An 83,804-nucleotide genomic window follows, 5' to 3' on the forward strand; every position below is an offset into this window, starting at 1 on the left:
CTCGCCAGAGTCATTCGCGAAGTTCTGGAGGAGGCCGTCGCAGCTGGCGGCTCGTCGCTGCGAGACCATCGCCAAGCCAATGGAACGCTCGGCTATTTTCAGCATAGCTTTCGCGTCTATGACCGCGCGGGAAGCCCCTGCCCCAAGCCGGGCTGCGGCGGAACGATCGAGCGCATCGTGCAATCCGGCCGTGCGACCTTCTATTGCAGCTCATGCCAGAGATAGAATGGCGGGCGGCGCAAGCGATCTGTTTCGGCGTTCACGTGCCGCCTCACGCCAATCCCTATCGGCATGTCGCTCTAATTATGCGCGACCTTAGCCGCTTTCGAGGATGAGCCGAGCACCACGACGCGGGTTCCGACCGGCGTCTTGCTATAGAGATCGATCACGTCCTGATTGATCATGCGGATGCAGCCGGAGGACACGCTTTGGCCGATGGTCCATGGCTCGACCGTGCCATGGATGCGAAACAGCGTGTCCTTATTGCCCTGCCAAAGATACATGGCGCGGGCGCCGAGCGGATTTTTCGGCCCGCCGTGCATCCCCTCGCCGCTCTGCAGCGCGCTCATCACTTTCTTGAGTTCGGGCTTCCGCTCGATCATCTCCTTGGGCGGATACCAATCCGGCCATTCCTGCTTGCTCTTGATCGTCGCCTCGCCGGCCCAAACAAAGCCTTCCTTGCCAACGCCGACGCCGTAGCGGGTCGCGCGGCCCCCTTCCTCGACATGGTAAAGATAGTGATGACCGGGATCGACGACGATTGTGCCGGGCGGCTCTTTCGTCACATAGGCGACATTGGCGCGCACGAAGGCCCGGTTGATCTCGGACGGCTTGACGGCGGGAACCGGAAAAGGCTCGCTAGGCACGGCTCCATAGACGCCGCCGACGGTTTTTGTATCGGCGTCGGCGACCGCAACAGTCTCGTTCGTGTCCGGCGGCGCAAGCGGCGTCGTCTCCACGACCGCAGCGGGCGGCGGCGCTTGGGTAGGCGGCACGATCACGGGCGCGCCCGCCTGGAACGACGGATTGGGGTTCGTGCTCACGCAGCCGGCGAGCCCCAGTGCAGCCGAAGCCGTGGCTCCCGCGATGACAATGCGGCGGTTCAGATCAGGCATGGCGCGTCCGCTGGTGTAAAGGGGCTCAAGGTTGAACTTTAGCCGAGATGCCGTCGGGCCGATATTGCTCGAATGCAACGGTTCCAGCTTTTCTGCTCCGACGCGAGGCGCTCCTTAGGCGCAGGGCGCACCCAATCTCAAAAAAGCTCTTGCCATTTCGCATTTCAGATATATCTTTATCTTAGATATATCGAGATACGGTCTTTATATCGATCAACCCAAAGAGAGAGCACACATGAGATTTCACCCCTTTTTTCATGCGTTTGCACATGGCGATGGCCACCGTGGACGCGAATTTCCCGGCCCACATGGCCTGTTTCGACGCCATGAGCATTTCGGCGGCCGCAAGCGCATGTTCGAGCAGGGCGACCTGCGTTTCGTCGTGCTGAAGCTGATTTCCGAAAAGCCCTCGCATGGCTATGAAATCATCAAGGCGATCGAGGAGCGCCTTGGAGGCGCCTATGCGCCGAGCCCGGGGATCATCTATCCGACCCTGACCCTGCTCGAAGAAATGGGCGCGATCCGCGTCCAAGAGACGGAGGGTCCCCGCAAGCTCTATGCGATCACGCCTGAAGGCGAGGATATCCTGCGGCGCAACGAGGCCGCTGTCCAAGCGATTTTCGGCCGCATGGCGGAAGTCGGCGCGCGGCACGGCGGAGGTCCCGCTCCGGACGTCATCCGCGGGATGGAGAATTTAAAGACCGCCTTGCGCTTGAGGATTTCACGCGGTCCGCTCAGCGGCGAGCAATCAGCCGAGATCGCCAATATCTTGGACTCGGCCGCCAAAGCTGTCGAGGCGGTGTGATCGCCGATCAGGCCGCAGCTGAATGGGACGCACTCTAGAGCAGGATGCCTTCAGCTGGAATCGCCGCCAAAATCGGCGGAACCTGAGACATTGCGGCCGTTGACGCTTGCCGAAGGCAGCCCTTGAACCACGGCCGTCAGCGATGCAGCTCTGCTTCATTCGCCGGACGGCATGGTTGGGCTCTTTCCCTTCTAGAAGGCAGCGCCCATCTCAGCGCATCTGGCAGCGTAAGGCTCCAAGCTGTGAAATCGTGCCCTCCGTCAAACTCGACATAACGAGGGTGGTAGCCGTGTCGTAGCAATGCGTCTCGAAACCGCTTCACCCCTTCGATCTGGGAGATGACCTGCAAAACATCCTCTTTGTGCAGAACGTTCTCCTGTATCTCTTGAAGACCGACATCCAAGTAAAATTCTGTTTTTGGCTTGGGATCCAGTTTCTCGAAATATTCGATAATCCAACAATCGTTTGACCAGAACGAGCCGGACTGGGCAATCACTTTCGTGAATCGGGATTGATTCATCATCGACACATAAGCCGCGGCCAATCCTGTATAGCTCAGACCCGCGATAACACGCTCCCTGGCTCCGAGCGCGCTAGGATAGGCTCCCTCAAGCCACGGAAATAATTCATCTTCGATGAACTGCGCGAACGGTGCGTGGCAGGGACACTCCACCCACCGGGAAGCGGCGCTTTCCATTGAGACAAAGACAAAAAGTGAACTGTCGATGTCACCGTTGGAATCTAGGGCGTCGATGATCGAAGTCGCGCCAACACGGTCTCTGTAAAGCTCCGCGTCCAGAAACACCGTCACGTTCGTGGCCCAATGCTCTGGCTCACGCACCCATATCGCCCGCTCATTCGCAAGGTGGACGCTCTTTAACGTGTGCTGGGTTTCTTTCATTTTTTGCCCGGCTTTATATTAGCGGACATAAATATCGGCTCAATTCCTGGAGGGCCGTATATTTCCCGACTATGACTGAACCAGTATTGCGAAGGGCTGCTTTTGGCTTAACCGCGCCGTTGAACTGCGAGTGCGCCATCGCACATGCGGCAGGCGCCCATCTTAACCGCAAAACATCGCATCAAGCGCAAAAGTCCGGATTGAATCCGTCGGACAATGTCAGATTTCGCCCTTCAGCTCACGGCCGGTATGATCGGCGAGACGGCCGCGATTCTGTCAAGGATGCGAAGCATCGGCTGCGCCGGCGCGAGCTTTAGCTCGCGTCCTTGACAGGATCGACCCGCTCGCCAAACTCGCAGCCGAGAAATGAATGGCGCATTGCTATTTCTCGGCGGCAGCGTCCGAAATCCCAACGCCAACCTGTAGCCCTTTTACTGCAGAGCGCGTTCCGATTGGATGGATTCGTCCAATCGAAAAGAACAGGCTCCAGTTCAATCAGCTGGAGCCTGTTCTGATCGAAAAAGTCGATCAACCTTTTCGGAAGATGTCTAGGCGCTCTCCTTCGCGCGCACGGCGCGCTTGCGCTCATTGGGGTCGAGATAGGTTTTGCGCAGACGGATCGACTTGGGCGTGACCTCAACGAGCTCGTCTTCCTCGATATAGGCGAGCGCCCTTTCCAGCGTCATCTTGATCGGCGGGGTGAGCCGCACCGCCTCATCCTTGCCGGCGGCGCGAATATTCGTCAGCTGCTTGCCCTTCAAGACGTTGATCTCAAGGTCGTTTTCGCGCGTATGCTCGCCGACGATCATGCCACGATAGACCTTCCAGCCCGGCTCGATCATCATCGGGCCGCGATCCTCGAGCTTCCACATGGCGTAGGCGACCGACTCGCCATTGTCGTTCGAGATCAGAACGCCGTTGCGGCGCCCGGCGATCTCGCCCTTCCAAGGCGCATATTCATGAAACAGCCGGTTCATGATCGCCGTGCCGCGCGTATCCGTCAAAAGCTCGCCCTGATAGCCAATGAGGCCGCGCGTCGGCGCGTGGAACACAAGCCGCAGACGATTGCCGCCGGACGGACGCATCTCGATCATCTCGGCCTTGCGCTCGGCCATCTTCTGCACGACGACGCCGGAATGCTCCTCGTCGACGTCGATCACGACCTCCTCGATCGGCTCGAGCAGTTGCTTGCCGCTTTCATCCTTCTGGAAGACGACCTTCGGCCGCGAGACGCCGAGCTCGAAACCCTCCCGACGCATGGTCTCGATCAGGATCGCGAGCTGCAGCTCACCCCGGCCTGAGACGATATAGGAATCCGAGCCGGGCGAATCCTCGACGCGCAGAGCGACATTGCCCTCGGCCTCCTTGTAAAGGCGATCGCGAATGACGCGACTCGTCACCTTGTCGCCTTCGGTTCCGGCAAGCGGCGAATCATTGACGAGGAAGGTCATCGACAAAGTCGGCGGGTCGATCGGCTGGGCCTGAAGAGGCACGGCGACGTCGGGCGCGCATAAAGTGTCGGCGACGTTGAATTTCTCGAGCCCGGCAATGGCCACGATGTCGCCCGCCTCGGCCTCGTCGATCGGGGTGCGCTCAATGCCGCGAAACGCCAGGATCTTGGACACCCTGCCCTGCTCGACGACATTGCCGTTGCGGTCGAGGACCTTGACGCTCTGGTTCGGCTTCACCGAGCCGGCGAACACGCGGCCCGTGATCAAGCGGCCGAGATAGGGATTGGCCTCGAGCAGAGTGCCGAGCATGCGAAAGCCGCCCTCTTCGACGCGCGGCGGCGGCACGTGATCAAGGACGAGGTCGAACAAAGGCGCCATGCCGTCCTGCGGGCCGTCCGGGCTCGTCGCCATCCAGCCTTGCTTCGCCGAACCATAGAGGATCGGAAAATCGAGCTGCTCGTCGGTCGCGTCCAAGGCGGCGAAGAGATCGAAGACCTCGTTGACCACCTCGGTGACGCGCGCGTCCGGCTTGTCGACTTTATTGACCGCGACGATCGGCCGAAGGCCGATCTTCAGCGCTTTGCCGACCACGAATTTCGTCTGCGGCATCGGCCCTTCGGAAGCGTCGACGAGAACGATCGCGCCGTCGACCATCGAAAGGATGCGCTCCACCTCGCCGCCGAAATCCGCATGGCCGGGCGTGTCGACAATATTGATGCGCGCGTCCTTCCAGGCGATCGACGTCGCCTTGGCCATGATCGTGATGCCGCGCTCTTTCTCAAGATCGTTCGAATCCATCACCCGCTCGGCGACGCGCTGATTTTCGCGAAACGCGCCCGATTGCTGGAGCAGGCGATCCACCAACGTCGTCTTGCCGTGGTCGACGTGGGCGATAATAGCAATATTCCGAAGATTCATTGGTTCGCCATGTCTAATTTGAAGCCGCTGAAATCAAGCCGCAGGGATTTCCGGACAGATCTCGAATTTGGATGCGCACAACCCATCTGCGCCGAGGCGGCGCAGGGAAGCGCCCTCGCCCGGAGCCCGCGCACAATTCCCAAGGACGAGCTGGCGCGATGCTTGATATATGGGGCGGCGCTTTCGCAGTCGCAGCATCCCATATACGAAACCATTTGATTTGGAAACCTCTTATGCGCCGCTCGAACGAAGCCTTCATGAACGCGCAAGCTAGAGCGCGTTTCGATTGGACGCCGCCGTCCAATCGACAAGAACGCGCTCCCGATTGTTATGTTGGAGCATGTTCCAGGCGCTCAGGAGCCCTATGGCGATGGACGGTCTGACGCTTTTCGGCTTGTTCGCGGTCAGCGCGATGCTGGCGACCTATGCGCTCGAAGGCAAAAGCTCGTGGTTTGTCCTCGGCTTCGCCTTGGCTTGCGGTCTCGGCTCGATCTACGGCTTCCTGCAAGGCGCTTGGCCGTTCGGCCTCGTCGAGGCGATTTGGAGCCTTATCGCGGCGCAACGATGGCGCGCGCGGCGGCGCGCGGCGGGTCCAAACGACTCTATTCGTTGACGAGGCGCGGCGCGAAGCGCGTGCGCACGGGAGCTTCAAAAAACCGGCGCCGGTCGGCGATGGCGTGACGCACCTGGTTGAGCGCGAGGCCGGTCGCGGCGAGGCGATTGCCGCTCAGGGCATGGCTCGCGTCGAGAGCTAGCGCCATGGCCAAAAGCTCATCCGCCTCGCGTTCGAGCTCATCCAGCGCATCGAGGCGGGCGGCCTCCCGGCTGTGTCGGATGATCTCCATGAGACGCAGCAGGATCCGCTCGAAATCCTCGCCTTGTCGCCGGTTGAGCTTAGCGACAACGGCCGCCGCGCCCGTGCCGAACAGGCTGAGGATCATAGCCCCGATATAGATGAAGTCGCTGTAGGTCTCGAAGAAGCCTTTTTCCTCGTCGTCGAGATAGGCGATGGTTCCGGGATGGACCGGTAGAGCGGCGCCCTTGTCGGTCGGCGGCGCCTCGATGCGGTTCGCCACGGGCACCTGCACGGCGATGTCCGGGCGCTCGTCCAGCAAAAGCCGAGTCAGTTCGGCGACCGTTTGATTGTCGAGACTATGCCGCGCGACGAGCCGGGTGCTCGCGCCGAGCGTGTCGAGATCGGCCGCCGGACGAGGCTGCGCGCCCCCGAAAGCGCCCCGCGTCACCTCCATCGCTTCGAAATTCGGCGAACGCTGGGCGATGGCCTTGGCTTCGGCGATCGGAATGAAATTCGGCGCGCCGCCCCCGGCCTCGGCGATGGCCGCAATCGCGCTGGCCGCAGCCGCCGATCCAGGCGCCTCGATTACGAGAACGGCGTCGACTTCGCCATGAGAGATCGCGCTCGGCAGATCCTCAAGCGCGAGCGCCACCTTTCGGACGGAAGCCGACGGGACGTCATATTGTGCGAGCGCAGCGTCAAGAAGGCTTTGGCCGCCGGTCTTTCCCACCTCCTCGCCTAAGAGGACGCCGACCTTCTTACCGCGCAGATCCTCGATCGACCGCGCTTCCGACGACGCTGGCGCGACCAGCAGAGCGGCGTTCCGGCGCATGATCAGCACCGTTTGTCCGCCCGACGGCATCGCGACGTCGCTGCGCACGACCGCGAGATCGGCCCGCTGGTCCTCGAGCGCCCGCGCGCTCTCAGCCAAAGTCTCGACCACGACTGGCTTGAGGCGAATGCTCGTCTTGTCCTGAGCCAATTCCTGCGCCGCAGCCGCGAAGATCGCCTGATCGGCGCTAGCGCGCGTCACGGCGACGCGAAGCACGGTCGGGCGTTCATACGAATAGACGGCGGCCCCCAATGCGCCGATAACGACGAAGGCTCCGCCCGCGGCGGCAAGCTTCAGAGCGCGCATTCCAGACTCCCTAGAGGAACCTCAAAGCCGAACCGGTCGCCGGCAAACACGCCTTCGGTCCCCCGACCCGAAGCGTCATTTCAAATTGTCGCCGCCCCCGCGCATTCCCAAACTTCCAATCCTAACGAAACTTCAAAACAAGGCAGGATCATGAAAGATCCCTTAATGGAATCACGCCTCGCTTCGCGAAAGACTTAAAGCATCACTCGCGCCAAAGCCTCGGAACCCGCATTCCCTCGCGAGATCAAGCGCCGGCCGCCACCCGAGGCCGCCTTAAAGCAAACGCCAAGGCGGCTGCCATTTAAGACGCAAGAACTCGAATCATCATCAAATTCGCTTGAAATTGCGTCAATCTTCAGGCTGGCGCGAAGCTATGCCGCGCCGTCGGCGCGACTCTCGGACTGCTGCGCCAAGGCGTCCTGCTGGGCGGCGAAGGCGCCGATCAGAATGACGCAAGGGCCGGAGAAGTCCTCGGCGAGAACCTTACCCGGAAGATCGGCGATCGTTCCCGCGACGCTGCGCTCGTCCGGCCAAGTCGCGCGCTCGACGAGAAGCGCCGGCGTCGACGGATCGAGCCCTTGCGCCAGGAGCCGCGCCGACAAGACGCCGAGCGTCTTCAGGCCCATATAGACGACGCTCGAAGCGCGCGGATCGCACAGCGACCGCCAGTCAATATCCTCGGGCAGCTTGCCGTCATGTGCGTGGGCGGTGATGAATTGCACGCGGCGCGCCCGGTCGCGCTCGGTCAGGGAGATTTTCAGGGAGGCGGCGGCGCCGAGGGCGGCGGTGACGCCTGGCACCACCTCGACTGGAATTCCCGCCGCGCGCAGCGCCGCGATCTCTTCATTGGCCCGTCCGAAGATCATCGGATCGCCGCCTTTCAGGCGCACCACACGCTTGCCGCTCGCCGCGAGGGACATCATCAGCGAGACGATATGCTCTTGCCGGCAGGACGGCCGATAGCCGCGCTTTCCAACCGAGATCCGTTCGGCCTCGCGCCGCGCCATCTCGACGACGCCCGGCGCGACAAGATCGTCGAATAAGACGACATCGGCGGATTGCAGGACCCGCAAGGCTTTCAAGGTCAGAAGCTCGGGATCGCCGGGGCCGGCGCCGACCAAAGCGACGGAGCCAGTTCGCGCGGGAAGCGCGCCCGCTCTCGCCGCGTCCAAGAGCGCCGAGAAATCATCCGCCTCGGGGGCTGAACGCCCCGCATCGAGGGTCCGGGCGCTGAAAAGCTCCCAGAAGCGCCGCCGCGCCGACGCCGGGAGATCCAGTCCTTTCAATTGTCGCCGCCAATCCTTGGCCGCGCCGGCCCAGAACTTGACCTTATGCGGCAGCATGGCCTCGAGCCGGCCGCGCAGCGCCTGGGCGAGAACGGGCGCGCCTCCCCCTGTCGAAATGCCAATGACGAGAGGCGATCGATCGACGATCGCGCCGAATTGAAAATCGGAAAAAGCCGGCTTGTCGATAATATTCGCCGGCGCGCCGGCGGCTTTGGCCATGGCCTTGAAATTCTCGGCTTGAGCCTCCCCCTCGACATCCGCGATCGCGAGCGCGGCGCCGCGGAGGTCCTCGGGCTCGATCGGGCGCCGGACCAAGCGCGCTCCCGACACGCGCTCGACGAAGGCGCAAAGCTCGGCGCAAGGATCGGGGCTATAAATATCGAGCTCGGCCCCGGCCGCGTGGAGCAATTCGGCCTTCCAAAGCGCGGCCTTGGAGCCTCCGGCCACCACGGCCCGCTTGCCTTCGAGCCCGAAGAAAACCGGAACGCTCGCCAAGCCCCGCGCGAGCGGTAGCTCCTCATCCGCTAGGCTCCGTGGCGGCTCCGCCTTTTTCATGAAAGCTGTTTCGTCCTGTTTTAGCCCCGAGGGACCGTTTAAAAACTCCGCCTGCCTCGTCCCGAGACCTGCGCTTTAGCTGACGCCCGCACGATTCAAGGCGGCCTTTTCAAAATCGGCCAAGGCCGACTTTAAACAATTTCAGGGTCTGATCTCGACAAAGGCCGAAATCGGTGGGCCTCCTCGCCGCGAGGCTTTTGAAGGATTGGCGCGTTCTCAAACGGCCTCTATGGACGCGAGGCACCCGAACGATTGGCCAGTTTGACTTGCACCGATCAATGGGACGGCTATAAGACGTGCGGCCCCGTTCACACGCAGACTATTGAAGGTTTCTAGTCAGTTTTCAAGCACGGTATTATCGGCACCAAAAGTTAGCCGCAAATATATGCATCTACGTCGCTGAACTCTAGCCCCGCGATAGTAACTGCCAGAACCCTGACATTTTTGGCGAGGCGATCAACGGATGTTGAGCCGATTTTACCTCATGTTATTTCTTTCCGTTTGTTCAGTTGGCGCGGCACAATCAATGCCACTATCGTCAAATCACATTGAAAACAAGACCTATCCACGGCCAACAAAGAATACAGGCATACAGCAACTACCCGCTGAAAGTGGCCAGCATCCTACATCTTCTAACTCCACAGATGGCCACGGAAATGCCGGTAAAGGCAGCAACAACACATTCGATAAAGTGTCGCCAGATTTGATTGTTGCCTGGTTCACTGGAATGCTCGTCGTTGTGGGCGCGGCTCAAGTTTGTTTGTTTTTTTGGCAATTGAGGCTAATCCGAGAAAGCCTCGCTGACGCTAAGGAATCCGCCGATGCTGCGGCTGAGGCGGCAAAGGCAGCTACTGAACAGGCCATCATAGCTAAGCGAACCTTTGAAGACCGGGAGAGGCCCTATATTTTTGTCTTCGGCGTGAAATATATTCAGCGGTCTGGAGACCCGTTTTCAGGCGGATTCATCGTTGAATACAACATTGCTAATTATGGCAGTACACCTGCCATAATTGATGAGGCATATATTGGGGTCGTTCGTAGTCAAGATATGCCGCCGGCACTCCCATCGCCAATTTACGACGGCCATTCTCTTCTCTCTTCGCCGATATTCCCATCCGGAGAAAGACGCGACAACCTCTTTATGCATGTTCCAGATGGCATTATTGTTGGAGATGGCGGCGGTGAGATAGTTGCCTTTAACAATAACGGGTCGTCCGAAAATTATCCAATCCCAATTTTTAACGATCCCGATATGCCTATATTTTTTAGAGTTCTGATTAAATATCGTGGGACATTTAGCAGCGGCCACGAAACAGCAGCACTCTGGATATATGATCATGCGTTTAATACATTCACCCAAACTCGGGAAAAACTCTATAATTATATACGTTAGCAACACCCGGCCAGACGAACCAAGTCATTATGGCGCTCATGGTTTATGTTAAGTCTGGGTCTTAATAAGCCGGAACGCCGGGAGCCGCCGCAATCGACGCCATGGGGACGAACGCGTGAAGCGCAAGGAAAACAGATCGAAGCCCGTGGCCTCGCTCCTCGCCGCGTGGCTCGCATGCGCCGCAAGTCCCGCCGCAGCCGCGCCGGACATCTTGGCCCCGAGCTTCTGGGATCCCCATCATCGCGTCGAGAAGCCGGAGGCCTCGGATCTCCGCAGCATCCGCTTCCTGACCGAGGACGATTATCCGCCCTTCCATTTCGCCCTGCCGGGCGGCGCGCTCGCAGGGTTCGACGTGGACCTCGCCCGCGCCATTTGCGAAGAGCTGAAAATCCCCTGCACGATCCAGGCCCGCAGGTTCGACACGCTGATCGACGCGCTCGAGGACAATCAGGGCGACGCCATCATCGCGTCGCTTCGGATCGACGCGCAATCGCGGGCGAAACTTGACTTTACGCTGCCCTATTCGATGACCCCCGGGCGTTTCGTCACGCTGAAGACCAGCCCGATCGCCGAGGCCACGCCGGAAAGCCTGCGCCGGAAAACCGTCGGCGTCGAGACGCATAGCGCGCATGAAGCCTATTTGGAGACCTTTTTTCCAGAGGTCGTGCGCAAGCCCTACGCCTCGCAAAAAGCGCTGCGCGACGCGCTCCAGGCCGGCGAGATCGACGCGCTCTTCGGCGACGGCGCGTCTCTCGGGTTTTGGCTTCAAAGCGACGAGGCGCAGGCTTGCTGCGCCTTTCGCGGCGGCCCTTTCCTCGACAGCCGGTTCTTCGGCGAAGGAATAGGAATCGCGGTCAAAAAAGGAAATCCGAGGCTGCGCCAGGCGCTCGACTACGCCCTCGCCGCGCTAGCCGCCAAGGGCATCTATACCGACCTCTATCTCAAATATTTCCCGTTGGGATTTTACTGAGGCTTTTCAAGCGCGGCGCCAACCTCCTCAAAGCAAGGCTTCGAGGTCCCGGGCGGCGTCTTTCGGCGGCTTCGAAAGATTGAACGCATTCACGAAGCGACCGCGCTTATCCATCAGATAGACGACGCCGGTGTGATCGACGAGGTAATCGCCCTTGGCGTCCGGCGCTTCGCGCATATAGACCTTGAACGCCTTCACCACGGCCTCGATCTGCTTCGCGTCGCCGGTCAGTCCGATGATGCGCGGATCGAAATTGTCGAGATAGGCCTTCAAAGTCTCCGGCGTGTCGCGCGTGGGATCGACAGTTATGAAGAGGGCGGCGATCTTCTTGTCGGGCCCCAGCTCCTTGAACACTTGGGAAATGTCGAATAGCGCCGTGGGACAAAGCTCGGGACAATGCGTATAGCCGAAAAAGACCAGATAGGGACGCCCTTCGAGCTCCTTATTGGTCACGACGCGGCGATCCTGGTCGATCATCGAGAAAGACCCGCCAATCGAGGCCGAGCCCAGTTCGGCGCGACGCGCGATTCCGCTATAGGCCAAGGTCGCAAGACCGGCGAGGCCCGCGACAAAGCCAGCCACGACAAAACCAAGGCGACGGGCGGCCTTGGCGGAGGTCTCGGACGAATTCCGGCGTGAAGCTTTAGTCATTGAAGAAGCTTACCAAACCAAGCTCGGGATTCCAATGCGACATAGGATAACGCAGGCGCGAGGCGTTGAAAACGGAACAGCCACACGCGCCGCGGTCAAGCCTCTGGCGACTCGGCTTGCGCCCGCTAACTGGATGTTATACTGTTACAAGCATGCAGAGGCGCAATGACCATGGCCATGAAAGCCGGCCGGCGGCGCCGGAACTCGCTGGATTCTCATTGTTTCGCCTGTCCGCCTCGGCGCGCTTCGGCGGCGCCGCGGTCTTGATCACCGGCCTTTGGGCCGCGGTCTATTGGGCGCTTCATTGATCGAGCCGAAACCCCTCGTCCCCAGGAATTCCATGACGGCCGCGATCCGCTTCGACGATTTGACGCTGGGCTATGACCGCCATCCGGCCGTGCACCACCTCGACGGCGAGGTCGAGGCCGGAACGCTCCTTGCGATCTGCGGCCCCAATGGCGCCGGCAAATCGACCTTGCTCAAAGGGATCGTCGGCGCGCTTGCGCCGCTCAGCGGCGCGATCTCGCTCTCGCGCGTGAAGCCGCGCGACATCGCCTATCTGCCGCAAGCCGCCGACATTGACCGAAGCTTTCCGATCGACGTCTTCGACGTCGTCGGCATGGGCCTTTGGAAACGGATCGGCCTCTTCGGCGGGTTTTCCGCGCGCGACGAAGAGAAAATCCACGACGCTATCGCCGCTGTCGGGCTTCGCGGCTTCAAGCGCCGGCCAATTGCAACCCTCTCGGGCGGACAATTGCAGCGCATGTTGTTCGCGCGGCTCCTCATTCAGGACGCCGCCGTCATTCTTCTCGACGAGCCCTTCACCGCGATCGACTCGAAGACGACCTCCGACCTTCTGGATCTCGTCGCGCGCTGGCGGGCGGAAAAACGCACCGTCCTCGCCGTCTTGCACGATCTCGATCTGGTGCGGCGGCATTTCCCGCAAACGCTTCTGCTCGCGAGGCAGACCATCGCCCAAGGCCGCACCGAGGCGGTCCTCACGCCGGAAAACCTGCTCAAGGCGAAGGCGATGATCGAGTCTTTCGACCGACAGGCGCATGCCTGCGAACGCGCCGCCTAGCGCGGGATGAGGAAAAGTGGAAACCGGCCTTCCGTCCCATCCCGCTCCATATAATTGAGCCTCCGGCGCATGTTCAGCGAACTCTTGATCTCACCCTTCGTCGAATTCGCCTTCATGCGGCGCGCCCTGGTCGGCGCGACCGCCCTTGCGCTCGCGGGCTCGCCGCTCGGCGTGTTCTTGATCCTTCGCCGCATGTCGCTGACCGGCGACGCCATGGCCCATGCGATTCTGCCCGGCGCCGCGATCGGCTATCTCTTCGCCGGACTGTCGCTCGGGCCGATGACGATCGGCGGCCTCGCGGCCGGCCTCATCGTCGCTGTCGGTTCGGGCGTCGTCGCCCGCGCGACGATCCTCCGCGAGGACGCCTCGCTCGCGGCCTTTTACCTGATCTCGCTCGCGCTCGGCGTGACGCTCGTCTCGATCCGCGGCTCGAACATCGACCTCTTGCATGTGCTCTTCGGCAGCGTTCTCGCCCTCGACGACGCGACTCTCATCCTTCTCGCCGCGATCGCGAGCGTGACAATGGCCGGCCTCGCCTTGCTCTATCGGCCTTTGGTCATGGAGACCGTGGACCCCGGCTTTCTCGCCTCCGTCAGCCGCGCGAGCGGACCCACGCAAATCGCCTTCCTCACGCTTGTGGTCTTGAATCTCGTCGGCGGATTTCAGGCGCTCGGAACTTTGCTCGCTGTCGGGATGATGATGCTGCCGGCGGCCTCCGCAAGGCTGATCTCCCGCGACATGACGGCGATGATCGCGATCGCGGCCGCGCTCGGATGGCTCGCCGGCTATGTCGGCCTCGTTATTTCCTTCCACGCGAGCCTTCCGTCCGGCCCGGTGATCATCCTGACCGCGGGAGCGCTCTACCTCCTGGCCTTGATTTTCGGACCCGCCGGCGGCCTCCTTCGCGGCCTCAAGCCGAGAAGTCATCTCGAAGCCTGATCGCGCACGGCCCATTTCAAAACCCTTGGGGAGCTTCCGATGCCCACACGACGTAATGTTATAACTTCCGTAACACTTTGCCTTGTCTCGGCGTTGATCGGCGCCGGTCGAGCCAAAGCGGCGGGGAAGCTTCCGGTGATCGCAACCTTCACCATTCTCGCCGATCTCGCCCGCAATGTCGGCGGCGAGCGCGTCGAGGTCCAGACGCTTGTCGGCCCCAATGGCGACGCCCATGTCTATCAGCCGACTCCCGCCGACGCGAAAAATCTCGCCGCGGCAAAGCTGATCCTGGTCAATGGCTTAGGGCTCGAAGGCTGGATCGACCGCCTGATCAAGGCGTCGGGCGCCAAAGCCCCCGTCCTCGTCGCGAGCAAGGGCGTGAAACCGCTTCAGATGCGGGAGGAAGGCCGCATCGGCGCCGACCCGCATGCCTGGCAATCTATCGCCAACGCCAAAATCTATGTCGCCAATATTCGCGACGGCCTGATCGCCGCCGATCCCGAGGGCGCCGAGGCCTATCGCGCGAATTCCGCGGCCTATCTCGCCAAGCTCGACGGGCTCGAAACGGAGGTGAAGCAAGCAATCGCGAAAATTCCGCCGGCGCAGCGCGCGATCATCACGACCCATGACGCCTTCGGCTATTTCGGTGCGGCCTATGGCTTTCGCTTCGTCGCTCCGCAAGGGGTTTCAACCGAGACCGAGGCGAGCGCCAGCGACGTCGCGAAAATCATCCGCCAGATCAAGGCCGAGAAGATTCCCGCCGTCTTTCTCGAAAATATCGCCGACGTGCGATTAGCGCGAAGGATCGCCGAGGAAAGCGGCGCCAAGATCGGCGGCGCATTGTTTTCCGACGCGCTTTCGCCGCCGGACGGCCCGGCCTCGACCTATCTCGACATGATGCGCAACAATGTCGGGGAGCTTTCGGCCGCGCTCGAGAAATAACCCCGCACGTCAAGACGCGCCGACGGCCCCCAACCCTTTTTATTTGCGGGACGCGTCGAACCGCTCCATATAGCGGGCTCGCGTTTTCCTTCCCGTCGGAGCTCTCATGCCGGACGAAAAAATTCCCGTCACTGTGCTCACCGGCTATCTCGGCGCCGGCAAGACGACCCTCCTGAACCGCATCCTCTCCGAGGATCACGGACGGAAATTCGCCGTCATCGTCAATGAATTCGGCGAGATCGGCATAGACAACGACCTCGTCATCGGCGCCGACGAGGAAGTCTTCGAGATGAACAACGGCTGCATCTGCTGCACCGTGCGCGGCGACCTCATCCGCATCGTCGAGGGCCTGCTCAAACGCAAGGGCAAGTTCGACGCGATCATCGTCGAGACGACGGGGCTCGCCGATCCAGCCCCGGTGGCGCAGACCTTTTTCGTCGACGCCGACGTGCAAGGGGCGGCGCGGCTCGACGCCGTCGTCACGGTCGCCGACGCCAAATGGCTGGCCGAACGCCTGAAGGACGCGCCCGAAGCCAAGAACCAGATCGCCTTCGCCGACGTGATCCTTCTCAACAAGATCGATCTCGTGAGCCCGGCTGAAGCGGCGGAGGTCGAGGCCAGGATCCGCGCGATCAACCCCTACGCCAAATTGCACAAGACCGTGAATTGCGCCGTGCCGCTCGACGCGGTCCTCGCCCGCAACGCCTTCGACCTCGACCGCATCCTCGAGATCGAGCCCGCCTTTTTGGAGGTCGAGGAGGCGCATGATCACGCCCATCACGATCACGAACATGCGCATCATGACCATGATCATCACGACCATGGCCATCACGAGCATGTTCACGAGACCCACGGGCTGAAGCACTACCACGACGAAGACATGCAGTCGGTCGCCCTGTCGATCGACGGCGACGTGGACCCCGACAAGTTCATGCCCTGGCTCAATGACTACATTCAGAAGGAAGGCGCCTCGATCCTGCGCTCCAAGGGCATTCTCGCCTTGAAGGGCGAGCCGAGGCGGTTCGTCTTCCAGGGCGTCCATATGATCCTCGACGGCGATCTCCAACGCGAATGGAGGGAAGGCGAAACGCGCACGAGCCGCATCGTCTTCATCGGCCGGAACCTGAAGGAAGACGAGATCAGCAAGGGTTTCCTCGCTTGCGCGGCCTGACAATCTCGCACGCGGGGGCGTCCGCCGACGCAAGACCTCGCCTTAAGGCGCTGCGGCCATGACGGAGCCCGCCTCCTCCCTCACATCCAATGTCGCGCCCTTTGACGCCGGCGCGCCCGTCACCGCGGCGGCTTTTCTTGGCCCAGTCCCGGCGTTGGCGCTCGGCGACGGCTCGGTCTTGCTCGTGGCGAAGGGAGTGGAAAAGCGCATCGCCGCGCATGCGGACGGCGCCGTGCTCGTGGCCGCGCGGGCCGGGCGGAGCCTCGTCACCGGCGGCGACGACGGCCGGGTCATGCGCATCGCGGCCGACGGCGGCCTGGAAGAAATCGCGCGGGAAAAAGGCAAATGGATCGACGCCCTCGCCACGCGCGAGGACGGCGCGATCGCCTGGAGCGCGGGCAAGGAGGTCCGCGCCCGCGACGCCAAGGGTGAAATCAAATCCTTCGCCGCGCCTTCGACCGCGCGCGGCCTCGCCTTTTTGCCTAAGGGCTATCGGATCGCCATCGCTCATTATAATGGCGCGACGCTCTGGTTTCCAAACGCCGCGGCGCCGCCGGACAAGCTTGAATGGAAAGGCTCGCATCTCGACGTCGCCGCATCGCCCGATGGGCGCTTTCTGCTCACCTCGATGCAGGAGAACGCCCTGCACGCCTGGCGCCTCGCCGACAAGAAGGACTTGCGCCTCGCCGGCTATCCGGCGAAGACGCGCTCGCTCTCATGGTCCCATGACGGGCATTGGCTCGCGACGTCCGGCGCGGACGCCGCCATCATCTGGCCGTTCAAGGATAAGGAAGGGCCGATGAACAAGGCGCCGCTCGAATGCGGCGTGCGCAAAGCCAAGGTGACCAGCGTCGCCTTTCACCCGAATGCGCTCGTATTGGCGCAAGGCTATGAGGACGGCTGGCTGCTGCTCTGCCGCGTCCCGGACGGCGCCGAAATCCTGGTGCGCGGCCAAACCGACAAGGCGGCCGCGATCTCCGCGCTGGCTTGGGACGAGTCCGGCCGCCGCCTCCTGTTCGGGACGGCGGAGGGCGAGGCCGGCCTTCTCGACATGCCCGCGTAAGGCACGAAAGCGAGAAGAGGACGCGGCCCCAAAATCCCCTTTATCAAAACGTTTTCTGTCCAACCGAACGCTGAAATTTCGCCTTGAGCGCGTTCGACGACAAAGACTGGAACATGATCCCTAATCTCCTCTCCATCGCAGGGTCCGATCCGAGCGGCGGCGCGGGCGTCCAAGCCGATCTCAAGACGTTCAGCGCGCTCGGCTGCTACGGGATGGCTGCGATCACGGCGCTCACCGCGCAGAACACGCGGGGCGTCAGCGACGTTCATGTCCCCTCGGCGCAATTCGTCGCCGCGCAGATCGACGCGATCTTCGAGGACATCGAGGTCGCGGCCGTCAAGATCGGCATGCTGGCGACCGGCTTCATCATCGAGGCGGTCGCGAAACGGCTCTGCTATTACAAGCCGCGGTTCATCGTTCTCGATCCAGTGCTGGCGGCAACAAGCGGCGACGCCTTGGCCTCATCCGACGCCGCCGAGGCCATGGTCCGCTATATTTTTCCGCTCGCCACCGTGGTCACGCCGAATTTCTTCGAGGCCTCGCGGCTTTCCGGCCATGTGATCGCCGCCGATCACGCCGGCATGCGCCGCGCCGCCGGGCTCTTGCACGCACGCGGGGCCAGGGCCGTGCTGCTGAAGGGCGGCCATGTGCCGGGGCCGACCAGCGACGATCTTTTGTTCGATGGCGCGTCTTATCGGGCGTTTTCAACGCCGCGCATCGGCGTCTCCGGCGCGCATGGCACCGGCTGCACCTTATCGTCGGCGATCGCCGTTTATCTCGCGAAGGGCCTGCCGCTCCCCGAGGCGATCGAGGCGGCCAAGGCCTATCTGACCGCAGCGCTCGCCGCCGCGGATCAGCTCACGGTCGGCCAAGGGATCGGGCCCGTGCATCATTTTCATGAGCTTTGGCCCAGCGCGCCGAAGAGGTAAGTGGCAAGCGGGCTTAGAGACCCTCAAGCGTGCGCTTGTCCAGGTCGCCGCCGAAAAATTTGCGCAAGGCTTGCTGAAAAACCAGATCATCATCGGCGACGCTGGCGAAAAGAGTCGTCGACGAATGAAATTTCATGTCGTCGGGCGCGCCAAAAATCTGATGGACCGACCGCCCTTCGACAGAATTCACGTGGCGCGTGGCGCGACGCAGCCTCGGCCCGAGAACAGGATGGCGCAAATAGGCCTCCGCCTCCGCGCGGCCGGAAATCGCAAATTTCCGCGCCATCGAACTGGTCCCCAACCCCTCTAGCTGCGGGAAGATGAACCACATCCAGTGGCTTTCCTTTCGACCTGCGGCAAGTTCCGCGCAAGCTGTCTCGAAGACCGGCTCCTGCGCATCGACAAATCGCTGCAAATCATAGGGATCATTGCTCTTTCTGTCGGTCATCGCTTTCTTTCCCTCTCGCAGCTCGACGACTCGAGGCGCAGGACAATTGACATCCACCCCGCCGCTTGCCACGTAGCAGCGGCATGAACGCTCATGATCCGGTCAGCCGGCGACGCACCTTCGCCATCATCTCCCACCCCGACGCGGGCAAAACGACGCTCACCGAGAAGCTGCTGCTTTTCGGCGGCGCGATTCAGCTCGCCGGCGAAGTGCGCGCCAAAGCCAACCGGCGCCAAACGAGATCCGACTGGATGGGAATCGAGCGCGAGCGCGGGATCTCGGTCGTCACCTCGGTCATGACCTTCGAATATGGCGGCTGCGTCTATAATCTGCTCGACACGCCGGGCCACGAGGATTTCTCCGAGGACACCTATCGCACGCTCACGGCTGTCGACAGCGCGATCATGGTGATCGACGCCGCCAAGGGCATCGAGGCGCGCACCCGAAAACTCTTCGAGGTCTGCCGCCTGCGCGACATTCCGATCCTCACCTTCATCAACAAACTCGACCGCGAAACCCGCGACCCGTTCGACATTTTGGACGAGATCGAGAAGACCCTCGCCCTCGACGTCGCGCCGATCACCTGGCCGCTCGGGCGCGGCCGCAGTTTCGTCGGCACCTATGATCTCGAGCACAAGATCGTGCGGCGAATCGACCGCGACAGCGAGCCGACGCCCGTCTCGGGCCCCGACGACCCGTTCATCGCGAGCCTCCTCAATGAAGCCGATCTGAAAGAAGCGCGCGAGCAGATCGAGCTCGCCGCCGACGGCTGCAAGCGCTTCGAGCGCCAATCCTTCCTCGAGGGTCATCTGACCCCGGTCTTTTTCGGCAGCGCCTTGCGCAATTTCGGCGTCCGCGACCTCATCGACGCCTTGAAGGATTTCGCGCCGCCGCCGCATGGGCTCGAGACGGCCTCGCGCATGGTCGACGCCCGCGAGGACAAGATGACTGGATTCGTGTTCAAGATTCAGGCGAACATGGACCCGAACCACCGCGACCGCATCGCCTTTATGCGCGTCTGCTCCGGGAAACTGAAGCGCGGCATGAAGGCGAAACTCGTGCGCACCGGCAAGAATATCGCGCTCAACGCGCCGCAATTCTTCTTCGCGCAGGATCGCCAATTGGCTGAAGAGGCCTATGCCGGCGATGTCGTCGGCATTCCCAATCATGGCGCGCTGCGCATTGGCGACACGTTGACGGAAGGCGAGACGCTGATCTTTCGCGGCGTGCCCAGCTTCGCGCCGGAAATTCTCCGCCGCGTCAAGATCGGCGACGCGATGAAGGCGAAGAAGCTGCGCGAGGCGCTCGGCCAAATGGCCGAAGAGGGCGTCGTCCAGCTGTTCCTGCCGAACGACGGATCGGGCGCGATCGTCGGCGTCGTCGGCGCCTTGCAGCTCGACGTTCTGGCCGAGAGGCTCACCGCGGAATATAGCGTTGAGACGAGCTTCGAGACCTGCCGATTCGAGACCTGCCGGTGGATTACAGCGAAAGCCTCGGCGGAACTCGACAAATTCATTCGCGCCCATCCCTCCTCCATGGCCGCCGATCTCGACGGCGCGCCGGTCTTCATGGCCTCGTCCGCCTGGGACCTGAAATATGAGCAGGAGAAATGGCCAGAGATCAGCTTCTCCGACATCAAGGATTATCAGAAGGCGGCGTGAGAAGAGGCCAAGCGCCCGCTGGCGAAAATGCTATGCTTCATTGTGGTGTTTTCACAATCTTCCTTTCGATGCGAGGCCACATGCCGAAGCCGTTTCAATTTTCTCTGGCGCCCCAGCAATTGTGGCAGGCGATCAACCCTCTGACCTTCTATCAACAGGGCGCAGAACTCGGACTGATCAACATCGACATCGGCCAGACGCCGAATCGCGCGATGGAGCAGACCATTCTCGACGATGTCGGGAGCTATGGAAGACAGATCGGCCGCATCGGCGACGCGCTCGAGGTTCTCCTCAACCACGTCAAGCTCGACGATTTAAGCCAGGACGAGCAAGACGCCCTCGACATTTTGCGGGGCCAGCTCGCCGAAGTGCGGCGGGCGAAGCGGCGAGCCCGCCAAAATCAGTCCAGCCAAGTCGAAAGTTGACGCCGCCCGCCTGGAACGAATGCAATCGGTAAAATCGAGTACGCTTCGCATAGGACATCGCGTAGAGGCGCGCAGCTCTTCCAGACAACCAACACACATTTGCAACGACTCGAGAGAGACCTTAACAAAAGCGTTGCAGTTGACGCGTGCCCATATTAGAATCCCTCCACACGCTTGAAGAATATTAATTCTAGTTACTTCAAAGAAGCTATATTCGGCGCGAGCGTGGAAAAAGAAAATTATATAGATCTTTTGGGGGGATATCTAATCATGAGAAAGCTTTTGATTCTCAGCGCCGCCACGGCGCTATTTTCTGCGGGAGTGGCGCGATCTGATGACAATAACTCTTATAGGTCAGCATGCGGCATCGACGCGACGACTGTTCAAAACATCCAGAAACAATTGGCGACGGTCGTGCAGAGCGGCAATGGCGGTCTCTTCAAGCCCAATCTGATGTGGTCCGCCATCGTCGATCGTCAGGGCGTTCTTTGCTCCGTGATCAAGACCGGCGACGCCTGGCCGGGCAGCCGCTCGATCGCCATCGCCAAGGCGAGCGCGGCGAATGATTTCAGCAATGCGAATTTCGCGCTCTCGACCGCGATGCTCTACGGGCCGACGCAGCCCGGCGGGTCGCTGTACGGGCTGAACAACTCCAATCCATTCAATCCGCAGTTTCAAACGCAGGGAACAGGCCTCGGCTATGTCCCCGGCGGCATCATCACTTTCGGCGGCGGCGTGGCGCTCTACAAGGCGGGCCACGTGATCGGCGGGCTCGGCGTCAGCGGCGACACATCCTGCGCCGATCACGCCATCGCCTATAAGATGCGCAAGGCCGCCGGCCTCGACGGCGCGCCGAACAGCGACAACATTCAATATCCGGTCAATCCGCCAGCGCCCGCCAATCCACAGCCGGCCGTGACCGGCTTCCAGCAACCGCGCTGCCTGGATACGGACATCATCCCGTAACATCTCCGTCGCGGCGCGAAGGCCAACGACGAAGGTTTCGCTCCGATTGATCATAGAGCGCATTCCGAAAAAGCCGATCGCCTTTTTCAATCGGAACGCCATCTAAAGCCCACCAAGCCCCGGCGCGCAGTCTTGCGCGCCGGTTTTTTTCGCCGAATTATGAGTGATGTCCGCGGATGAAAGTTGACGCTCGAGTCGTCGACTTTCGAAACGACCGGCGGCGTCATCAGAAGAACATCCCCTATTGCGCCGATCCGCTGTCCGCCTGCCAATAAGTGAAAGCTGGGCCAGATCCGTGTGATCGCGACGCCGGATCTGGCTCCTACGCCTCAACTCGATCCAGCTGCGCAGCCGAGTCGCGCCCTCACCTCGGGGGCAGGCTCGCGAAATAGGCCGCGATCGCCTCCATTTCCTGTTCGGTCATGTTGCGGCTCATGAAGCGCATCTCCTTGTGCTCGCGCCGGCCAGAATGAAAGGCGCGGAGCTGGTTCAGAAGATAGGGTTCGTTTTGCCCGGCCAGGTTAGGCACGGCGCCGAAACGCGAAATGCCGTCCGCCCCATGACAGGGAACGCAGCCTGAGATCAGATCGGGCGACGACGGCTGCGCGCGCGCCGGGGAGGCGAGGAAGACAGCGACAATAAAACCGGCGAGAGCCATGCCGGCCCGCCCGACGATGGTCGCGATAGTCTCCTTCCACAAACCAGCGCGCCGCCATCGCATGGCCTTACGCGGTCAAAAGGATCTGAGCGATCTGGTCCTTGAGAGACAGGCGCTGTTTTTTCAGGGCTTCGAGCGTGGCGTCGTCGGTCGGCTCGACTTCCGCCTCCATGCGGTGGATCGTGCGATTGACCTCATGATATTCTTCGGCGATCCGCGCGAAATGCGCATTCGCGCCTTTTAGACCTTTGATGGCCTCGACCTTGTCCGGAAACTCCTCGTGCAATTCATGCGCAACGTGACTCATGCTTTGTTCCTTAGTGAATATGGCTTCAATATAGTTTCGCCGTGAGGGTCGTTCGGAAATGGTCTCGCCGGCCGCGGCGCCAACCCCAAAACCGGCAAGCGCTCACGCCGCCTTTTGCTTCGGCGAGATCAGCTTACGGTTGATCAGAACTTCCGCGATCTGGACCGCGTTCAGAGCTGCGCCCTTGCGCAGATTATCGGCCACCACCCAGAGGACGAGTCCGTTGTCGACGGTCGGATCCTCGCGGATGCGCGAGATATAGGTGGCGTCCTCGCCCGCCGCCTCATGCGGCGTGATGTAGCCGCCGGGCTCGCGCTTGTCGATCACCAGGCATCCCGGCGCCTCGCGCAGGATGTCGCGCGCCTCATCGGCGCTGATCGGGTTCTCGAACTCGATATTGACGGCCTCCGAATGGCCGATGAAAACCGGCACGCGCACGCATGTGGCCGACAGCTTGATCTTCGGATCGAGGATCTTCTTCGTTTCGGCCATCATCTTCCATTCTTCCTTCGTGTAGCCGTCCTCCATGAAGACGTCGATCTCGGGGATGACGTTGAAGGCGATGCGCTTGGGGAATTTCTTGCTCTCGACCGCGTCCGAGACGAAAATCGCGCGAGTCTCGGCGAAAAGCGCGTCCATCGCCTCCTTGCCCGCGCCCGACACCGATTGATAGGTCGAAACCACGACCCGCGTGATCTTGGCCTTGTCGTGCAGCGGCTTCAGGGCGACGACGAGCTGCGCCGTCGAGCAATTCGGATTAGCGATAATGTTCTTCTTGGCGAAGCCCGCGATGGCGTCGGCGTTAACCTCCGGCACGATTAAGGGCACGTCCTGATCATAGCGCCAGGCAGAGGAATTATCGATGACGACGCAGCCTTGCCGAGCGATCTTCGGCGACCATTCCTTCGAGACTGCGCCACCCGCCGACATCAGGCATATATCGGTTCCGGAAAAGTCATAATTGTCGAGCGCCTTGCATTTCAAAGTCTTATCGCCGAAGGAGACTTCCGTGCCGAGGGAGCGCGACGAAGCCAGCGCGATGATTTCGGCGATGGGAAATTGACGCTCCGCGAGAATATCGAGCATCTCGCGCCCGACATTCCCCGTCGCGCCGACGACGGCGACCTTGAATCCCATTCATTCTCTCCAAATCGAGACGCGCTCTCCAAATCGAGAGGCGCAGTGCAGCGCTGGCGCGTCCGGGCTCGAGCCTGGAACGGATAACGAACGGCCAGAGCCGATCGGCATAGGCCAAATTCCGATGCGCCGCAACGCGGGCGCATTCGGGCTCATCGGACCTTTTGGTAAATCCATATTGACCCTAATTGCAAATGCCGCGCGAGCGTAACGCTCCGCGCAACCTTCTTGCCGCAGAGTGCGCCATTAGCCATGCGCTCAAATCGCGCGGCGGAAGGGAGTTCGAGACATGAGACGGCCTGCCTTTCAAGGCCGAGGCTTCGCCTGGGGCCATGACGCGGGGACGGCGCTCGAGACCCTTCGCCTCCCTTTGTCGCCGGTCAAGCGATCTCGCCGCTTGATGCTGCGCCTCGCCGGCGCCGCTTTCGCCGCCTGCGGATTTGGCGCGGCTTCAGCGCTCCTGATCGGCGAGCGCGGCCCCGCCAGTCCACGCGCCGGCTCGGCCGTGCCGCCGACCGCGCCCCCGCCCGCCTGGATCGAGACCCCGCGCGCGCCCGCTCATTTCACGCTGCAGGCGCCCGAACTTACCGGGGAGCCGAAATTCGAGGAGATCAAGCATCACCGGACCGGAGGGGGACGGCAAGACGTCCTCGTTTTCGGCGGCGCCAATGGCGGCCCGCCTCGCTTGCGCATCACTTTTTATCAAGTCGGCGACGAGAGCGCGCCGGATGCGGCTTTTTTCGTGGATGTGGCGCGGCGCGCCGCGGAGATGGGACGCGCGATCGCTTGGATGGCGCAGCCGACGGCGCTAAAAACGCGTCTTGGCGCGTTCGAGGTCGCAAGCCTCGACTTGACGCAAAGCAAAGGCGTCGACGCCGCCTGCCTCGCCTTTCGACGGATCGACGCAAAACCCCGCCTGCGGATCGTCGGCTTCGCCTGCGGCGACGCGATCGCCCGTCCGCGATCGGAGCTCGCCTGCCTCATCGATCGCATTGATCTCGCGCCGGCTGTCGACAATGACGAGATCGTCGCGTTTTTTGCCCGCCGAGAATTGAACGGCGAAACCGATTGCATCGACGATTCCGCGGAAACGCCTAGCCAGATGAGCCGAATCGCCGTGCGCGACGACCAGCCAATGCAGAAAGGACAAAATAAATCGCGCTGAATTTCCGCTTCTCAGGTCGACCGAGCGAACTAAATCGCCGCTTTGGCGTTGAGCGAATATCAGAAAGGGACAAGCCACATGCTTTCGAGACCTCATTCGGCCTTGCTGTTTGCCTCCGCCCTCGCTATGGCGCTCGCGACCGCGGCGTCGGCCGAAACGACGCCGCGCCATCGCGCCACGCATCGCAAACCCGTCACGCCGGTCGTATATAATGACGAACGCCCGCCGCTGACTGTCAATAAGCGCAGCTTTCTCGACCCCGGTCCGGTCGTGCCCGTCGGCAGCATGTCGAATTATGTGACCGCCAACACGATCTTCAACCGCACTCCGGATCAGACCTTCGCCCGCTCCAGATATGGCAATGAGGAATTGCCGGCGCCGCTCGAGGTCCCGGGTCGGCCCGGCCCGCTCTTCGAATTCGAGACGCCCGCCTATCCTTATTGAGCGAGAGCGCAACCGGAAAACTCGGACCGGGCTCCAGCGCGGCCAAGCTCGTGGAAATTACGCGAGCTTGATCGTCGATCCGGACCAAAATAATGCGGCGATGATCGCGTCGGATCGGGTCCATCCAATATTATGACGATTGGCGATAAGGGTTCGCTCTGACGCAGATCGTTTTCCTTATCCGATTCATACGATCCGGATTGGCGCAATAGTGGAAGCGCCTGTCCGCATGTTGTCCTACAGAAGCGCAGCAAATTGCCGCGAGCCGCGCAAATGAGCGCAACGCGCCGGCTGCTCCACAAACTGTGGCCTCCCCGCCATAACGCCGCCGATTCGGACCGCGCCAGGGAGGCGCTTATTGACGTCTGAAGACTATGTGAGATCGTTACTCGTTGGTCCTTTTACCATCGCGAGGACGAGATGCATTCTTCAAGACAAGTTTGGGCTGCTCTCGGCGCTACTTCAATTTTCCTTGTTGGCGGCCTTTCTTCAGGTAGGGCCGCGGATCTTCTCCAGCCTCCGCCGGTTATCGCGGTGGACGGCGTCAATTGGGCCGGCCCCTATGTCGGCCTTCACGGCGGCTTCGCCGTAGGCGACTCAACCTGGAGCAATCCGACGGGCTATTTCGCCGCCGACCGCGGCCGCAATGTCCCGCCAGACGTTCAAGCAAATGGCGCGCAGAGCGGCCTGCTCGGCGGCCTTCAGCTCGGCTATAATTATCAATATGGCGCCTTTGTGCTTGGCATAGAGGCCGACGCCTCCTTTGGCCCACTCGATGGAAATGCGGCCTGCGGCGCCGTCGTCGGCGTGAAGCCGACTAACGATCTCCCCTTCCAACGCGGCTCGAAAGACCCCTGCCACGCCAAAACGGACGCGCTCGCGAGCTCTGCGGGCCGGCTTGGCTTTGCGTTTGGGCGCACGTTGATTTTCATCAAGGGCGGCTTGGCCTATGCCTCGGATCAATATGACGTGGTCAGTCCGGGCTTCAACTTCAACAATTTCCCGGCCAATCCCGCTCAAGCGAGCGCCGATCGTCTCGGCTGGACGCTCGGCGCGGGACTCGAATATGCGCTTGGCGGCAACTGGTCGGCCAAGGGCGAATATGACTATTATGATTTCGGAACGAAGACGATTGGCTTCACGGTTCCGGGCTTTCCGACCTTCAACAGCTTCTCAATCCGCCGCGACCAGCATGTCGCGAAATTCGGACTGAACTACCGCTTCGCCGAAGCAAATCCCGGCGCCAATTTGTCCGCCCCCACGCCAGCTTTCATAGGCGACATTGCCGGCGAGTTCGGCGGCCGAGTCGGCTTTTCGAGCGGCCGCTTCCAAGAATTTCTATATGGCGGCCCGACCAAGGCGCAGCTCGTCTCCCGGCTGACCTGGCCAAATCAGACCGGGGTCTCATTGGAGAGCTTCGCCCGCGCCGATCATGTCTCGGGCGTCTTCGCCAAGGGCTATTTCGGCGGCGTCGATCTCTTGGGCAGCCACATGAACGACGAGGATTTCCCGACCACGGAGGAGGACTATTCAAACACCGTGAGCTCGACTCAGCGCGGGCGCGACATTTATGCGAGCGCGGACCTCGGCTATGTTTTCCTACATGAGACCTCTTGGCGCGTCGGGGGCTTCCTCGGATACCATTATTACAGCCAGCGCATGAACGCTTATGGCAGCTGGCAGATAGCCTACCCGACGAACAGCTTCGCGCCTTCAAACACGCTTGTTCTCGGCCAGACCGAAACTTGGCAGGCCGCGAGGGTCGGCCTGGGCGGCGACGTGATGCTAACCGACCGCTTGAAATGGTCGGCCGAAGCGGTCTGGCTGCCCTATATGGCCTATCTCGGCAAGGACAATCACTGGCAGCGCTCCGACATCAATCCCCAATATGACAGCGGCCACGGCTTCAACGGATTCCAAGCCGAGTCTATTCTCTCCTACGCGCTGACCGATCGGATCGACATCGGCGTCGGGGGTCGATACTGGCTGTTTCAAGCGCAACACGTCTCGACCCATTTCCCAGGGGCTGACTCGCGCCAGGCGGAGACGGTGACCTCGACGCGCTACGGCGCCTTTGTCCAGGCGTCCTACAAATTTGGCGACATCGCCGCACCTGCCGTCGTCGCCAAATATTGAGCATTTTCCGACGAGGAACGGAGAAAGCGATTTCTCCGCCTCCATCTTGCGTTGGCTTGGCGGGCGCGGCCCGCCGAGGCGCCTTTACCTTCAAATGGCCCGAGCGGGACGCGCGGATCGCCGTGTCCCACTCCGCACCAGGAAAAGTCGCCCGCTCGCGCCTTTGATCGGGATGGGGCGCGTCTCGCGGAGCGGCGGCAGTCCCTGCTCCGGGCTGGCCGTTGCTCGTCGACGCCGTCTTATTTGAACGCGATCCGCAATTCCTCGAGAATCGCGTCGCCCATCTGGGCGGTCGAAAGCGTCTCCTTCGCGCCGGCGGCGATGTCGGCGGTGCGCAAGCCCTTGTCGAGGACGCCGGAAATCGCTCCCTCGATCTTGTCGGCGATCGCGCCGAGGCCGAAGGAATAGCGCAACGCCATGGCGAGCGAGCCGATCATCGCGATCGGATTGGCGACTCCCCTGCCCGCGATGTCCGGCGCCGAGCCATGAACCGGCTCATAAAGCGCCTTGCGGGTTCCGGTCTGCGGATTGGTTTCGCCGAGCGAGGCCGAGGGCAGCATGCCGAGCGAGCCGGTCAGCATGGCCGCCACGTCCGACAGCATGTCGCCGAAGAGATTATCTGTGACGATGACGTCGAACTGCTTGGGCCGGCGCACGAGCTGCATGCCGAGCGCGTCGGCGAGCTGATGCTCGAGCTCAACGTCGGGATATTCACGCGCGCGCAGGGCGGTGATGACCTCGTTCCAGAGAACGCCGGATTTCATCACATTGCGCTTTTCCGAAGACGTCACCTTGTTGCGGCGCTTGCGCGCGAGCTCGAAGGCCACGCGCCCGATCCGCTCGATCTCGTAAGTGTCATAGACCTGCGTGTCGATCGCGCGCTTCTGGCCATTGCCGAGATCGATGATCTGCTTAGGCTCGCCGAAATAGACGCCGCCGGTCAATTCGCGCACGATCATGAGATCGAGCCCATCGACCAGCTCGCGCTTCAGCGAGGAGGCGTCGGCCAAAGCCGGATAGCAAATCGCGGGGCGCAAATTGGCGAAGAGCGCCATATCCTTGCGCAGCCGCAGCAATCCGGCCTCCGGGCGAACGTCATAGGGTACGCCGTCCCATTTCGGGCCGCCGACCGCCGCGAGCAGAACCGCGTCCGCCGCTTCAGCGCGGGCCATGTCCGCGTCGCTGATCGCAACGCCATGGACGTCATAGGCAGCGCCGCCGACGAGACCTTTCTCGATTTCGAAACCGACAATTCCCTCGCGCGTCAACCAAGCCGTAATTTTCTCGACCTCGGCCATGATTTCGGGGCCGATGCCGTCGCCGGGAAGCACGAAAAGCTTGTAAGCAGCCATCTATATTGATCCGCCTCATGAGAAAAAGGCGCGCAAGGATGAAAAGCCTTCCGCGCCTCGATGCAAAGAGTTCCGTGAATTTTACGCCGCCGCGAGTTGGCGCAGGACGTAGGGCAAGATGCCGCCATTGTTGAAGTAATCGAGCTCGTCGAGCGTCGCGATCCGGCAGAGCAGCGGGACCTTCTTCAACTTGCCGTCGGCATATTTGATCTGCGCCTCCATCGGCTGGCGCGGCTGCAAGCCTTTGGCGAGGCCGTGAATGGTCACTTCCTCGTCGCCCTTGAGCTTCAGCTTTTCCCAGGTCGCGCCCGCCTCGAAGGTCAGCGGCAGCACGCCCATGCCGACGAGATTAGAACGATGAATGCGCTCGAAGGATTCGGCGATGACGGCGCGCACGCCGAGCAGCCTTGTCCCCTTGGCGGCCCAATCGCGCGAGGAGCCATTGCCATATTCGGCGCCGGCGAACACGACGAGCGGCACGCCCTCGGCCTGATATTTGACCGCGGCGTCGAAGATCGACATTTCCTCGCCGTCCGGCCAATGCTTGGTGTAGCCGCCCTCCGGCACGATTCCATCGGCGCCGCGGCGGATGAAATTCTTGATGCGGATATTGGCGAAAGTGCCGCGCATCATGATCTCATGATTGCCGCGCCGCGTGCCATATTGGTTGAAATTGGCCTGCGAGACCTGCCGCTCGAGCAGATAGGTTCCGGCCGGCGAATTGGCCTTGATGGACCCCGCCGGGGAAATATGGTCGGTGGTGATCTTGTCGCCGAAAATCGCCAGGATGCGGGCGTTCTCTATGTCCTTCACCGGCTCGGGCTCGAGCTTCAGCTCCTCGAAATAAGGCGGGTTTTGCACATAGGTCGAGCCTATGTCCCATTTATAGGTCTCGCCGACAGGCGCCTTCACCTTGCGCCAATTGACGTCGCCGTCGAACACATTGGCGTAGCGCGCCTTGAAGACCTTCTTGGTGACATAGGTCTCGATATATTCGGCGATCTCTTTGTCGTCCGGCCAGACGTCCGCCAGGTAGACCGGATTGCCCTTCTTGTCATGGCCGAGCGGCTCGGTCTCTAGATCCTTGGCGACCGTGCCGGCGAGCGCATGGGCGACGACGAGGGGCGGAGAGGCGAGATAATTCGCCTGCACGTCGGGGCTGATGCGGCCCTCGAAATTGCGATTGCCCGACAGCACCGCCGCCGCGACAATTCCATTGTCGTTGATGGACTTGGAAATTTCGGGCGCCAAAGGACCCGAATTGCCGATGCAGGTCGTGCAGCCGAAGCCGACGAGATTGAAGCCGAGCTTGTCGAGAGATTTCTGCAACCCGGAAGCGGCGAGATATTCGGCGACCACCTGGCTTCCCGGCGCGAGCGAGGTCTTGACCCAGGGCTTCACGCCGATGCCCTTGGCGATGGCGTTGCGGGCGAGCAGGCCGGCGCCGATCAACACATTCGGGTTGGACGTGTTGGTGCAGGAGGTGATGGCCGCGATCACGACGTCGCCATGGCCGAGGTCGAAATTCTTAGCCTCGACCGGGAAGCGCTTTTCGGCCTCTCCCTTCTTCGCGTATTCGCTTTCGAGCACGGTCTTGAAGCCAGGGCCCACGGCGCCCAGAGCAATACGGCCCTCGGGACGCTTCGGCCCAGCCATGGACGGAACGACGGCGCCGAGATCGAGCTCGAGCGTCTCGGTGAAAACGGGCTCAGAGGCGCGCGTGCGATAAAGGCCTTGCGCCTTGGCGTAGGCCTCGACGAGCGCGACGCGCGCCGGCGTGCGCGCCGAGGTCGTGAGAAAGGAGATCGTCTCCGCGTCGACCGGGAAGAAGCCGCAGGTCGCGCCATATTCCGGCGCCATATTGGCGATGGTCGCGCGGTCGGCGAGCGACAGATGATCGAGCCCGGAGCCATAGAACTCGACGAATTTGCCGACGACGCCTTTTTGCCGAAGCGCCTGAGTGACGGTCAGCACGAGATCGGTCGCCGTGACGCCGGCGGCGAGCGCGCCCGTCAACTTGAAGCCGATCACTTCCGGCAAGAGCATGGAGAGCGGCTGGCCCAGCATGCAGGCCTCGGCCTCAATGCCGCCGACGCCCCAGCCGAGAACCGAAAGCCCATTGACCATCGTGGTGTGCGAATCGGTGCCGACGAGAGAATCCGGATAGGCGACCTCCACGGTCTCAGCCTTGCCCCGAGCCGGCGTATATTTTTCCTTCCGCGTCCAGACGGTCTGGGCGAGATATTCGAGATTGACCTGATGGCAGATACCGGTGCCCGGCGGCACGACGCGGAAATTGTCGAAGGCGTCCTGGCCCCATTTCAGGAAGCGGTAACGCTCGCCGTTGCGGCTATATTCAAGATCCACATTGGTCTTGAACGCCTTGGCGCTGCCAAAGGCGTCGACGATGACCGAATGGTCGATGACGAGATCGACCGGAACCAGCGGATTGATTTTTTGCGGATCGCCGCCGAGGCTCGTCATCGCGTCGCGCATGGCGGCGAGATCGACGACCGCCGGCACGCCGGTGAAATCCTGCATCAGGACGCGAGCCGGCCGAAACGCGATCTCCCGCTCGGTCTTGCCCTTATTGACGAGCCAGGCGGCGACGGCCTCGATGTCTTCCTTGGTGACCGAGCGTCCATCCTCGAAGCGAAGCAGATTCTCGAGCAGGATCTTCATCGAGAACGGCAGTTGCCCGATGCCCGCGAGCCCGTTTTTCTCGGCCGCCTTGAGTGAAAAATAATGATAGGTCTTGCGGCCGACCGTGAGCTTTTTGCGGGATTTGAAACTATCGAGCGAGGCCATCTGAATTGTCCACGGAAAGCGTATGAAAAAAGGGAGAAGACAATCGGGCTTATAAATAATTTCTCGGGCGAGAGCTACATGGATGATAAGCAAGGCCATCGTTCACGAGCGCGGCGCGGATCTGGTCCTTCATCATGCAGCTTTCGGTATCGGGGCTCAGCGTCGAGCGCGGCGGGCGAATCGTTTTCTCCGCATTGTCCTTCACGCTCCAGGCCGGCGAGAGTCTCGTCGTCACGGGCCGCAACGGGGCCGGAAAGTCGAGCTTGCTGCGCGCGCTCGCGGGCCTTCTCCCGAGCGCTGAAGGCGCGATTTCCTATGCGCCCGCCTCGGACGAGCCGCTCTACGAAATGACCCATTACGTCGGCCATGCGGACGCGCTCAAAAGCGCGCTGACCGCGCGCGAGAATCTTGCGTTCTTCGCCGCGGCTCTCGGCGCCGGGCGCGGCGGCTGCTCCCCTGAAACGGCGCTCGACGCTTTCGGCCTCGGCCGCGTCGCGGCGCTTCCTTGCGCCTATCTTTCGGCGGGGCAAAAACGGCGCGTCTCGCTCGCTAAGCTCCTCGTCGCGAAGCGGCCGCTCTGGCTGCTCGACGAACCGACGACCGCGCTCGACGCCGCTTCGCAGGAGACGATGACGAAGGTCATGCAAGCGCATTTGAATGAGGGGGGCATGATCGTGGCGGCGACCCATGCGAGTCTCGATCTCGCGGCGCGCGAGCTGCGGCTCGGGGCGGCGGCATGAGCGAGGCTCCCGCGCCCCGATCTGCGCTTGTCGCGCTCTTTATTCGTGAATTGCAAATAGGTCGGCGGATCGGCGGCGGCGCCAGCTTAGGGGTCGTCTTCTTTCTAATTCTTGTGACTCTGACGCCTTTCGCCGTCGGCCCCGATCTCGTGCTGCTCGCGCGGATCGCGCCGGCCATCCTATGGATCGCCGGTTTGCTCGCCACCTTGCTCGGGCTCGACCGCCTGTTCCAGGCCGATCACGAAGACGGGTCGCTCGATCTCCTGTTGATGAGCCGGGCTCCGATCGAGCTAATCGTCCTCGTCAAATGTTTCGCCCATTGGCTTTTGACCGGCCTGCCGCTCGTCCTCGCCGCGCCTTTCTTCGGCTTGATGCTCGCGCTGCCGGCGAATCAAATTGCGAGCGTCGCCTTGTCTCTTCTCGCAGGCACCCCGGCCCTGACGCTGATCGGCGCCATCGGCGCGGCGCTCACGGTCAGTCTAAGGCGCGGCGGGCTCTTGCTCGCCGTCCTGATTCTGCCGCTTTGCGTGCCGGTTCTCATTTTCGGGGTCGCCGCTGCGAGCGGACCAAGCGATTCCGCCGCGCCGTTCCTCATCCTTTGCGCGCTCACCCTCTTCGCGCTCGTCGGCGCGCCAATCGCCGCCGGCGCGGCGCTACGACGCATGGGCGAATGATCCAGGATCGCGTCGCCGGGGCTTGGCTCCGCCTATGCGGCAATTTACTTGGCGCTTGAAAACATTTATCAGATCAAAGGTCAAAGCGAAGCTATCGGCGATCGAGGCCATGATGAAACAGCTCGGCGTTCTCTTGCTTGCTGCCGCCCTGGGTTTTCTCGGAGCCGCGCCCTGCGCTTTGGCGCAAAAGCCTCCCGCCGTCGTCAAGAAACATCCGGCGACGCATGAAAAAGCCCCGGCCGACGCGAGCGAGAAGAAGCCGGCCGCTGACGTCGCCGCTCCGGTGGCGAGCGAGAAGCCCGCGCCGGCGCCGAGCGATCCGGACCATCCGGCGATTGAGCCGGCCGCGCTCGCTCTTCTCAAAGCCTCGAGCGAACGGCTGGCCCAAGCCAAGAGCCTTTCCTTCGTGGCGCGCGGCGCGTTCGACGTGCCCGCCCGCAACGGCCAGCCACTTTTCTATCTCACCCGGTCCGAAGTCCTTCTCGTGCGGCCGAACAAGCTTCGAGTCATCGTCCCCGGCGACGGTCCGCCCACGGAGTTTTATTTCGACGGCAAGGAGGCGGCGGTCTTCACCCCCTACGCCGATTTGATCGCCTCCGCTCAGGTTCCCGGGACACTCGATCAGGCGCTCGAGGCTCTCTATCAAAAGGCAGGCGTTTACTTTCCCTTTGTCGATTTCATCGTTTCCGATCCCTACAAGGCCCTGACCGACGGGCTGACCAGCGCCTTCGTCATCGGCCAGTCAAAGCTCGTCGGCGACACGACGACCGACATCGTCTCGATTTCCGATCCGCAGGTGCATTTGCAAATCTGGATCGGGACGGAAGACAAGCTGCCGCGGCTCATCTGGGCGACCTCCGCGGACGGCCCAGACAAGCCGCGCCATTCCATCGAGTTTTCCGATTGGAAGCTCGACGGCGAGGACGCCGAGGACGCCGAATTCGCGCCCCGAACGACCGCCTCAACGAGGCGCATCCCCTTCGCCCGGCCCGACGCGGCGCAGAGCGCAAAGCCTTGACCATGAGGCGCGGCGCGGCGGCTTGAACAAGGATCGAGGTCGAGCGCACAATCGCCTGAAGGATCGCCAATGAGGTCTATAGCCATGACACGCAATCTGCTTCCGGGCGCCGCCGTCCTCGCCTTCGCCCTGACCATCGGCGCGCCGCAGCCCGCCGACGCATTTCGCGGCGGCGGCTTTGGAGGATTTCATGGCGGCGGATTGGGCGGCGGAGGCGGCGCCTGGCATGCCGGCGGCATGGACGGCGGCTGGCACGCGGGCGGGGTCACCGGCGGCGGGACCGCTTGGCATGCCGGCGGCGTCGCAGGCGAGGGTTTGCATGGAACGGCGGTCAATGGCGGCGGGGTCTATCACGGCGCCGGCGACTGGGGCGGCACCTGGCACGGAGACGGCTGGCACGCCGGCGGCTTGTACGCCGGCGGGTTTCATGGTCCAGCCGTGGTCAATAGCTATTACCATGGCGGTTGCTGGAATTGCGGCGCAGCGGCCGTCGGGGTCGCGGCGGCGGCGACGGCCGTCGCGATTGGGACCTTGGTGGCGTCGGTGCCGGCCGGCTGTCCCTACCAAGTCGTCGAGGGCGTGAATTATTACGTCTGTGGCGGAACCTGGTACCAGCCCTATTACGGAGCTAACGGCCTCTATTATCGCGTCGTGCCGCCGCTCTGAGCACAGGCGGCGAATAATAAAGGACGCATGGGCGGGCGGCGGATAGGCAGCCCGCTTTGAAGCCTCGCGCGCGCGATGACAAAATTTGCGCTGCCCCATCGCTTAAGGGCCTCCATCGGCCTGAAGCATAGGCTTGCCGCCGCCATCTTCCGGCCCGTCGTCACCCTCCAAAAATCAGAACCATGGTCGCGTAGATGCGCCGCGTCGCAGGCCGCAGGCGCGCGTTTTCGCCATTCCGGCTAAATGGGACGAAAGTAAACATTTAAGAATGTTGTATTACGTCACTTTAGCACAAAAGCGAAAATGCCTTTGTGTCGGATACCCCAACACGAAAGGTCTACCAAATGATTCGCAAGTTTACACTTTTCGCAGCTGCGGTCGCCTCCGTATCAACGAACGCCATTGCAGCCGATCTGCCCTCGCGCGCGCCTCCGCCGGTTTACATACCGCCCGCGGCTTTCACCTGGAGCGGCGTCTATCTCGGGGCGACGGCCGGATTCGCCCAAGGCTTCCACACAATCGACGATCTCCAGGGCGCGTTTCTTGGCTATCCAGGATTATCAAATGATCGAACCAATGGGTTCGCCGGCGGCGGAACGCTTGGGGTCAATGTGCAGGCTGGAATGTTTGTTTATGGGCTCGAGACCGACATAAACTGGCTGAGCAATAAGGCTACCTACACGGACCCCAACGGAGCGATCAACGCTTTCTATCCCTCTGAAACGAACCGCCTCAACTATCTCGGCACAGTTCGTGGCCGCCTTGGCGTCGCATTCGACCGGGCATTGATCTATTTCACGGCGGGTCTCGCCTATGGGAACCTGAACGACAGCATTCAGTATAATTCCTATACGTCCACGACCTGGAACACGCCTTCATTCGGCGTTAACACAACGCGTATAGGGTGGGTCGCAGGCGGAGGCGTCGAATATGCGCTAACCCCGAATTGGACCTTAAAAGGCGAAGCGCTTTACGCGGATCTCAGCAACGCCAATGCGACTTGGGTGTCTCCCGGCTCCGGCACCTTTCCGGCAGGAGCGCAATATAATCTCCGCTTTAATACTGCCGCGGCCATCATTCGCGCCGGCGTGAACTATAAGTTTGACTGGTTTGCGCCGCCCGGGACCAATATCGCAAAATATTAAGGGCGGACACCGCTCTAACTTTCATCTAATTGGCGCCCAGCGACGCGTCGGGCTCCCCCGCCTCTCTGGTTCGGCCGTTCTACCGGACGCTCCTCTCGCCCGGCGCGAAACTGCGGTCGAACCGCCTGCAACTGATTTGCCTTTATGCCAGAGCGGGCCTAGATGGACGCCCATGCAAAACTACGCCAATCCGACGAATTTCCTGCGGCTCGTCAAGCTGGCCGCGCCGGTTCTCGCGGCTCTGACAGCTCTGCTGCTCGGCCTCGGCCTTTATCTCGCCTGGTTCGTCGCGCCGGCGGATTATCAGCAGGGCGAGACGGTCAGGATCATGTATCTTCATGTCCCCGCGGCCTGGCTCTCCATGTTCGCCTATGTCGTCATGACCTCCGCGGCGCTCGGCACGCTGGTCTGGCGCCATCCGCTCGCCGACGCCGCGCAAAAGGCCGCGGCGCCGCTTGGGGCCGGCTTCACCTTTCTCTGCCTCGTGACCGGATCGCTCTGGGGCAAGCCGATGTGGGGGGCCTGGTGGGTCTGGGATGCGCGGCTCACCTCGGTCCTGATCCTTTTCCTCATTTATCTCGGCCTCGTCGCCTTGTGGACGACGATCGAGGATCAAGGCAAGGCCGCGCGGGGCGCCGCGATCTTCACGCTGGTCGGCGCGGTGAACATCCCGATCATCAAATTTTCCGTCGATTGGTGGAATACGCTGCATCAACCGGCCTCGGTGTTCCGTCTCGGCGGGCCAACGATCGTCGGCTCCATGCTCTGGCCGCTGATCGTCATGGCGCTCGCCTTTACTTTCTTGTTCATGACCCTGCATCTCTTGGTGATCCGCAACGAGATCCTGCGCCGCCGTCTGCGCCGTCTGTCGATCCTGGCGGCCGACGCCGAGGAGGCCAGCCCCGACCGGCCGCCGTCCTCCTTGGAGGCGGCCTATGAGCAGTGACCCGAATTTCGGCTTCGTGATCGCCGCCTACGCCATCGGCTTCGTCGTCGTCGGAGCCATGATTGCATGGACATTGCTCGATTACCGGCGGCTGAAGCGGGCTCTGTCCCGATTTCCTGAGCGAGGCGAGCGCGAGGTCTCGCAGGTCGTCTCCACGGAGCGCAAGAGCAGGACATGAGCGCGACGCCGGACTCGGAAAGCCCGCAGAAAAGGCGCAGCCTCAGTCGCTCGCCCTTGCTCTACCTTCCCTTGGTCGTCTTCGTCGCCTTGGCGGCGCTCTTTTTCGCGCGGCTCTATTCCGGCGACGCGTCACGCCTGCCCTCCGCCTTGATCGGTAAGCAGGTCCCGACCTTCGTCCTGCCGCCGGTGGATGGGCTCGCGGACCGGCCGGGATTTTCGGATGCGGACCTTCGCCGCGGCGGCACTACCCTCGTGAATGTCTTCGCCTCCTGGTGCGTTCCCTGCCATCAAGAGCATGGGTTTCTGATGCGCCTCGCCTCGGATCAGGCGCTGGCCGGGCGCGGCCTGCGCATCGTCGGCGTCGCCTACAAAGATGATCCCGCCAATATCCGCAGCTTTCTCGGACAAAGCGGCGATCCCTATGCGATGATCGGGGCGGACCGCAGCGGTCGCGTCGCGATCGATTGGGGCGTTTACGGCGTGCCTGAAACCTATCTCGTCAAAGGCGACGGGACGATCGCGTATAAATTCGTGGGGCCTATGACCGAAGAGGCCTATCAGAAGACAATTCTTCCCGAGGTTGAGAAGATCTTGCGTTGAGGCCGCAGCCGCAGGGTTGAGGCAAGGATGACCGCATAATCCTCCCGCTTGCTTTAAAACGAGCGACTGAGGATCGATCATGGCGGGATTGGCGAGCGGATACTTGTCCGAGGCGCAGGCTACTGAGCCGGCCGTCGGGTCTATCGTCCCGCATCAACTGGCGATCGCGCTCGAATTTTTTCGCGCCGGGCGAGATGACGAGGCGCAAGAGATCTACGCCGCCATTCTCGCCAATTCGCCCGACCAATTCGTCTGCCTGCACCATCTCGGCCTCATCGCCCATCGGCGGGGAGACCACGCGGTCGCCGAAAGGCTGATCGAGCGGGCGGTCGCGGTCAAGCCCGACTATGTCGAAGCTCATTCGAATCTCAACGCGATCTATCGGGCCATGGGCAAGACCGAAAGCGCTCTGGCCGCGGCGCGGCGCGCTGTCGAGCTCGATCCGAATTTCGCGCAGGCGCATTCCAACCTCGGCGCGGCGCTCGAGGACCAAGGCCAGCTCGAAGCCGCGCTCGCCGCCTATCGGCGCGCCGCCGCGCTCAATCCGAGCTTCGTCGAGGCCCAGTCGAACGCCGCGAATGTTTTGCGCAAGCTCGGGCGTCCCGATGAGGCGATGGAAACCTGCTCCAGCGTCATTGCGCAAAGGCCCGACGCGGCTGCGCCCTATTTCAGCCTCGGCAATATTCTCAAGGAGATGCGACGACCGAACCAGGCGATCGAGGCTTATCGGCGCGCAATCGCCCTACAGCCCGATTTCGCCCAGGTCTATGTCAATCTCGGCAATGTGCTGCAAAGCCAGGAGAATTTCGAGGAGGCGGTCGACGCCTATCGTGAAGCTCTCGCATTGCGCCCGACGCTCGCCGAAGCGCATGTCAATCTGGGCGCGGCTCTGGACGAGCTCGGCCGATTGGACGAGGCCATCCAATCGTTCCGGGCGGGGCTCGAGCTCGATCCGAAACTGATCGCGGTGCGGGCGTGGCTGCATCACAAGCGCCGTCTGATCTGCGACTGGACCGGGATCGACGCCGAAGAGGCGGAGCTTCGCGCGTCCATGGAGCGCGATCCGACGCCGGTGCATCCCTTCGCCATTCTCGGCACGCGGGCGACCGCGGCGGAACAGCTGCGCAACAGCCGCAACTATGCGGCGAGCGTCGCGCGGGGGGCCAAACCTTTCGCGCCTTCGACGACGGAGCCGGCGAGCGGCCGAAAGTTGAGGATAGGCTATCTCTCGGCGGATTTTTGCCGCCATGCGACGGCGCTTCTGGCGGTTGAATTGTTCGAGCACTGCGACTCGTCCCGTTTCGAGATCACGGCCTATTCTCATGGGCCGGACGATCGCAGCGAAATGAGCGCGCGGCTACGCGCCGCCTTCGATCATTTCGTCGATCTTCGCGCGCTCTCGGACGACGAGGCCGCGGCGCGCATCCGTGCGGACAAGATCGACATTCTGATCGAGATGAAGGGTTACACCAAAGGCGCGCGCACGGGGATCTCCGCCCGCCGGCCGGCGCCGGTCCAGGCGAGCTTCCTCGGCTTCCCCGGGACGATGGGAGCGGATTTCATCGACTACGTCATCGCCGATCCGTTCGTCCTGCCGCTGGATCAGCAGGAGGCCTTCAGCGAGAAGATCGTTCATTTGCCCCATTGCTATCAGCCGAACGACGCGCGCCGGCTGATCGCGGACCTGACCCCGACGCGAGGGGAATGCGGTCTTCCAGAGGACGGATTCGTCTTCTGCTCCTTCAACAACAGCTACAAGATCACGCCCGAATTCTTCGACATCTGGATGCGGCTCCTGACCAATGTCCCGGGCGGCGTCCTTTGGCTTCTCGACACGAACGATCTCGCCAAGCGCAATCTCGTCCGGGAAGCCGCCGCCCGCGGCGTCGATCCCGATCGCCTGGTCTTCGCTCCGAAACTCGCCTCGCCGGAACATCTCGCCCGCCATCGGCTGGCGGATCTCTTTCTCGACACATTGCCTTACAATGCCCATACGACGGCGAGCGACGCGCTATGGGCGGGCCTGCCGGTCTTGACTTGCGTCGGACACACATTCGCCGGCCGGGTAGCGGGAAGCCTTCTGCACGCCGTAGGCCTGCCGGAACTCGCCACAGCCTCTCCGGCGGCCTATGAATCGCTGGCGTTGCGGCTCGCCCGCGAGCCAGATTTGCTGCAGGGCGTCCGCCACAGGCTTATCGGCAACCGGCTGAATTCACCCCTTTTCGACGCTGCGGCCTATACGCGCGATTTCGAGGCCGCGCTCGAAAATATGTGGAGAATTTTCGAGCAAAAGCGCGAGCCGCGAGCCTTCGCCATCGCGGCGGCGCCCGAAACGCCGGTCGCGACGGCCAAGATCCAAAGGCTTGCCTATCTTTCCTGCCCGCTTTGCGATCACGCCGACATTCCGGCGATTATCAACGCAGATTGCTCGAAACATCCGATCTACCATCCCGCGCTGCCGCCCGTGATGACATGGCGCGAATGCCAAAGCTGCGGTCATGTCTTCACCGACGGCTATTTCGACGACGGGGCCTGCGAGCTCATCTTTGCAAAAACGCAACCGAACCAGACGGTTGGATTCGACATGGAGCGGCAGCGACTGGTTTCGGCGCGCGTCGTCGAGCGGATCGCGCGCCATGTGGCCCCCGGCGGGCATTGGCTCGACGTTGGCTTCGGCAGCGGCTCGCTCTTGTTCGCCGCGGAGGAATGGGGCTATGTCCCGGTCGGGCTCGACTTGCGCAAGGACAATGTTCAGGCGCTGATCGGACTCGGCTACGAGGCGCATAGCCTATCGATCGAGGAGCTCGAGCATGACGAGCGCTTCAGCGTCGTGAGCATGGCTGACGTGCTCGAACATATGCCTTTCCCAAAAGCCGGCTTAGCGGCGGCGCGCCGGCTGCTGCTCCCCCAGGGCGCCCTGTTCCTGTCCATGCCGAACATGGACAATATGGTCTGGCGCCTATTGCACGCGAATAACGTCAATCCTTATTGGGGCGAGATCGAGCACTATCACAATTTCACGCGCCAGCGGCTTTACCACCTTTTGGAGGAACATGGATTCACGCCGGCGGCCTATCATGTCAGCGAACGCTACCGCGTTTGCATGGAGGTCGTCGCCATCAAGCAAGGATGAAGCTCGATTGCGTTTCCCCGGGCGCGGCGTTCGCTGATTTCCGGCCTTCCCACGGTTGCGGCCTCCTTGCCGTCGTCCGGTCGTTCACGTTCGACGCTGAGCGGAACGAGATTCTCCCTCCACCCCTGTCCTTTCGCGCCAAATCCAATGCGCTAACAGCGCACAGCCGAGCAGCGAGCAGGCGGCTTGAAATGCGCGAATTTTGCAGCCCGCATGGCCGAACCACAATATCCCTTCAATGGGCCATCTGTTCATTACGCTTCGTTGCGGCCATGTTGCAGATTAACGGTGTTGACATTTAGGGCGCTATAGAGTCGAAACTTAATTCATATGATTCGGCTGCTTTCGGGCAGCGTCGCACGCGGCAAATCTCCGCATTTGCGCGGCCGAGGATTGCAATCACGCCGAAGCTTCCCATGTCTCGACATGTTGGGATCGGCATGCGGCTCGATCCAGCCCGAGTCTTCCATAAACGCGCAACATGAGCATGGCCATCATGGACACCGCACTCGAACGCATCCAAGCGAAAATCGTCGAACTTGAGGCGAAGATCGGCGATCTTCGCATCGCTGAGCGTGAGCTCAAGGCCCTCGAGAAAATTTCGACGCGTCGAACCCCGACAATGGCGCCGGCGCCAAGGAGACGGCGAGGGCCGAAACCTGCGCTGCCGGCAAGAGCCGGACGCAAGTCAAAGGCGATTGCGCCGGTTGGGGCGCGCCAGACGATCGGCTCGGCGATCGCCGAAACGCTCGAACAGCATGGCGCCCTTTCCGCAGCCGCCATCTCCGAGCATATCAAGGCCTCTGGAAGAGACATCAATAATCGAACCGTCTCCTTCTCGCTTCAAGCGTTGAAAAAACGCGGCCTCGTCAGGAACGAGCATGGCAGTTGGACGCTGGCCTCGAGGGCGCGGCGCGGCCGCCCACTTCCCGGCGGCCAGGCGGAGGAAATCGGCGCGGCGAGTTGAGGTCAATCGTCGGGCCCATCGCCTTTCGACCTGTTTCTATTCGCGCGGCTAGTCATTATTTCCGCCGCTCGCGCTACAAGGACGCAAATAGGCGCAATCGGCGCGCGACGGCGTGCGCCCATCGCACGCGAAAAGCGTGGCGATCCGGCGCGATTCGCTCTTTTTTCTGATAAGGCAGGGCATGCAGCCGATCATCTCTATTTCGGGCCTCGGCAAGAGATACGCGTCCGGCTTCAAGGCCCTCACGAATATCGATCTGGACATCTACCCCGGTGAAATATTCGCCTTGCTCGGCCCAAACGGCGCCGGCAAGACGACAATGATCAACATCGTCTGCGGCATCGTCAATCCGACCGAGGGAACAGTCGTCGCTGACGGCCACGATATTCGAAAGGATTATCGCGCCGCCCGATCCAAGATCGGTCTCGTCCCGCAGGAACTGGCCACGGATGCGTTCGAGACCGTATGGGCGACCGTGAGCTTCAGCCGCGGCCTCTTCGGCAAGCCCGCCGACCCGGATCATATTGCAAAAACCCTGAAAGCGCTTTCCCTATGGGACAAGAAGGACAGCAAAATCCTTACTCTGTCAGGCGGCATGAAGCGCCGCGTGATGATCGCCAAAGCGCTGTCGCATGAGCCGAAGATCTTGTTTCTCGACGAGCCGACCGCCGGAGTCGACGTCGAGCTTCGCCGCGGCATGTGGGAGATGGTTCGGTCTTTGCAAGCAACCGGCGTGACGGTCATCCTCACCACACATTATATCGACGAGGCCGAGGAGATGGCGGACCGAATAGGCGTGATCAACAAAGGCGAACTCGTCTTGGTCGAAGACAAGACGGCGCTGATGAACAAATTCGGCAAGAAGCAACTGACGCTCAATTTGCGGACGAGGCTAACCTCAATCCCCGCCAAGCTCGCCGATTTTCGGCTCGAGCTCTCGGCCGACGGGAGCGAGCTCGTCTACGCATTCGATCCTCATGACGATAAGGTCGGCGCGCTGATGAAGGGGCTGAACGAGCTCCATATTGACTTCACCGACATAAGGACAAGCCAGAGCTCGTTGGAGGAGATTTTCGTCAGCCTGGTCAGGGCCAGACCATGAACTTTTACGCCATTCGCGCAATCTACATATTCGAGATGATGCGCACCTGGCGCACGTTGCTTCAAAGCATCGTCGCGCCCGTGATGTCGACCTCGCTCTATTTCATCGTCTTCGGCGCTGCGATCGGATCGCGCATCGCGTCGATAGAAGGAATCTCCTATGGCGCCTTCATCGTGCCCGGGCTGACCATGTTGTCTCTGCTGACGCAAAGCATCTCGAACGGTTCCTTCGGCATTTTCTTCCCGAAGTTCTCCGGCACGATCTACGAGATTCTTTCCGCGCCCATCTCCTATCGCGAAATCGTCATCGGTTACGTAGGCGCGGCGGCCAGCAAATCGATCATGCTCGCGGTCATTATTCTCGCAACCGCTCGATTGTTCGTAGCTTATGAGATCGCACACCCATTGTGGATGGTGATTTTTCTTTTTCTCACAGCCGTCAGCTTCAGCCTTTTCGGCTTCATCATCGGCATCTGGGCGGATAATTTCGAAAAGCTTCAATTGACGCCGTCTCTCATCGTAACGCCGCTGACCTTTCTCGGCGGCAGCTTCTACTCGATCGGCATGCTGCCGCCATTCTGGCGTAACGTCACGATGGCGAATCCCATCGTCTATCTGGTCAGCGGATTTCGCTGGAGCTTTTTTGGGGCCTCCGACATCAATGTCGGCGTCAGCCTCGGCTTCACCTTGGGCTTCCTGCTCCTATGTCTGACGACGGTGTGGTGGATCTTCAAAACCGGATACCGATTGAGAGCCTAATCGGCGCGCAGAGATCCTGACGGGCCTAGACGCCCGCCGTCAGCCTGCCCCTCCCCAAGTTCGCCCCCTGTCGTGGCCGACGCAGCTGTTCCGCAGCGTTGACGATGCGCGGGTTCGGACAAGCCCGCAATGGCCGGCCCCGAGGGAAACTCCCGTCGCTCCCAATCATCGCCCCTGCCCCAGCATCGCCGGTGCGCTTCGACGCCGGTGGCTAATTTGCCACAGCCGGCGGAGATCGGATTCACGCGCCGATTTTTCGTTTGACGCAGCGGCAGCCATGTCCTTACCAATATAGCTATGTTCACTTATATATCGCTTTGCGCCCTTATGCGCAGGCTAGAAGGGCGCCAGGTCATGCAATACCTGAATTCTCAGATAGATAGCTTACTGCGCCTGCCCCTGCCCGACGCGACGCCCTCCTTACCCACAGCCTCGATCAATCTTCGCGGACTGCACGGCGTCCTTTTGACCACGACGGCTGTCGCCGCTCTGCTGGCGCTGCAGGATGCGGCGCTCGCTGGACCAACTGGAGGAACCGTCGTCGAGGGCTCGGCCAATATCTCGCAGTCTGGAAGCACGACCAACATCAACCAGTCCAGCAGCAAGGCCATCATCAACTGGCAGGGCTTCTCCATCGGGTCCCAGGAGACAGTCAACTTCAACCAGCCGAGCAGTTCGTCGGTGACGCTCAACCGCGTCATCGGCAATGAGCAAAGCATCATCTCCGGCGCGCTCAACGCCAATGGTCAGGTCTTCATCATCAATTCGGCGGGCGTCCTCTTCACCAAGGATTCGCAGGTCAATGTCGGCGGACTCGTCGCCTCAACGCTCGACATTTCCAACAAGAATTTCATGGCCGGAAACTACGTATTCTCTGGCTCCTCCTCGGCCTCCGTGGTCAATATGGGCACGATCCACGCAGCCGACGGCGGCTATGTCGCGCTGCTCGGCCAAACGGTCTCCAACCAGGGCGTGATCACGGCCACGCTGGGGACCGTCGCCATGGCCTCGGGCAATAAGATCGCCCTCAATTTCAACGGAGATTCCCTTGTCGACGTGACCATCGACGAAGGGACGCTGAACGCGCTGGTGGAGAACAAGGGCGCGATCAAAGCCGACGGTGGGCGGGTGGTGTTGACCGCCAAGGCGGCCGACGCGGTGCTCTCGGCGCAGGTCAACAATAGCGGCGTCATCCAGGCGCAGACCATGGCGGCGCTCAAAGGCGGCTCCGGCGCATCGGCGACAGCGCATGTGGGATCGATCAAGCTTCTGGCTTCTGGCGGAACTGTGAAAGTCGCCGGCAAGCTCGACGCCTCGGCGCCGAAGGGCGGAAATGGCGGCAAGATCGAGACCAGCGGCAACCGGGTCACGATCGCCGACGACGCTGTCATCACCACCAAATCGGCGAGCGGCGACAACGGAACCTGGCTGATCGACCCCGACGGGTTCAACATCGGGGGACCTCAAGCCGACATCAGCGGGACTCTTCTCAGCAGTCTTCTTGGCTTCAACAACATCACGCTGCAATCGACCGACGGGCATGGCGTCGACGGGAACATCAATGTCAACGCGCCCGTGACCTGGTCGGCGAACACGACCCTGACTCTGGACGCGACGAACAATATCAACATCAATGCGCCGATCACGGCGACGGGCCTCTCCGCCGGGCTCGTGCTGAACTATGGCGGCTACGCGACCACCGGGAGCGTCAAGGCGGGGACGGACTATTACATCAACAATATAACGACGAACTCAGATGGAAGCGTGCAGGTCAGTCCAGCCTCGATCACGCTGAGCGGCGACAACGCTAGCCTCTCCATCAACGGCCAGGCCTACACGCTCATCCACACCATGGCCCAGCTCGAGGCGATCAGCACGCCGGTGCTCGACGCCAATGGGAACCAGGTTTACAGTGATTGGGATGGAACGCCTGTCTACACCGCGGCGACAGGGTACTATGCCCTCGCCGAGAATTTGGACGCATCAGGCAAGACTTATTCCGGCTCCGTGATCAATACCTTGTCCGGCACGCTCGCCGGGCTCGGGCACAAGGTCAGCAACCTGACCATTACTGACACAAAAGGTTACGGCAACGATGGCTTGATCGGCCAAGTTGGCTCAATTGCCACTGACGGCACCGTCTCGAGCACCGGCACAGTCCGCGACATCGGTCTGGTGAACGCGACAATCACCGACGATACCGGAGTTGGCAGAGGAGGCGGCGCCGACGGCGCCTTAGCCGGAGTCAATAACCAGGGAAGCTCAATCAGCAACGTCTACGCGATCAACGCGATAATGACGGGGGTCTTCCAGGTCGGCGGGCTGGTCGGCCGCAATCAGGGCGCTATCGACAACGCACATACGGTCACGACCATATCGGCCCTCGACGCCGGCTCGGACTATGGCGGGTTGGTTGGGTTCAATCTCGGGACCATAGACAACTCCAGCGCCAAAGCGAAGATAACGAGCGCAGGCGTGCTGAGCGATGGCGGCAGCAGCCTTACCTTCAGCACCAACATCGGCGGGCTGGTCGGGTACAACGCAGGCTCCATCAACAACTCCCACGCCTTTGTGGACATAACAGCCACGAACGGCTGGGAGGTCGGCGGACTGGTCGGGTACAACGCCTCGGGCTTCGACAGTACAAGCCGCCCTGGCAAGATCACAGGATCGAGCGCGGTTGGAACCGTGAATGCGACATGGACCTATACCCAGGTCAATGGCCAAAACTATGGCGGGCTGGTTGGAGAGAATTCCGGCGGCTCCATCATTGACTCCGCCTCCAATGTCAATCTGACCGTGACTGCGACGAATGGCTCCTTTGTACAGAATATAGGCGGCCTGGTTGGGTCAAACTCTTCAAATATTTTCGATGGGACAGGCGGCGCGATCACCAATTCCACGTCCTATGGGAATGTGAGCACCAGCGGGCTTGCCTTCGAAGTCGGAGGTCTGGTCGGACTGAACTTCGACGGCACCTTCAATGGCGATCACGCCTTCGGGAATGTGAATGGCACCGTCGATGTCGGCGGGTTGGTCGGGTCAAACGAAATTGGCTCAATCAGCGATAGCACTGCCAGCGGGACGGTGACGGGCAAGGCGAATGTAAACGGGTTGGTCGGTTCTAATGGCGGAACAGTCGCCAACAGCACCTATCAAAACGCGGCTGCGGCGGCCGCGGCGGCCGCGGCTCAACAGCTCGCGCAGGAGGCGGCGACCGCAACGGCGGCGGCGAATGTGATCTCGACGACCAATGCGGAGATGACGGCGGCGACGCCGCCGAGCGGATCGCAATCAACCGCAGGCAAGGAGAAAGTCGCCGCCATCGCCGGTCCTAAGATCGACGACAACCTGACGATCAAAGAGCCGCCGCCATCCTCAGGCGCAGCCGGCGGGGGGCGAGCAAACCGCGGCGGCGATTCGGAGGCCGCCGCAGGCGAGGAGGAGAACGCCGCGAGCGAGGCGCCCCGCGCGCGTCATCATGTGTCCTCCAGGTCAACGACGCGGAAAGCTGTCGTGAAGGTCAAGGGCGCCGGCTTCGGCGCCACCATCCGCCATATCGAGATCGACGGCGAGCGCTACAATTTGGAGGACAGTTCCTCCAAGAACGGCGGCTCCGCCCCCGAGAAAGCCCAGTAGCGAAACGCTCTGGCCTGAAAGGTCTATAGCAATGAAATACGGCACGTTCATCGCCTGCTGCGGCGCGTTTCAAGCAGCTTTGTTCACAGCGCCACAAGCCATCGCGCAGGTCGCGACGCCGGTTCTGCCGTATAATCTGGGCGACGCGGTCCGCGACGCGGACGCCGCGCGGCGCGCGCCTCTGCCGCCGCCGCAGGCCCAGCCGGTCTTGCCGCAGGTCTCCGAGCCGCGCCTCGTCATCAAGGACCATGAGACGCTTTTCGTACGCAGCATCGAGGTCGAAGGCCCCAATCTTATCGCTTCGGCCGAGGTGCAAGAGGTCCTCGCGCCCTTCGAAAACCGCAAGCTCACGCTTTCCGAGATCTATGACGCGGCGGACAAGGTCACGACCCTCTACCGCACGCGCGGCTATCTCGTCGCCAAGGCCTATGTGCCGGCGCAGGACGCGCGCGGAGGCGTCCTGCGGATCAAGCTGATCCCCGGCCAATATGGCGAAATCGCGCTCAAGAACCAATCGCTCGTCCGCGACGATTTTCTCCAAGCCCTGCTCGGTCACGCGCTCGGCGGCTCTCCCTATGTTCAAAAGGATCCGCTCGAGCGCGCCATGCTGCTGACGTCCGATTTGCCGGGAGCGGCCATGCCGCGCGTGGCGGTCGGTCCGGGACGGGAGGCCGAGACCTCCGACTTCGTGTTGAACGTGCCGGAAGGCCGCCGCTTCGACGGCTATCTCGTCGGCGACAATTTCGGCTCGCCCTATACGGGGCGGGATCGCGTCAGCGCCTCGCTCTCCTTGAATTCGCCGCTGGGCTACGGGGACCGTCTCTACGCCTTCGGCATCGTGTCGCAGGAGACCAATCTCGTGAACGGGCGGGTCGCCTACGCCTTTCCGATCGGCTATGACGGGATGCGCGGCGAGATCGGCGCCTTCCGGACGACCTATGTGCTCGGCGGCGTTTACGAGAGCCTTGACGGGACCGGCGTCGCGGACGGGTTGACTGCGACCTTGACCTATCCGATCGCGCGCCAGCGGGACCACAGCATTTATGTCGCCGCCAACTACACGCACAAGGAGTTGAACGACAAGGTGCTCGGCGCCTCGGTCGCAAATCGCACGATCGATCTCGCGACGCTGAGCGTCTCAGGCGATACGTTCGGATCGGTCTTCGGCCTGCCTGTGACGACGAGCACGACCTTCTCCTATACGGCCGGCAATGTCGACTTCCCCGATTACAAGCAGATGGTCTCCAATATCGTCGGCGCCGATACATACGGCATTTACGAGCGGGTGAACCTCTCCTTCAACGCAACCCTCGCGTTGAATGACAAGCTCTCTCTCTCGACCTTATTGCGCGCGCAGAAGTCCCTGTCCGGGAATCTCGACTCGAGCGAGCAGATGAGCCTCACCGGCTATTGGGGCGTTCGGTCCTATGACGAAGGCCTGAGCGGCGACAGCGGCTATCTCGTCACGCCCGAACTGAAATATGCGCTGCCGGACTTCTATCTCTACCGCCATTCGCTCGGGCTCTTCACCGACGTCGGCGCCGCCTGGCTCGCGGACGGCTCCTACACGACGACGCAAAGAACCTACACTCAGCTGAATGACATAGGCCTCGGCTATTATGCGACCTTTGAATATTCGCAGCAAAGGTTCTTCCTGATTAAGGCTCAGGTCGCCCACACCTATGGTTCGGACACGGGCGCGTCGACCTATAACCGAGGCACAAAAGGATTGTTCCAGGTCGGGCTCACCTTTTAGGTCCGATCCCCAAATGGGACGCGGCGAGATTTGGAGAAATTCATAATGCGCATGGATTGGCTGTCGAACGCGATCGACTTCGGCGTCATCGGACTGCTTGGCGCCCTCAGCGTCATTGTCGTCGGCGTCGTCATAGAAAGGGTTGTCTTTTACCGGTCCGTCGACGTGCGCGGCTACAAGAGCGCGAAGGCGCTCGAGCTCGAGTTGAGCCAGAGGCTCTTCTTGATCGGCTCCGTCGCGGCGAACGCGCCTTATATCGGCCTGCTCGGAACCGTTCTCGGCATCATGCTGACTTTCTACAATATGGGCCTCGACGCGACGGCTGACGCCGCCAAGATCATGACCGGCCTCGCCCTTGCCCTCAAGGCGACGGCGGTCGGCCTGGTCGTGGCTCTCGTGTCGGTGACGAGCTACAATGCGCTCTTGCGCAAGGCGAAAGTTATGCTGCTGCAATGGGAAATCGGCCATGGATGAGCGGCCCTTCGAGACGATCAACGTCATTCCCTTCGTCGACATCATGCTCGTCCTTCTCGCCATGGTGTTGACCACGGCCAATTTCATCGCAACAGGGCGCATACCCGTCGCCTTGCCCCAGGCCTCGCACGCGGATGTCGAGAAGCAAAAGAACACGATCATCGAGCTCGCCGCCGACGGCCAGATCTATTTCGAGGGGCAGCCCGCGTCGAAGGAGGAGCTCGAGGCGCGGCTCGCGAGCCTCCCGGCCGATGCGTCCTTCTTGATCCGGGCGGATCGCGGGATCGCCTTCCAGCGCTTCATCGACGTCGCCGATATTCTGAAGGGGCTGAAGTTTACAAAGGTCGCCGTTCAAGTCGAGGGCGCAGCCAAATAGCCCTTCGGATTTCGTTCATGCGCCACGGGCGCGGAGGGAAAATGGGCAAGATAAAATTCACGATCTATCATGGCGTGGCAGCGTCCTTCTTGCTGCATTCCGCGCTCAGCGTGCCTATCGCCGTCTACGGCCTCGCGCGCGAGCAGGACGAGCCGACGCTCGTCGTCGAGCTGCGCGGCGCCGTCGCCGAGGTTCAAGTCGAGCAAAAGCTCCAACAGCAGACGAGCACGCAGGCCAGGCCAGTGGCGGACGAGCAGGCGAAGACCACGGAAGATACGCCTGAAAAGACGGCGGCTCCCGATCAGCCCGAGGAGCTCAAGCCCGACGACGACGATGCGGCGACGCCGCCGCCCGCGCCGCAAACGCCGCAAACGCCGCCCGTCGAGGCGAAGACCGGAAATCCGGGGGCCAGCAATACGCCGGGGGCGGACGAGGCGCAAAAGGCGCAAATCATCAGGAAGGCTCGTGACGAGGAAATGAATCTCCTCAAGGCCTATGTGAAAGCGCTGCGGAAAAAGGTCCAAACCAATCTCGTCTATCCGGACGAAGGCCGCGCGCGCGGCCTGCAAGGAGAGGCGACGGTCTCCTTCACTGTTCTCGAAAGCGGACAGATCCGCGAAGGGACATTGAAGATCGTCGCGAGCAGCGGCCAGGCGCAACTGGATTCGAGCGCGCTGAAGACCATTCGCTCAAGCGCGCCCTTTGACGCGCCGCCCCGGCAAATGACCGTGGTCATTGATGTCGGCTACGGCCGCAAGCATCGTTAAGGCGCCCGGCGGCCCGCCGCCGGAGCAGGTGCGCGCCTGAAACATCGGCTAAAAGGCCGAAATATGTCCATATAATATCAATATATTGAAAATAATCGGCGCATTTTTAGGCTTTTTTGCGCCGTTATGGCCATGTTATAGATTTACATGTCGCACGGGACTCGTGGCCGTATCGGCCTTTCGGCCGAATTTTCTGCCAATAACAATAAATTACATGGCCACGCAGGAAGGGCGGCGTAGACCTGCAACGAGAGGGGACAACAATAAATGTCGAAATATACGCTAATAAAGCTCGCGATCGGCGCTTGGGCGCTTGCGCAGGCGTGCGCGCCCGCGCAAGCGGCTTGCACGACAACGTCGAACATTACCGTCGCGGTGTCGCCGACCGCCGCGAACACATTCTCGGATATCGTCGCCGACTTCCAGGCTGCCTATTCAGCGTCCTATACGTCAACTTGTTATACGGTATCTTTAGTTAGCGACTCCGATGCTTCAATCGAGAACACTATCGTCGCCGCGGGCGGAAACAGCGCCTATGACATCATGATCTCGAAGTCGCCAGTCGTTCCGGTGGAGCTTGCCCTAAAATACTCGAGTTATGTGGCCGCATCGCCTTTCGCCGTCGCTAAGGACCCGCTTGTCCTTTACTCGGTCACGACGGACATCTCTGGCGGCTTGCCATCTGCGCTGAGCGCGTTTTCGGTTCCAGATCCCGCGACGCTGGACCCTTACGGCCTAGCCGCAGTGCAAGCCATGAAAGGCGCATGGCTTTACGCCGTGGGCAAGAAACTCGCGACCAAGACGCCGGACGCCATCAGCTCTTGGACCCAAGTTGAATATGGCGGATTGACCTATGGCTTTACCGGCAAGTCGCAGATTTGCACGAATGTGACGGGCCTCTCGGAAGACTATGAGACAGGCAGCTTTCACCACGAGTATGTTCAGGGCGTCGATTATTTCAATGGCATTGCGTGGACGGGCGTGAAGCTCAGCCGTCTCTCTGGGGGCGTCGCCGTGCGGACAGCCGGCCAGGAGGCGGCGCTCAACGCCTTCATCAGCTTTCTGAGCGCGACAAGCGTGCCGGTGACTAATCCGCAGAATACGGGCGCGTCGCTACAGCTGAACGCCGGGTTGACAGACTTGGCGCAGCACTGCCTCAAAAATCCGTAGATGACAACGCCGCCGGATTGGCGAGCGAACCGCCCCGTCAAATTCGGACACACATGATGCGACGTCAATGAGTCATCGCGACTCCAGAAGACATTAGGGAAACAGCCATGTCGACAAAAAAGAACATAGTTTTTGCGGCGTCTGTTCTTGCTGCCGCAGCCGTCACGAGCGGCCCGGCGCAGGCGACGTCAATCAATATCGCCGTCGCGGCGAATTTCGCAGGGGCGATCGCGGCCTTAGCCGCTCAGTTCCTACAGACCGCCCCGTATTCGACGAAGGGGTATAGCGTATCGTACACCTCGGACTCATCAGCTGTTCTGCTGGCAGCTATACAAAACCACACCGCGAGCTATGACCTCTTCCTGTCAGCGGACGCGACCCGACCGAATACGCTTACGGCGTCGCCAAATCTGCAATCCACCGGGGCAGTTGGAACATGCACGACGACATGTGGGATAGGCGCCCCATTCCTCTATGCCGTTGGCGAGTTGGAGCTGTGGTCTCCGACGTTGACAACCGTCGCCAGCGGCCTTCCCACGACTGGCGTTCCTCCGTTTAGCCCAGCCATCGTCATCGCCGATCCGTCCAAAGCTCCATATGGTTTTGCGGCGCAGCAGGTTCTCGCGCACTCGCCCTGGTCGCTTCCGCGGACCGGAGATCCGACGGTGAGTTGCAAGGACCCGAATTCGGGGGCGACCGCCACTTGCTTGTCTCAGGCGACGAGCGAAGGCCTTTATGAGCAATCAAACATCAGTCTGACCTATTCGGCGATCAAGAGCGCCGTCTATTCGTCGGGCTTTATCGCTCAATCCTCCATCTGCAAGGCGAACGCTTCCGGCGTGAAGACCTTTTCCGGCTATCATCACACGTATGCGTATAACGACTCGACCTATTCGCATGGCAAGATTTCGCAATATGGAATCTCCATCACCTCGAACGCCGCCGGCACGGAATTGGCGGATTTTCTTACATTCATGAACAGCGCCACGGGGCAGGCGATTATCAAATCTTTCTGCTACTCGCTCAGCTGAACAGTCTGGCCGCGGGCGCAAAGCCCGCGGTCTCTGTTTCAGGCTCGGTCTGATTGTGCGGTCGGATCTCAATCCCGCCTCGCCGCCTCGAGAGTTTCGAGCGCGCGCTTGCAGATTGAGCGCGCGAATTCCCGACTTCAATGGGCGTCACTCATCCTTGAACGTGAATGGCGAGACGCTGCGCATGGTCTCGTCGACGGTAAGCGGACGCAAGGCCGGCGGCGCAGCGCGCTGCGGGCAGGCCGGACGATCGCAAAGGCGGCAATTGACGCCGATCGGCACAGGCTCGGCGGCCTTGTGGTCGATTTTTTTCGCATAGACGAGCCGGCGCGCATATTTAAGCTCGCAGCCGAGCCCGATCGCAAAGCGCGGCTCGATCGCGCCCCAGGGCGCGATCGCCCGGCGCACCGTCCTTGCGATCGAGAACCATTGCGACCCGTCGGTCAGCTCGACAATCTGAGTCAGGATGCGGCCGGGATCGGTGAAGGCCGCATGAATGTTCCAAAGGGGGCAGGTTCCGCCGGAATGGGCGAAGGGAAACCGCCCGGACGAGAAGCGCTTGGATACATTGCCGGCCATGTCGACGCGCACCAGAAAGAACGGCACGCCACGCGCGTTCGGGCGCGCGAGCGTCGTCAAGCGGTGCGCAACCTGTTCGAAGCTGGCGCTGAACCGCGCGGCCAGAACCTCGCAATCATAGGCGAGAAGCTCGGCCGCCTCGTGAAACCGCGCATAGGGCATCATCACGGCGCCGGCGAAATAATTCGCGAGAGTCACGCGCAGCAGCTTCCGGCTGAGTTCGTCGGCGGGCGCCAGCCGCATAGCGGTTTCGCTCAAGAGATCGCCGAATTCGCTCAAGGCCAGCTGATAGGCGGTCTGAAAGGTGCGGCCGGGCTGATCCATGACCTCGCAGATCATCAATTGGCGGCGGTGATGGTCGTACCAGCGTAGGCGATCGCCCATGACCTCGAGCGGAAGCGCCCGCACGCGGATTCCGTGGCGGGCGCGCAAATGGTCCGACAAAGCGAAAAACAATTCGCGTCCGGGAGGCAGATCGGCGGCGAAGGCTTCCGCCGCTTCGTCGAGCTCGGGAAAATGGTTGCGCGCGTCCTGGAGGATGGACCTGATCCGCTCGATGGGGTTTTCGCCGAGGCGCGCGCCGGCGTGATCGGGATCCGGCGTCGCGAGGACGCCCGCTTCGCCCGCTTCGCGCGCCGAGGCGTAGGCCCGATAGAGCCGCAGCATGGCTGCAAGCAGCGCCGGCGAGTGCTCGGCGGCGTCGCGCATTTCCGCGCGAGGGACCGCTCCGTCGCGAAACAGCGGGTCGGCGAGGATCTGCTCCAGCTCGCCGACCGACTGCTCGGCCTCGCCCTCCATGAAGTCGCGCGGGTCGACGCCATAGACGTCGGCGAGGCGGATCAAGACTTGGACCGTAATCGGGCGCTGGTTGCGCTCCATCAGGTTGAGATAGCTCGGCGAAACGTCGAGCTCCTCGGCCATGCGGGCCTGGGTGAGGCGGCGGTCGCGGCGCAGCCGCTTGAGCCGGGGGCCCGCGAAAATTTTTCGCGGCGCCTCTTGTCCGTGCAGAGGTAAATATTTTGACATAGACACAAATTTACAATGTCATGACCTTACACACAAACTTTATTCCATCGCAAATTGCTTGGTGACGCAAGGCGCTCGCGCGTATATAAGCCTCGGCTTTCCGCTCTCCGTCGCGAATTTTGTCAATTCATGTGAATTTAATCATGTGAATGCGACGCCATTTCCGTTTCGACGCGCGCTCGGACCAAAATATGGGCAAGCCGCTCGGCTTCGAAGACCAGATAGGGACGCAAGATGACCTTTCAAAGCAAAATTCCTCAGGCGGGGCAAACCAACGATTATCAAAGCCAAATCGCCGAAGCGAAGCAGCTCATCGAACGCCAGAACGGCGCCTGGAACGGCATCAATCCCGAGTCCGTGGCCCGCATGCGCCTGCAAAACCGTTTCAAGACCGGCCTCGACATCGCTAGATATAACGCCGCCATCATGCGCAAGGATATGGCGGCCTATGATGCCGATCCGGCGCTCTACACCCAATCGCTCGGCGTCTGGCACGGCTTCATCGCCCAGCAGAAGATGATCTCCATCAAGAAGCATTTCGCCTCGACCGAGCGGCGATATCTCTATCTCTCCGGCTGGATGGTCGCCGCGCTGCGCTCCGATTTCGGTCCGCTGCCAGACCAATCGATGCACGAGAAGACTTCCGTGCCGGCGCTGATCGAGGAACTCTACAACTTCCTGCGCCAAGCTGACGCCCGCGAGCTCGGCGGGCTGTTCCGCGCCCTCGACGCCGCCCGCGCGGCCGGCGACAGCGCCAAGGAGCAACAGCTGCTCGCATCCATCGATAATTTCCAGACCCATGTCGTGCCGATCATCGCCGACATCGACGCTGGCTTCGGCAATGCGGAAGCGACCTATCTTCTCGCCAAGAAGATGATCGAGGCCGGCGCCTGCGCGCTTCAGATCGAGAATCAGGTGTCGGACGAGAAGCAGTGCGGCCATCAGGACGGCAAGGTCACCGTTCCGCACGAAGTCTTCCTCGCCAAGGTGCGCGCCTGCCGCTACGCCTTCCTCGAGCTCGGCGTCGAGGACGGCATTATCGTCACCCGCACCGACTCGCTCGGCGCCGGCCTCACCCAGCAGATCGCGGTCAGCCGCGAGCCGGGCGATCTCGGCGACCAGTATAATGCCTTCCTCGATTGCGAGGAGGTCGCGTCCGGCGACGCCCGCAACGGCGACGTCATCCTCAACCGCAACGGCAAGCTGCTGCGGCCGAAGCGCCTGCCGAGCAATCTCTACCAGTTCCGCCCGGGCACCGGCGCGGACCGCTGCGTGCTCGACAGCATCACCTCGCTGCAAAACGGCGCCGACCTCTTGTGGATCGAGACCGAGAAGCCGCATGTCGAGCAAATCGCCAGCATGATGGACCGCATCCGCGCCGTCATTCCCAACGCCAAGCTGGTCTATAATAATTCTCCGTCCTTCAACTGGACGCTGAATTTCCGCCAACAGGTCTATGACGCTTGGAAGGAAGCCGGCAAGGACGTGTCCGCCTACGACCGCTCGGCCCTGATGAGCGTCGATTACGACAGCTCGGAACTCGCCCTCGAGGCCGACGAGCGCATCCGCACCTTCCAGGCGGACGGCTCGAAGCGCGCGGGGATTTTCCACCACCTCATCACGCTTCCGACCTATCACACGGCGGCGCTTTCGACCGATAATCTGGCCAAGGAATATTTCGGCGAGCAAGGCATGCTCGGCTATGTCCGCAATGTTCAGCGTCAGGAAATCCGCCAAGGCATCGCCTGCGTCAAGCACCAGAACATGGCCGGGTCCGACATGGGCGACGATCATAAGGAATATTTCGCCGGCGAAGCGGCCCTGAAGGCCGGCGGCGCCCACAATACGATGAATCAGTTCGGCTGATCGGCCGCGCCATCATCTAAAGAAGGCAAATTCGGCCCGGAACGCCTCGTTCCGGGCCTTTTTGTCGCCTCGTGCCGCCGACGCCAGGTGCGGCGGCTCTTTCATCTCGAACAAAAGTCAGGTCAAGGCGAGTTTCGTCTGAATATTATTCGTTTCATTTAAACGAAGGTCGGCAGAGGCGCGGCGCGGGCTATCGAAATTGTGGATTTTTTGCTTTCCGCGGTTGAAAATTCGGTTCGCCCTCTTGGAAGCCAAAATTTAAGAGCTTGAATGCTACGACGTCGTACATGGCTCAATGGAGCCGCACGACGCCCGCGAAGGCGCAAGCTCGAGCGCCGCCGCGTATTGGTCGTCACCCAAGACCTAGTCGTCACTCCGGACCACATGGACGCCAAGATGACTGTTTTCGCCCTCGACGCCCTTGATCTCGCGGCCCTGCTCTGCTCCCGCGTGTGCCATGACGTGATCAGCCCCGTGGGGGCCATCGTGAACGGACTGGAGGTGCTGGAGGACGAAAAAGACCCGGAAATGCGTGGCTTCGCCCTCGATCTCATCAAGAAAAGCGCCGAGACCGCTTCCGCCCGGCTGCAATTTTGCCGGCTGGCTTTCGGCGCCGCCGGTTCGGCCGGCGCTTCGATCGACACCGGCGACGCCGAAAACGTCGCCCGCGGGCTTTTGGCCGATCAGCGCACGACGCTCGAATGGCGCACGGCCCGGATCCTGATGCCGAAGAACAAGGTCAAGCTCATCTTGAACCTTTGCCTCATCGCGGCGGCGGCCATCCCGCGGGGCGGCGTCATCACCGTGGCGACGAGCGGCTCGGAAGAACCGATCCGAATCTCGGTCACAGCCAAGGGTACAAACGCCAAGCTCGCGAGCCACATTCCCCAGCTTCTCGCCGGGACGCCGGAACAAAATTCCGTCGACGCGCATGGGATTCAGGCCTTTTACACGGGCCTCGTCGCCAAGGCGGCGAATATGAGCCTTAATATCGCCATGGCGAGCGAACTCGTCACGCTCGAAGCCGCGCCGACGCCGGCAGCCGTCGAGGCGGTGGCGTAAGTTTGCCGCGCGCATGTCAGGACCGACGGACGGCGCCTGCTGTTCAGAACCCTGGCGGCATGCCGGTGACGAAAGGCCAATTTTTGGGCTAGGAAATACTCTGCCGCAAGGATAGCGGAATAGGCAAGTTTCGATGAAGCAGCTGGGGTTTTTCTTGCTTTGCCCCGCGCACGGATGGCGGAGCAATTTGTGGGCATCCTGCCTTTGCGGGTTGCTCCTCGCCGCGCCGCCTGTTTACGTGCGGGCAGAAGAACCCGCAGACTTCAAGAATTCTCCCGTCTACAAGGCTCTTCACCCGAAGGTCTCGACTGACACGCAGATCGTCAGCATCCACTTTGGGAATGCGATTTACGACATTCCGCGAAACTATCTGGTTGGCGCGACGCAACCGAGTGCGGACAACGCCTACGCCAATTTCACGATTATGGTGCTTCTACCCGATCTCTCGCCGCGAACGCCTGAAAATGCGGGGCAGTTCGATGAGCTCGGCTGGAACGACCAGTTGCGGGCTCTTTTTCAGTTCGGAACGCATATAGACCCGGCGCAAACCGTAATAGATCGAATTCTTTCTTTGCAAAGGCGTAATCCTGACGACTTCCAGATACTGCCGTCGGGCCTCAATGTTTATCGGGGATTAACGGCGGATTCAGAGGATATGTACGTCAAAGCAATGGACTCGGGGCCGTTTTATTATAGATGCGGTACAATGCGCTCGGTCCCATGGCATGTCTGCACCGTGTATGAACAGTTTTTTCTCGACGTCGAAGTCACTTATTCGTTCGGCACAAAATATATTGATAGCGCGTACAAGATCGATATGGCCTTGCATGATCTGGTGCGCTCGTTCCTCCGGAAACAATAGCAACGCCAGCCAACGGATTGGGGCAGCCCAAGCCGCACTGAGCGCGGGCAATGTCGTCAACACGGCGACGTCGCAGATATCGCGCGGTGGAGGCATCGTCCTCCTCCCCAAGCGCCGGATCGCCAGATCGCCAGATCGCCAGGCACGTTCTCGGATCGGCCCCTAAAATTTGCGGTCGGCGAGGCTGGACTTCTTGATCGTGAACGCGCGAAGCGCGCCGCGTCCTGTTTTCCGGGCTTGACGAATCTCCTTCCGCCATGCGCCATGCGCGGAGCCCTGGAGCATATTCCGATCGGATTGAATCAATTTGATCGAGAAGAATATGCTCAACCATTTGAATTTGAAGCGAGTTCTTGTCGATTGGACGATTCCGTCCAATCGGAACGCGCTCCAGGCCTTCACCGAGAAAAAGCGCGCCATGCCTTTGACCGTCGCCGTCCAGATGGACCCCGTGGAAAAGATCAATATCGCCGGCGATTCGACCTTCGCGCTGATGCTGGAGGCGCAGGCGCGCGGGCATCGACTAATTTATTACACCCCCGACAAGCTCTCGCTCGTCGATGGCCGAGTCGTCGCGCGGGCGGCCCCGATCGAGGTGCGCGACGTCGCCGGCGCCCATTTCACCCTTGGCGATCCCATTCTCGCCGATCTCGCCGAGCAGGACGTCGTCCTTCTGCGTCAGGACCCGCCCTTCGATCTGGCCTATATCACCTCGACCCATCTCCTTGAGCTTTTGCCGCCGACGACGCTCGTCGTCAATGATCCGGCCAGCGTGCGCAACGCCCCAGAAAAGCTTTTTGTGATGAATTATCCACAATTGATGCCGCCGACCCTGATAACCCGCGACAAGGAGACCATCGAAACCTTTCGGGAGGAGCATGGCGAGGTCGTGATGAAGCCGTTGCACGGACATGGCGGCGCCGCCGTGTTCAAGATCGGCCGAACGGACCCGAATTTCGGCTCGCTTTACGATCTCTTCGCAGCGACCTTTCGCGAGCCCTGGGTGGTCCAGCGCTTCCTGCCGCAGGTCAGTCGAGGCGATAAGCGGATCATTCTCATCGACGGGGCGGCGGCCGGAGCTGTGAACCGCGTGCCGGCCGAAAACGACATCCGCTCGAACATGGTGCGGGGCGGCGCCGCCGCGCCGACGGAATTCACGCCACGCGAGAAGGAGATTTGCGCGACGATCGGCCCCGAGCTGAAGCGGCGCGGGCTGGTCATCGTCGGCATTGACGTCATCGATGGGCATCTCACCGAGATCAATGTGACCTCTCCGACGGGGATCAGGGCGATCAAACGAGTCGGCGGACCAGATCTCGCTGCGGCGGCCTGGGATGCGATCGAGGCGAAAAGAAAGACCACGTCCGCCTTGCGCTCGGGCCACGCCGAGCCCAAATCCAGTTGGATTCTGCGGCGGATGCGCGGCCGGCGCTCCCCGGCCAATAATCGGGCCAGATGAGCGCGATTCTCGAGAAAACTCCGCCAGTGCGACGTCGACGCGGCCCCGTGGCGGCGCACGCGCCGCTGATTGATCGCGCCGCCCTTCGCGCCGAGCTGAAGGCGCTGCATGCGGGCGATCGGCTGAACGGCGACACGCGCAAAAACGTCATCGCGCTCTTTCGCGCGGCGCTCGAGCGCGGCCGCGCCGCAGCATATGAGGCGCTGTTGAACCGAGGCGACGGCCTCGCTTGCGCGGGCCAAATCGCGCATATCGAAGACGAGCTGATCCGCGCGATCCATGAATATGTGACCACCTATATCCACCTCGCCGAAGGCGATGGCGCCTCGTCCAAATGCTGCGTGATCGCCGCTGTCGGCGGCTATGGCCGCGCGACCCTCGCTCCGGGATCGGATATCGATCTCCTGTTCCTTTTGTCCGACACCTCGCGCGCCTATGGCGAGCGCGTGGTCGAGGCCGTGCTCTACGTTCTGTGGGATCTCGGCCAGAAGGTGGGACATTCGACCCGCTCTGTTGAGGAATGCCTCAACGAGGCGAAAGCGGACATGACCATCCGCACCTCCTTGCTCGAGGCGCGCTTTCTTCTCGGCGAGAGAAGCCTGTTTGAAACGCTTCGCACCCGCTTCGAGCGCGAGATCGTCGCTGGAACCGCCGCGGAGTTCGTCGCCGCCAAGCTCGCGGAGCGCGACGCCCGCGTCGCGCGGGCGGGACGCTCGCGCTATCTCGTCGAGCCCAATGTCAAGGAAGGCAAAGGCGGGCTGCGCGATCTCAATACGCTGTTTTGGATCGCGAAATATGTCTATCAAGTGCGCGAGGCCGCAGATCTCGTCGGCGTCGGCTTGTTTTCGCGCGGCGAATACAAGCTATTTTGTCGCTGCGAGGAATTCTTGTGGCGAGTTCGCTGCCATCTCCATTTTTTGACCGGCCGGGCGGAGGAGAGGCTCACTTTCGACCATCAACGCCAGATCGCTTCCCTCCTCGGCTATTCGACCCGCGCGGGCCTCGCGAGCGTCGAGCGCTTTATGAAGCATTATTTCTTGATCGCCAAGGACATCGGCGACTTGACGGCGATCGTTTGCGCGGCGTTGGAGGAAAAGCAGGCCAAGCCTTACGCCGAGCTTGACCGTTTCCGGCCCGGCAGGCGCACGCCGGATCTCGCTTCGACCGGGGATTTCACCATAGAAAATGGGCGCGTCACGGTCGCGGGGCCGGAGGTTTTCGCGCGCGACCCCGTCAATCTCATCCGGCTATTCTGGGTCGCCGACCGGAACGGTTTGGCGATCCATCCTGACGCGACGAGATTCGTCACCCTCTCGCTGAAGCGCGTCGACGCAAAATTACGCGCCAATGTCGAGGCGAACCGGCTGTTTCTCGGCATCCTGACCTCCCGCCACTCGCCGGAGATCGTGCTGCGGCTCATGAACGAGGCCGGCGTGCTCGGGCGCTTCGTGCCGGAATTCGGCCGCATCGTCGCGCTCATGCAGTTCAACATGTATCACCATTACACGGTGGACGAACATCTGCTGCGGGCCGTCGGCAATTTCTCCGACATCGAGCAGAACAAGATTCGCGGCGAGCATTCGCTGGCGGGAGAGGTTTTGCCGTCGATCCGCAATCGAACGGCTGTGATTCTGGCCCTTTTCCTTCACGACATCGCCAAAGGGCGCATGGAGGATCATTCCCTCGCCGGGACCGCCGTCGCGCATGCGCTTTGCCCCCGCCTTGGACTATCCCCCGCCGACACGGAAACCGTCGCCTGGCTCGTCGAAAATCATCTGATCATGTCGGACACGGCGCAGCGGCGCGATCTCAGCGACCACAAGACGATCACAACTTTCGCCAACAGGGTTCAGACGCTCGAGCGTCTGAAAATGCTCTTCATTCTGACGATTTGCGACATCCGCGCCGTCGGCCCCGGGGTCTGGAACAATTGGAAGAGCGAGCTTCTACGCACGCTCTATTGGGAAACGCAGGTCGTGCTCGCCGGCGGACATTCAACCGTCGACCGCAAGCGGCGCGTCGCGCAGGCGCGGGCCGAGTTGCGGCGCGCTCTGCCGACCTGGACCGACCTCGATTTCGAGGCCTATGCGGCGCGGCTCCCGCAGCCCTATTGGCTCAAGACCGATTTGGCGCAAAAGCTCCTTCACGCCAAGCTCTCGAACATGACTGAGGTGGACGAAGCGCCGGCGCCGGTCACGCATATCGCCGCCGACCGAGACCGCGGCGTGACCGCGCTCACGGTCATCGCGCCGGATCACCCGCGCCTTCTTTCCATCATCGCCGGCGCCTGCGCGGCGGCGGCGGCCAATATCGTCGACGCGCAAGCCTTCACCACAACCGACGGAATGGCCCTCGACACGATTTTCATTTCGCGGGCGTTCGATTTCGACGAGGACGAATTGCGTCGCGCCGCCAAGATCGCGCTAACGATCGAACGGGCGATGGCCGGGGAGATCCGCCTGCCAGATCTCGTCGCCGCCAAGGGCGGCCTATCGACCGCGTCACCCGAAACTTTTCGCCATCACCCTGAAGTCTCCATCGACAATACCCTGTCCAATCGGTTCACCGTGGTCGAGGTTTCCGGACTCGATCGGCCCGGCCTCCTTTTCGACCTGACGACGACGCTCTCCCGGCTCAATCTCAATATTGCATCGGCGCATATCGCGACTTTTGGCGAGAAGGCCGCGGACGTCTTCTATGTCACCGATCTCTCGGGGGCGAAGATCACGTCGCCGGAACAACAGGAGGTGATCCGCAGCCTGCTCCTGAAAACTTTCGCGCGGCCGACCTTGGCCGCGAGCTAGCGACGAAAAGGGATAGCGGCCCAAACGCCGCCGCGCGCTGCCGTCCAATTGGACGGCGCGTCAGCCCGGCCTTTAGGCCGAGAACTTGATTTTTACAGCCGAAAAACTGATATCCCACGACAGTTTTCCACCTGGCAGAGCAACCATGAACGACTTGAACAAAGCCGATAAAACAACGACGGACGCGGGCGCCTCCTCGCCCAACGCAGATCAGTCGACGAGGCAGCCGGGAGGCGACCCGGATCCCTTCGTCGTTCTCGAAAATCTCCAGCTCGAAAACACGGATTTGAAAGACAAGCTTCTCCGCACCCTTGCAGAGATGGAGAATCTTCGCAGGCGCACGGAGCGCGAAGTCGCCGACGCCAAGACCTACGGCGTGACCTCGTTCGCCCGCGACATGCTGACCTTCGCCGATAATTTGCGCCGCGCGATCGATGGCGTCCCCGCGGAGCTTCGCGCAAGCGCAGAGGGCGCGGTGCGGATCCTGATCGACGGGATCGAATTGACCGAACGCGACTTCGCTTCGCGTCTCGAGAAGCATGGCGTGAAGAAGGTCGATCCGAAGGGCTTGAAATTCGACCCCAACACGCAGGAAGCCCTTTTCGAGGTGCCCGACGAAAGCGTTCCGAGCGGCACGGTCGTGCAGGTCGTCGAATCCGGTTATGCGATCGGCGATCGCGTCCTCCGCCCAGCCAAGGTCGGCATTTCCCGCGGTGGCCCAAAAGCGGCCGGCTGAAGCCGGAACAGATCAGAGCGGCCTGTCCACGGCCAAAAAAAGGTCCGGCGAACCATTGGTTCGCCGGAAACAGCGTTCGTGCTGGCCTCGCTTTGGTCGGGCTGCGCGCCTGTCGGCATCCGCAGCCAGCACCGTTGGATCCTGGCGCAATCGAAATTCGATCGCGCGCTGCGACCCGCCGTCGACGGATCAGAACTTGACGGTGACGCCGGTTCCAATAACCCACGGGTCGAGTTGGACATGGGTGCGGATCGGGAGATTCGTCGTCACGACAGTGCCGCTCACGTCGGTAGAGAGGAACAGCTTCTTGGCGTCGACATAGACGCCGAGATTCTGCGTCAACATGATGTCGGCGCCGAGCTGAAGCGCGAGGCCGAAATTCTGGTCGACGCTGAAATTATTGACCAGAATGCCGTCCGAGATATTGCCAAAATTGAGAAGATAGACGGCGCCGATGCCGGCGTAAGGCTGTATCGCGCCCCATTGGGTGATGTGGTATTGTACGAGCGCCATAGCCGGTCCCCAGCGCGTGCTGCCGAGGAGGTTGGTTCCGAAGGTGCTGTTGAGGCTGAACCCGGTCGCCTTGGCGTGCAAGACCGGCGGCACGCCGGCGCTCAAGGCGATCGCAATATTGGGCGTTATGAAATAGCCGAGTTCGAGGCCCAGCGTATAGTTTGGCCGGATCGTCGCATTAGAGATCGTGGCGACGCCCGCGACATTGTTGAAATAGCCACCGCCGGTTGATTGGGCGTTGGTGTTGAAAAAGGCCCCGAGCGCGCCGACGTGAAGGTAGAAGCTCGGCGGCGCCGGCGGCGCCGGCTCAACCGGCGTCGGCGCCAAATCAGCGGCTTCGGCGCGGGTGATCGCGAGGGCGGCGATCAACGCCGCGGCACATAAGCGCATTGCAGATTTCATGGACTTCCCTCCTCTTTTGTCCATGAAGGGTTCACGCCATCACGATTTTTTGTCAATCGATCGTTGCAGCTTGCGCTTCTTCCGTTCGCCGCTATGGCTTATTTACCACATGTTGCGCGGTCCAAGATCGGCTCGCGGCCACTACTGTCGCGCCTTAACGGCGAAGCGGAGCGCTTCGTTTCCATTTCGGCGCGTTGCGACGAAATGCGCCAAGCGCCCGGCGAGGCCGCGGCTGAATTGCCGATGACAGCGCACCCGTAAAGTGGTAGCGCTCAGACAAACGTAATCGCCGTTGAACGGCGATTGAAATTCAGTAGGGAGGAATGACGGAGTGAAGCTCTCCTTTCGCCGCGGTCGCGGCAATTCGCAAGATCCGCGTCTTTTCCGCCGCCATTTTCTGCTCGGCCTCGCCGCCCTCGGCCTCGGTCTAGGCGTTTCTACGGCGACCCTGGCGCATTCCCGGCTCGTGCGGTCCGAGCCACCGGCACGGGCGGTTCTCGACGCCGCCCCCAAGGAACTGAAATTCTGGTTCAATGAGGCGATCGAGCCCTCCTTTGCGAAGCTTTGGCTCGTTCCCGCCTCGGGCGACAAGGTCCCGTTGGCCAATCACGGAGACCCGTCGGATCCGCGCCTGCTGATCGGCGTGCTTCCCGATAATTTGCCCGACGGGCCAGTGGTGATCGCCTATCACGTCCTATCGGTCGACGGGCATGTCGTGGAGTCCCAGCTCAATTTCAGCGTGAACAGCGGCAAGCCCGCCACCCACTAACGAAGTAAGGCGATAAAGCCCAACCGAGACCGCCCAAATCATGTTTGATCCGCTTGCAATTGCGCGAGCCGTCGCGACTCTCGCGGCGGTAATAGTCTTGGGTTCGTGTTTTTTGATCGCTTACGCGCAGGATGCGCGGCTCACTCAGGGCGGCCTTGAATGGCGTCTCCGCGTGGCCCGTCTTGCCGCCGCGGCCGCGGTCACGGGCCTCGTCTCGACCTTTCTGTTCGCCATGTGGACCGCATCGGGGGCCGCAGAGGCGGGAGCCTTCGGCTTCAATCAGGCCGCCTTACTGACCTTCCTCCTGCACACCTGGGCCGGCAGGGTCGTGGCCGTCGCGATCGGTTACGCCGTTCTCACGGCGGCGCTCGCCGTCGGGGCCTGGCTTCGATGCGGGAAAAACGCGACCACCGATTTGTCGCTCATGGCCGCCATCGGCGCCGCTCTCGGCCTCGCCACCTTCGCCTTCGCCAGTCATCCGACCTCCGCCGACCCCAAGGCGCTCAGCATTTTCGCCGCGATCGTGCATCGGCTGGGATTCGGCGTTTGGCTCGGCGGCCTGCCGGCGCTCATCCTGTTGATCGGCGTCGGCCCGGTCGCGGACGACACCCGCCGTCTGGCGGTCGTCATCCTGCGTCAGTTTTCCCAAATCGCCACGGTCGCCATGGTGGGCATCCTGGTGACGGGCGTCTTGCTGACCTGGCTCGTCCTCGGCGAATTCGCGCCGCTCATCGGCACGCCTTACGGACGGCTGCTTGTCGCTAAGCTGCTCTGCCTCGCAGGCGTCCTGGCGATCGCGCGTAACCTGCAGCAGAAGCTTTTGCCGGCGCTCGAGTCTAAGCCCGCCGATTCCGTCTTCCTGAGCTACGCGCGCCACGTGAAGGTCGAAACCTTCCTCGCCGTGCTCATCGTTGTTTTTGCTTCCTATCTGGCCGGGCGCAACGAGCATGAAGATATTGTCTGGCCACTGCCCTTCCGCTTCTCGATTGCGGCGACCTGGGGCGGGCCTTGGGTGGCGACTTCCCTTTTCGGCGGCGCCGCCTTGGCCTTGCTCGGTCTCGGTCTTATCGCTCTGGTCTATTTCCCTAAGTTGCGGCCGACCGGCTTCACGCTAACCCGGACCCGCCCCGCTCTCATCGCGGGAAGCGTCGTCGCCCTGGCGGGAAGCGGCCTCGCGCTGCAGGCAGTGTCCGTGCAAGCCTATCCCGACACGTTCCTCGGATCGGATACGCCCTATTCAGTCGAGTCGATTTCAAGCGGGCTCGAGCTTTTCGAGCAAAATTGCACGCCGTGCCATGGCGTCAGCGGCTTGGGCAACGGTCCGCTCGCGAAATCTATGGCCAGGGTCCCGGCGGATTTTTCGGCCCCGCACACGGCTCTGCACACCGGCGGCGATCTCTATTGGTGGATAACGCATGGCATTCTTCCGTCCGGCATGCCCGCATTCGACGGCGTCTTGAGCGCCGACGCGCGCTGGGACATCATCAATTTCATGGGCGCCTTCTCGGTCGGCTACCAGGGCCGCATCATCGGACCCAGAGTCGCGCCCGGAAGGTCCTGGATGGGCCCGCCGGATTTCTCCTTGACCGATGTGAACGGGGTCACCAGCCTCGACATCGATTATCGCGGCAAGTCGACGCTTTTCCTCGTGTTTTTGCCGGGAGGGCCAGGCGATCAGGCGCGGCTCGAGCAGCTGCTCGCAGCGCGCGAGCGCCTGAGCCAGCTCGGGGCCGAGATCGTCCTGATCGCGCCGCCCAAGACCGGCGATCCGCTTCGCGAGCTCGCGACGGGCAAGATCGCGACGGTGAACCAGAATCAGGATTACGCCTTCGCCGCCTATGGCCTGCTGATGCGCTCCTTCGCCGACGCCAAGGTCGACGCGGCGCGCGTCCCGGTCGAGCACATGGAGTTCCTGATCGATCGGTCTGGCTATATTCGCGCCCGGTGGATCCCCTCCCAAGAAACCGGCGCGGAAGGCTGGGGCGATCTCAGCCTGCTCGAAGAACAGCTCCAGATTCTCGCCAAGGAGCCGCTCCGGCCCCCGCCTCCAGACGTCCATGCGCATTAGAGCAATTCCGATCAGATCGATCAGAATATGCTCAAACCTCTGAAACTGAGGCGCTTCCTAACTGACCGAATGAGTCCATTCGGTCAGAAAGGGCTCTAGCCCACGCTGATTTCGGGATCAAAGCCCCCAAAAGCACGATCGCCAGACGCATGAAACACTCGACCTTCAGCGGCGGCGGTCCCGCGCGGATCGCCGCTCTTGGACAAAGCGGGTTTCGGACGCGCAAGAGGAAGATCCTTGCGAAATGACGTCGAAAAGCTTGACGGACAAGCGAAGCTCCTGCGTCGGGCGGCCGCGCCGGCAAATTTGCTCGAGCCATTTCTGAATCAGGCGAGTTCGTCGTCCTTCATCGAAATGAAAATCAGGACGGCGAGCATGGTCACGACAAAGCGGAAGGCGCTCGGCACGCCGTCCCAGCTTTGCGACTGCCACATGCCGAACCACTCGCCTCCGACTGCGATAAAGCCTCCCTCATAAAGCAGAAAGCCGAGCGCCAGCCCAATGATCGCCAAGCTCTTGGATTGCTGGAACGCCGCCGCCTTTGCGCGCAGCCCTCGCGCCATGGCGGCCGCGCCTGCCGCCGTGAGGCCTGCTATGCAGATCTCGGTCGCAATGATCAGCACATAGCCGGCATGGTGCAAGACCGGCGAAGTAATCGCGCGCCAGCGTATGTCTGATTGCGGAGAAATCTGATCCATGTCGAGGACATGGGCGACGAAAGTGAAATTTGTCCAGTAGTCGGTGATGTTGTTGAAGGCGACGAGCGACATGTAGAGCGCAACGGCGGCGACGCAGGCGACTTTCGCTAAGCGAATGGCGAGCATGCGGAACCCCTGTAACGTGAGCGGATCAATCAACTATAGCATGGCCGCGCTGGCGCCCGCGAGCTTTTCCAGCGCAGCCCCGCTCCACTCAGCGCAGCTCGATCGTCTCCTCGACGACATGATTGAGCGGCGCATTCTCGGCGGTCAGCGTCATCCGCAGCTTCAGCTTGCCGTCCGCGATCTTCGCGTCGCGGACGACTCGCTCGATCTCGCGCTGCGACGTGACGCCGACGACTTTGAGAAATCGCCGCACGGCCATGTTGAAACGGTCCTCGTCCATGATGATTCTCCCAAGCCTCGGCGAAGCCGAAACTGCCGCCTCCGCCCCGCCTCAAAGCTTCGAGCGCCAGAGCGCTTTCCAATCGAATGGAGCCATGCGATCGATAAGAAATCGGCTCACATTCAAATGGTTGAGCATATTCTTGCCGCTCGGATTGATTCAATCCGAGCGGAATAAGCTCTAGGGCGATCCCACGGCGGCGCCTTGGATGAAATCGAGCAGAGCCGCATTCATCCCGGGCCAGCGATTATGCGGCCCGGCGGTTTCGCAATAAGCAACGCGCCGCTCTTCCGCGCATCCGGAGAATGCGCGGCAGCCGTCCCCGATTGCATCGAGATCAACCGGCGCGCAACGGGCGCACTCGCCCCAATAGGCCGCGGCGCCCCGCCCGAAGCCAGGGAAGAGCGTATCGGCGCGACTGTGGATGATCAACACCGCCGGAACCGCGGGACAGGGCATCGCGTCGAGGTCTTCGCGCGTGATCCCTGCCGCGCTCGCGACAATCGCTCGCGGCGCGCCGCGAGCGTCGGCGGCCGAAGCGACTATGCCCTCCGCTATCGTCGCGCCGTCGGAATGGCCGAGATAGGCGATCGAGGCCTGATCGATGCAGAACAGACTTTCGACCGTCGCTGCGACTTTGGCCTGCTGCGCGACGGTTTGGCGCGACAGTCTCAGATGGTCACTGTAGGAAATGACGAAGCCGCGTCGAGTCGCCTCCGGCGTTAGGCCATAGAAAATTTCGGCCTTTCGGCGATCGTATCCCGCCGGTGGGTAGACGACAATCAGCGGATAGGCCCGCGTCGGATCATAATCGCTCGGCGTCCGCACCGTCACTCCAAGACCGTCGGAGGTCGTCACGTCGTCGTCGAGAGACGCACGCCCGGATTTGCCGCCGGGACTGCAGGCCGCAGCGATCCCGGCGGTGGGCCCCCCCGAACTCACATCAGGCCGTGCGGGAGGCGACCAGAACCAAACGCCGAGCGACAGGGCGACGGCGGCGGCGATCAGAGCTGTTTCTCGCCGCGAAAGCTTTATGCGCATCAAAACGATCCTCACGCGATCGAGCCGCCCGCCCTTTGATGATTTTCTCTTTCGGCCTCTGCTTTTTACGCGCCAAAGAGGGGTCATAAAACCCGTCAAGGGCTGAGCTCTTTCGCCGCGTGGCCGCGCCTTCGCATATCTGAAGCAATCAGAACGAAATTCAAGCGCGGTCATTAGGATTTGCAACGCTGAAGCCAAGCTCGGCGTCTATCAGCCAAGCAACGAACAAAGCAAAGCTCACTGACGAAGCTGCTTGTTCGATCCGTTCAACTTGCTATTTATGACGCATGGAGCTCTATCAAATCAGGCATTTCGTCGCCATCATAGAAACCGGGAGCTTCACCAAAGGCGCTCAACGCGCGGCAGTGTCGCAACCTGCAATCTCGGCAAGCATCGCGCGGCTCGAAGCCGAGCTCGACGTGAAATTGCTCGACCGTCGGCGCGCGCCGGTGGTCCCGACAGCGGCTGGAGCGCATTTGCTCGAGACCGGCAAAGCTATATTGAACGCGTGCAACAAAGTGAAAGCCGACCTCAAGGCGATCAGAACGCCGCGGCTTCTAAGGATCGGAATCCTACAATCGCTTTCGAGCCGTCACGTGTCCGGCCTTTTGAGCGGGTTTCGGCGAGCCAACCCCCATGTCGCGATCGAGGTATTCGATGGATCGTCCGAGCAGTTAAGCGCCTTCCTCGAGGAACAGCAGCTCGACTCGATCCTGACGATCCTGAACGGCGCGCCCTCGACCTTCGCGAGCCTGGTGCTCTTCAAGGAGCCTTACGTGCTCGCAGTGCCCGAAGAGCATAAGCTCGCGCATCGCAAAAGCGTGTCGCTTGCCGATCTCCACGATGAGCCTTTCATCCTTCGGACGCGCTGCGATTTTTATCACGACTCGACCAAGGCGCTGGCGGCGCGCGGGATCAAGGTGCGCGTCATTTACCAGACCGATCAGGACGACAGGGCGCTTGCTCTCGTCGCCGCCGGATTGGGATTGGCCTTTGTTCCCGCCCATTTCGGCGCGCCCTTGGTTCGGCAAGTCCCCGTCGATGATTTAGGGCTCGTTCGCGAAGTGGGGCTGCTCTGGAGGCATGAGCGCGAGGACGACGATCTCGCCGAATTCGCCAAATTCGCAGGACGCCATCTCTGGACGGACTGACCGCGCGCTCGAAAAGGCGGCATGGCGCATCCTACCGCCATCGCGGCTCGAGACAACTTTGCCGGGCCCCTTGCCATGAGAGCATTTGAGGGATTCGCTTGATCGGTTCCCTCGGCCGTCTGAACGAATGATCCGTCGCGGTTGAGACGGACGGACTAGGTGCGCGCCCTTTTGGCTGCGGCGGCATTGCGCGAGGCCCAGCGCGCATAAAGCCAATAGACGACGGCGCCTCCGACGATCGACGTGGCGATCATGCCGTAAAACATGATGGCTCCGCGCCGGCCGTGCCCAACCGAGAAGGGGAATTGCGAGACATAGACCTGGCCATGGTCGTTCTTGACCGTCACGATCCCTTGATATTTGCCAGCGGTGGTGAAGACATGCTGGAAGCTGATCGTGCCTGTCGGATAAAGCCGCCCCGGCAGATGCGCCTCCGTCACCGGATCGAGAGCCTCCGGCGCGACTTGCGCTTCATCGAGTATTTGCGGCGCGCCTGACGCGTCTGAGCCGCCGCCGACATCCTTGATCACGCGAATGTCGGTCATCATGCCGCGCAGCTCCGCATCGACGTAATCGAGCACGATCGTGACCGGTCCAGTGTAAGGGATGTCCTTGCAGAATTCGGCGCGCGGATCGTGAGCCTGGTAGGCGGTCACATGAATGAGGTCGGGCCCAACCCGCACAACGCATTTGCTGTCATTATCCGAGCTCAAGACTGCGTCGGCGCGAGCGACGGTCCCGAGCAGGGTCATCGCTAGAAGGCTGAGGCTCGCGGCTCGAACGAACATTTTTCCGTTCTCCTCATTTCCGCCTACCGTTCCGAGCCCCGACGAAACATCGCCGGTTCGAGACCTTGATGAACTCGCCCGAAAACGACTTCCGGTCCTCTGCGGGCGTCGCTTCCAAATTACGGCGCCGGACCGGCAATGCGCTATTATGACGCAATTTTAAATCGTCACAATCCCCAAAACGCCTCGTTTCGGAAAGAGGCGCGCCGACGTGACGCTATCGGCGCGCCTCGATCCGCGCAGGGCGCTCAGCCCATCGCGAGCTCGATAGCTGTGACCGAGCCCGCTCTTGCGGACATTATTCCGCCGGCTCGAGGCCGACGACGTCTTCGTAGCCCGTGCAGAGTTCCTTGACGCGGCCGAGGATCTGCAGCGAAACGCCGAACACCGCGAGGGCGAACCAGCCGAAGAACACGAACATCCAGTGCAGCGGAGCGACGAACAGCTCTTCCATGAACCAGAACGTGTGGCCCCACTCATTGAGCGCGACGTTCGGGAAGATCATGAACGGGCCGACGAACAGCAGAAGATAGGCGATCGAATAGCCTTTCGAGCCGAAGGTCGGGAGCCGGGTCCGAGCATAAACGAAGCCGCCCACACCGATGATGATGTAGATCGGATAGCTCATGTAGAACTCAATGATGTGGCTCGGCGTGAAGTCGGTGTCGCGAATAACCGTCTGATGCCAGGTGCCGTCCTGCTCGGTGAAATAGCTCGCGCCCCAGTAGATGGCGAGGCCATACACGAAGATCCAGTTCAGCAGATAGAAGATGCGGCGGAGTTCTTCGCGCGGCGCGACCGTGTCGAGGTCGTTCGGGCGGGTCTTCCAGAGATAGCCGATGAGGCCGAGGAAGAGGATGAGCTCGGTCGGCTCTTCGATGTACAGAATGGTCATCCAGTATTTCTGGAATTCCGGCGAGAACGAGTCGAGACCGGCGTACCAGCCGAAGACTTGCTCATAAATGCGAACGCCGATGTAGAAAGCGGTCAAAGCGATGGATCCAATGACCATCGGCTTTGGATCCCATACGAGTCGCGCGGCGGATGAGGCCGCTTCTTCCGCGCGGCCAGGGGTTGTTTCAGTGATTAGGCTCATCTGACGTGCCTTTTGTAGTCGACGAACATTCGCCGGCGACGGGCACGGGACGCAATGTCTCATGTCGCCCCAGCGTCCGGCGACGGTACTCGCCTCGCATGGAGAGTTGAAATCGTTTATTGTTATCTAGACCATCACTCATAGTTATGTTCGTGCGCAGCCATCGGCAGACGCTTGCGAATTCTTATACTTGAGCTTGCGCATTGCCTGCTATGAGACAGCTTTGCTTTATTTTTCTCTCGCTATGCCTTCGGCGCCAGCGGTAGGGCGTAGGGGCTGCGCGACTTCGACTAGCAAACCGCGGCGGGGGTGCGGCGCTGTGTCGCTCAGGGCCGCCTCCTAAAATCGTAAACATCTCATAAGTAACGGAAATTTTGATCTTTATCTTGACTGGCGTTCCTTGCCGGCATTGCCGGTTCCGTGCTTAATGCCGACGCAATAACGAGGTCGACTCCGTTCGACTAATGTGGAGGACGTGCAATGAAGATTTCGGTTTCGCCGATCATCGTGTCGTTTGCGCTCGCAGCCGCCTTGTCCTCGCCCGGCGCCGCGCATCAGGTCACGGTCGGCAAATTGAAGATCGGACATCCCTGGGTGCATGAAGCGGTTGAAGGCGCGCCCGGCACTTACGCGGCCATCATTGAAATTCACAATGACGGCGACGAGCCCGAGCGGCTTCTCAGCGGCACGATCGAGGGCGCGGGCGCAGGCGTCCTTTACAAAATTATCGAGAAGAACGGCCATTTTACGTCCCAGCCTGTGCCGGAGGGCCTCGTCATTCCCGCGCACGGCAGCATCGAGCTTGCTCCGACCGACTATCAGCTCAAGTTCGGCAAGGTCACGAAAGCCCTTGAAGCCGATTCCGAGGTCATGGGCACGCTCGTGTTCGAGAAGCTCGGCAGCAAGCCGGTGGAATTCATGGTCGAGCAGGACGACACCGCGCCTAAGGAAGACGCAATAGCGGCGGGCGACGAGCACAAGGCCAGCCACGCCCATCAATGAGCCTCGCGCCCTTTGGATCAATACGATCATAAAGACCTGCGCTTTGGAGCTTCGCCGCCGAAGTCACGCAACTGAGACGCGCGGAGGCGACAAGCCCCCGCCGGGAAACAACACGGTTTTTCGTTCATGAATCATCAGGCAACCGCCCGCGCCGAACGCCTCTTCTCCGGCCCAATCGGCGCGGAATATGACATGCTGAAACTCATCTGCCCGGCTGCGGCGGCGATGAGCCTCCGCGTCGGAGATTTCGTCGCTAGCTTGCCTGCACGGCCCAACAGGACGCTCGATCTATTCGAGATCGGCTGCGGGACAGGCGTCACCACCCAGGCTCTACTGCACTCGCGCTCCGACCTCACGATTGCAGCCATCGACAACGAGCCGACCATGCTCGCTCAAGCGCAGGGCAATCTCGCCGGCTTCCTCGGCCAAGGCCGCGTCACGCTCTTCGAGACGGACGCGCTCTCGGGACTGCGCTCGCTGCCAGCGGAAAGCGTCGACGTCGTGGCCTCGGCCTACGCCATTCATAATTTTCTCGACGATTATCGCAGCCTCGCGCTGGCCGAGGCCTTTCGGGTCCTGCGGCCCGGCGGCTTTTTCGTCAATGGCGACCGCTACGCGCTCGACGACGCGGCGGAGCACACGCGGCAGACGCAGGCGGAAGCTCGGCACTATTTCAAGACCTTCGCCGCGATCGGTCGGCATGATCTTCTAGAGCAATGGATCATCCATCTGTTCAGCGACGAATCCTCCGAGCACTTGATGCGTCTCGGGCCCGCGCTGGCGACCATGCAGGCGGTCGGCTTCGAGGCGGTCGAGGTCCCGTTCCGCGAGGGCGTCAACGCTCTGCTGACGGCCGTCAAGCCGGCGCCGTGATCTGGCCGAAACGCGGCTGGATCATTTTCACTCCATGTTTATAATGCGTCGCGAAGCGCGGAGGCGGGACGACGGTCTCGCTGCAAGCGCCCAAGCGACGCCGTCGCCATCATTTGATTGCGGAGCGCTCCGGCTCAGCTTTGTTTCAAAAATTTGGCCTCCGGCAGGCGGCGTCCTGGCATTCGACTCAGAAGCGGCGTCGGAAATGCGGCAGGGCGAGAAAAATCAGGTCAAAGGCGCATGAATAAGATTTATACGGACGCCGCCACGGCTTTGGCCGATGTGGTCAAAAACGGCATGACGCTCATGTGCGGCGGATTTGGCCTCTGCGGCATACCTCAGGTTTTGATCGTCGCGCTGCGGGATTCCGGGGTCAAGGATCTAACCGTGATCTCGAACAATGCGGGCGTCGACGGCGCCGGGCTCGGGCTGTTGCTCGAGACAAGGCAGATCCGCAAGATGGTTTCATCCTATGTCGGCGAGAACAAGCTCTTCGAGCAGCAGTTTCTATCCGGCGAGCTCGAGCTCGAGTTCAATCCACAAGGCACGCTCGCCGAGCGGATTCGCGCCGGCGGCGCCGGGATCCCGGCCTTTTTCACCAAGACCGGCGTCGGGACGGTGATCGCGGACGGCAAAGAATTGCGCGAATTCGACGGCGCGACCTATGTGATGGAGCGCGGACTCATCGCCGACGTCTCGCTCGTTCACGCCTGGAAGGGCGATGCCGAAGGCAATCTGGTTTTTCGCAAGACCGCGCGCAATTTCAATCCGATGATGGCCTCCGCCGGCAAGGTGACGATCGCCGAGGTCGAGCATCTCGTCCCGGCTGGCGAGATCGACCCGGACGCCATTCACACCCCCGGCATTTTCGTCCATCGCATCGTCCACGCGCCGGACGTCGCCAAGATGATCGAGAAGCGCACGACCCGCCCACGCGCCGCTTGAGGAGCATTTTTTAGATGGCCTGGACCAGGGATCAGATGGCGGCGCGCGCCGCCCAGGAATTGCGCGACGGGTTTTACGTCAATCTCGGGATCGGCATTCCAACGCTGGTCTCGAATTTCATCCCGCCCGGCATGAGCGTTCAGCTACAGAGCGAGAACGGCATGCTCGGCATGGGCCCCTTCCCCTTCGAGGGCGAGGAAGACCCGGATCTCATCAACGCCGGCAAGCAGACGATCACGGCGCTCCCAACAACGAGCTATTTTTCTTCCGCCGATAGTTTCGGCATGATCCGCGGCGGCCATATCGATCTCGCCATTCTCGGGGCGATGGAGGTCAGCGAAAAAGGCGATCTCGCCAATTGGATGATCCCCGGCAAAATGGTCAAGGGGATGGGCGGCGCGATGGATCTCGTCGCCGGCGTCAAGCGGGTCGTCGTCGTCATGGACCATACGGCGAAAGGGCAGACCAAGCTGCTGCATCATTGCACTTTGCCGCTTACCGGCTCCGCGGTGGTCGATATGGTGATCACCGACCTCGGCGTCTTCACGATCGACAAGGACAGCGGGACCGGGATGACGCTCATCGAGCTTGCCGACGGCGTCGCGGCCGACGAGATCAAGTCGAAAACCGAAGCGAATTTCACGGTCGCGCCGGATCTCGCGACGACGGCCGCGTGACCCTCTGCGGGGGCGCTGCCTGCAAATGTAAATGACTGGGACGCATCCCTCGTCCAGAAGCATAGATCTGGACGAGGGCGCGATCATTCTGGTCGTGCGAAAAAAGCCGCCGAAGCTCGGCCTATTCGCCGGCGACGGTCTCCGCGAGCGGCCTTTCGCGCTCGACGGAATTGGTGCTGAGCTGTCGCGCCGTCAGATTCCCGTTCGCGTCATAGACAATGGCGATTGAAAATATGCCGAGCGTTCCCTGCAGATCGAGCAGAACGACGGGATTATAGGTTCCGGCGCGCTGAGCAAGGATCTGATATTTGCCGTTGTCCCAGATCCAGTCATAAGTTCCGGGGCCGACATTGGTCGCGCCCGGCCCGAGAATGGCCTGCGCCAGGGGCGGCTTGATTGTCCAGTTGGGATCGGCTGTTTGGCCCGGCGGAACGGCCCAACAGCCGCCCGTCACTGCGTCCGCGAGAACAATAACGCCTGCTGAATTATTTGTGAGCTGATTGATATTCGTCGTCATGGCAAATGTCTTTCCTCAAAATGTGTTTCACTTGCACCAATAGATGCGCCATCTCTTAGGCTCGGCGCCGCGAGATCATGTCTTGGGTCCAATCGTTTGACGTCTCGTCGGCGTCCTGGGCGCGTCTCCAGCCCTGTCGCGGGAGACCTTTTCGAAATAGTCCCAGCGTCTCGAGATCCTGGTGGGAATTCACACCATTTAAATGAGGCCTTGGATCGAGCCTCATCGGATTGCAGTTGCGCCCTCCGCTACCCCATGCGGGCGAAGGCCAAGCATCTGCCGGCATGGCGCGAACGCGAAGCAACGCGCGAGAAGACACACAGACTTTTGCGTTCGAAGTTGGCAAATCATCCACGAGAGCAATAGAGCGGCCGGCGGCACGAGCCCCTCTTCTGGCGCGGGAACGGCGCCAGCCAAATTGATCGCCCCTTGTGCGGGAGACCGTCCTGCGCTCGGCAGTTACTTACGCGATTGCCTTAAAAGCCAGCCCGCCTTCGTCGCCGACGCGCGACGCAGGCGGACCCTGCACAATCACCAAGAAATCTTGATGCCGCCTAGTCCGCCGTAACCAATCGATTTGTTGGAGAAATCGCCGGCGAAATTAGCGAAGATCGCCGCTTCCCGCGTGATTCCCAGCTCGAAGCCGGTCCCGAGGCGCGCCGCGTTGCGCGCCGCCTGCGCCCCTTGGATCAAGAAGTCAAATCCCGGCGCCGAAATGAAGGACGGCAGGATCGTCCGATTGGGATCGAATTCGTGAACCCAGGAAAGCCGCAGCCAGGGCTTCAGAACCGCGCCGTCCCACAACGCGAGCTTGGCGTCGAATTGCGCGCCGACAAAGCTCGGCAGCGACAACACGTTCCGCCGGGCGTAGGTGAGTCCGAGTTCGCTCGGACCGCCTCCCACAAGCGTCTCGCCATATGCATTTTGGGTGAGCGAGGCGAATTGGAGAGCGACGAACGGCGTCACATTGAAGCCGCTAAACCTGCTGGTGTAGCCTGTCTCGAAACGACCGCTCACCGAATGGCTGCCAAAGCTGCCATTCAGATTTTCCAAAATCGAAGACACCTGGACCGCCGGCGCATTCGTGCCCGACAGCGTCGCGACCGTGCCTGGGACGAACGCAGTCCGATGCTCCTGATTGCTGAAGAAATCATATCCGATGATGCCGCTCGCGTAAAAATCGTTCCAGCGCACCGCGCCATAGGCTGCGACATGGGCCGCATTGACCGACCCGCCTGTGGCGCGATTGCTCACGCTGAAAGCCGAGGGTCCGCCGCCCGCCGAAACGCCGAGCAGAATGTCGGGCGTGATCTGATAGTCGAGGCCGGCCGCGGCGCCGACGCCGCGATAGTTCAGATGCTCAGAGCCGACGGGATATTGGCCGGAGAGCTGAGCGCCAGCGCCATAGCCTGCAAACCATGCCCGCCACGTGCGCGGCGGCGGCGGCAGGCGCGGATCCCGGAGCACGCCAAAGGCGGGATGCTGCGGGTTCGACGGGGCGTAGCTCAAAGCATCTCCATGCGAGGTCACGCCATTGGTGTCGACGGCGTCGCCGGAGCGCCAGAAATCGATCTGACGCGATATGGCTCCAATATTCATGTCATCCGCGGCGAAGGCCGTCTGCTGAGCGCCCGAGGTCCCCTCGCCAGAAAGCGAGTCGTAGGTCTGGCCGAGCGCCGCGACCGTCGGCTGATAGAACAATGCCGTAGCGATCGGGACGAAATTCGGCGAGACGCGCGCGGTCTGGATCGCGTTGATCGCATAGCCGACCGAATGCTCGTTGATCGTCAGTCCCCCCGGAGAGAAATCGATCGCGTAGCGCAGATCTATGTCGGTCTGATTGGGATAGACGAGGCTGTATTGGATCACCGCCGACGGCTGATATTCCAGAGTTAAGCCGGTGTGGTTGGTCACATTATCGTCCGCATGAAGGATCGTGACTTCGTGCGAGCCGGGCAAGGCCAGGCCAGGGTTGAGATTGTTGATGGCGACCGTGCCGGTCACGCTCGCGGTTCCGGTAATATTGATCCGGTCCGCAGTTTGGTTCGAGAACTGCAGATCGAGGCCGTAAATGCCGGTCGAGGTCTGGAGGAAATTGCCGGTCACGGCCGTCGTCAACACCCGTCCGAAGTCGCCGGGCGAGATCAGGCCTTCGTTCGTAAGCAAATTGCCGGGACCGATATAAGCCCACGCGCCGGACTCGAAGATGCCTTTATTGTCAAAGGCGTTCGCCCCGCCGCCGAGATCAACCGATCCAATGACAAGCCCGCTATTCGTCACGACATCATTGCCGGTGGTGCCGGTGATGGCGAAACCGTCGATCCTGCCGACCGAGGTGACTGTGCTCGTGCTCGAGATCGTCAGCTGATTGTTGGCGCCGTCGAGCAAGCCGACGCCCGCGCCGCCCTCGAGGCCTGAGCCGATCGGGCCGGGCGGCGGATCGCCGATGAAGCTCACGCCGGTGAAGCCGGTCGAGCCGCCCTCGATGAAGCCGGAATTGACCGCAATCGTGATATTGCCATTGGTCGATCCCACGCTTTGCGCGAGGATGCCGAAGGAATTTGTGCCGGTGGCGACAATGTCGCCGGATTGGTTGATCGTGACATTGCCGGCCGCGCCCGAGCCGCCCATCGTGCCCGAGAAAAGCAGCAAGCCCTTCATGTCATTCACGACGCCGCCGCCGCCGCCGACGCTCTGCGCAAACACGCCGTTCGAATTGGCTCCTGTGGTCAGGATCAAGATAGCGGTGTTGTTCACAACGACCGCGCCGCCATTGCCTCCGTTTCCGGCATTGCCGCCATCGGCGACAAGACCATTCGCGGCCGCCGCGTAGCCGCCGCCGCCGCCCACGCTTTGCGCGAATATGGCGCTAGAATTTTGGCCGGATGTCTCGATGATTCCGGCGTTGTCGACGCTGACGAGACCGCCATTGCCTCCGCCCGAGCCGTTTTTCGCGAAGGCCACGAGTCCGTAGGTTTCGCCGCCAGCGCCGCCGCCGCCGCCCACCGACTGCGCGATAATGCCCGCCGATTCATTGCCGGTCGTCACGATCGAGCCCGCGACGTCGTTCTTGATCGTCACCGCTCCGCCATTGCCGCTCGCTCCGCCGGAGCCGCCAATGACCAGCGCGCCGAGCCCGCCGCCGCCCATGCCGCCGCCGCCGCCGACCGATTGAGCGAACAGACCAGCGGAAAGCAGGTTCGACGTCGAGATAATGGCGGAATTGTCGATTTCGACCGCGCCGCCAGCGCCGCCGCCAGCGCCAGACCGTCCGATCGTCACAAGATTGGCGGCGGTGACATTGTTGGCGATGCTGTTTGGATCATAGGTCGACCCGCCGGCGCTGCCGCCGCTGCCGCCGACCGACTGCGCGAAGACGCCGTTCGACTCGACGCCCGTGGTTACGATAATGCCTGAGTTGACGACATTAACCGCTCCGCCGTCGCCAGAGCCGCCGCCCACGCCGCCGACCGAGACGAGGCTCAGTGTGCCACCGCCACCCGTGCCGCCGCCGCCGCCAACCGATTGCGCGAAGACGCCATCGGAGAAAAGGCCGGTCGTTTCAATCAACGCGGCGTTGGCGACATTGACGGTTCCGCCATTGCCCGCCGCCCCGCCGCTGCCGCCGACAGTTACAGTGAGCGTTCCCGAACCGCTGCCGCCGGCGCCGCCGCCGCCGCCGACCGACTGCGCGAATATGCCTGTCGACAAGGCTCCAGTCGTTGAGATTTCGCCCGTCTGAGAATTGTTGACCGCCACCGCGCCGCCGTCTCCAGCGGAACCGCCGGCTCCGCCGAGGCTCAGGATCGACAGGCCGGGACTGCCGCCGATGCCGCCGCCACCGCCGACCGACTGCGCGAATATGCCATCCGCTAAGATGCCCGTGGTCATGAGAATCGCGTCATTGTTGACGGTGACTTTGCCGCCGGCGCCTGCGGAGCCGCCGCCTGCGAGGCCGAGGAAGCCGCCGAGGCTGATTAGGCCGCTGCTCGTGCCGCCGTTGCCGCCGCCGCCGCCGACAGATTGCGCGAAGATCGCGGTCGCGCCGAAACCTTTGGTCAGGATGTCCGCCGTTTCCGCCTTGTTCGTCAGCGACGGCGTGTTCGTCACCGTAACGTCGCCGCCGTTGCCGCTCGCGCCGCCAGAGCCGCCGATGCTGACGAGCCCGGTCAGACCCGACGAAGCGTCGCCGCCGATGCCGCCGCCGCCGCCGACCGACTGAGCGAATATGCCGTATGAATCAACGCCGGCCGTCTCGATCTGGCCATTGTTGGTGACTTGGACCGCCGCGCCGGCGCCGCTCGCGCCGCCTGAGCCGCCGAGCGTGACCCTGCCAGCGCCTTGCAGCAAGCCTGTGGTGCTTGTCGCAAGCGCCAACACGGTGACGCCGTCGTTTACATAAGAGGCGCCCGGGAACAACCCGTTCAGCCCGACGATGGCTTGCCCGCCATTGCCGCCGCCGCCGCCGATCGACTGCGCCATAATGCCGGCCGACGCATTGCCCGAGGTGACGATGAAATCCAAATTCGTGACGCTCACCTTGCCGGCGTCATTACCGGTTCCACCGAATCCGCCGACGTCGATCTGCGCATTCACGCTCGATTTCGCCGCGCTTTTGCAGGCGCTGATGACCTTGCTCACCAGGCCGAAGGTGCAGGAGGTGCCGAGCTGCAAGGAGATCGTATTCGCCCCGCCGCCGGTGCCGCCGCCGCCGCCGATGGACTGAGCGAGGATGCCGTTCGAGCCGGCGCCTTCCGTCACGATTCCGCCGGACTGCACGACCGTCACGTCTCCGGCCGTATTGCCGTTTCCGCCGAAGCCGCCGACCGAAACAGCGACATTGACGGCTCTGCCCTGTTGCGCGTCGCCAGCGGCGAGGAGCCCCGTGATCGCGCTGCCGCCATTGCCGCCGCCGCCGCCGATCGATTGCGCGGCAATGCCGTTCGCCTGATCGCCAAAAGTCGTGATCCTGCCGACATTGGTGACGTTGACCGAGCTGGCCGTTCCACCGCCGCCGCCGAAGCCGCCGACCGTCAGGCCGACGTTGACGTTTGTGTTTTCGCCTGTCGGGCCGATGGCGCCGCTGAAGGAGAGGCCGCCATTGCCGCCGCCGCCGCCGATCGATTGCGCCAGAATGCCATCGGCGTTGCGTCCGGTGACCACTTTGACTTCGGTGGGCGTCCCCGTATTCGCCAAGCCGGTGCTCGCCGGGACCAACAAGCTAATGCCGTCGACCACGACGAGCTGCACCGTCTCCATGGTCGAGGAACCGGTGGTGATGTCGCCAGTGTTGGTGACGCTCACCGCGCCGGCGCTGCTTCCAGCCCCGCCGAAGCCGCCGACGGAGGCTGAAATCTGCTTCGAATCCTGTCCGCCAATCGATCCCGCGACGCTCAGGCCGCCATTGCCGCCGCCGCCGCCGATCGACTGAACGAGAATGCCGTAAGAGTTGTCTCCAATCGTCGTCGTCGCGCCAATGCGCGTCACGTTCACAGAGCCGCCTGCGCCACCTGCGCCGCCTGTGCCTCCGACCGAAACCGTGATCGACGGCACATTATTTTGGCTGGCGAAGTTGAACGAGCCGGCGACGCTCAAGCCGCCATTGCCGCCGCCGCCGCCGAGCGACTGCGCGACGACGCCCGAAGCATTGGCGCCTTCCGTAGAAATGATGCCTGTCGAGGCGACGTCGACCGCGCCGGCGTTGCCCGCCGAACCGCCAAAGCCGCCGAGCGAGGCCGAAAGGGTGAAGCTATTGCCGTCCGGCACGGAGATGGTTCCGGCGAAGCTGAACCCACCATTGCCGCCGCCGCCGCCGATCGACTGCGCCAGAATGCCGTTCGATCCGTCGCTGTGGGTGAGAATATTGTCCACGCTCACGACGTTGACCTGTCCAGCAAAATTGCCGGCGCCGCCAAAGCCGCCGACGCTGAGCGACAGGCTCGCCTTCGAGTCGGCGGTCGCGGTGAAGGCGCCCGAGAAGCCGCCATTGCCGCCGCCGCCGCCGATCGACTGCGCCTCGATGCCGTTGGCGCTCTGGCCCAGGGTCTCGATCGTTGCGAAATTGTCCGCGAGCACGGCGCCCTGATTGCTGTCGACCGTGACGGCGCCGCCGGAACCGCCGCCAGAGCCGCCGCCGCCGATGCTCGCCGTCAGCCCGGCGTTGCTCAACGCCAAGGCGCCCGAAAGCGAAAAGCCGCCATTGCCGCCGGAGCCGCCGATCGACTGCGCCTCGATGGCGTTCGAGCGGTCGCCCATCGTTTGAACGGTGCCGAAGCTGTCGACGGTCACAACGCCGCCATTGCCGCCGCCGGTCAGGGCGAAGCCGCCAACCGACAGGGCGCCGCCGAATTCCTGACCGCCCGCCAGGCCGATTGAGAACCCGCCATTGCCGCCGCCGCCGCCGAGCGATTGGGCGAGGACGCCGTTGGAGTCGGTCCCTTTGGTCAAAATATTGTTGTAGCTCGTCACGCTCACCGCGTCGGCTGCGCCGCCGCCCGCGCCGAAGCCGCCGACCGAGGCCGTGAAAGAGCCGCCGCTGGTGGACGCCGACAGGCCGCCCGAGAAGCCGCCATTGCCGCCGCCGCCGCCGATCGACTGCGCCAGAATGGCATTGGACCGATCGCCATCGGTCTCGATCGAAGTCGTCCCGGCTGGCGGCGGTTGGAGCAACGCCGCGCCGTCGGCTGTCTGGCTGTAGCTATTGACCGTGACTGTCCCGCCGGCGCTGCCGGTCGAGCCGAAGCCGCCGACGGTGAGGCCGACCGCCACCGATCCCGTCGTGAAGGCGCCGGCGATCGAGAAGCCGCCGTTGCCGCCGCCGCCGCCGATCGATTGCGCCGCTATGGCGTTCGAATCAGCGCCTAAGGTCAAGATCGTGCCGTAGCTTGTGACCTTCACCGCGCCAGCCGCGCCGCCGCCGCCGAGGGCGCTGCCGCCGACGGATAAAGTGCCGGCAAATTCAGAGCCGCCGCTCAGGCCGATCGAGAAGCCGCCATTGCCGCCGCCGCCGCCGATCGACTGCGCAAGAATGCCGTTGGACTGCTGGCCGAGCGTCACAATATTGTTGGCGCTGACGACCGTCACCGAGCTGGCGGAGCCGCCGCCGGCGCCGAAGCCGCCGACCGAGACCCCGATGCCGGCGCCGCCGAGCGACAGGGCGCCAGAGCCCGAGAAACCGCCATTGCCGCCGCCGCCGCCAATCGACTGCGCAAGAATGCCATTGGACCGATCGCCCAGGGTCTCCAAAGTCGTTGTGCCAAGCGCCGGCGCGCTCACGACCGGAACGCCATTCAACGCCTGCGCATAGCTGTCGACCTCAACCGAGCCAGCACTGCCGCCGCCCGCGCCGAAGCCGCCGACCGAAACGCCAAGAGCCGCCGATCCCGTCGTAAAGGAGCCTGCAATCGAGAAGCCGCCATTGCCGCCGCCGCCGCCAATCGATTGCGCGGCAATGCCGTTCGAATCGCTTCCTTCGGTCAGGATGGCGCCGAAGTTCTTGGCGGTCACCGCTGCACCATTGCCGCCGCCGGCCCCGAAGCCGCCGACAGAGACCGCGCCGCCGAATTCCGAGCCGCCGCCGAGGCCGATCGAGAAGCCGCCGTTGCCGCCGCCGCCGCCAATCGATTGCGCCAGGATGCCGTCGGACTTGGAGCCCTTGGTCAAAATGTTGTTGTAGCTGGCGACATTGACGGCGCCCGCCGAACCGCCGCCC

The 83,804-nt window shown here is 61.9% G+C and carries 71 protein-coding genes (1 of these 71 only partly in view); 50 read left to right on the forward strand and 21 right to left on the reverse strand.

The features are described from left to right. Positions 1-225 carry the 3' end of a bifunctional DNA-formamidopyrimidine glycosylase/DNA-(apurinic or apyrimidinic site) lyase gene (mutM, locus tag METAC_RS0113520; protein WP_026607461.1) on the forward strand. It extends 648 nt beyond the left edge of the window, so only the last 225 of its 873 coding nucleotides appear in the window; its start codon lies off the left edge, out of view; its stop codon occupies positions 223-225. A gap of 74 nt (positions 226-299) precedes the next feature. Here mutM and METAC_RS0113525 read toward each other — a convergent pair whose 3' ends face one another. Then, positions 300-1,115, reverse strand: coding sequence for a L,D-transpeptidase (locus tag METAC_RS0113525; protein ID WP_026607462.1), 816 nt, complete (start codon positions 1,113-1,115; stop codon positions 300-302). A 235-nt stretch (positions 1,116-1,350) separates the two neighbouring features. Here METAC_RS0113525 and METAC_RS0113535 point away from each other — a divergent pair, with 235 nt between their 5' ends. After that, positions 1,351-1,920, forward strand: a complete 570-nt coding sequence (locus tag METAC_RS0113535; protein ID WP_245257486.1) for a PadR family transcriptional regulator — start codon at positions 1,351-1,353, stop codon at positions 1,918-1,920. A gap of 136 nt (positions 1,921-2,056) precedes the next feature. Here the strand turns inward: METAC_RS0113535 and METAC_RS0113540 are convergent, their stop codons facing one another. Further along, positions 2,057-2,821, reverse strand: coding sequence for an alpha/beta hydrolase (locus METAC_RS0113540; RefSeq protein ID WP_026607464.1), 765 nt, complete (start codon positions 2,819-2,821; stop codon positions 2,057-2,059). A gap of 548 nt (positions 2,822-3,369) precedes the next feature. Further along, complete coding sequence (gene typA, locus METAC_RS0113555; RefSeq protein ID WP_026607466.1) at positions 3,370-5,190, reverse strand: translational GTPase TypA; 1,821 nt, start codon at positions 5,188-5,190, stop codon at positions 3,370-3,372. A 370-nt stretch (positions 5,191-5,560) separates the two neighbouring features. Here typA and METAC_RS0113565 point away from each other — a divergent pair, with 370 nt between their 5' ends. After that, complete coding sequence (locus METAC_RS0113565) at positions 5,561-5,803, forward strand: hypothetical protein (RefSeq protein ID WP_026607468.1); 243 nt, start codon at positions 5,561-5,563, stop codon at positions 5,801-5,803. Here the strand turns inward: METAC_RS0113565 and METAC_RS23605 are convergent. Continuing rightward, positions 5,793-7,124 (reverse strand): TAXI family TRAP transporter solute-binding subunit, encoded by a 1,332-nt coding sequence (locus METAC_RS23605; protein WP_051335565.1) that lies wholly within the window; start codon positions 7,122-7,124, stop codon positions 5,793-5,795. The two genes, METAC_RS0113565 and METAC_RS23605, sit on opposite strands and share 11 nt — an antisense overlap. Positions 7,125-7,495: 371 nt before the next feature. Further along, on the reverse strand, positions 7,496-8,965 hold the full coding sequence (gene cysG / locus METAC_RS23610) for a siroheme synthase CysG (RefSeq protein ID WP_051335566.1): 1,470 nt from the start codon (positions 8,963-8,965) through the stop codon (positions 7,496-7,498). Positions 8,966-9,449: 484 nt separating this feature from the next. Here cysG and METAC_RS0113580 point away from each other — a divergent pair, with 484 nt between their 5' ends. Both METAC_RS0113580 and METAC_RS0113585 read left to right on the forward strand, forming a co-directional pair. Continuing rightward, positions 9,450-10,358, forward strand: a complete 909-nt coding sequence (locus tag METAC_RS0113580) for a hypothetical protein (RefSeq protein WP_156898216.1) — start codon at positions 9,450-9,452, stop codon at positions 10,356-10,358. 115 nt (positions 10,359-10,473) lie between these two features. Next, positions 10,474-11,328, forward strand: a complete 855-nt coding sequence (locus tag METAC_RS0113585) for a transporter substrate-binding domain-containing protein (RefSeq protein ID WP_026607470.1) — start codon at positions 10,474-10,476, stop codon at positions 11,326-11,328. A gap of 27 nt (positions 11,329-11,355) precedes the next feature. Here the strand turns inward: METAC_RS0113585 and METAC_RS0113590 are convergent, their stop codons facing one another. Then, entirely contained in the window at positions 11,356-11,979 is a 624-nt protein-coding gene (locus tag METAC_RS0113590) for an SCO family protein (protein ID WP_026607471.1), read from the reverse strand. Between the two features lie 152 nt (positions 11,980-12,131). Here METAC_RS0113590 and METAC_RS26505 point away from each other — a divergent pair, with 152 nt between their 5' ends. From METAC_RS26505 to thiD, 7 genes are all read left to right on the forward strand, one after another. After that, complete coding sequence (locus METAC_RS26505) at positions 12,132-12,287, forward strand: hypothetical protein (protein ID WP_156898217.1); 156 nt, start codon at positions 12,132-12,134, stop codon at positions 12,285-12,287. Positions 12,288-12,319: 32 nt separating this feature from the next. Beyond that, the gene (gene aztA / locus METAC_RS0113600; RefSeq protein ID WP_026607472.1) at positions 12,320-13,060 is read left to right on the forward strand and encodes a zinc ABC transporter ATP-binding protein AztA; all 741 of its coding nucleotides are present in this window, start codon (positions 12,320-12,322) and stop codon (positions 13,058-13,060) included. Between the two features lie 69 nt (positions 13,061-13,129). Then, on the forward strand, positions 13,130-13,999 hold the full coding sequence (locus METAC_RS0113605) for a metal ABC transporter permease (protein WP_026607473.1): 870 nt from the start codon (positions 13,130-13,132) through the stop codon (positions 13,997-13,999). Positions 14,000-14,038: 39 nt separating this feature from the next. Continuing rightward, positions 14,039-14,941: a metal ABC transporter substrate-binding protein gene (locus METAC_RS0113610; protein WP_026607474.1), complete on the forward strand. Its 903-nt coding sequence runs from the start codon at positions 14,039-14,041 to the stop codon at positions 14,939-14,941. Between the two features lie 106 nt (positions 14,942-15,047). Beyond that, on the forward strand, positions 15,048-16,112 hold the full coding sequence (locus METAC_RS0113615; protein ID WP_026607475.1) for a CobW family GTP-binding protein: 1,065 nt from the start codon (positions 15,048-15,050) through the stop codon (positions 16,110-16,112). Positions 16,113-16,170: 58 nt separating this feature from the next. Beyond that, a complete protein-coding gene (locus METAC_RS0113620) occupies positions 16,171-17,175 on the forward strand; it encodes a WD40 repeat domain-containing protein (RefSeq protein WP_026607476.1) in 1,005 nt (334 codons plus the stop codon). 113 nt (positions 17,176-17,288) lie between these two features. Beyond that, entirely contained in the window at positions 17,289-18,104 is an 816-nt protein-coding gene (gene thiD / locus METAC_RS0113625; RefSeq protein ID WP_026607477.1) for a bifunctional hydroxymethylpyrimidine kinase/phosphomethylpyrimidine kinase, read from the forward strand. A gap of 13 nt (positions 18,105-18,117) precedes the next feature. Here the strand turns inward: thiD and METAC_RS0113630 are convergent, their stop codons facing one another. Continuing rightward, positions 18,118-18,552: a DUF1810 domain-containing protein gene (locus METAC_RS0113630; RefSeq protein WP_026607478.1), complete on the reverse strand. Its 435-nt coding sequence runs from the start codon at positions 18,550-18,552 to the stop codon at positions 18,118-18,120. 83 nt (positions 18,553-18,635) lie between these two features. Here METAC_RS0113630 and METAC_RS0113635 point away from each other — a divergent pair, with 83 nt between their 5' ends. The 3 genes from METAC_RS0113635 (at position 18,636) to METAC_RS0113645 (ending at position 21,604) form a co-directional block, all read left to right on the forward strand. Next, positions 18,636-20,213, forward strand: a complete 1,578-nt coding sequence (locus METAC_RS0113635) for a peptide chain release factor 3 (RefSeq protein ID WP_026607479.1) — start codon at positions 18,636-18,638, stop codon at positions 20,211-20,213. Positions 20,214-20,293: 80 nt separating this feature from the next. Continuing rightward, the gene (locus METAC_RS0113640; protein ID WP_026607480.1) at positions 20,294-20,638 is read left to right on the forward strand and encodes a hypothetical protein; all 345 of its coding nucleotides are present in this window, start codon (positions 20,294-20,296) and stop codon (positions 20,636-20,638) included. 270 nt (positions 20,639-20,908) lie between these two features. After that, complete coding sequence (locus tag METAC_RS0113645) at positions 20,909-21,604, forward strand: GlcG/HbpS family heme-binding protein (RefSeq protein ID WP_026607481.1); 696 nt, start codon at positions 20,909-20,911, stop codon at positions 21,602-21,604. Between the two features lie 364 nt (positions 21,605-21,968). On the opposite strand, the gene METAC_RS0113655 is transcribed toward METAC_RS0113645, so the two are convergent. The 3 genes from METAC_RS0113655 to METAC_RS0113665 all read right to left on the reverse strand — a co-directional run bounded on the left by METAC_RS0113655 (position 21,969) and on the right by METAC_RS0113665 (position 23,706). After that, positions 21,969-22,304 (reverse strand): c-type cytochrome, encoded by a 336-nt coding sequence (locus METAC_RS0113655; RefSeq protein ID WP_245257487.1) that lies wholly within the window; start codon positions 22,302-22,304, stop codon positions 21,969-21,971. Positions 22,305-22,329: 25 nt separating this feature from the next. Next, the gene (locus METAC_RS0113660; protein ID WP_026607483.1) at positions 22,330-22,569 is read right to left on the reverse strand and encodes an HP1242/YdcH family protein; all 240 of its coding nucleotides are present in this window, start codon (positions 22,567-22,569) and stop codon (positions 22,330-22,332) included. 102 nt (positions 22,570-22,671) lie between these two features. After that, positions 22,672-23,706, reverse strand: coding sequence for an aspartate-semialdehyde dehydrogenase (locus METAC_RS0113665; protein WP_026607484.1), 1,035 nt, complete (start codon positions 23,704-23,706; stop codon positions 22,672-22,674). Between the two features lie 289 nt (positions 23,707-23,995). Here METAC_RS0113665 and METAC_RS25240 point away from each other — a divergent pair, with 289 nt between their 5' ends. The 3 genes from METAC_RS25240 to METAC_RS23625 all read left to right on the forward strand — a co-directional run bounded on the left by METAC_RS25240 (position 23,996) and on the right by METAC_RS23625 (position 27,451). Beyond that, a complete protein-coding gene (locus METAC_RS25240; RefSeq protein WP_051335568.1) occupies positions 23,996-24,871 on the forward strand; it encodes a hypothetical protein in 876 nt (291 codons plus the stop codon). 78 nt (positions 24,872-24,949) lie between these two features. Further along, positions 24,950-25,315 carry a hypothetical protein gene (locus METAC_RS23620; protein ID WP_036255588.1) on the forward strand — a complete coding sequence of 122 codons (366 nt, stop codon included), beginning with the start codon at positions 24,950-24,952 and terminating at the stop codon, positions 25,313-25,315. Positions 25,316-25,849: 534 nt separating this feature from the next. Further along, positions 25,850-27,451 carry an outer membrane beta-barrel protein gene (locus METAC_RS23625; protein ID WP_051335569.1) on the forward strand — a complete coding sequence of 534 codons (1,602 nt, stop codon included), beginning with the start codon at positions 25,850-25,852 and terminating at the stop codon, positions 27,449-27,451. A gap of 239 nt (positions 27,452-27,690) precedes the next feature. On the opposite strand, the gene leuB is transcribed toward METAC_RS23625, so the two are convergent. Together leuB and acnA are read right to left on the reverse strand one after the other, a co-directional pair. Beyond that, positions 27,691-28,803 (reverse strand): 3-isopropylmalate dehydrogenase, encoded by a 1,113-nt coding sequence (leuB, locus tag METAC_RS0113685; protein ID WP_026607485.1) that lies wholly within the window; start codon positions 28,801-28,803, stop codon positions 27,691-27,693. An 81-nt stretch (positions 28,804-28,884) separates the two neighbouring features. Continuing rightward, positions 28,885-31,611 carry an aconitate hydratase AcnA gene (gene acnA, locus METAC_RS0113690; RefSeq protein WP_026607486.1) on the reverse strand — a complete coding sequence of 909 codons (2,727 nt, stop codon included), beginning with the start codon at positions 31,609-31,611 and terminating at the stop codon, positions 28,885-28,887. Positions 31,612-31,745: 134 nt separating this feature from the next. Between acnA and ccmA the strand changes: the two genes are divergently transcribed. The 19 genes from ccmA to METAC_RS25870 all read left to right on the forward strand — a co-directional run bounded on the left by ccmA (position 31,746) and on the right by METAC_RS25870 (position 52,753). After that, complete coding sequence (gene ccmA, locus METAC_RS0113695; protein WP_026607487.1) at positions 31,746-32,351, forward strand: heme ABC exporter ATP-binding protein CcmA; 606 nt, start codon at positions 31,746-31,748, stop codon at positions 32,349-32,351. Continuing rightward, on the forward strand, positions 32,348-33,025 hold the full coding sequence (gene ccmB, locus METAC_RS0113700; protein ID WP_026607488.1) for a heme exporter protein CcmB: 678 nt from the start codon (positions 32,348-32,350) through the stop codon (positions 33,023-33,025). The genes ccmA and ccmB overlap by 4 nt, the downstream gene beginning before the upstream one ends. Before the next feature lie 109 nt (positions 33,026-33,134). Beyond that, positions 33,135-34,043, forward strand: a complete 909-nt coding sequence (locus tag METAC_RS23630) for a DUF2092 domain-containing protein (RefSeq protein ID WP_198017215.1) — start codon at positions 33,135-33,137, stop codon at positions 34,041-34,043. 84 nt (positions 34,044-34,127) lie between these two features. After that, positions 34,128-34,709 (forward strand): hypothetical protein, encoded by a 582-nt coding sequence (locus METAC_RS25245; RefSeq protein ID WP_051335571.1) that lies wholly within the window; start codon positions 34,128-34,130, stop codon positions 34,707-34,709. A gap of 344 nt (positions 34,710-35,053) precedes the next feature. Further along, entirely contained in the window at positions 35,054-35,854 is an 801-nt protein-coding gene (locus METAC_RS0113720; RefSeq protein ID WP_026607489.1) for an outer membrane protein, read from the forward strand. 172 nt (positions 35,855-36,026) lie between these two features. Continuing rightward, positions 36,027-36,800 carry a heme ABC transporter permease gene (locus tag METAC_RS23640; RefSeq protein ID WP_036255590.1) on the forward strand — a complete coding sequence of 258 codons (774 nt, stop codon included), beginning with the start codon at positions 36,027-36,029 and terminating at the stop codon, positions 36,798-36,800. Then, complete coding sequence (gene ccmD / locus METAC_RS23645) at positions 36,790-36,978, forward strand: heme exporter protein CcmD (RefSeq protein ID WP_051335572.1); 189 nt, start codon at positions 36,790-36,792, stop codon at positions 36,976-36,978. The genes METAC_RS23640 and ccmD overlap by 11 nt, the downstream gene beginning before the upstream one ends. Further along, positions 36,975-37,580 carry a DsbE family thiol:disulfide interchange protein gene (locus METAC_RS0113735; RefSeq protein ID WP_026607490.1) on the forward strand — a complete coding sequence of 202 codons (606 nt, stop codon included), beginning with the start codon at positions 36,975-36,977 and terminating at the stop codon, positions 37,578-37,580. The genes ccmD and METAC_RS0113735 overlap by 4 nt, the downstream gene beginning before the upstream one ends. 79 nt (positions 37,581-37,659) lie before the next feature. Next, positions 37,660-40,713, forward strand: coding sequence for an O-linked N-acetylglucosamine transferase family protein (locus METAC_RS0113740; protein ID WP_036255592.1), 3,054 nt, complete (start codon positions 37,660-37,662; stop codon positions 40,711-40,713). 487 nt (positions 40,714-41,200) lie between these two features. Continuing rightward, entirely contained in the window at positions 41,201-41,680 is a 480-nt protein-coding gene (locus METAC_RS0113745; protein ID WP_026607492.1) for a winged-helix domain-containing protein, read from the forward strand. Positions 41,681-41,861: 181 nt separating this feature from the next. After that, positions 41,862-42,782 carry an ABC transporter ATP-binding protein gene (locus METAC_RS0113755; RefSeq protein ID WP_026607493.1) on the forward strand — a complete coding sequence of 307 codons (921 nt, stop codon included), beginning with the start codon at positions 41,862-41,864 and terminating at the stop codon, positions 42,780-42,782. Continuing rightward, the gene (locus tag METAC_RS0113760; protein ID WP_026607494.1) at positions 42,779-43,540 is read left to right on the forward strand and encodes an ABC transporter permease; all 762 of its coding nucleotides are present in this window, start codon (positions 42,779-42,781) and stop codon (positions 43,538-43,540) included. The genes METAC_RS0113755 and METAC_RS0113760 overlap by 4 nt, the downstream gene beginning before the upstream one ends. Positions 43,541-43,894: 354 nt before the next feature. Then, the gene (locus METAC_RS23650) at positions 43,895-47,179 is read left to right on the forward strand and encodes a two-partner secretion domain-containing protein (protein WP_198017216.1); all 3,285 of its coding nucleotides are present in this window, start codon (positions 43,895-43,897) and stop codon (positions 47,177-47,179) included. A 31-nt stretch (positions 47,180-47,210) separates the two neighbouring features. Further along, complete coding sequence (locus METAC_RS0113770) at positions 47,211-48,935, forward strand: ShlB/FhaC/HecB family hemolysin secretion/activation protein (protein ID WP_026607495.1); 1,725 nt, start codon at positions 47,211-47,213, stop codon at positions 48,933-48,935. 45 nt (positions 48,936-48,980) lie between these two features. Further along, the gene (exbB, locus tag METAC_RS0113775; RefSeq protein ID WP_026607496.1) at positions 48,981-49,409 is read left to right on the forward strand and encodes a TonB-system energizer ExbB; all 429 of its coding nucleotides are present in this window, start codon (positions 48,981-48,983) and stop codon (positions 49,407-49,409) included. Then, the gene (locus METAC_RS0113780; RefSeq protein ID WP_026607497.1) at positions 49,402-49,785 is read left to right on the forward strand and encodes an ExbD/TolR family protein; all 384 of its coding nucleotides are present in this window, start codon (positions 49,402-49,404) and stop codon (positions 49,783-49,785) included. Before exbB ends, METAC_RS0113780 begins: the two co-directional genes overlap by 8 nt. Positions 49,786-49,826: 41 nt before the next feature. Continuing rightward, positions 49,827-50,552 (forward strand): energy transducer TonB, encoded by a 726-nt coding sequence (locus METAC_RS0113785; protein WP_026607498.1) that lies wholly within the window; start codon positions 49,827-49,829, stop codon positions 50,550-50,552. Positions 50,553-50,819: 267 nt separating this feature from the next. Further along, positions 50,820-51,722, forward strand: a complete 903-nt coding sequence (locus tag METAC_RS0113790; RefSeq protein ID WP_026607499.1) for a substrate-binding domain-containing protein — start codon at positions 50,820-50,822, stop codon at positions 51,720-51,722. Between the two features lie 107 nt (positions 51,723-51,829). Then, positions 51,830-52,753, forward strand: a complete 924-nt coding sequence (locus METAC_RS25870; protein WP_084143643.1) for a substrate-binding domain-containing protein — start codon at positions 51,830-51,832, stop codon at positions 52,751-52,753. Between the two features lie 147 nt (positions 52,754-52,900). Here the strand turns inward: METAC_RS25870 and METAC_RS0113800 are convergent, their stop codons facing one another. Then, positions 52,901-54,358, reverse strand: a complete 1,458-nt coding sequence (locus METAC_RS0113800) for a helix-turn-helix domain-containing protein (RefSeq protein WP_036255594.1) — start codon at positions 54,356-54,358, stop codon at positions 52,901-52,903. A gap of 234 nt (positions 54,359-54,592) precedes the next feature. Here METAC_RS0113800 and METAC_RS0113810 point away from each other — a divergent pair, with 234 nt between their 5' ends. The 6 genes from METAC_RS0113810 (at position 54,593) to grpE (ending at position 63,147) form a co-directional block, all read left to right on the forward strand. Continuing rightward, positions 54,593-56,224: an isocitrate lyase gene (locus METAC_RS0113810; RefSeq protein ID WP_026607502.1), complete on the forward strand. Its 1,632-nt coding sequence runs from the start codon at positions 54,593-54,595 to the stop codon at positions 56,222-56,224. A 396-nt stretch (positions 56,225-56,620) separates the two neighbouring features. Beyond that, positions 56,621-57,286: a histidine phosphotransferase ChpT gene (gene chpT, locus METAC_RS0113820; RefSeq protein WP_026607503.1), complete on the forward strand. Its 666-nt coding sequence runs from the start codon at positions 56,621-56,623 to the stop codon at positions 57,284-57,286. A 133-nt stretch (positions 57,287-57,419) separates the two neighbouring features. After that, the gene (locus METAC_RS0113825) at positions 57,420-58,148 is read left to right on the forward strand and encodes a hypothetical protein (RefSeq protein WP_156898219.1); all 729 of its coding nucleotides are present in this window, start codon (positions 57,420-57,422) and stop codon (positions 58,146-58,148) included. Positions 58,149-58,566: 418 nt separating this feature from the next. Beyond that, complete coding sequence (gene gshB, locus METAC_RS23655) at positions 58,567-59,607, forward strand: glutathione synthase (RefSeq protein ID WP_084143998.1); 1,041 nt, start codon at positions 58,567-58,569, stop codon at positions 59,605-59,607. Then, positions 59,604-62,411: a [protein-PII] uridylyltransferase gene (locus tag METAC_RS0113840; RefSeq protein ID WP_026607505.1), complete on the forward strand. Its 2,808-nt coding sequence runs from the start codon at positions 59,604-59,606 to the stop codon at positions 62,409-62,411. Before gshB ends, METAC_RS0113840 begins: the two co-directional genes overlap by 4 nt. A 145-nt stretch (positions 62,412-62,556) precedes the next feature. Then, complete coding sequence (gene grpE / locus METAC_RS0113845; RefSeq protein WP_026607506.1) at positions 62,557-63,147, forward strand: nucleotide exchange factor GrpE; 591 nt, start codon at positions 62,557-62,559, stop codon at positions 63,145-63,147. A 189-nt stretch (positions 63,148-63,336) separates the two neighbouring features. On the opposite strand, the gene METAC_RS25250 is transcribed toward grpE, so the two are convergent. Further along, complete coding sequence (locus METAC_RS25250; protein WP_198017217.1) at positions 63,337-64,062, reverse strand: OmpW/AlkL family protein; 726 nt, start codon at positions 64,060-64,062, stop codon at positions 63,337-63,339. Between the two features lie 331 nt (positions 64,063-64,393). Here METAC_RS25250 and METAC_RS23665 point away from each other — a divergent pair, with 331 nt between their 5' ends. Both METAC_RS23665 and METAC_RS0113865 read left to right on the forward strand, forming a co-directional pair. Beyond that, positions 64,394-64,831 (forward strand): copper resistance CopC family protein, encoded by a 438-nt coding sequence (locus METAC_RS23665; protein WP_051335575.1) that lies wholly within the window; start codon positions 64,394-64,396, stop codon positions 64,829-64,831. A 172-nt stretch (positions 64,832-65,003) separates the two neighbouring features. Further along, a complete protein-coding gene (locus METAC_RS0113865; protein WP_198017218.1) occupies positions 65,004-66,899 on the forward strand; it encodes a CopD family protein in 1,896 nt (631 codons plus the stop codon). Between the two features lie 326 nt (positions 66,900-67,225). Here METAC_RS0113865 and METAC_RS0113875 read toward each other — a convergent pair whose 3' ends face one another. From METAC_RS0113875 to METAC_RS25255, 3 genes are all read right to left on the reverse strand, one after another. Then, on the reverse strand, positions 67,226-67,723 hold the full coding sequence (locus tag METAC_RS0113875) for a DUF2165 family protein (protein ID WP_026607509.1): 498 nt from the start codon (positions 67,721-67,723) through the stop codon (positions 67,226-67,228). An 88-nt stretch (positions 67,724-67,811) separates the two neighbouring features. Then, on the reverse strand, positions 67,812-68,003 hold the full coding sequence (locus tag METAC_RS0113880; protein WP_026607510.1) for a DUF6494 family protein: 192 nt from the start codon (positions 68,001-68,003) through the stop codon (positions 67,812-67,814). A 180-nt stretch (positions 68,004-68,183) separates the two neighbouring features. Next, a complete protein-coding gene (locus METAC_RS25255; RefSeq protein ID WP_156898220.1) occupies positions 68,184-69,044 on the reverse strand; it encodes an alpha/beta hydrolase family protein in 861 nt (286 codons plus the stop codon). A 287-nt stretch (positions 69,045-69,331) separates the two neighbouring features. Between METAC_RS25255 and METAC_RS0113895 the strand changes: the two genes are divergently transcribed. After that, entirely contained in the window at positions 69,332-70,195 is an 864-nt protein-coding gene (locus METAC_RS0113895; protein WP_026607512.1) for a LysR family transcriptional regulator, read from the forward strand. A 155-nt stretch (positions 70,196-70,350) separates the two neighbouring features. On the opposite strand, the gene METAC_RS23675 is transcribed toward METAC_RS0113895, so the two are convergent. Further along, positions 70,351-70,983: a hypothetical protein gene (locus tag METAC_RS23675; protein WP_051335577.1), complete on the reverse strand. Its 633-nt coding sequence runs from the start codon at positions 70,981-70,983 to the stop codon at positions 70,351-70,353. 298 nt (positions 70,984-71,281) lie between these two features. After that, on the reverse strand, positions 71,282-72,079 hold the full coding sequence (amoC, locus tag METAC_RS0113905; protein WP_026607513.1) for a bacterial ammonia monooxygenase, subunit AmoC: 798 nt from the start codon (positions 72,077-72,079) through the stop codon (positions 71,282-71,284). A 480-nt stretch (positions 72,080-72,559) separates the two neighbouring features. Between amoC and METAC_RS23680 the strand changes: the two genes are divergently transcribed. The 4 genes from METAC_RS23680 to METAC_RS0113930 all read left to right on the forward strand — a co-directional run bounded on the left by METAC_RS23680 (position 72,560) and on the right by METAC_RS0113930 (position 75,576). Further along, positions 72,560-73,081, forward strand: coding sequence for a copper chaperone PCu(A)C (locus tag METAC_RS23680; protein WP_051335578.1), 522 nt, complete (start codon positions 72,560-72,562; stop codon positions 73,079-73,081). Between the two features lie 126 nt (positions 73,082-73,207). Beyond that, positions 73,208-73,954, forward strand: coding sequence for a class I SAM-dependent methyltransferase (locus METAC_RS0113915; RefSeq protein WP_026607514.1), 747 nt, complete (start codon positions 73,208-73,210; stop codon positions 73,952-73,954). A gap of 240 nt (positions 73,955-74,194) precedes the next feature. After that, complete coding sequence (locus METAC_RS0113925; protein ID WP_026607516.1) at positions 74,195-74,899, forward strand: CoA transferase subunit A; 705 nt, start codon at positions 74,195-74,197, stop codon at positions 74,897-74,899. Between the two features lie 14 nt (positions 74,900-74,913). Beyond that, positions 74,914-75,576: a 3-oxoacid CoA-transferase subunit B gene (locus tag METAC_RS0113930; protein ID WP_026607517.1), complete on the forward strand. Its 663-nt coding sequence runs from the start codon at positions 74,914-74,916 to the stop codon at positions 75,574-75,576. Positions 75,577-75,697: 121 nt separating this feature from the next. Here the strand turns inward: METAC_RS0113930 and METAC_RS0113935 are convergent, their stop codons facing one another. Both METAC_RS0113935 and METAC_RS23685 read right to left on the reverse strand, forming a co-directional pair. Further along, positions 75,698-76,093 (reverse strand): hypothetical protein, encoded by a 396-nt coding sequence (locus METAC_RS0113935; RefSeq protein ID WP_026607518.1) that lies wholly within the window; start codon positions 76,091-76,093, stop codon positions 75,698-75,700. Between the two features lie 531 nt (positions 76,094-76,624). Then, positions 76,625-83,755, reverse strand: a complete 7,131-nt coding sequence (locus tag METAC_RS23685) for a hypothetical protein (protein WP_156898221.1) — start codon at positions 83,753-83,755, stop codon at positions 76,625-76,627. Between the last annotated feature and the right edge of the window lie 49 nt (positions 83,756-83,804).

The organism is Methylocapsa acidiphila B2 (assembly GCF_000427445.1).
GTDB lineage: Bacteria > Pseudomonadota > Alphaproteobacteria > Rhizobiales > Beijerinckiaceae > Methylocapsa > Methylocapsa acidiphila.

Coding starts and splice junctions, on each gene's coding strand:
- METAC_RS25240 (WP_051335568.1), top strand. CDS start 23,996: ATGAGACGGCCTGCCTTTCAAGGCCGAGGCTTCGCCTGGGGCCATGAC.
- METAC_RS0113645 (WP_026607481.1), top strand. CDS start 20,909: ATGAGAAAGCTTTTGATTCTCAGCGCCGCCACGGCGCTATTTTCTGCG.
- METAC_RS0113640 (WP_026607480.1), top strand. CDS start 20,294: ATGCCGAAGCCGTTTCAATTTTCTCTGGCGCCCCAGCAATTGTGGCAG.
- METAC_RS0113930 (WP_026607517.1), top strand. CDS start 74,914: ATGGCCTGGACCAGGGATCAGATGGCGGCGCGCGCCGCCCAGGAATTG.
- gshB (WP_084143998.1), top strand. CDS start 58,567: ATGCCTTTGACCGTCGCCGTCCAGATGGACCCCGTGGAAAAGATCAAT.
- METAC_RS23675 (WP_051335577.1), bottom strand. CDS start 70,983: ATGTTCGTTCGAGCCGCGAGCCTCAGCCTTCTAGCGATGACCCTGCTC.
- METAC_RS23620 (WP_036255588.1), top strand. CDS start 24,950: ATGCTTTCGAGACCTCATTCGGCCTTGCTGTTTGCCTCCGCCCTCGCT.
- METAC_RS0113800 (WP_036255594.1), bottom strand. CDS start 54,358: ATGTCAAAATATTTACCTCTGCACGGACAAGAGGCGCCGCGAAAAATT.
- typA (WP_026607466.1), bottom strand. CDS start 5,190: ATGAATCTTCGGAATATTGCTATTATCGCCCACGTCGACCACGGCAAG.
- METAC_RS0113875 (WP_026607509.1), bottom strand. CDS start 67,723: ATGCTCGCCATTCGCTTAGCGAAAGTCGCCTGCGTCGCCGCCGTTGCG.
- METAC_RS0113630 (WP_026607478.1), bottom strand. CDS start 18,552: ATGACCGACAGAAAGAGCAATGATCCCTATGATTTGCAGCGATTTGTC.
- ccmA (WP_026607487.1), top strand. CDS start 31,746: ATGCAGCTTTCGGTATCGGGGCTCAGCGTCGAGCGCGGCGGGCGAATC.
- METAC_RS0113935 (WP_026607518.1), bottom strand. CDS start 76,093: ATGACGACGAATATCAATCAGCTCACAAATAATTCAGCAGGCGTTATT.
- thiD (WP_026607477.1), top strand. CDS start 17,289: ATGATCCCTAATCTCCTCTCCATCGCAGGGTCCGATCCGAGCGGCGGC.
- METAC_RS0113535 (WP_245257486.1), top strand. CDS start 1,351: ATGAGATTTCACCCCTTTTTTCATGCGTTTGCACATGGCGATGGCCAC.
- METAC_RS0113825 (WP_156898219.1), top strand. CDS start 57,420: ATGAAGCAGCTGGGGTTTTTCTTGCTTTGCCCCGCGCACGGATGGCGG.
- amoC (WP_026607513.1), bottom strand. CDS start 72,079: ATGAGCCTAATCACTGAAACAACCCCTGGCCGCGCGGAAGAAGCGGCC.
- METAC_RS0113525 (WP_026607462.1), bottom strand. CDS start 1,115: ATGCCTGATCTGAACCGCCGCATTGTCATCGCGGGAGCCACGGCTTCG.
- METAC_RS0113895 (WP_026607512.1), top strand. CDS start 69,332: ATGGAGCTCTATCAAATCAGGCATTTCGTCGCCATCATAGAAACCGGG.
- METAC_RS0113665 (WP_026607484.1), bottom strand. CDS start 23,706: ATGGGATTCAAGGTCGCCGTCGTCGGCGCGACGGGGAATGTCGGGCGC.
- METAC_RS0113565 (WP_026607468.1), top strand. CDS start 5,561: ATGGACGGTCTGACGCTTTTCGGCTTGTTCGCGGTCAGCGCGATGCTG.
- grpE (WP_026607506.1), top strand. CDS start 62,557: ATGAACGACTTGAACAAAGCCGATAAAACAACGACGGACGCGGGCGCC.
- METAC_RS23650 (WP_198017216.1), top strand. CDS start 43,895: ATGCAATACCTGAATTCTCAGATAGATAGCTTACTGCGCCTGCCCCTG.
- chpT (WP_026607503.1), top strand. CDS start 56,621: ATGACTGTTTTCGCCCTCGACGCCCTTGATCTCGCGGCCCTGCTCTGC.
- aztA (WP_026607472.1), top strand. CDS start 12,320: ATGACGGCCGCGATCCGCTTCGACGATTTGACGCTGGGCTATGACCGC.
- exbB (WP_026607496.1), top strand. CDS start 48,981: ATGCGCATGGATTGGCTGTCGAACGCGATCGACTTCGGCGTCATCGGA.
- METAC_RS26505 (WP_156898217.1), top strand. CDS start 12,132: ATGCAGAGGCGCAATGACCATGGCCATGAAAGCCGGCCGGCGGCGCCG.
- acnA (WP_026607486.1), bottom strand. CDS start 31,611: ATGGCCTCGCTCGATAGTTTCAAATCCCGCAAAAAGCTCACGGTCGGC.
- METAC_RS23605 (WP_051335565.1), bottom strand. CDS start 7,124: ATGCGCGCTCTGAAGCTTGCCGCCGCGGGCGGAGCCTTCGTCGTTATC.
- METAC_RS0113540 (WP_026607464.1), bottom strand. CDS start 2,821: ATGAAAGAAACCCAGCACACGTTAAAGAGCGTCCACCTTGCGAATGAG.
- METAC_RS0113810 (WP_026607502.1), top strand. CDS start 54,593: ATGACCTTTCAAAGCAAAATTCCTCAGGCGGGGCAAACCAACGATTAT.
- METAC_RS25245 (WP_051335571.1), top strand. CDS start 34,128: ATGACACGCAATCTGCTTCCGGGCGCCGCCGTCCTCGCCTTCGCCCTG.
- METAC_RS23680 (WP_051335578.1), top strand. CDS start 72,560: ATGAAGATTTCGGTTTCGCCGATCATCGTGTCGTTTGCGCTCGCAGCC.
- METAC_RS0113740 (WP_036255592.1), top strand. CDS start 37,660: ATGGCGGGATTGGCGAGCGGATACTTGTCCGAGGCGCAGGCTACTGAG.
- METAC_RS0113605 (WP_026607473.1), top strand. CDS start 13,130: ATGTTCAGCGAACTCTTGATCTCACCCTTCGTCGAATTCGCCTTCATG.
- METAC_RS0113720 (WP_026607489.1), top strand. CDS start 35,054: ATGATTCGCAAGTTTACACTTTTCGCAGCTGCGGTCGCCTCCGTATCA.
- METAC_RS25870 (WP_084143643.1), top strand. CDS start 51,830: ATGTCGACAAAAAAGAACATAGTTTTTGCGGCGTCTGTTCTTGCTGCC.
- METAC_RS0113660 (WP_026607483.1), bottom strand. CDS start 22,569: ATGAGTCACGTTGCGCATGAATTGCACGAGGAGTTTCCGGACAAGGTC.
- METAC_RS25255 (WP_156898220.1), bottom strand. CDS start 69,044: ATGCGCATAAAGCTTTCGCGGCGAGAAACAGCTCTGATCGCCGCCGCC.
- METAC_RS0113760 (WP_026607494.1), top strand. CDS start 42,779: ATGAACTTTTACGCCATTCGCGCAATCTACATATTCGAGATGATGCGC.
- METAC_RS0113780 (WP_026607497.1), top strand. CDS start 49,402: ATGGATGAGCGGCCCTTCGAGACGATCAACGTCATTCCCTTCGTCGAC.
- METAC_RS0113755 (WP_026607493.1), top strand. CDS start 41,862: ATGCAGCCGATCATCTCTATTTCGGGCCTCGGCAAGAGATACGCGTCC.
- METAC_RS0113880 (WP_026607510.1), bottom strand. CDS start 68,003: ATGGACGAGGACCGTTTCAACATGGCCGTGCGGCGATTTCTCAAAGTC.
- ccmD (WP_051335572.1), top strand. CDS start 36,790: ATGAGCAGTGACCCGAATTTCGGCTTCGTGATCGCCGCCTACGCCATC.
- cysG (WP_051335566.1), bottom strand. CDS start 8,965: ATGAAAAAGGCGGAGCCGCCACGGAGCCTAGCGGATGAGGAGCTACCG.
- ccmB (WP_026607488.1), top strand. CDS start 32,348: ATGAGCGAGGCTCCCGCGCCCCGATCTGCGCTTGTCGCGCTCTTTATT.
- METAC_RS23640 (WP_036255590.1), top strand. CDS start 36,027: ATGCAAAACTACGCCAATCCGACGAATTTCCTGCGGCTCGTCAAGCTG.
- METAC_RS0113635 (WP_026607479.1), top strand. CDS start 18,636: ATGAACGCTCATGATCCGGTCAGCCGGCGACGCACCTTCGCCATCATC.
- METAC_RS0113785 (WP_026607498.1), top strand. CDS start 49,827: ATGGGCAAGATAAAATTCACGATCTATCATGGCGTGGCAGCGTCCTTC.
- METAC_RS0113770 (WP_026607495.1), top strand. CDS start 47,211: ATGAAATACGGCACGTTCATCGCCTGCTGCGGCGCGTTTCAAGCAGCT.
- METAC_RS0113590 (WP_026607471.1), bottom strand. CDS start 11,979: ATGACTAAAGCTTCACGCCGGAATTCGTCCGAGACCTCCGCCAAGGCC.
- METAC_RS0113745 (WP_026607492.1), top strand. CDS start 41,201: ATGGCCATCATGGACACCGCACTCGAACGCATCCAAGCGAAAATCGTC.
- METAC_RS0113790 (WP_026607499.1), top strand. CDS start 50,820: ATGTCGAAATATACGCTAATAAAGCTCGCGATCGGCGCTTGGGCGCTT.
- leuB (WP_026607485.1), bottom strand. CDS start 28,803: ATGGCTGCTTACAAGCTTTTCGTGCTTCCCGGCGACGGCATCGGCCCC.
- METAC_RS0113615 (WP_026607475.1), top strand. CDS start 15,048: ATGCCGGACGAAAAAATTCCCGTCACTGTGCTCACCGGCTATCTCGGC.
- METAC_RS0113925 (WP_026607516.1), top strand. CDS start 74,195: ATGAATAAGATTTATACGGACGCCGCCACGGCTTTGGCCGATGTGGTC.
- METAC_RS0113840 (WP_026607505.1), top strand. CDS start 59,604: ATGAGCGCGATTCTCGAGAAAACTCCGCCAGTGCGACGTCGACGCGGC.
- METAC_RS23630 (WP_198017215.1), top strand. CDS start 33,135: ATGATGAAACAGCTCGGCGTTCTCTTGCTTGCTGCCGCCCTGGGTTTT.
- METAC_RS0113610 (WP_026607474.1), top strand. CDS start 14,039: ATGCCCACACGACGTAATGTTATAACTTCCGTAACACTTTGCCTTGTC.
- METAC_RS25250 (WP_198017217.1), bottom strand. CDS start 64,062: ATGAAATCTGCAATGCGCTTATGTGCCGCGGCGTTGATCGCCGCCCTC.
- METAC_RS0113580 (WP_156898216.1), top strand. CDS start 9,450: ATGTTATTTCTTTCCGTTTGTTCAGTTGGCGCGGCACAATCAATGCCA.
- METAC_RS0113620 (WP_026607476.1), top strand. CDS start 16,171: ATGACGGAGCCCGCCTCCTCCCTCACATCCAATGTCGCGCCCTTTGAC.
- METAC_RS0113735 (WP_026607490.1), top strand. CDS start 36,975: ATGAGCGCGACGCCGGACTCGGAAAGCCCGCAGAAAAGGCGCAGCCTC.
- METAC_RS0113915 (WP_026607514.1), top strand. CDS start 73,208: ATGAATCATCAGGCAACCGCCCGCGCCGAACGCCTCTTCTCCGGCCCA.